Source organism: Campylobacter sp. IFREMER_LSEM_CL2101 (assembly GCF_025771825.1).
Taxonomy (GTDB): Bacteria; Campylobacterota; Campylobacteria; order Campylobacterales; family Campylobacteraceae; genus Campylobacter_D; species Campylobacter_D lari_C.
In genome coordinates, this window is the sequence record NZ_JAKMQZ010000006.1 from 1 (window position 1) to 115343 (window position 115343).

Annotated in this window: 121 protein-coding genes (1 of these 121 running past the window's edge); 21 read left to right on the forward strand and 100 right to left on the reverse strand. The window is 30.6% G+C overall.

All coding sequences use genetic code 11. The features are described from left to right. Positions 1–933, reverse strand: a 933-nt coding sequence (locus L8V88_RS04765; RefSeq protein ID WP_263675444.1) for a cache domain-containing protein, incomplete at its 3' end; no start/stop codon positions are given. 179 nt (positions 934–1112) lie between these two features. Continuing rightward, complete coding sequence (locus L8V88_RS04770; protein WP_263677950.1) at positions 1113–1709, reverse strand: peroxiredoxin; 597 nt, start codon at positions 1707–1709, stop codon at positions 1113–1115. A gap of 186 nt (positions 1710–1895) precedes the next feature. Between L8V88_RS04770 and L8V88_RS04775 the strand changes: the two genes are divergently transcribed. The 6 genes from L8V88_RS04775 to L8V88_RS04800 all read left to right on the forward strand — a co-directional run bounded on the left by L8V88_RS04775 (position 1896) and on the right by L8V88_RS04800 (position 5213). Further along, positions 1896–2180 (forward strand): ferredoxin, 4Fe-4S, encoded by a 285-nt coding sequence (locus tag L8V88_RS04775; protein WP_039619165.1) that lies wholly within the window; start codon positions 1896–1898, stop codon positions 2178–2180. A 140-nt stretch (positions 2181–2320) separates the two neighbouring features. After that, positions 2321–2734 (forward strand): nucleoside-diphosphate kinase, encoded by a 414-nt coding sequence (ndk, locus tag L8V88_RS04780; protein ID WP_039642239.1) that lies wholly within the window; start codon positions 2321–2323, stop codon positions 2732–2734. Further along, a complete protein-coding gene (locus L8V88_RS04785; RefSeq protein WP_263724332.1) occupies positions 2734–3087 on the forward strand; it encodes a DUF177 domain-containing protein in 354 nt (117 codons plus the stop codon). Before ndk ends, L8V88_RS04785 begins: the two co-directional genes overlap by 1 nt. Before the next feature lie 14 nt (positions 3088–3101). Beyond that, positions 3102–3248 (forward strand): 50S ribosomal protein L32, encoded by a 147-nt coding sequence (gene rpmF / locus L8V88_RS04790; RefSeq protein WP_012662034.1) that lies wholly within the window; start codon positions 3102–3104, stop codon positions 3246–3248. A 5-nt stretch (positions 3249–3253) separates the two neighbouring features. Further along, on the forward strand, positions 3254–4243 hold the full coding sequence (gene plsX, locus L8V88_RS04795) for a phosphate acyltransferase PlsX (RefSeq protein WP_263724331.1): 990 nt from the start codon (positions 3254–3256) through the stop codon (positions 4241–4243). Next, a complete protein-coding gene (locus tag L8V88_RS04800) occupies positions 4230–5213 on the forward strand; it encodes a beta-ketoacyl-ACP synthase III (protein ID WP_263727089.1) in 984 nt (327 codons plus the stop codon). Before plsX ends, L8V88_RS04800 begins: the two co-directional genes overlap by 14 nt. A gap of 16 nt (positions 5214–5229) precedes the next feature. Here the strand turns inward: L8V88_RS04800 and motB are convergent, their stop codons facing one another. Genes motB through polA form a run of 3 tightly spaced genes read right to left on the reverse strand, consistent with a single transcriptional unit; the run spans position 5230 to position 9400 of the window. Continuing rightward, positions 5230–5964, reverse strand: a complete 735-nt coding sequence (gene motB, locus L8V88_RS04805) for a flagellar motor protein MotB (protein ID WP_263675437.1) — start codon at positions 5962–5964, stop codon at positions 5230–5232. Positions 5965–5974: 10 nt separating this feature from the next. Further along, on the reverse strand, positions 5975–6748 hold the full coding sequence (gene motA / locus L8V88_RS04810) for a flagellar motor stator protein MotA (RefSeq protein ID WP_039619177.1): 774 nt from the start codon (positions 6746–6748) through the stop codon (positions 5975–5977). A gap of 12 nt (positions 6749–6760) precedes the next feature. Further along, a complete protein-coding gene (polA, locus tag L8V88_RS04815) occupies positions 6761–9400 on the reverse strand; it encodes a DNA polymerase I (RefSeq protein WP_263727091.1) in 2640 nt (879 codons plus the stop codon). Positions 9401–9529: 129 nt separating this feature from the next. Between polA and L8V88_RS04820 the strand changes: the two genes are divergently transcribed. Next, a complete protein-coding gene (locus L8V88_RS04820) occupies positions 9530–10885 on the forward strand; it encodes an MFS transporter (protein WP_263684051.1) in 1356 nt (451 codons plus the stop codon). After that, on the forward strand, positions 10885–11889 hold the full coding sequence (locus L8V88_RS04825; protein WP_263727163.1) for a nucleoside hydrolase: 1005 nt from the start codon (positions 10885–10887) through the stop codon (positions 11887–11889). The genes L8V88_RS04820 and L8V88_RS04825 overlap by 1 nt, the downstream gene beginning before the upstream one ends. Here the strand turns inward: L8V88_RS04825 and L8V88_RS04830 are convergent. Beyond that, positions 11845–12288, reverse strand: coding sequence for a YqaA family protein (locus tag L8V88_RS04830; RefSeq protein ID WP_263724327.1), 444 nt, complete (start codon positions 12286–12288; stop codon positions 11845–11847). The two genes, L8V88_RS04825 and L8V88_RS04830, sit on opposite strands and share 45 nt — an antisense overlap. Before the next feature lie 275 nt (positions 12289–12563). Here L8V88_RS04830 and trpB point away from each other — a divergent pair, with 275 nt between their 5' ends. Beyond that, a complete protein-coding gene (trpB, locus tag L8V88_RS04835; protein WP_263727093.1) occupies positions 12564–13739 on the forward strand; it encodes a tryptophan synthase subunit beta in 1176 nt (391 codons plus the stop codon). 18 nt (positions 13740–13757) lie between these two features. Here trpB and uvrA read toward each other — a convergent pair whose 3' ends face one another. From uvrA to L8V88_RS04975, 28 genes are all read right to left on the reverse strand, one after another. Beyond that, complete coding sequence (gene uvrA, locus L8V88_RS04840) at positions 13758–16583, reverse strand: excinuclease ABC subunit UvrA (RefSeq protein ID WP_263727095.1); 2826 nt, start codon at positions 16581–16583, stop codon at positions 13758–13760. Positions 16584–16604: 21 nt separating this feature from the next. After that, on the reverse strand, positions 16605–17681 hold the full coding sequence (gene serC / locus L8V88_RS04845) for a phosphoserine transaminase (RefSeq protein ID WP_263727096.1): 1077 nt from the start codon (positions 17679–17681) through the stop codon (positions 16605–16607). Positions 17682–17693: 12 nt separating this feature from the next. Beyond that, a complete protein-coding gene (gene xseA, locus L8V88_RS04850; RefSeq protein ID WP_263727098.1) occupies positions 17694–18857 on the reverse strand; it encodes an exodeoxyribonuclease VII large subunit in 1164 nt (387 codons plus the stop codon). Next, positions 18854–19555 (reverse strand): bifunctional demethylmenaquinone methyltransferase/2-methoxy-6-polyprenyl-1,4-benzoquinol methylase UbiE, encoded by a 702-nt coding sequence (gene ubiE, locus L8V88_RS04855; RefSeq protein ID WP_263727100.1) that lies wholly within the window; start codon positions 19553–19555, stop codon positions 18854–18856. The genes xseA and ubiE overlap by 4 nt, the downstream gene beginning before the upstream one ends. 7 nt (positions 19556–19562) lie before the next feature. Next, positions 19563–20774, reverse strand: a complete 1212-nt coding sequence (locus L8V88_RS04860) for a hypothetical protein (protein WP_263727102.1) — start codon at positions 20772–20774, stop codon at positions 19563–19565. Then, positions 20749–21162: a peroxide-responsive transcriptional repressor PerR gene (gene perR, locus L8V88_RS04865; RefSeq protein ID WP_263727103.1), complete on the reverse strand. Its 414-nt coding sequence runs from the start codon at positions 21160–21162 to the stop codon at positions 20749–20751. Before perR ends, L8V88_RS04860 begins: the two co-directional genes overlap by 26 nt. A gap of 81 nt (positions 21163–21243) precedes the next feature. Continuing rightward, entirely contained in the window at positions 21244–23073 is a 1830-nt protein-coding gene (gene dxs / locus L8V88_RS04870; RefSeq protein WP_263727105.1) for a 1-deoxy-D-xylulose-5-phosphate synthase, read from the reverse strand. Beyond that, a complete protein-coding gene (gene fliH, locus L8V88_RS04875) occupies positions 23070–23885 on the reverse strand; it encodes a flagellar assembly protein FliH (RefSeq protein WP_263727107.1) in 816 nt (271 codons plus the stop codon). Before fliH ends, dxs begins: the two co-directional genes overlap by 4 nt. A 4-nt stretch (positions 23886–23889) precedes the next feature. Next, positions 23890–24918: a flagellar motor switch protein FliG gene (gene fliG, locus L8V88_RS04880; RefSeq protein ID WP_039619192.1), complete on the reverse strand. Its 1029-nt coding sequence runs from the start codon at positions 24916–24918 to the stop codon at positions 23890–23892. Continuing rightward, the gene (gene fliF, locus L8V88_RS04885; protein WP_263675421.1) at positions 24918–26603 is read right to left on the reverse strand and encodes a flagellar basal-body MS-ring/collar protein FliF; all 1686 of its coding nucleotides are present in this window, start codon (positions 26601–26603) and stop codon (positions 24918–24920) included. The genes fliG and fliF overlap by 1 nt, the downstream gene beginning before the upstream one ends. A gap of 14 nt (positions 26604–26617) precedes the next feature. Beyond that, entirely contained in the window at positions 26618–27709 is a 1092-nt protein-coding gene (gene hisC, locus L8V88_RS04890) for a histidinol-phosphate transaminase (RefSeq protein ID WP_263727109.1), read from the reverse strand. After that, positions 27699–28772, reverse strand: coding sequence for a chorismate mutase / prephenate dehydratase (locus L8V88_RS04895; RefSeq protein ID WP_039668829.1), 1074 nt, complete (start codon positions 28770–28772; stop codon positions 27699–27701). The genes hisC and L8V88_RS04895 overlap by 11 nt, the downstream gene beginning before the upstream one ends. Next, entirely contained in the window at positions 28769–29530 is a 762-nt protein-coding gene (locus tag L8V88_RS04900) for an HAD-IIA family hydrolase (protein WP_263727110.1), read from the reverse strand. Before L8V88_RS04900 ends, L8V88_RS04895 begins: the two co-directional genes overlap by 4 nt. A 1-nt stretch (position 29531) precedes the next feature. Further along, positions 29532–30737 carry a diaminopimelate decarboxylase gene (gene lysA, locus L8V88_RS04905; RefSeq protein ID WP_263727111.1) on the reverse strand — a complete coding sequence of 402 codons (1206 nt, stop codon included), beginning with the start codon at positions 30735–30737 and terminating at the stop codon, positions 29532–29534. A 17-nt stretch (positions 30738–30754) separates the two neighbouring features. Continuing rightward, the gene (locus L8V88_RS04910) at positions 30755–31816 is read right to left on the reverse strand and encodes an LptF/LptG family permease (RefSeq protein ID WP_263727112.1); all 1062 of its coding nucleotides are present in this window, start codon (positions 31814–31816) and stop codon (positions 30755–30757) included. 3 nt (positions 31817–31819) lie between these two features. Continuing rightward, positions 31820–32359 (reverse strand): aminoacyl-tRNA hydrolase, encoded by a 540-nt coding sequence (gene pth, locus L8V88_RS04915; RefSeq protein WP_263727113.1) that lies wholly within the window; start codon positions 32357–32359, stop codon positions 31820–31822. 1 nt (position 32360) lies between these two features. Then, a complete protein-coding gene (locus L8V88_RS04920) occupies positions 32361–32897 on the reverse strand; it encodes a 50S ribosomal protein L25/general stress protein Ctc (protein WP_133319540.1) in 537 nt (178 codons plus the stop codon). 46 nt (positions 32898–32943) lie between these two features. Continuing rightward, on the reverse strand, positions 32944–33915 hold the full coding sequence (locus tag L8V88_RS04925) for a transaldolase (protein ID WP_263727114.1): 972 nt from the start codon (positions 33913–33915) through the stop codon (positions 32944–32946). Beyond that, positions 33912–34538: a phosphoserine phosphatase SerB gene (serB, locus tag L8V88_RS04930; protein WP_263727115.1), complete on the reverse strand. Its 627-nt coding sequence runs from the start codon at positions 34536–34538 to the stop codon at positions 33912–33914. Before serB ends, L8V88_RS04925 begins: the two co-directional genes overlap by 4 nt. Continuing rightward, on the reverse strand, positions 34538–35056 hold the full coding sequence (locus tag L8V88_RS04935; RefSeq protein WP_039619209.1) for a chemotaxis protein CheW: 519 nt from the start codon (positions 35054–35056) through the stop codon (positions 34538–34540). The genes serB and L8V88_RS04935 overlap by 1 nt, the downstream gene beginning before the upstream one ends. 4 nt (positions 35057–35060) lie before the next feature. Further along, on the reverse strand, positions 35061–37367 hold the full coding sequence (locus L8V88_RS04940) for a chemotaxis protein CheW (protein WP_263724312.1): 2307 nt from the start codon (positions 37365–37367) through the stop codon (positions 35061–35063). Between the two features lie 2 nt (positions 37368–37369). Next, entirely contained in the window at positions 37370–38323 is a 954-nt protein-coding gene (locus L8V88_RS04945) for a chemotaxis protein (RefSeq protein ID WP_039619212.1), read from the reverse strand. After that, positions 38323–39051, reverse strand: a complete 729-nt coding sequence (locus tag L8V88_RS04950; RefSeq protein WP_263727116.1) for a UDP-2,3-diacylglucosamine diphosphatase — start codon at positions 39049–39051, stop codon at positions 38323–38325. The genes L8V88_RS04945 and L8V88_RS04950 overlap by 1 nt, the downstream gene beginning before the upstream one ends. 3 nt (positions 39052–39054) lie before the next feature. Continuing rightward, positions 39055–39540, reverse strand: coding sequence for a transcription elongation factor GreA (gene greA / locus L8V88_RS04955; protein ID WP_039619215.1), 486 nt, complete (start codon positions 39538–39540; stop codon positions 39055–39057). A 9-nt stretch (positions 39541–39549) separates the two neighbouring features. Then, positions 39550–40647, reverse strand: a complete 1098-nt coding sequence (gene lpxB / locus L8V88_RS04960) for a lipid-A-disaccharide synthase (RefSeq protein ID WP_263727117.1) — start codon at positions 40645–40647, stop codon at positions 39550–39552. An 82-nt stretch (positions 40648–40729) separates the two neighbouring features. Next, the gene (locus L8V88_RS04965) at positions 40730–41302 is read right to left on the reverse strand and encodes a cytolethal distending toxin subunit A (RefSeq protein WP_263727118.1); all 573 of its coding nucleotides are present in this window, start codon (positions 41300–41302) and stop codon (positions 40730–40732) included. 9 nt (positions 41303–41311) lie between these two features. Continuing rightward, the gene (locus L8V88_RS04970) at positions 41312–42115 is read right to left on the reverse strand and encodes a cytolethal distending toxin subunit B family protein (protein WP_263727164.1); all 804 of its coding nucleotides are present in this window, start codon (positions 42113–42115) and stop codon (positions 41312–41314) included. Next, positions 42115–42927, reverse strand: a complete 813-nt coding sequence (locus L8V88_RS04975; RefSeq protein WP_263727119.1) for an RICIN domain-containing protein — start codon at positions 42925–42927, stop codon at positions 42115–42117. Before L8V88_RS04975 ends, L8V88_RS04970 begins: the two co-directional genes overlap by 1 nt. Positions 42928–43080: 153 nt before the next feature. Here L8V88_RS04975 and pepT point away from each other — a divergent pair, with 153 nt between their 5' ends. Then, the gene (gene pepT / locus L8V88_RS04980) at positions 43081–44307 is read left to right on the forward strand and encodes a peptidase T (protein WP_263727120.1); all 1227 of its coding nucleotides are present in this window, start codon (positions 43081–43083) and stop codon (positions 44305–44307) included. Positions 44308–44331: 24 nt separating this feature from the next. On the opposite strand, the gene dcuC is transcribed toward pepT, so the two are convergent. Together dcuC and pepE are read right to left on the reverse strand one after the other, a co-directional pair. Continuing rightward, entirely contained in the window at positions 44332–45624 is a 1293-nt protein-coding gene (dcuC, locus tag L8V88_RS04985; RefSeq protein WP_263727121.1) for a C4-dicarboxylate transporter DcuC, read from the reverse strand. Between the two features lie 9 nt (positions 45625–45633). Beyond that, complete coding sequence (gene pepE, locus L8V88_RS04990; RefSeq protein WP_263727122.1) at positions 45634–46338, reverse strand: dipeptidase PepE; 705 nt, start codon at positions 46336–46338, stop codon at positions 45634–45636. Positions 46339–46459: 121 nt separating this feature from the next. Between pepE and surE the strand changes: the two genes are divergently transcribed. The 4 genes from surE to blaOXA are packed head-to-tail and all read left to right on the forward strand — an operon-like array spanning position 46460 to position 49076. Further along, on the forward strand, positions 46460–47233 hold the full coding sequence (gene surE / locus L8V88_RS04995; protein WP_039642308.1) for a 5'/3'-nucleotidase SurE: 774 nt from the start codon (positions 46460–46462) through the stop codon (positions 47231–47233). Beyond that, positions 47226–47879 carry a ThiF family adenylyltransferase gene (locus tag L8V88_RS05000; RefSeq protein WP_263727123.1) on the forward strand — a complete coding sequence of 218 codons (654 nt, stop codon included), beginning with the start codon at positions 47226–47228 and terminating at the stop codon, positions 47877–47879. Before surE ends, L8V88_RS05000 begins: the two co-directional genes overlap by 8 nt. Next, positions 47863–48312, forward strand: coding sequence for a GNAT family N-acetyltransferase (locus L8V88_RS05005; protein ID WP_263727124.1), 450 nt, complete (start codon positions 47863–47865; stop codon positions 48310–48312). The genes L8V88_RS05000 and L8V88_RS05005 overlap by 17 nt, the downstream gene beginning before the upstream one ends. Next, the gene (gene blaOXA, locus L8V88_RS05010; RefSeq protein WP_263727125.1) at positions 48309–49076 is read left to right on the forward strand and encodes an OXA-493 family class D beta-lactamase; all 768 of its coding nucleotides are present in this window, start codon (positions 48309–48311) and stop codon (positions 49074–49076) included. The genes L8V88_RS05005 and blaOXA overlap by 4 nt, the downstream gene beginning before the upstream one ends. Here the strand turns inward: blaOXA and bioC are convergent. The 4 genes from bioC to L8V88_RS05030 are packed head-to-tail and all read right to left on the reverse strand — an operon-like array spanning position 49050 to position 52034. Next, positions 49050–49748 carry a malonyl-ACP O-methyltransferase BioC gene (gene bioC / locus L8V88_RS05015; RefSeq protein ID WP_263727126.1) on the reverse strand — a complete coding sequence of 233 codons (699 nt, stop codon included), beginning with the start codon at positions 49746–49748 and terminating at the stop codon, positions 49050–49052. The two genes, blaOXA and bioC, sit on opposite strands and share 27 nt — an antisense overlap. Continuing rightward, the gene (locus L8V88_RS05020; RefSeq protein ID WP_263727127.1) at positions 49733–50359 is read right to left on the reverse strand and encodes a pimeloyl-ACP methyl esterase BioG family protein; all 627 of its coding nucleotides are present in this window, start codon (positions 50357–50359) and stop codon (positions 49733–49735) included. Before L8V88_RS05020 ends, bioC begins: the two co-directional genes overlap by 16 nt. Continuing rightward, positions 50356–51480, reverse strand: a complete 1125-nt coding sequence (locus L8V88_RS05025; RefSeq protein WP_263727128.1) for an aminotransferase class I/II-fold pyridoxal phosphate-dependent enzyme — start codon at positions 51478–51480, stop codon at positions 50356–50358. Before L8V88_RS05025 ends, L8V88_RS05020 begins: the two co-directional genes overlap by 4 nt. Next, positions 51480–52034, reverse strand: coding sequence for a tetratricopeptide repeat protein (locus L8V88_RS05030; RefSeq protein ID WP_263727129.1), 555 nt, complete (start codon positions 52032–52034; stop codon positions 51480–51482). The genes L8V88_RS05025 and L8V88_RS05030 overlap by 1 nt, the downstream gene beginning before the upstream one ends. A gap of 129 nt (positions 52035–52163) precedes the next feature. On the opposite strand from L8V88_RS05030, the gene L8V88_RS05035 reads away from it, so the two are divergent. Then, positions 52164–53432, forward strand: a complete 1269-nt coding sequence (locus tag L8V88_RS05035) for an adenosylmethionine--8-amino-7-oxononanoate transaminase (RefSeq protein WP_263727130.1) — start codon at positions 52164–52166, stop codon at positions 53430–53432. Here L8V88_RS05035 and bioD read toward each other — a convergent pair. The 3 genes from bioD to L8V88_RS05050 are packed head-to-tail and all read right to left on the reverse strand — an operon-like array spanning position 53406 to position 54647. Next, on the reverse strand, positions 53406–53978 hold the full coding sequence (bioD, locus tag L8V88_RS05040) for a dethiobiotin synthase (protein ID WP_263727131.1): 573 nt from the start codon (positions 53976–53978) through the stop codon (positions 53406–53408). The two genes, L8V88_RS05035 and bioD, sit on opposite strands and share 27 nt — an antisense overlap. A 7-nt stretch (positions 53979–53985) precedes the next feature. After that, positions 53986–54300 (reverse strand): DMT family transporter, encoded by a 315-nt coding sequence (locus tag L8V88_RS05045; RefSeq protein ID WP_039619256.1) that lies wholly within the window; start codon positions 54298–54300, stop codon positions 53986–53988. Further along, positions 54300–54647: a DMT family transporter gene (locus L8V88_RS05050; RefSeq protein ID WP_039619258.1), complete on the reverse strand. Its 348-nt coding sequence runs from the start codon at positions 54645–54647 to the stop codon at positions 54300–54302. Before L8V88_RS05050 ends, L8V88_RS05045 begins: the two co-directional genes overlap by 1 nt. A 182-nt stretch (positions 54648–54829) precedes the next feature. On the opposite strand from L8V88_RS05050, the gene L8V88_RS05055 reads away from it, so the two are divergent. After that, positions 54830–55864, forward strand: coding sequence for an isoaspartyl peptidase/L-asparaginase family protein (locus tag L8V88_RS05055; protein WP_263727132.1), 1035 nt, complete (start codon positions 54830–54832; stop codon positions 55862–55864). Here the strand turns inward: L8V88_RS05055 and L8V88_RS05060 are convergent, their stop codons facing one another. The 11 genes from L8V88_RS05060 to L8V88_RS05110 all read right to left on the reverse strand — a co-directional run bounded on the left by L8V88_RS05060 (position 55865) and on the right by L8V88_RS05110 (position 66729). Continuing rightward, positions 55865–56287 carry a Sua5 YciO YrdC YwlC family protein gene (locus L8V88_RS05060; RefSeq protein WP_257928366.1) on the reverse strand — a complete coding sequence of 141 codons (423 nt, stop codon included), beginning with the start codon at positions 56285–56287 and terminating at the stop codon, positions 55865–55867. Continuing rightward, complete coding sequence (gene carB, locus L8V88_RS05065; RefSeq protein ID WP_214125215.1) at positions 56284–59547, reverse strand: carbamoyl-phosphate synthase large subunit; 3264 nt, start codon at positions 59545–59547, stop codon at positions 56284–56286. Before carB ends, L8V88_RS05060 begins: the two co-directional genes overlap by 4 nt. A 97-nt stretch (positions 59548–59644) precedes the next feature. Further along, complete coding sequence (locus tag L8V88_RS05070; protein ID WP_263727133.1) at positions 59645–60616, reverse strand: catalase; 972 nt, start codon at positions 60614–60616, stop codon at positions 59645–59647. Positions 60617–60702: 86 nt separating this feature from the next. Further along, the gene (gene mreC, locus L8V88_RS05075) at positions 60703–61446 is read right to left on the reverse strand and encodes a rod shape-determining protein MreC (RefSeq protein ID WP_263727134.1); all 744 of its coding nucleotides are present in this window, start codon (positions 61444–61446) and stop codon (positions 60703–60705) included. Continuing rightward, positions 61436–62473 carry a rod shape-determining protein gene (locus tag L8V88_RS05080; RefSeq protein ID WP_012662095.1) on the reverse strand — a complete coding sequence of 346 codons (1038 nt, stop codon included), beginning with the start codon at positions 62471–62473 and terminating at the stop codon, positions 61436–61438. Before L8V88_RS05080 ends, mreC begins: the two co-directional genes overlap by 11 nt. A gap of 2 nt (positions 62474–62475) precedes the next feature. Further along, on the reverse strand, positions 62476–63705 hold the full coding sequence (clpX, locus tag L8V88_RS05085; protein ID WP_039619273.1) for an ATP-dependent Clp protease ATP-binding subunit ClpX: 1230 nt from the start codon (positions 63703–63705) through the stop codon (positions 62476–62478). Then, positions 63698–64489 (reverse strand): acyl-ACP--UDP-N-acetylglucosamine O-acyltransferase, encoded by a 792-nt coding sequence (lpxA, locus tag L8V88_RS05090; protein WP_087685677.1) that lies wholly within the window; start codon positions 64487–64489, stop codon positions 63698–63700. Before lpxA ends, clpX begins: the two co-directional genes overlap by 8 nt. Further along, positions 64489–64929 (reverse strand): 3-hydroxyacyl-ACP dehydratase FabZ, encoded by a 441-nt coding sequence (gene fabZ / locus L8V88_RS05095; RefSeq protein WP_039619275.1) that lies wholly within the window; start codon positions 64927–64929, stop codon positions 64489–64491. Before fabZ ends, lpxA begins: the two co-directional genes overlap by 1 nt. Before the next feature lie 68 nt (positions 64930–64997). Continuing rightward, a complete protein-coding gene (locus L8V88_RS05100) occupies positions 64998–66071 on the reverse strand; it encodes an epoxyqueuosine reductase QueH (RefSeq protein WP_263727135.1) in 1074 nt (357 codons plus the stop codon). Then, positions 66065–66526, reverse strand: a complete 462-nt coding sequence (gene bcp / locus L8V88_RS05105; protein WP_263727136.1) for a thioredoxin-dependent thiol peroxidase — start codon at positions 66524–66526, stop codon at positions 66065–66067. The genes L8V88_RS05100 and bcp overlap by 7 nt, the downstream gene beginning before the upstream one ends. Next, positions 66523–66729, reverse strand: coding sequence for a tautomerase family protein (locus L8V88_RS05110; RefSeq protein ID WP_039619281.1), 207 nt, complete (start codon positions 66727–66729; stop codon positions 66523–66525). Before L8V88_RS05110 ends, bcp begins: the two co-directional genes overlap by 4 nt. 97 nt (positions 66730–66826) lie before the next feature. Here L8V88_RS05110 and ilvE point away from each other — a divergent pair, with 97 nt between their 5' ends. Genes ilvE through L8V88_RS05130 form a run of 4 tightly spaced genes read left to right on the forward strand, consistent with a single transcriptional unit; the run spans position 66827 to position 69907 of the window. Next, positions 66827–67741, forward strand: coding sequence for a branched-chain-amino-acid transaminase (gene ilvE, locus L8V88_RS05115; RefSeq protein ID WP_263727137.1), 915 nt, complete (start codon positions 66827–66829; stop codon positions 67739–67741). Positions 67742–67753: 12 nt separating this feature from the next. After that, on the forward strand, positions 67754–68824 hold the full coding sequence (locus L8V88_RS05120) for a prohibitin family protein (RefSeq protein WP_039619283.1): 1071 nt from the start codon (positions 67754–67756) through the stop codon (positions 68822–68824). Between the two features lie 15 nt (positions 68825–68839). Then, positions 68840–69376, forward strand: a complete 537-nt coding sequence (locus L8V88_RS05125) for a DUF2393 domain-containing protein (RefSeq protein WP_263727138.1) — start codon at positions 68840–68842, stop codon at positions 69374–69376. Further along, positions 69377–69907 (forward strand): DUF2393 domain-containing protein, encoded by a 531-nt coding sequence (locus tag L8V88_RS05130; protein WP_263674961.1) that lies wholly within the window; start codon positions 69377–69379, stop codon positions 69905–69907. A 3-nt stretch (positions 69908–69910) separates the two neighbouring features. Here the strand turns inward: L8V88_RS05130 and purF are convergent, their stop codons facing one another. From purF to mqnP, 22 genes are all read right to left on the reverse strand, one after another. Continuing rightward, on the reverse strand, positions 69911–71251 hold the full coding sequence (purF, locus tag L8V88_RS05135) for an amidophosphoribosyltransferase (RefSeq protein WP_263727139.1): 1341 nt from the start codon (positions 71249–71251) through the stop codon (positions 69911–69913). Beyond that, positions 71252–71980 (reverse strand): 4-hydroxy-tetrahydrodipicolinate reductase, encoded by a 729-nt coding sequence (gene dapB, locus L8V88_RS05140; protein ID WP_263727140.1) that lies wholly within the window; start codon positions 71978–71980, stop codon positions 71252–71254. It abuts the gene before it with no gap. 71 nt (positions 71981–72051) lie between these two features. Then, positions 72052–72351 carry a PepSY-like domain-containing protein gene (locus tag L8V88_RS05145; RefSeq protein ID WP_263674958.1) on the reverse strand — a complete coding sequence of 100 codons (300 nt, stop codon included), beginning with the start codon at positions 72349–72351 and terminating at the stop codon, positions 72052–72054. Between the two features lie 63 nt (positions 72352–72414). After that, entirely contained in the window at positions 72415–73353 is a 939-nt protein-coding gene (trxB, locus tag L8V88_RS05150; protein WP_039619296.1) for a thioredoxin-disulfide reductase, read from the reverse strand. A 117-nt stretch (positions 73354–73470) separates the two neighbouring features. Then, positions 73471–73785 (reverse strand): thioredoxin, encoded by a 315-nt coding sequence (trxA, locus tag L8V88_RS05155; protein ID WP_039619298.1) that lies wholly within the window; start codon positions 73783–73785, stop codon positions 73471–73473. 50 nt (positions 73786–73835) lie between these two features. Beyond that, positions 73836–74174, reverse strand: a complete 339-nt coding sequence (locus L8V88_RS05160; RefSeq protein ID WP_263674956.1) for a YraN family protein — start codon at positions 74172–74174, stop codon at positions 73836–73838. Further along, complete coding sequence (locus L8V88_RS05165) at positions 74174–75427, reverse strand: homoserine dehydrogenase (protein ID WP_263724283.1); 1254 nt, start codon at positions 75425–75427, stop codon at positions 74174–74176. The genes L8V88_RS05160 and L8V88_RS05165 overlap by 1 nt, the downstream gene beginning before the upstream one ends. Position 75428: 1 nt before the next feature. Beyond that, positions 75429–76631: an LL-diaminopimelate aminotransferase gene (locus L8V88_RS05170; protein WP_263724282.1), complete on the reverse strand. Its 1203-nt coding sequence runs from the start codon at positions 76629–76631 to the stop codon at positions 75429–75431. 11 nt (positions 76632–76642) lie between these two features. Further along, positions 76643–77449, reverse strand: a complete 807-nt coding sequence (locus tag L8V88_RS05175) for a hypothetical protein (protein ID WP_263677350.1) — start codon at positions 77447–77449, stop codon at positions 76643–76645. Beyond that, complete coding sequence (locus tag L8V88_RS05180; RefSeq protein ID WP_263727141.1) at positions 77443–78318, reverse strand: hypothetical protein; 876 nt, start codon at positions 78316–78318, stop codon at positions 77443–77445. Before L8V88_RS05180 ends, L8V88_RS05175 begins: the two co-directional genes overlap by 7 nt. After that, positions 78311–78991, reverse strand: a complete 681-nt coding sequence (rlmB, locus tag L8V88_RS05185) for a 23S rRNA (guanosine(2251)-2'-O)-methyltransferase RlmB (protein WP_263727142.1) — start codon at positions 78989–78991, stop codon at positions 78311–78313. The genes L8V88_RS05180 and rlmB overlap by 8 nt, the downstream gene beginning before the upstream one ends. Positions 78992–79010: 19 nt before the next feature. Beyond that, positions 79011–79829: a 16S rRNA (cytidine(1402)-2'-O)-methyltransferase gene (gene rsmI, locus L8V88_RS05190; RefSeq protein ID WP_263727143.1), complete on the reverse strand. Its 819-nt coding sequence runs from the start codon at positions 79827–79829 to the stop codon at positions 79011–79013. Further along, a complete protein-coding gene (gene rpmE, locus L8V88_RS05195) occupies positions 79829–80029 on the reverse strand; it encodes a 50S ribosomal protein L31 (RefSeq protein ID WP_012662118.1) in 201 nt (66 codons plus the stop codon). Before rpmE ends, rsmI begins: the two co-directional genes overlap by 1 nt. Positions 80030–80106: 77 nt before the next feature. Next, positions 80107–80769: a 16S rRNA (uracil(1498)-N(3))-methyltransferase gene (locus L8V88_RS05200; protein ID WP_263727144.1), complete on the reverse strand. Its 663-nt coding sequence runs from the start codon at positions 80767–80769 to the stop codon at positions 80107–80109. Beyond that, complete coding sequence (locus L8V88_RS05205; RefSeq protein ID WP_214099233.1) at positions 80769–81179, reverse strand: hypothetical protein; 411 nt, start codon at positions 81177–81179, stop codon at positions 80769–80771. The genes L8V88_RS05200 and L8V88_RS05205 overlap by 1 nt, the downstream gene beginning before the upstream one ends. Further along, entirely contained in the window at positions 81179–81379 is a 201-nt protein-coding gene (locus tag L8V88_RS05210) for a hypothetical protein (RefSeq protein ID WP_263674948.1), read from the reverse strand. Before L8V88_RS05210 ends, L8V88_RS05205 begins: the two co-directional genes overlap by 1 nt. Then, the gene (locus L8V88_RS05215) at positions 81379–81963 is read right to left on the reverse strand and encodes a 6-pyruvoyl trahydropterin synthase family protein (RefSeq protein ID WP_263674947.1); all 585 of its coding nucleotides are present in this window, start codon (positions 81961–81963) and stop codon (positions 81379–81381) included. The genes L8V88_RS05210 and L8V88_RS05215 overlap by 1 nt, the downstream gene beginning before the upstream one ends. Continuing rightward, positions 81960–82709 (reverse strand): 7-carboxy-7-deazaguanine synthase QueE, encoded by a 750-nt coding sequence (locus L8V88_RS05220; protein WP_263727145.1) that lies wholly within the window; start codon positions 82707–82709, stop codon positions 81960–81962. The genes L8V88_RS05215 and L8V88_RS05220 overlap by 4 nt, the downstream gene beginning before the upstream one ends. Then, a complete protein-coding gene (gene moaA, locus L8V88_RS05225; RefSeq protein ID WP_263727146.1) occupies positions 82709–83677 on the reverse strand; it encodes a GTP 3',8-cyclase MoaA in 969 nt (322 codons plus the stop codon). Before moaA ends, L8V88_RS05220 begins: the two co-directional genes overlap by 1 nt. 9 nt (positions 83678–83686) lie before the next feature. Further along, complete coding sequence (locus L8V88_RS05230) at positions 83687–84208, reverse strand: hypothetical protein (RefSeq protein ID WP_263727147.1); 522 nt, start codon at positions 84206–84208, stop codon at positions 83687–83689. Continuing rightward, positions 84201–84704 (reverse strand): hypothetical protein, encoded by a 504-nt coding sequence (locus L8V88_RS05235; RefSeq protein WP_263727148.1) that lies wholly within the window; start codon positions 84702–84704, stop codon positions 84201–84203. Before L8V88_RS05235 ends, L8V88_RS05230 begins: the two co-directional genes overlap by 8 nt. After that, positions 84695–85570 carry a menaquinone biosynthesis prenyltransferase MqnP gene (gene mqnP, locus L8V88_RS05240; protein ID WP_039619329.1) on the reverse strand — a complete coding sequence of 292 codons (876 nt, stop codon included), beginning with the start codon at positions 85568–85570 and terminating at the stop codon, positions 84695–84697. The genes L8V88_RS05235 and mqnP overlap by 10 nt, the downstream gene beginning before the upstream one ends. Positions 85571–85639: 69 nt before the next feature. On the opposite strand from mqnP, the gene miaA reads away from it, so the two are divergent. After that, positions 85640–86515 (forward strand): tRNA (adenosine(37)-N6)-dimethylallyltransferase MiaA, encoded by an 876-nt coding sequence (gene miaA, locus L8V88_RS05245; protein WP_263727149.1) that lies wholly within the window; start codon positions 85640–85642, stop codon positions 86513–86515. Here miaA and L8V88_RS05250 read toward each other — a convergent pair. The 24 genes from L8V88_RS05250 to L8V88_RS05365 form a co-directional block, all read right to left on the reverse strand. Continuing rightward, a complete protein-coding gene (locus L8V88_RS05250) occupies positions 86506–88869 on the reverse strand; it encodes a tetratricopeptide repeat protein (RefSeq protein ID WP_263727150.1) in 2364 nt (787 codons plus the stop codon). The genes miaA and L8V88_RS05250 overlap by 10 nt on opposite strands. 24 nt (positions 88870–88893) lie before the next feature. Next, positions 88894–90291 (reverse strand): NADH-quinone oxidoreductase subunit N, encoded by a 1398-nt coding sequence (locus L8V88_RS05255; protein WP_263727151.1) that lies wholly within the window; start codon positions 90289–90291, stop codon positions 88894–88896. Beyond that, entirely contained in the window at positions 90291–91760 is a 1470-nt protein-coding gene (locus tag L8V88_RS05260; RefSeq protein ID WP_263727152.1) for a complex I subunit 4 family protein, read from the reverse strand. Before L8V88_RS05260 ends, L8V88_RS05255 begins: the two co-directional genes overlap by 1 nt. A gap of 1 nt (position 91761) precedes the next feature. Continuing rightward, entirely contained in the window at positions 91762–93564 is a 1803-nt protein-coding gene (nuoL, locus tag L8V88_RS05265; protein WP_263727153.1) for an NADH-quinone oxidoreductase subunit L, read from the reverse strand. Then, positions 93552–93863 (reverse strand): NADH-quinone oxidoreductase subunit NuoK, encoded by a 312-nt coding sequence (nuoK, locus tag L8V88_RS05270; protein WP_263724334.1) that lies wholly within the window; start codon positions 93861–93863, stop codon positions 93552–93554. The genes nuoL and nuoK overlap by 13 nt, the downstream gene beginning before the upstream one ends. After that, complete coding sequence (locus L8V88_RS05275) at positions 93863–94369, reverse strand: NADH-quinone oxidoreductase subunit J (RefSeq protein WP_263674938.1); 507 nt, start codon at positions 94367–94369, stop codon at positions 93863–93865. Before L8V88_RS05275 ends, nuoK begins: the two co-directional genes overlap by 1 nt. Then, complete coding sequence (nuoI, locus tag L8V88_RS05280; RefSeq protein ID WP_263724268.1) at positions 94362–94994, reverse strand: NADH-quinone oxidoreductase subunit NuoI; 633 nt, start codon at positions 94992–94994, stop codon at positions 94362–94364. Before nuoI ends, L8V88_RS05275 begins: the two co-directional genes overlap by 8 nt. An 8-nt stretch (positions 94995–95002) precedes the next feature. Then, positions 95003–96001 carry an NADH-quinone oxidoreductase subunit NuoH gene (gene nuoH, locus L8V88_RS05285; protein ID WP_039619340.1) on the reverse strand — a complete coding sequence of 333 codons (999 nt, stop codon included), beginning with the start codon at positions 95999–96001 and terminating at the stop codon, positions 95003–95005. After that, positions 95998–98451: an NADH-quinone oxidoreductase subunit G gene (locus L8V88_RS05290; RefSeq protein WP_263727154.1), complete on the reverse strand. Its 2454-nt coding sequence runs from the start codon at positions 98449–98451 to the stop codon at positions 95998–96000. The genes nuoH and L8V88_RS05290 overlap by 4 nt, the downstream gene beginning before the upstream one ends. Further along, complete coding sequence (locus L8V88_RS05295) at positions 98448–99164, reverse strand: hypothetical protein (RefSeq protein ID WP_263727155.1); 717 nt, start codon at positions 99162–99164, stop codon at positions 98448–98450. Before L8V88_RS05295 ends, L8V88_RS05290 begins: the two co-directional genes overlap by 4 nt. After that, positions 99161–99388, reverse strand: coding sequence for an NADH-ubiquinone oxidoreductase subunit E family protein (locus L8V88_RS05300; RefSeq protein WP_039642382.1), 228 nt, complete (start codon positions 99386–99388; stop codon positions 99161–99163). Before L8V88_RS05300 ends, L8V88_RS05295 begins: the two co-directional genes overlap by 4 nt. After that, a complete protein-coding gene (gene nuoD / locus L8V88_RS05305) occupies positions 99385–100611 on the reverse strand; it encodes an NADH dehydrogenase (quinone) subunit D (RefSeq protein WP_263727156.1) in 1227 nt (408 codons plus the stop codon). The genes L8V88_RS05300 and nuoD overlap by 4 nt, the downstream gene beginning before the upstream one ends. Position 100612: 1 nt before the next feature. Beyond that, positions 100613–101404, reverse strand: a complete 792-nt coding sequence (locus L8V88_RS05310) for an NADH-quinone oxidoreductase subunit C (protein ID WP_263687697.1) — start codon at positions 101402–101404, stop codon at positions 100613–100615. After that, the gene (locus L8V88_RS05315; protein WP_039619352.1) at positions 101404–101901 is read right to left on the reverse strand and encodes a NuoB/complex I 20 kDa subunit family protein; all 498 of its coding nucleotides are present in this window, start codon (positions 101899–101901) and stop codon (positions 101404–101406) included. Before L8V88_RS05315 ends, L8V88_RS05310 begins: the two co-directional genes overlap by 1 nt. After that, positions 101880–102299, reverse strand: coding sequence for an NAD(P)H-quinone oxidoreductase subunit 3 (locus L8V88_RS05320; RefSeq protein WP_039629108.1), 420 nt, complete (start codon positions 102297–102299; stop codon positions 101880–101882). Before L8V88_RS05320 ends, L8V88_RS05315 begins: the two co-directional genes overlap by 22 nt. Before the next feature lie 119 nt (positions 102300–102418). Beyond that, a complete protein-coding gene (locus tag L8V88_RS05325; protein WP_263724263.1) occupies positions 102419–103087 on the reverse strand; it encodes an ATP-binding cassette domain-containing protein in 669 nt (222 codons plus the stop codon). Next, the gene (locus L8V88_RS05330; protein ID WP_263727157.1) at positions 103071–103844 is read right to left on the reverse strand and encodes an ATP-binding cassette domain-containing protein; all 774 of its coding nucleotides are present in this window, start codon (positions 103842–103844) and stop codon (positions 103071–103073) included. Before L8V88_RS05330 ends, L8V88_RS05325 begins: the two co-directional genes overlap by 17 nt. Further along, positions 103841–104617 (reverse strand): ABC transporter permease, encoded by a 777-nt coding sequence (locus L8V88_RS05335; RefSeq protein WP_263727158.1) that lies wholly within the window; start codon positions 104615–104617, stop codon positions 103841–103843. The genes L8V88_RS05330 and L8V88_RS05335 overlap by 4 nt, the downstream gene beginning before the upstream one ends. Beyond that, the gene (locus L8V88_RS05340) at positions 104610–105548 is read right to left on the reverse strand and encodes an ABC transporter permease (RefSeq protein ID WP_039619694.1); all 939 of its coding nucleotides are present in this window, start codon (positions 105546–105548) and stop codon (positions 104610–104612) included. The genes L8V88_RS05335 and L8V88_RS05340 overlap by 8 nt, the downstream gene beginning before the upstream one ends. 11 nt (positions 105549–105559) lie before the next feature. Continuing rightward, the gene (locus L8V88_RS05345) at positions 105560–107095 is read right to left on the reverse strand and encodes an ABC transporter substrate-binding protein (RefSeq protein WP_263727159.1); all 1536 of its coding nucleotides are present in this window, start codon (positions 107093–107095) and stop codon (positions 105560–105562) included. Positions 107096–107137: 42 nt separating this feature from the next. Beyond that, a complete protein-coding gene (locus L8V88_RS05350) occupies positions 107138–109081 on the reverse strand; it encodes a BCCT family transporter (protein WP_263677383.1) in 1944 nt (647 codons plus the stop codon). Between the two features lie 98 nt (positions 109082–109179). Further along, complete coding sequence (locus tag L8V88_RS05355; protein ID WP_263727160.1) at positions 109180–111048, reverse strand: pentapeptide repeat-containing protein; 1869 nt, start codon at positions 111046–111048, stop codon at positions 109180–109182. Positions 111049–111094: 46 nt separating this feature from the next. After that, positions 111095–112855 (reverse strand): ATP-dependent nuclease, encoded by a 1761-nt coding sequence (locus L8V88_RS05360; protein ID WP_263727161.1) that lies wholly within the window; start codon positions 112853–112855, stop codon positions 111095–111097. A 2-nt stretch (positions 112856–112857) separates the two neighbouring features. Next, on the reverse strand, positions 112858–115343 hold the 3' portion of the coding sequence (locus tag L8V88_RS05365) for an Eco57I restriction-modification methylase domain-containing protein (protein ID WP_263727162.1). It continues 1312 nt past the right edge of the window; the window shows 2486 of its 3798 coding nt (coding positions 1313–3798); its start codon lies beyond the right edge, outside the window; its stop codon occupies positions 112858–112860.

The following is a 115343-nucleotide window of genomic DNA, read 5'->3' on the forward strand; positions in this document are numbered from 1 at the left end:
AAGTCTGCTTATAACAATTTTAATTAATGCTAATGCAATCAATATAGCTACAAACGCAGCAAGCACTTGTTTAATTAAAGCACTATTTGCTTTTTCTGAATACACTTTTTCCTTAGTAACTGTACAAACTTTATACTTAGAACTAAAAGAATTAGTACACATAACTGCTTCTACAGTTCCTTCTTCATTAGGTATATAAGCAATTGCGCTTTCATTTTTTGGATCTAAAAATTGAGGATTTGCTTTCATATAAGCAGAAATATTTTCACTTAATTTGTCTTTTTTACCTATTTTTTCAACTTCTGGATGAAAAAATGCATTTCCTTCTATATCATATATGGCTGTATATGCTTGAGAACTTTTTCCAACTGATAATACATCTTTTGAAAATCTTTCTAAATCATAATCTCCACCAACTACCCCTATAAATTGATTATTTTTAAACACAGGTACTGCATATGCAATTTTCATTTTACCATCTGCAAAGCTAGAATATGGATCTGATACGATTAATTTCTTCTCTTCTTTAGCTTTAATATACCATGCTCTAGTTTTAACATCAAATCCTTTAGATTTATCCAAATAAGTATGATCTGATTTATAATGTTTTCCAGTTTCATCTAGCGCAAAATATATAATGTCAAAGCTATTTGCCTTTTTAAAAGCCTCTAAAAATTTATATATGTTTTCATCATTAGAAAAATCTTGCTTTACAATTTCTTCCGCTAAAGTCGCTATTGCACTTCTTTTTGCATGTGAATATATAGAAAAAACTTCAGCTGTATCAAGCATAGTTTTCCTTTGAATTTCTTCAAGATAAGTATAAGTGTCCTCTTTAGAGTTGTAATAACTCATACCATTAACCACTGCAAGCACTATAATACTCACAATAGCAATCACCAAAGTTAATCTACCTGTAATACTTTGAAACATTTTTTACTCCTTGTATTGAATGTTGTATTGACAAATAAGATTAAAATTGTATTATTTGATTTAAAATTGATAAAAAATGTAATTTAAATAACAAAAAATGTAGAAATAATATTTTTAAAATATATAAACCATAGAAAGAATAAAAAAGATTATAAAGCCTACATATAGTAGGCTTTTGATTATAATTTACCTTCGTTTTTGCTTAAGTAATCAGCTACACCTTTAGGATCAGCTTTCATACCTTCATCACCTTTGTTCCAACCAGCCGGACAAACTTCACCATGCTCATTAGTAAATAACATAGTATCAACCATTCTAATCATTTCATCAATGTTTCTTCCAAGTGGTAAATCATTAACTACTGCATGGCGGATTGTTCCATCAGCATCAAGTAAGAAAGAACCTCTTAAAGCAACTGCTTCTTCAAATAAAACATCAAAATTTCTAGCAATTTGTTTTGTTAAGTCAGCTACTAAAGGAAATTTAACTTGACCTATACCGCCTTGATTTACCGGCATATTTTTCCATGCAAAGTGAGAGAATTCATTATCGCAAGATACACCAATTACTTCAATACCTCTATCTTTAAAATCTTGATATCTTTTATCAAAAGCAATAATTTCAGATGGACAAACAAAAGTAAAATCTTTTGGATAGAAAAATACTACTGCACCTTTTGGTCCTATATTTTTATAAAGATTAAAATCTCCTACTATTTCATTATTACCTAATACAGCAGGTGCTGTAAAATCAATAGCTTTTTTAGTTACTACCATAATTTTATCTCCTAATTAATAAATTTTATTTGTAACGAAATAATATCATTTGTAAATTTAAAAATTTATTAATTGTGTAAAATTATCCATAATTTAATTTTATTATCAAAATTAAAAGATTTTAAGAATAAAATTAAGACAATTTTGATAATCTTGCATTTAACATTTAATATTAAGGAGTAAAAAATGGCAGTTAAAATTACTGATATTTGTATAGCATGTGGTTCTTGTATAGATGAATGCCCAGTAAGTGCGATCGTAGATGATGCAAACAATCCTGAGGGCGAAGATAGATATTATGTTTATGCTGATAAATGTGTTGAGTGTGTAGGACACAATGACCAACCAGCCTGTGCAAGCGCTTGCCCAACTGATGGCTGTATTGTATGGAGTGATGTAGTTAGCGGACAACCAAGCCGTGATAACATCGGAAGTGATTTAAGAGACGGTTCAACTCCAGTATTTGCTTAATAATTTTAATGTAAGTATCTTGGTTTCAAGCTACTTACAAACTCTTCTATAAACTCTAAATTTTATATAATTTTAAAGCATTTTTTGGTATAATTAGCTCTTTTATAAATATAAAACTTATTTAAATTAAGGGGACGATTTTGGAAAAAACACTTTCTATTATTAAACCTGATGCAGTTAAAAAAGGTGTTATTGGTCAAATTTTAACACGCTTTGAAAGCAATGGTCTAAGAATAGCAGCAACAAAAAAAATACAGCTTTCAGAAAAAGAAGCTCAAGAATTTTACGCTGTACACAAAGACAGACCTTTTTTTAAAGATTTAGTTGAATTTATGATCAGTGGTCCGGTTGTGGTTTCTGTTTTAGAAGGCGAAAATGCTGTATTAAAAAACAGAGAATTAATGGGTGCTACAAATCCAAAAGAAGCAGCTCCTGGTACTATTAGAGCAGATTTTGCAGATAGTATTGATGCAAATGCAGTTCATGGAAGTGATAGCTTAGAAAATGCAAAAATTGAAATAGAATTTTTCTTTTCAAAAACTGAAATTTTATAATGAAAATCGCTTTTGCAAAGCTTAGCTCTATAGCTTACCCTTTTAAACTAGATCTTGATAATATAGTTTTTGAAGGAACTATTACAAAAGTTAATCCAAAATTAGCAAAAATAAAGGCTAATTTCAAAGGCTTTGCTTATAGAAACTGTGATCGCTGTGGCGATGAAATGGAGCTTGAAATCGATCAAAATATAGAGCTTTTTGCAAGCGATGGAATTTTCAAAGATGAAAATAACACTTTAAGTGATACTATGGAGTTTTTTGACTCTCATATAGATTTAATAGAGCTTGCCACAAGTGAGTTGCAATCTTATTTAAGTGATTATTTTTATTGCAATAAATGTTCAAATTAACAAAGGAGTAAAAAATGGCAGTACCTAAGAGAAGAGTGAGTAAAACTCGTGCAGCAAAACGCAGAACTCATTATAAAGTTACCCTACCTATGCCTATAAAAGACAAAGATGGTAGCTATAAAATGCCTCACCGTGTAAATCCAGTAACTAAGGAATATTAATAACGATGACAAGCATTGCTATTGATGCAATGGGTGGTGATTTTGGGGAAAAACCTATTATAGAAGGCGTGATTCAGGCTTTAAAAGAGCGTGAATTTAAAGCTATCTTGGTAGGGGATCCTCAAAAGCTTAAAACCTTAATACCTCAAGAATTAAACTCATACATAGAATACGAAGAAGCTTTTGATGTATTTGCTATGGAAGAAAATTCCACAGATGCACTAAAAAGAAAAGACAGTACTATCTACAAGGCTATAGAATTAGTAAGAAATCAAAAAGCAAAAGCTGTTGTTTCTGCTGGACATAGTGGAGCTACCATGAGTTTAGCTACATTAAGGCTTGGAAGATTAGCAAATATTGCTAGACCTGCAATAGCTACTTTAATGCCAAATATCCATTCAAGAACACTTGTACTAGATGTTGGAGCAAATGTTGATTGTAAAAGTGAGCATTTATTTCAATTTGCTATCATGGGTGAAGCTTATGCAAAAGAGATTTTAAAAATTGCTAAACCTAGAGTTGCTTTGCTATCAAATGGTGAAGAAGAATGCAAAGGAAACGAACTTACTAAAGAAACCCACCAACTCTTAAAGCAACTTCCAAATTTTGTAGGAAATGCTGAAGGTAGAGATATCTTTAATGGTACTATAGATGTATTAGTATGTGATGGATTTAATGGGAATATTTTACTTAAAACCGGCGAAGGTGTAGCAAGTGTTATTACAAAGCTTCTAAAACAAGAAATTCAAAAATCTTTTTTAGCAAAACTTGGCTATCTTTTAGCAAAACCAGCTTTTAATGAATTAAAAACCCATATTGACTATGAAGAATATGGTGGAGCCCCACTTTTAGGCGTAAAAGAATGCGTCATTATAAGTCATGGAAAAAGTGGTCCAAAAGCTATAAAAAATGCTATTTTTCAAGCATTAAATTTCGCACAATCAAATATAAATCAAACCATAGAAAAAGAACTTTCTAATTATGAAATCAACTAAAGCTTCCTTAAAAAGTATAGCTTCTTATATCCCTACAAAAACTCTAAGTAATTTTGACTTAGAAAAAATGGTTCAAACTAGCAATGAATGGATATTAAGAAGAACTGGTATAGAACAAAGACACATAGCAAATGATGATGAGAATACAAGCGATCTTGGTACTAAAGCAGCTATTAAGGCTATACAAAGAGCTAATTTAAATCCTCAAGATATAGATGCGATCATCGTAGCTACTTTAAGCCCTGATTATTTTACCATGCCATCAACTGCATGTAAAATCGCTCATAATTTAGGCTTAAAAAATATCACCGCTTTTGATATTTCTGCTGCATGCTCAGGATTTATTTATCTTTTGGAGCTTGCTAAATCTATGGTTGAAAGTGGTGCTAAAAAAAATGTATTAATCATAGGAGCTGAAAAAATTAGCTCTATTATGGATTATACCGATAGAAGCATTTGTGTGTTATTTGGCGATGGAGCTGGGGCTGGAGTTGTGTCATTAGATGATAATTTTCCTATTATAGATACTCATACTGCAAGTGATGGAGAATTTGGAGATTTATTAATGACTCAAAGAGCTCAAAAAAGCAGTATTTGCTCTCCACTTTCCATGCAAATGAAAGGAAATGAGGTATTTAAAATCGCGGTGAATACTCTAAGTAATGATGTTATTGAAATTCTTGCAAAAAATAATATAAAAAGCAAAGAAATTGATCTTTTTATACCTCATCAAGCTAATTTAAGAATTATCAAGGCCGTACAAGAAAAATTAAATTTTACAGATGAACAATGCGTAGTTACTGTCCAAAAATATGGCAATACCTCAGCTGCTTCAATTCCTATGGCAATGAATGATGCTTACGAGCAAGGTCGTTTAAAACAAGGTTCGTTAATATTGCTTGATGCTTTTGGCGGAGGCTTTACTTGGGGTTCAGCACTACTTCGTTTTGGTGGAGAAAATAACAAATAAGTTTTTTACTTATTTGTTATTTAAAAGTTCCGATTTGATCCAATACTGACTTTCTAGTTTGATTATCTGAAGAATCTACACGGATATAAAATTCAACCCTATTGTTTATCTCATCTTCTTTGTTTGTGCTCAAAGGATAATTTTCACCAAAACTAACCACTATAAGTTGAGCTGGGTTAATCCCTCTAGCAATCAAATAATCAGCCACAACTTGAGCTCTTTTACTTGCTAAATCAAAATTTCTTTTAGGGTCTTTATCGCTTGCGTCAGTATAGCCTCTAAGTTCTATTTGAGCTTGCGCAGGCATTCTTTTTAAAACTTCACTAATGCGCTTTAGAAAATCTTGCACATCAGCTGAATCAATTTGTGTACTACCTCTAGCAAATTCAACCCTTGCAGGCAAATTTAAAACGATATTATTTTCTCTTTGATCTAATGCTGCTTTTAATTTTTCTATATTTTCTTGTTGAGTGATACTTAATTTTTTAAGCTTTTCAAGCTCTTCAACATTTGCATTAGATGGAGCACTGTATTTATTATGCACTTCACTTTCTTTTTCTAAAGGATTTGAAGCAGTAAATTCAAAAATTTTAACAAATTCAGTTTTTAAGGCTTCAGTTTTAGCAGGGTTACTTTCAGAAATCGCCCAAAGAGCAATAAAAAGCGCCAAAAGCAAACTTAAAAAGTCTGCATAAGGTACAGCCCACTTTTCACCTGCTGGACATTCTGGACATTTATGTTTTTTTCCCATTTTTTAACTCTTACTTATCAAACTGAGAAATTCTAGGCTCACCTTGTCCAAGGTAATTAAACAATTTAGCCTCTAAATCCCTAGGATTAGCTCCCTCTGCAATACTTACTATAGCATGCGAAATCACTATCCTTTCTTTAATGAGCTCATGAGCATTAGCTTTGATTTTATGACCCCAAGGACCAAATAAAGCATAAGCACCAAAAATCCCAGTTACTGTTGCAGTAAATGCTCCTGCAATACCTGCTGCCATAGCTTGAGGATCATCTAAAAGTTGCAAAGCAAGCATAAGCCCCATAACCGCACCAACAAGTCCCATAGTAGGACAAGTTTCACCAAAACGGATCCAGTATTCTGCTGTTTCTTTGTAATATTCTTCCATTTCCTCTATTTGGATTTCCATGCTTTCTTTAATTTCTTCTACACTCTTACCATCAACCATCATCATCATGGTTTCTTTTAAAAACTCATTATCAATTTCATTAGTTTTTGATTCTAAAGCCAAAAGCCCATCTCTTCTTGCTATGATAGAGTATTCTACAAGCTCAGCTATCCTTTGACTTAAATTTACCCCTGCACCTTTAAAGGCAAGTTTTAATTCTTTATAAGCTGCTTTAACAAATTTTTTATGAGTTGCTGTCATTGCACAAAATGCTGCAGTTGGAACCACGATCAAAAACGAACTTAAGTGCAAAACATGCAAAGGGTTACCACCCTCTAAAATATCCCCTACAGAAATACTAACAACAGCTAATACCATCCCAAGTATGGTTGAAAGATCCATTAGTTATTCTCCTTATTTTAATGCGCCCCAATTTTTGGCAATACTTGATGAAGTTTTTAATTTAACTTTTAATTTTACAATATTTTCCATAATATCACTAGCATTTTTTGCAAATTCCTCGCAAAGTTCATCTTTTACTTCAAAAATAAGCTCATCATGAATTTGTAAAATCAAGCGTTTATTTTCATCTAAATCTTTTGCAATTTCTATCATTGCAAGTTTTATTATATCGGCAGCAGAGCCTTGAAGTGTAGAGTTAATACTCTCTCTTTCATACATTGCCACATACATAGGCTTTGCATTTTCAAAGTCAAAATAACGCTTACGGCCTAGCAAAGTCTTTATAAAACCATTTTGCTTAGCTTCATTTTTTACCTTTTCAAAATAGGTTTTAATGCTAGTAAAATTCTCAAAATATTTCTCAATATATTCTTTAGCTAATTTTGCTTCTATTTTTAAATTTTGACTCAAAGTCTTATAACCCATGCCATAAATAAGACCAAAATTTATACTTTTAGCAATACTTCTTGTCTCATAATCACTACGATTAAAAATCATAATAGCAGTTTTTGCATGAATATCCTCATCATTTGAAAACGCTTCTAGTAATTTCTCATCTTCACTAAAATGCGCTAGCATTCTAAGCTCAATTTGTGAATAATCAAGCGAGATAAAGCTAAACCCTTCTTTTGCTACAAAACAAGATTTATAATCTTTAGCATATTGACCATGCGCAGGGATATTTTGCAAATTTGGATCTTTTGATGAAAGGCGTCCAGTTGCAGTACCAGTTTGCAAAAAGCTTGAATAAATTCTTGAGTTTTCATCTTTTTTAGCTAATTTTAACAAAGGTTCACAATAAGTAGAAACTAATTTTGCAAGCTCTCTATAAGCTAAAATTTCTTTCACAATCAGATGGTTATCAAAAATAGCATTTAAAACCTTTTCATCAGTAGAATAACCTGTTTTGCTTTTTTTACCACTTGGTAGTTTTAATTTTTCAAATAAAATATCCCCTACTTGTTTTGGAGAGTTAATATTAAATTTTTCACCTGCTAAATCATATATTTTTTCACTTAATATTTTGATATCTTGATTAAAACTTTGCATTAGGCTTTCAAGCTTTTGAGTGTCAAGCTTAATGCCATTATTTTCCATCATAATAAGCACTTTGATAAATTCAAACTCACTTTTTTGTGCAAGCTCAAATAAAGGCTTTTCTAAATTTTTTAAAAAATACAAATAAAATCTTAAAGTGATATAAGCATCCTCAGCTGCATATTTACAAGCTTTTTCTACATCCACTCCTGCAAAGCTTTCTCCTTTTTTTACTAAATCTTCAAAATGTAAAGTCTCATAATCAAACAATCTTTTTGCTAAATCATCCATATTTACACGCAAACTTGGTTCTTTAAGCCATGCAAGTATCATAGTATCAGCATAATTTTTTGGAGGAAGTAAATTAAAATTATTTTTTATAATCTCAAAATCATATTTAAGATTATGACCTATAACCATGCTTTGATAGATTTTTTCTATACCCTTTTTAGCCACTTGCATAGAAATTTGCTTGCAAACTCCTAAATAATCATGCGCAAGTGGCACATAAAAGGCTTCACTTTCATGAAAACAAAAACTAAACCCTACTATCTTTGCTTCTTTGGTATTTAAGCCTGTAGTTTCAGTGTCAAAAGCAACAATGCTTTGATCATCAATTTTTTCTAAAATGTCAAATAATTCTTTCTCATCTAAGATTAATCTTGCATTAAATCCTAAATTTTTATCTTTATTGGTAGGATTAGTGCGTAGTTTTTTTAACAAAGCATTTAATTCATAATGCTCCAAAATATCCATAATCTTAAGCAAAGGTTCATCTTTTGGATACTCACAATTTAAAAGCATATCTTTCACATCTAAATCCTCATACAAAGAAGCAAGTTTTTTACTCAAAAAGGCATTTTCTTTGCCCTCAAGCAACAAATTACGACTTCTTTCATTACGCACTAGTGTTAAGTTTTCATAAATTCCCTCAATACTTTCAAACTCATCAAGTAAATTCTTAGCACCCTTAGCACCAATTCCTTTTACCCCTGGGATATTATCCGAGCTATCTCCACATAGAGCTAAAAAATCTCTTATCTGGCTAGGTTTTACCCCATATTTTTCCAAACATCCTGCTTCATTGTAATCATTTTTTGAAATAGGGCTATAAATACTAACTTTATCATCTTTTATAAGTTGATACAAATCTTTATCTTGAGTGATAATTCTTATAAAAATATCCTTATTTTCACACTCTTTAACCAAAGATGCTATGATATCATCAGCCTCATAGCCTTCGCAAGAAAAACTTGAAAAACCCATTTTTTCTATCATTTGAATACAAATTGGAATTTGAGCTAATAAATCAGGTGGAGGTGGGGTGCGGTTGATTTTATAATTTGGATCAATTTCACTTCTAAAAGTTTTTCCTTTGCTATCAAGAGCAAAAATAATCATATCACTAGGATGTTCATTTTTCAAACTATAAATAAAATTAGCAAAACCACTAATCATATTACTAGGTTCGCCTTTTGAATTTTTCAAACCCTTTAAAGCATAAAAAAGTCTAAAGAAAAAACCAAAAGTATCAATTATCGTTAAAGTTTTCATTTTTTTCCTATATTAAAAAATAATAATAATTATCGCCCAAAATTATTTAAAAGTCGGTAAAAAGTATTAAATTTCCATTTTAAGCATTTTAGATAAAATTATCATTTTGAAATTTCAAATAAAGGTTTAATCTTGCAAACAAAATCAATCGCGGATGAAAATTTTCAAACTCCACAAGGAAAAAAGGCTTTTAAAAAGGCTGTGTTTTCATGTTGGCTAGGAACTGCTATGGAATATGCAGATTTTGCACTTTATGGCTTAGCTGCAGCTACTGTTTTTTCAGAAGTTTTCTTTCCTGAGCAAACTCCTGTTATAGCATTATTGCTTAGTTTTGTTACTTATGGTATAGGTTTTATCGCTAGACCTATTGGAGCTTTATTTTTTGGATATTTAGGAGATAAATACGGAAGAAAAAATGTATTGATGAGCACCATTGCATTAATGGGTATTTCAACTACTTTAATTGGTTTTATACCAAGTTATGCAGTAATTGGAATTTGGGCTCCTATATGTTTGGTTATTTTGCGTTTTATGCAAGGCTTTGGCGCAGGTGCTGAGCTTTCAGGTGGGACTGTCATGCTTGGAGAATATGCTCCTAGTAAGCATAGGGGTTTAATCTCTTCTATCATCGCTCTTGGATCAAATAGTGGAACCTTGCTTGCAGCTTTTGTGTGGCTTTTAGTTACAAGCATGGATGATGCTAGTTTTAAAGAATGGGGATGGAGAATTCCTTTTATAGGAAGTATCTTCATAGCACTTTTTGCTGTTTATATGCGTTTAAATGTAAAAGAAACTCCTGTTTTTGAAAAACAAAAAGAATTAATGCTAAAAATTCGTCATGAGAATGAAGCACATATGAAAAAAGATGAAAGAACTTTTTGGCAAAAAAGTCGTGCGTTTTGGACTATGGTGGGTATAAGGATAGGAGAAAATGGACCATCTTATCTTGCACAAGGCTTTATAGTAGGTTATGTAACTAAAATTTTACTTCTTGATAAATCAGTAGCCACAACTGCTGTTGTTATCGCTTCTTTGGTGGGATTTTTAGTTATACCTTTAGCAGGATATTTAAGTGATAAATTTGGAAGACGCATTACTTATAGAACCTTTTGCTTGCTTTTAATGCTTTATGCCTTCCCTGCTTTTATGCTACTTGATAGTAAAAATGAAATTATTGTAATTTTAACTATCATCGTAGGTATGTCTTTGGCATCTTTAGGGATTTTTGGTGTGCAAGCTGCGTGGGGTGTAGAACTTTTTGGAGCAAAAAATCGTTATACTAAAATGGCGCTAGCAAAAGAATTTGGCTCTATACTTTCAGGAGGAACTGCTCCTATGATAGCTTCAGCTTTGCTTGCCTATTATGGTACTTGGTGGCCAATAGCCTTGTATTTTGTTATCACCGCAGGAATTGGTTTTATCACAACTTTCTTTGCGCCAGAAACTAGAGGCAGGGATTTAAATTTAATAGAAGATGCAATATGATACGCCTTATTTTAGATACTGATATAGGCAATGGAATAGCAGGGGCTAATACCGATGATGGTTTAGCCCTTGGGCTTATTTTAGCCTCTAAAGAAATCAAACTTGAAATGATTAGCACTTTAAGTGGTAATGTACAAGCTTTAACCGCTTATAGCGTTGCTAAAGATTTATTAAATAAGCTTAATCTAGACATACCTTTGTATTTAGGTGCCCATGAAGCTTTATGTGAAGATAGTCATTTTTGGAGACAAAGATTAGATAAAAGCGTAGAAGAGTTTAAGCTTACTCATCTTTGGGATCATATAAAACCTATAAAAATCTTAGAAAACATAAATCCAAATGCTTGTATGAAAATGGGTGAGCTTATTATGCAAAACCCAGGTGAAATTTCAATTTGCGCTATAGGACCTTTAACAAATATAGCTATAGCGATGAAACTTTTTAAAGATTTTGATAAAAATGTAAAAGAAATTTTTATCATGGGTGGAAGTTTTGATATGCCTTATCATATCAAAGATACAAATTTTGGCTTTGATCCTGAAGCTGCTAGTATAGTTTTAAACTCAAGAGCTAAAATCACACTTGTTCCTTATAATGCAACAATGCAAACTATGCTCACACATGAAGATTTAAATGCTTTAGAAAATCAAAATCCTCTTTGTGATTTTTTAGTGCAAACTTTAAGAGTTTGGATTGATTATGCAAGCAAAACAAGAGGCACAAATGGCACATGGATACATGATGCATTAACTATTGCTTATATGCTTGATCCCAATTTAGCAAATTTTGATGAGTATTTAGTAGATGTTATTTGTGATAGTACTTTTGCTAGAGGAAGCACGGTAAGGTGTTTTAAAGATGCAAAAATGCCTATGAAAAATCATGAATTAAAAAACACCATAAAAGTTTTAAAAGATATTGATAATACTAGACTTTTAAATCTTTTAAAATCAAGACTTTTAAATGGAATTTGCTATGAAAATTACAAAAGCATAACGGCTTAATTTACCCAAGGCTATAAAAATACTTGCTTTTAAAAAAGAATACTTAGCAAATCCAAGCCCTAATGCAAAAAGATCTCCCACTATGGGTAAAAAAGTAAAAAAAGCATACAAAGAGCCAAATTTTTTAAAATTTGCATTGATTTTTTCTAATTTACGCAAAGAGTTTTTAAAATATTTTTCTAAAATTTGACTCTCTCCAAAATAAGCTAACGCATAAGTACTTAAACTACCCAAAGTATTTCCCAAACTTGCTATAAATAAAACCATATAAGCATTAAAATCTAATTTTACAAAAGCAAGCACAAAAGCTTCACTTGCCATAGGCAAAAGCGTGCTAGAGAGAAAACATACTATAAAAAGCCCTATATAGCTTATGTCATTATATAAAAAATCAAACATTACAAATTTTCTTAGTATTTATTTTCCAAACTATCATTTTAAAGAATTTTTAATAATAATTATCTTAGAATGTAAAGTCATTTGGCAATTTTTTAAAAGGAAAAACTATGGAAAGGAAAAAATTTTCTAAACTAAATTTAAAATACTCATTTAACAAAGCTTCTTTTTCTTGGCGTTAAGCCTACTACTACATTTTTAATCATTTTTTATTTTACATTTTTAGTTTTAGTTGATCATTTTTGATTTTATATTATTAATCATTTTAAGGAAATACTATGAAAAAATATTATGGAAAATTTGGTGGGCAATTTGTGCCAAATGAAGTAAAAACAGCATTAGATGAAGTAGAAAAAGCTTTTTTAAAACTCAAAAAAGATAAAGATTTTAACACAGAATTAAAAGAACTCTTAGTTAATTATGTAGGAAGACCTACGCCTTTATACCATGCTAAAAATTTAAGCAAGCTTTATAATCACGAAATTTATTTAAAAAGAGAAGATTTAACTCACACAGGAGCTCATAAGATCAACAATGCCATAGCTCAAGCCTTAATGGCAAAGAAAATGAATAAGAAAAAAATTATCGCAGAAACTGGAGCAGGACAACACGGGCTTGCAACCGCTACTGCAGCAGCACTTTTGGGGCTTGAATGTGAGATATTTATGGGAGCTATTGATGTAAAAAGACAAGCCTTAAATGTCTATAAAATGGAGCTTTTAGGAGCAAAAGTTCACGCAGTAGAAAGTGGAAGTAAAACTTTAAGCGATGCGGTAGATGAGGCTTTAAATTTTTGGGTTAAAAATACCAAAGAAGTATTTTATGTAGTAGGAAGTGCAGTGGGGCCTTATCCTTATCCGCAAATTGTTACGCATTTTCAAAGTATTATAGGTAAAGAATGCAAAATGCAACTTAGAAAATTAAATAAAAAAGTAGATTACATTATAGCAGCAGCTGGAGGTGGTAGCAATGCTGCTGGAATTTTTCATGCATTTTTAAAAGATGAAAAAGTTAAACTCATAGGCGTTGAAGCAGCAGGTTTAGGCAAAGATACACCTTATCATGCAGCCACGCTTACTAAAGGTAAAGAGGGTATTATCCATGGTATGAATACTAAGGTTTTACAAGATGATAAAGGAAACATTGCTCATACTTTTAGCATCTCTGCTGGGCTTGATTACCCTGGCATAGGACCTTTGCACGCATATTTGCAAGAAAGTAAAAGAGCAAGTTATCATGCTATTAGTGATGATGAGTGCATTAATGCTTTAAAATTATTATGTAAAGAAGAAGGTATTATACCCGCTATTGAAAGCTCACATGCATTAGCTTATTTAGAAAAACTTTGTCCGACTTTAAAGAAAAAAAGTGTGATAGTTGTAAATCTTTCAGGAAGAGGCGATAAAGATATGCAAAGTATTTATGAGTATAAAAAAGGTGAAATTTATGGTTGAAGAATAACTTCAACCAGTTTATTTTTTTATGTTTTTTAACTCTAAATTTAGATAATACCCTGTGTAAGAACCACTTTTTTCATGATTTTTAGCAAGCTCTTCAACGCTACCTTTAGCTATAACCTTACCACCTTTAACTCCACCTTCAGGTCCCATATCGATGATATAATCAGCATTTTTAATCACATCTAAATTATGCTCTATCACAAACACACTATTTCCAAGATCAACTAAATGTTGCAAAACTACAATAAGTTTATTAACATCTTCAAAATGAAGTCCTGTTGTAGGTTCATCTAAAATATAAAGAGTTTTTCCTGTATCGCTTCTGCTTAATTCTTTAGCTAGCTTAATACGCTGAGCCTCCCCGCCACTTAAAGTAGTTGCATTTTGTCCTAAGGTAAGATAATCAAGCCCAACTTTTACCAAAGTATCAAGCTTTTGTTTTATCTTTGGCACAGAAGTAAAAAACTCGCTTGCTTCAATAATACTCATATTTAAAACATCAGCTATGCTTTTACCTTTATATTTAATCTCTAAAGTTGCATCATTATATCTTTTACCATTGCAAACATCACAAGTTACCATCACATCAGGCAAAAAGTGCATTTCTATTTTAATTTCACCATCTCCACTACACTTTTCACATCTTCCACCTTTAACATTAAAAGAAAAACGCCCTGCTTTATAACCTCGCATTTTAGCTTCTTTGGTAGCTGCAAAAAGATTACGAATTTCATCCATAGCACCTGTATAAGTAGCGGGATTTGAACGAGGAGTCCTTCCTATAGGACTTTGATCAAGATAAATTACCTTATCAAGTTTTTCCAAACCTTCTATCTTAGCCCCACTTAGTTTTTTAACTTTTTTAGCACGGTTAAGCTCTTCTTTTGCAAATGGAAGCAAAGTTTGCAAGATTAGCGAGCTTTTACCACTTCCTGAAACACCTGTAATTGCTACTAAATTATGCAATGGAAAATCTACACTTAAATTTTGAATATTATTAATGCTCACATCTTTTAAACTAATAAAATCTTTTTGTTCTCTATTTTTTTGATGGGCAATTTGCTTTTTACCGCTCATATAAAGAGCAGTTTGACTTTTGCTTTTTAATAATTCTTTATAAGTTCCACTAAATACAACCTCACCACCAAATTTACCAGCATTTGAACCAATATCTACGATAAAATCTGCTTCTTCTATAGTCATTTTATCATGCTCAACCACGATTAAAGTATTACCCTTTTGCTGAAGATTTCTTAAAGTTTTAATGAGTTTTGCCGTATCTCGCTCATGTAAACCAATACTAGGCTCGTCTAAAACATACATCACTCCACTTAAACCACTACCAATTTGAGATGCTATACGAATTCTTTGAGCCTCACCCCCGCTAATGGTTCTTGCATCACGCCCTAAAGATAAATACCCAAGTCCTACATCATAAAGAAAAAACAATCTTTCATTAATTTCTTTAAAAATAGGCTTAGCTATCAATCTTTCTTGCTCACTTAAATACGCAAAATTAGCTTCTTTTGAAAAAAATGCAGTGGTATTTTCTATGCTCATATCTAAAATTTCACCCAAATTTTTCTCAGCTACTTTTACAGCTAAACTCTCAGCTCTTAAACGATGGCCATTGCAATCTTTGCAAGTTTTTTCGCTCATATACTCGCTTAAATCTTTTTCATCTTTTAGCATTTCATAGGCATATTTAACCGCACCTTCAAATTTACGACTTAAGCGATGTCTTTTCCATAAAAAGTTAATTTCCTTAGCATTACCATAAAGCACTAGACGCTTTTCTTCTTCACTTAACTCATTATATGGAATTTTTACCCTGATATCATTTTGCTCACAAAAGGCCATTAAAAACTTATAATAATAACTTTTATTAAACCCATATAAAAGCTTTATAGCTCCTGCTTCTAAGCTTAATTCTTCATTGATAAGTTTTTTCATATCTAGCGTATATCTTATACCAAGACCATCACAACTTGGACAAGCGCCTTTTGGGGAATTAAAAGAAAAACTCAAAGGTTCAAGCAAAGGAAAAGAAATTTTACAATCAAAACAAGCATTATGCTCGCTATAATGAAAATGCTTAGGTATGTTTAATTCTTCATTATTTAAAACTTCAATTTCCACTTCGCCAAAGCTCTCACTAAGACCTTTTTCTATATCGCTTGCAAGTCTTGCTAGCATATCATCTTGCACTTGGAGTCTATCTATTACAAGTTTTATTGTATGTTTTTTGGTTTTAGCAAGCTCAATATCCTCATCAAGACGCGTTAAAACCCCATCAATTTGTGCTCTAACATAGCCTTTTGCGACTAAATTTTCCAAAAGATCTGCAAAAGTTCCTTTTTTTTCTTTAATCAACGGCACATAAATGATGATTTTAGCTCCTTTTGGAAGCTTTAAGATTTCACCTACGATATCTGCTGCACTCATAGATGAGATTTTTTGACCACATTGATGACAATGTTGTGAGCCAATCCTTGCATACAAAAGTCTTAAATAATCATAAATTTCAGTAATAGTTCCAACGGTTGATCGAGGATTTTTAGAAGTTGTTTTTTGATCAATAGCAATAGCAGGAGTTAAACCTTCTATTTTATCAACATTTGGTTTACCCACTTTATCTAAAAACTGCCTTGCATAAGCACTTAAACTTTCAATATAGCGACGTTGTCCTTCTGCATAAAGCGTACCAAAAGCTAAAGTGGATTTACCACTTCCACTAAGTCCTGTAAAAACTATGAGTTTATTTTTAGGAATTTCTAGGTTGATATTTTTAAGATTATTTTCCTTAGCACCAATGATACTTATTTTGTCATTATTCATAAAAATCCTCTTTTTATCTAATCAAGCATGTTTTTTAGCAAAATCTTTCATAAATTCACTTAACTTTTGAACCTTTTCAATGCTGATAGAATTATAAATACTAGCACGAATTCCACCTAAAATTTTATGTCCTTTAAGACCTATCATACCATTTTCTTCAGCTTCTTTTACAAAAACTGGCTCTAAGTTTTTATCATAAGCTATGTTAAAACTAACATTCATTAATGATCTATCCTCTTTTTTAGCATGACCTTTATAAAAACCATTACTCTCATCAATTACATCGTATAAAATTTTAGCCTTTTGTATATTTTGCTCATTGATTTTGTCTAAGCCACCTTGATTTAAAAGCCATTTCATTTCAAGATTAAACATATATATAGCAAAGGTTGCTGGAGTATTAAATAAAGAATTATTTTCAGCATAAACACTGTATTTTAACATGCTAGGTATATTTTTATTTTTACTACGCTCTATCATATCTTTGCGGATAAATGCACAAGCAAGTCCTGAAATTCCCGCATTTTTCTGCACTCCACCAAAAAGCATAGCAACATTAGAAAAATCTATCTTTTTAGAGAAAAAATCACTAGAAGCATCAATTATCAAAGGACTTTTAGTCTTTGGATAGCTTTTATACTGAGTTCCATAAATGGTATTATTAGAGCATATATAAGCATAATCTGCATTATCGCTAAATTCAAATTGTGGGATATGATCAAACTCACTTTCTTGAGTGCTTGCTACTATTTTTGTATTTACTCCTAAAATTTCAGCCTCTTTAATAGCTTTTTTAGTCCAAACTCCCGTATTAGCAAATTCACAAACTCCACCCATATATAAATTCATAGGTATCATAGCAAATTGCAAACTAGCCCCACCTTGCATTAAAAGCACTTCATAATCATCATTTACACCATAAAGCTCTTTTGCCATTTTAATAGCTTCAAAATGCACCTCTTCAAAAACCTTTCCACGATGAGAAACTTCCATAATAGAAAAGCCTTTGCCATGATAATCAAACAAATGCTCCTGTGCTTCTTTTAAAACCTCATCAGGCAGATTTGAAGGACCTGCACTAAAATTCATTACTCTCATTTTGTCTCCTTTTTATAGTATTTGGGCTTCTTTACTCTCATTTATTGAGCAAAGTTTTATAATATCTCCTTTTTTTAGTTTTTCAAGAGAGATATTTTTGCCATCTTTTTGTAAATTTATCAAATTTTTACTTTTATCAAAGAAATTTTTATGCTGAGTTAAAAGCTCTTCAAAATTATTAAGTTTGTTTTCATAGTTTAATAATTTTAAATTTAAAACGCTCTTTAATTGACTTTGTAAAAAATCAAGCTTTTGTTTTCTAAGAAAAAAAGCATTTTCTAAAGATTTCGCTTTGGCTAAATTTTGCAAATGATCGATTTTGTTTTGATAAAACTTAAGATGATTTAACATTTGGTTTTTAAAACGCATAGCAAGCTCATCAAGTCCTTGTTCTAAGCTTAGTTTATTTGGAAAAATCATGTCAATAGCCGCACTTGGAGTTGGCGCTCTTAAATCTGCTACAAAATCACTAATAACATAATCAATCTCATGTCCAATAGCAGAAACAACAGGTGTTTTTAAAGAAAAAATACATCTTGCAAGTTCTTCATCATTAAAACAAAACAAATCTTCTCTACTTCCACCGCCTCTTGCTAAAATAATCGCATCTAAATTATATTCATCAGCTTTTTTTAAAGCATTTATCAAAGAATTTGGAGCACTTTGTCCTTGAGTGAGTGCATTAAAAATAGTTATTTTACAAAGATTGTATTCCTTTTGTGAAATTAACTTTAACATATCTTGCAAAGCGGCTGAAGTAAAAGAAGTGATTATGCCTATTTTTTTAGGAAATTTAACAATGCTTTTTTTGGCATTTGCATCAAACAAACCTTCTTTTTCAAGCTTTTCTTTTAAGGCTAAAAATTTAGCTTCTAAATCCCCAAGGCTTGTTTTTTGCATACTTTTAGCGATAAATTGATACCTACCACTTGCTTCATACAAACTCACATAACCTCTAAGATCAAGCATATCGCCAACCTTAGGTTTAGCTTGGACAAATTGATTAAAACCTTTAAACATCACACAAGCTATGCTTGATTTTTCATCTTTTAAGTCAAAATACCAATGTCCTGAACTATGAATAGTAATTTTAGAAATTTCCCCACTAAGCTCTATATCATCAAGATGAAATTCTAATAAACTTTTAGCTTTTAAATTAAGTTCTGAAACTTTCATTTTTTTCTTGCAATAAACATAGAGCAAACACCAAAACTAAAGCTTTTATACTCTAACATTTCAAAATGCTCACTCAATTCTTTGATAAATTCTTCTTTGCTTAAAAAATCTTCTATAGAATTTGGTAAATACTCATAAGCGCTATAATTTTTACTGATAAATCCACCCACTTTTGGCAAAATATTTTTTAAGTAAAAATCTCTACAAGCAGCTATAAAACCACCCTGCTCTCTTTTAGTAAATTCAAGTACAAGTAAAATCCCATCCTTTTTTAACACTCTTGCAAATTCTTTTATAGCTTCTTTCCTATCTACCACATTGCGTATGCCATAACTTATACTTATGATATCTGCACTTTCATTTTCAAGTGGAAGTTCTTGTGCTTTTGCTTGCACAAAAGTTGCTTCAGGAATTTTTTTCTTAGCCATTTCAAGCATACCCGCACTTGGATCAACCCCTTTTATACTAATGATATTTTTATTTGCTTTTAAGGCTTGATTTTGCCATTCTATAATCATATCGCCTGTACCACAAGCTACATCGATAATATCAAGTTCATTATTAGAAAATTTAAAAACATCCAAACAAGCTTTTTTTCTCCAACTCACATCACTTCCAAAACTTAAAATTCTATTAGCCTTATCATAAGTTGGTGCTATATCATCAAACATTTTAACTATTTTTTCTTGTTTTTGCATGTTTTTCCTAACTATATATTTTTAATTTTTTAATGCTTTTTTCAATTTGTTTTATTATATTTGCATCATATGAAATTTGCTCTAAATGATTATATTCAAAATAATTTTTTAGTTTTTCAATACTTTTTTCTTCAAACATAGTTGCAAAATAGCATAATAAAAATTTTATTCTTTCTATTTCTTCTTCAAGATTTCTTTGAGATTTTACAATTTTTTTCTTTAAAAAAACTAATTCTTTTCTTAGTTTAAAAGCCACTAAAGACTTTAAAATTTGATTTTTTTCTCCTTGATAAAAATCACAATCATTCTTTAAAATAAAATCCATATCAAGAAAAATATCATTGATTTTTTCATCACTTAAAATAAAAATATATTTTTCTAATTCAAATTTATAATTTTTATCACTACTTGCTTGTTTTTCTAAATTTAAAATATAATTTTGAAGTTTATTTTGAATACTTTTTTCAAAAAGAGTGCTAAAAAACTCAAAGAAAATACAAATTTGCCTAAGACTTGCAAAAAATTGCTCCAAGCTTTCAAAGGTTAATTTTTGTAAAAAATTTAATCTATCATTTTTTAATCTTTTTAAAAGCACAAAAAGTAAGATTTTACCCGCTTCAAAACTTTGAATTTGACTTGGGAAATATAAACTAATATCTTCTTGCTTGTCTAAAATTTTAATACATTTTGTACTATCAAAAATTTTAGAAAAATCTCCATATAATGCTAAATTTTTACTATAAAAATTTTCATTATCTGTGATTTCTTTATAGTTTTGCAAAAAATGAGGTAAATTAAAGCATTTTGCTTGCTCAAAAGTAGGAAAAATAACTTTCAAAGTAATTAAATCTTGCAAATTATTTTTAAATTTATAAAGAAAAAACCAAATGCCATTAATCTCAAAACTAATTCTAGTTTTTTTAATGATATTCCCTATGGCATTTTTACTTTGACGCTTAAATTCTTTTTTAGAGAGTTTATGAGTTTTTTTATCTATAATATCGTGCAGTTTATAAAGTGAAAATTTATAATAATCTTGATTGATTTTTTTATATTTAACATCACAAAAAGGACTTATACGCGTAAAAAAAACGCGTATTTTATCCTTAGAATAAGTAATTTTTTCTTCTTTTAAAATTTTTATAAAATCATCATTTTCAAGTAAAAAGCGTCTTTGAACTTCACAAACCATTTTATTTTTTACAAGCTTTACAGCCATTTACATAGGCAAATACACCAAGATAATCAATAATATTGCCAATTTTTTTCTCAAGGTCTTCTTGGTATTTATTTATCCCACTATCTTCATAACATACATCTTCTATACGATTACATTTACTACAAATTACATGAATATGAGGATATTCATAAATATCATAACAAGTTTTTTGATTTGGCGTATTGATTTCTACAACCAAACCTTGTTCTTTTAAAGTATTTAAATTTTTATACACTGTAGCTAAAGAAATAGAAGGATATTCTTCCTTAATGCTTTCGTATAAAGATTCTATATTAGGATGTTCATGGCGTTTTAAAATTTTTAAAATACAAAGTCTTTGTGGAGTAGCTTTTAAATCACAGTTTTTAAGCATTTGAATAAGTTCCATAATAAATTCTCCAATATTTTTTCTATAGTATAACGCTTTTTTTATAAAAAAATAATTATATTAAAGGATATTTTTTATCTTTTAATAAATTTTAATCTTTTCGCATAAAGAATCAACATCAAGTTTTAAAAACTGCTCAACCTTATTTGTCTTACCATGTGCGATAAAGCAATCTTCAAATTCAAAGCTTACTAGCTTTATGTGATAAAGATTTTCTTTTTGTAAAAAATTTGTAATTAAACTTCCCACTCCACCTATTTTAGCACTATCTGAAAAAACAAACCAAGTTTTTGTATCTTTTGCTAATTCTTTTAAAAGCTCTTCATCTAAAGGCTTTGCAAAAATCAAATCTATTAAGCTCGCATAATCTAAACCAAGTTTATCCAAAGCTAGTTTTGCTTTGGCTACACCTTGACCAAAACCTAAAAATACTTTATCGCTTTGTGTTTTAGATAAAATTTGAGCTTTGGCAAGTTTTATCTCACATGGATTAAAATCATTATTTAATAAAAAATTACCCCTAGGGTAACGAAAAGCAAAAACACCTTGATGAAAATAAGCATATTCCATGATTTTTTCCATCATAGCCTCATCTCTTGGAGCTGCTAGAGTAATGTTTGGAATAGCACTTAAAAAACTAACATCAAAAACACCTTGATGCGTTTCCCCATCTTCTCCTACAATTCCTGCTCTATCCATAGCTATAACTACATTTAAATTCATAATAGCACAATCATGAATAACTTGATCATAAGCTCTTTGCATAAAAGTACTATAAATTGCTATAAAAGGTTTAAAACCTTCTTTTGCCATAGCCGCCATAGAAGTAACTGCATGTTGTTCTGCAATTGCAACATCCCAAAAGCGTTCAGGATATTTTTCCATTAGCTTATCTATTCCAGTACCACTTGGCATAGCAGCAGTTACGCCTACTATGTTTTCATATTTTTGAGCTAAATTTAAAAGTGTATTTGAAAAAATTTCTGTAGCACTTTTTTTACTTACATTTGCCTTTAAACTCTCCCCGCTACTTCTATCAAAAGCACCTACCCCATGCCATTTAGCATTTTTTCCCTCAGCTAATGCATAGCCTTTACCTTTGATAGTTTGCGCATGTACAACGCAAGGTTTATTCATAGCTTTTGCTTGATTGAGCGCATTAATAACCTCATTTAAATTATGCCCATCAATAGGTCCAATATATTCAAGTCCTAATTCTTCAAACAAAAGTCCAGGTGTAATAAGTCTTAAACCCTCTTCAAAACGCTTTGCCATATAAGAAGCACCTTGAGGAAAATACTCTAAAAGATTTTCTATGCGTTTTTTAAATTTTTGATAAAACTGCGTTGCCATTGCTTGAGAAAGGTATTTTGAAATAGCCCCAATTGGCCTTGAAATACTCATTTCATTATCATTTAAAATGATCACACAAGGATATTCTCTATCGCCAAGCTCATTTAAGGCTTCATATGCCATACCCGCACTTAGCGCTCCATCACCTATTAATACAACAGGCAAACGATCTTCATTTTTTAATCTTATAGCCTTGCAAGCTCCAACTGCTAAAGATATAGAAGTGCTTGAATGTCCTGCTACAAAATAATCTCCCTCATCAGGCTTGGTATAGCCACTTAAACCATTAAACTGTCTTAGAGTATGAAAATTATTTATTTTACCACTTAAAAGCTTATGCGGATAAGATTGGTGTGAAACATCAAAAATAAAAGGATCTTTTTGCGCATCAAAAACATAATGCATTCCTATGCTAAGCTCAACTACACCCAAATTTGAACTTAAATGTCCACCATTTTTACTCACTGTATCTATAATAACTTCACGCAAATTATTAGCTAAATTTTCTAGTTCTTTAATTTGCATATTTTTAATATTTAAGTTATTTAAATCTATCATTCATTAACCATATTTTTGATTTTTTGCAAACGATTATTAAGATTTGATTCTATATTACCCGCATCACTTAATATTAAAATACTTCCTTTATTAATCGCATCATCAAGACTAAACTTAATATTATTTTGTTCTTGCAAGTGTGTTTTTACATACTCAAAATCATCAGGGCTAAGTTTTAATTCTATCTTAGTGGCATTTTTAAGCTCATTCATAAGTTCTTTTGCTAAATTTAAGGCTATAAGTGAAGAATTTTCCTCAAGTTCTTTTGCAATCACTTCTTTTGCAATAATTACAGCTGTATCGGCTAATTCTTTTTCATTTTTAGATAAAAACTCATTTAAATTTTGTACTGTATTTTCAAGCTTTTCTACACTTTTTAAGTATTTTTCTTTTAAAGCTTCTAATTCACTTTCAAAATTTTTTTGAGCTTGTTCATAACCTTCTTTGGTAAATTTTTCTTTTGCATGTTCTAATTCTGTATTTAAGCGATTGTTAAATTCAGCTTCTTGGCTTTCTATTTGCATTTGTAACTTAATGATATTTCCTGACATCTCATCAGTTTTTTTAAGCAAATCTTCTACAAAATCAGGTTGAATTTGTGGTTGAGGGGTTTGTGGTGTGGTTTCTGCCGTTTGATTTTCTACTGCTTGCTGAGTTGTATTTTGGGCAGGAGAGACTTGATTTATAGTTTGAATTTCTTCTTGTTTTTGTTCTTCATTAGAGGGCATTTCACTCATAACTTTAAAATGATAACCCTCAACTACATGAGCAGAAATGTTTTCAGGTGAAATTACATTAGTTAATTTTGCCATGATCTTACTCTATCATCTCATCAGCCTCACCTACTTGGATAAGACCTTGTTCTGCAAGTTTTTGCACCACTTCTACAACTTTTCTTTGTGCTTCTTCAACATCTTTTACACGCACAGCACCCAAAAAGCCCATTTCTTCTACAAAAGCTTCAGCAGCACGCGTAGACATATTGGACATGAATTTTTGTTTTAAATCCTCGCTTGCACCTTTTAAACCTATCATCAAATCACGCTTATCAGCAGCTTTTAAAACTTCTCTAATCGCATTAGTGCTAAGCTGAGAAATATCATCAAAGGTAAACATTAAATCTTTAATGGTTGTAGCAAGTTTTTCATCGCTTTGTTCAATATAAGAAAGTGTTGTTTTAGAAGCTTTTTGACCCAAGCGATTAAGCACTTCAGCAACCGCTCTTGGACCACCCACTTCAACCTTATAAGAAGTAAGGCTTTCGAGCTTACTTTCAAGCACTGCAGATACTCTTTTGATGATTGAAGGTGAAATATCCCCAAGATTTGCCATTCTTATTACAACTTCAGCTCTTAATTCATCACTAAAATACTCCAAAGTTTCAGCAGCTTGAGTGGTATCCATATGAGCTAAAATCAAAGCTATAGTTTGAGGGTGTTCTTTAATGATAAAGTCAGCAAGCTGTTGTGGTTTGATTTGAGAAAGATAAGCAAAATTTTGGTTATTTTCCATACTTTTGGTAAGTTTTTCCAAAATTTTATTGGCAATTTCAGGACCAAAAGTTCTAAATAAAATTTCTTTTGCATATTCCAAACCACCACTTTTTAGATATTGGTTTGATTGTAATAAAGTATAAAATTCCTCAAGCACCGCAGTAGCAACTGGTTTGTCAACATTTTTTGCTAAAGCAATATAGCGAGAAATTTCAGTGATAACATTAATATCCATATGAGAAAATAAAACTGTTGTTACATCTTCTCCAAGTTGAATTAAAAAAATTGCGACCTTTTCTGGCATAGAAAGGTCATCATAGACCATTTTTTGTTCTTCACTAAGCTTTATCATCAGATATCCTTCTCACCAAATTCAGCTTCATTTTCAACAAGTTTTTGTAGCAACAATGCTACTTCTTCACCTTTTTCATTAGCCACTGCTCTTAATTTTTCAAGTAAAACATCATATTGAAGCGCATCTTCGTCAAAATTATCCCCAAAGCCAAGTTGCTCTTCAACCTTCTTACGCGCTGCATTGAATTTTTCAATAGCGTCTTCAGCTTCATCAATAACTTGTCCATCTTTACCTTCCATCTCTTCTTCAAGCTTGATATCTGCAAGCATTTTTTGAGAAAATGGCACAATAACCTTTTTGTAAAAAATAAAAAGCAAAATCGCAGCAAAGACATACTTAACAGGCGGGATAAATGGCTCAACAAATCTTGAATAAAAAGTTTGAACCTTATTTTCAACTTTAGCTGTTCTATGAAATTCCAAATTATTTACTTCAACCGCATCACCCCTAGCAAGATTAAAACCTATAGCACCTTTAGTGAGATTTTCAATCGCTTTAATTTCTTTATCACTCAAAGGAATATATTCATTAGTAACATTTCCTTGATCATCAGTAATCACTTTATACTTTCCATCTACCACAACAGCTGCAGAAATTCTCTTAACGGTTGCAAATTGCTTAGTGGTGTTGGTAATTTTTTTAGAAATTTCATTGTTAGTTGTGGTTTGATTTTTAGTATAAACCTCGCGTGCACCTTTATCATCTAAACCTTCTACAGGACCGATGTTTGAAACAGCGCCTGGTACACCTTGAATTTCTTTATCTTTATAGCCTTCTCTATGTTCTTCTAAGGTTTGCTCACTACGCACGACTGTGTTTGGATCATAAACTTCACTTTGTGATTCTTCTTTAGAAAAATCATAATCAATACTAACCTTTGCTACTACCCTATCATAGCCACCTGCAAATGGAGCAATAGAAGCAACAATTTTTTGTTCTAATTCGTATTCTTGATCTCTTTTATATTTAATTTGAGCAGCAATTAAATCACTCTCAAAAGCACCCTCATCATCTAAAGGAATACCTTTTTGATCCATGATTTTTACATTTTCAGGAGTAAGTTTTGTCACTGAGGAAGCAATTAAGTTTTTAATCCCCATAATTTGCTTTTTATTAAGCTTTAAACCTTCTTTTATCGTCAAAGCTACTGAAGCAGTTGGTGGGACTTGTTGTTGTGTAAAAAGCGTATCTTTAGCAAAAGCAATATGCACTGTGGCACTATGAATAGGCTCTAAACTTTCAATCGTTCTAGCAAGCTCACCTTCTAATGCTCTTTGGTATTTTACCTTTTGTTCAGCTTCTGTTGCGCCAAATTCTTGTTTATCAAAAAGCTCAAAACCTACCTTATTATCTTTTGGCAATAATCCTGCAGAAGCAATAGCTAAACGCTGTTTATACACTTGTTCATTAGGAACTAAAATTGTTCCTTCATTGCGCAAAATATAAGGAACCCCACTTTTTTCAAGTTGAGTTACTATCATCGCCGAATCACTAGTATTAGCATTTTCAAATAATACTGAATATCCAGCCTCGCTAGCCACTGTAGAGCCACTTCTAAAAAGGGTTAAAAATACTAAAAATCCAACTACAACAACAATAGAAGCAGCAATGATAATACGCTGTCTTAAACTTAAATTTTGATAAAGCTGACCTACTTGGTGCAGTATAGTTTTATAATCCATTTATTTCCTACAAACTAAAAATTTTTAGAAAACTCTTCAAAAAACCTTGAATTTTCATACTCTGTACCTATACTTATACGCACAGCATTTAAACCATAACTTTGTAAATTTCTTATTATTATACCGTTTTTAAGCAGTTTTTCAGATAAATCTGTGCTATTTTTTTCATCAAAAAAATAAGTAATAAAATTTGTATAGCTTGGAATGTATCGAATTTTATAATTTTTAGCAAAATCTTCATAAAGTTTCATTTGTGAAAAATTATTTTCCAAAGTTTTTTGCACAAACCCATCATCATCTAATGCAGCAACAGCAGCTTTTAAACTCAAATTAGTCACATTAAAAGGTGCTCTTAATTTATAAAACGCATTGATAATTTCCTTACAAGCTATACCATAACCTACTCTCATACCACCCAAACCATAAAGCTTAGAAAAGGTTCCTAGGTATACTGTATTTTGAAATTTATGGATTAATTCCTTAGGATTAATATGCTTTTTACTATCTTTAAATGAAGCAAATTCATTATAAGCTCCATCAATGGCTACTAAACAATCCTCATCAATTTTCTCTAAAAACTCAAAAACCGCACTTGCGTCTAAACACTCACCTAAAGGATTATTGGGTAAGCATAAAAAGATTACTTTAATTTCATTTTTATGCTTTTGATATAACTCATATAACTCATTTAAATCATGGGTTAGACTTGGAGTTTTATAAATCTTAACTCCTAGTTGTTTTGCATAAATTTCATACATAGCAAAACTAACCCCACATTGTAAATAAGCCTTAGAATGATCAAGTTTTGCATGTACTATATATTCTATGATTTGATCACTCCCGCTACCTATGATGAGATTTTCTTTTAAAATATCATATTTTTGCGCTAAAGCTTGTTTTAATTCACTCATAGTATCATCAGGATATAAATGAGCTAAATGTGCATTATTTATAATGGCTTCTTTGGCTTTTTTGCTTGTTCCATAAGGATTTTCATTACTTGCTAGCTTAATAACTTCTTTTAAACCATATTCTTTAGCAATTAAATCTATATCCTTGCCACTTTCATAAGTTTTAATAGCTTCTAAAAAAGGATTAAATTTCATTACTTTCTCCTGATAAATACGATCCAAGCCATTTTATATGATCAGCTTTTTTTAATACTCTTTGGACATTTTCATCATCAATATGTCCTTCAAAATCTATATAAAAACTATGTACAAATTCTCTTGTTTTTATAGGGCGTGATTCAAGTTTTGTTAAATTTATCCCCTCTTTTTTAAACTCATATAATAAATCACTAAGCCCACCTGGTTTATGTGCAGCAAGCGCCAAGATGGAAGTTTTGCAATGAGGCATTTGAGGTATTTTTATATCACTTAAAATCAAAAACCTAGTGCGATTTGCCAAATTATCCTCAATCGTTTCAAATAATATAGGTACATTATAAAGTTTTGCTGCAATTTTAGAGCAAATCGCAGCCGAAGTAACATCTTGCGAAGCTAAGTAAGCCGCATGAGCTGTGGATTTACTTGCTACAAATTCTACTTCACTTAAATCATGACTTTCTAAAAAATTTCTACATTGATTATAGCCTTGTGGATGAGAATATATGCGTTTAATATCTTTTAAATTTTCACTCATACTTACAAAAGAATGATGAATATCCATATAAATTTCAGCAAAAATCTTTACATCTTCATATTTTCCAAGACAATCAAGCGTCACACCCACTGCACCTGCTGTATTATTTTCTATAGGCACTACTCCATATTTTGCTTCTTTGTGAGCTAATTCTTTGAAAACATCTTCTATATTTGCAAGCGGAGTATAACGACTCATAGCACCAAAACGCGTTCTTGCTACTTGATGCGTATAGCTTCCCTCAGGTCCTAAATAAGCTATGCTTTGAGGCATTTCTAAATTTCTTGATACAGCAAAAATTTCTTGATAAATTGCTTCGATTGCATTTTGATCTAATAAACCATGATTATAATTTTTAAGTCTATTTATAATAGCTCTTTCACGCTCAGGTCTATAAATACTCCCACCTAAATTTTGCTTAATAACTCCTATATCTTTAACATGAAGCATTCTTTCATTAAGCAAAGCCAAAATTTTATCATCGATAGTATCGATTTTATTGCGTAATTTTTCTATCTCTTTCATTTAAACCTCGATATGTAGTAATCCTTAATACTATCATATACAAAATTAAGTTTAGTTGTATCAAGACCTTGAGTGTTAGAAATTTTACCGCTTAAAACTAAGGCTGTTTGCATGCCAAGCTCATAAGCACCAAGCAAATCACCTTTAAAATCATCACTAATAATCAAAGTCTTTTCAAAACTCACATTACAATCTTGTTGTTTTAATAAATTTAAAGCACTTTCATAAAAAGCCTTACTAGGTTTTCCTATCACTTTATAATCAAACTCGCATGCATTTTTAAGCATAGACATAATACTTCCAACGCCTGGATAAAGCCTTGAGTTTTTCTTATAAATACTACTTTCATGCATTGCTATAGCTTGCACACCATTTTTAAGATACTCTATCATACTAGCAAAATCTTGAAATTTAAAATCATCATAACTTGCTAGTAAAAATGCTTTTGGGTTTTTATAATCAAGCTCATAGCCTAACTCTTGAAGTGAATCTAAAAATTCTTTTGCCCCAAAAGCTGCTATTTTGCAAGGCTTTAAATGATCTTTTAAAACACAAAAAGGATCAATATAAACTTTTTCATTAATTTCAAAACCCAAATTTTGCAAATAATTTAAAAAATCTAATTTTTTGGTATTATTGGTAATAATCACATAAGGAATTTTTTCTTTATTTAAAGATTGAATGAGTTCTAAAGCACCATTTATAGGACTTTTATCGTAATCTGAAATCAAAGTTCCTTGCACATCTAAAAACAACATTTCAATCCTTTAAAAAATCAAGCTCTAAAGCAATTTGATCCTCATAACTTTCTCTTTTCCTAATCATTCTTACCGTGCCATTTTCACAAGCTAGCTCGCATACTCTATTACGAGTATTATAATTACTACTCATACTAAAACCATACGCGCCCGCACTTTTAACTATGATCAAATCTCCTGCTTTTGTTTTAGCTAATTTTCTATCTTTAGCTAAAAAATCTCCACTCTCACAAATCCCACCAACAATATCACAAAAGCTTTCTTCTTTATTTTCGCTCAAAAGTTTGATTTCATGATAAGCACTATATAAACTTGGACGCAATAAATCATTCATCGCCCCATCAACAATCACAAAGCGCTTTTTATCATTAAATTTTTCATATAATACTTTAGTAACAAACTCACCTGCATTTGCTACCAAAAACCTGCCAGGTTCCATACCTATACACACATCAAGACCTTGTAAACTTGCTAAAATTCCTTGAGCATAATCATATAAATTTGGCTCTTGTTCATCTTTATAACAAACCCCTAAGCCTCCACCTATATCAAAGAATTTAATATTAATTTTTAAAGCCAAAAGCTCTTTTACTAATTTTGCAACAATCACAGAAGCTTCATGAATACTGCTTATATCAAGAATTTGCGAGCCTATGTGAAAATGCACTCCAACTGGCTCTAAAAATTGTGAGTTTTTAGCATAAAGATACATTTTTTTAGCACTTTCTATATCTACGCCAAATTTATTTTCATGCAAACCTGTAGAAATGTAAGGATGTGTTTTAGCATCTACATTTGGATTTACTCTTATGCTTATACGAGCTATCTTTTGATTTTCTTTAGCAATTTGTTCTAAAAGAAGCATTTCTTCATAGCTTTCTAAATTTACATAAAGTATGTTTTGCTCTAAAGCATATTTTAACTCATCAGCACTTTTACCTACCCCACTAAAAATAATTTTATAATTCTTAGCCCCTGCTTTTAAAGCTCTATAAATCTCACCCGCGCTAACACAATCAAACCCGCTATCTAAAGAAGCTAAAAGTTTTAAAACACTTAAATTAGAATTTGCTTTAACTGCATAAAAAATTTGTGACTTTCTTGCTTTAAAAGCATCTTTTAACATTGTAAAACGCTCTTTGATTTTATCAAAATCATAAATATAAAATGGTGTGTTATATTCTTTTGCTAGTTTTAAATAATCCATAAAAACCTCACTTGTAGTTATTTGTGTTTAAAATAATAAAAACTTCCTATACTTATTAAAATAAATACTGGTAGCATTATACCAAGCTCTGGAAGTAAAATTTCATTTTCACTCAATCTTGTTAATAAAAACAACAAACCCCAAACTAAAAGTATGCACACAAAAAACACAAAAGCTAAAAGTGCGAGATTAAAAAATCTTGCTGTTAAAGGAAAATAATAATACACAATAAGCATTAAAAATGGCGCAAAAAATGGTGTAAGAACTAAAGAATATAAACTTGTTCTAAGTGTATTAGTAGAAATATTTTGTTTTGCAAAAATTACCATACTTTCTAGCGCGTCTAAAATAGAATAAGAAGGATTGCTCTCTACCAAAGAAATTCTTTCTAAGATTTTTGGAGAAAAATCTTCTAAGCCTTTAATATTTTTAAATTCTTCTATACTCAAACCCTCTTTTGAAACAATTAAATTTTGTGGTACATTAGTAGCTTTAGCATCATTTAAATCCCAAGAATTTCCATTAAATTTAGCAGTTTTTGCATGGATTATGTTTTGAATGTCTAAATTTTTTACATCAAAGATTTTTACATTATATAGGGTTTGAGAATTTGTTTTTTGTATATAAATAAATTTATCATTATATTTAATCAAAACTTCCCCACCCTCTCTATCTACAACGCCACGCTTAAGAATATTACTTTTATATTCATCTGCATAAGCAAAAGAACTAAAATTAAGTCCTACATAAACACAACAAAAAAACATAGCCCATAAAAAAGGATAAAAAATCACTTGATTTTTACTTAAACCCAAAGCATACAAGCTAACAAATTCATTCGAGCGTATCATATTAAAAATACATAAAACCAAAGCAAGGACTATAGCTAAAGGCAGTATATAAGAAGCTGCTGAGCATGTTAAGAAAAATATATATAAAAGCTCTAAATTTGCACTTTTTGGCAGTCTATTGAAATTGAGCAAAAAATCAATCGCTACAAAGAAAAAAGTCAAAGAAAAAAATAAAATAAAAAATGATTTTAAATATAAAGATGAAATATAGCGAAAAAATATACTCATCGTTTAACTTTTTAAAGAATATTTTGAAGCGATTTTTTCTATATCAGAATTTAAAAGCTCAAGTAAGGCTTTTTTACTATGTTCTAAAACCTTAGTTAAACTTTCTTGCTCTTCTTGTTTAAATTTCCCCAAAACATGAGAAATTACATCTTGTCCTTTTCCTACTCCTATGCGTACTCTCTCATAAGCATTACCACAAAGATGATCTATACTTTTAAGTCCATTATGCCCACCACTTGATCCACCTATTTTAAATTTCAAAGCACCTAAATTTAAATCTATATCATCATGGATTACAATAATTCTATCACATTTATAGTATTCATTAACAGCTTTTACACTTTCTCCGGATAAATTCATATAAGTGGAAGGTTTTAAAAAAAGAGTAGAAGAGCTTTTAAAAAGCTCTCCTTTAAATTTAGCATTTGAAAGCTTTGTTGTTTGCAAATCTTTCAAAATTAAGTCAATTAGCATAAACCCTACATTATGACGGGTTTGGGCGTATTGTTCTCCTATATTACCAAGTCCTACGACTAAGGTCATTTTATCTTGCTTTTTCTACGCCAACTACAGCTACTCTATCAGCATCAACCATAGTTACACCCTCAGGTACAACCACATCGCGGATTAAAAGTGCATCACCAACATCAAGTTTAGTTACATCTAATTCAAAATAATTTGGTAAGTTTTCAGCTGCACATTTTACTTTCAATCTTCTTTTTGATTGGATTAAAACACCTTTATTTTTAAGACCCATAGCTGTTCCTACGATTTTTACAGGAACCATATATTTAGAAATAACACCTTTTTGTGCTACTTTTAAATCTACGTGTTTTAATTCTGCAGTTACAGGATCTTTTTGATAATCAACTACCACAACATTTAATACTTTATCTGCTACTTTTACATCAAAAGCTAAAGTAGTTTTTTTGCGTACTTCTTTAATAAATTCATTTACTTTAAAAGCAGCATTGATATTTTCTAATCCTTTTCCGTAGATGTTTGCGATTAGATAACCATCTCTTTTTAAAGCTTTAGCAGCTTTTCTACCGATACTCTCTCTAACGATACCTTCTAACATCTGTTTCCTTTCTAAAAAAATAAACGCTAATTATAGCTAAATAAGTTTATAAAGATTTTAAAATATCTTCATAAGCTATGCAAAATTGCTCCAACCCATCATCAAGCAAATCTTTACAAGCTTTACTTAAAGCATCTTTTGAAATATTTGCATTCAATTTTTTCTCTATACATTCATCTTTTAAAGGCTCTTTAAATACGATTTGCTTACCTTTAAAAGCCTTAATAGCATCTAGTGGTGCAGTATTAATAGCTTTATCATAGAGTAATTCTTTAATATAATAATCTTTTTCTAAATCATCACCCTTAACACCCGTGCTTGCAAACAAGGCTCTAATATTTGCTTCATTTTGTTTAATGATATAATTATAAGCCTTAGTTGCAGTGAGAATTCCTATATAATTTTTATCTAAAACTTGATTATTTAATAATCTATCAAAACGGCTTACAAAAATACTAATAACAGCTTGAGGCTCTTTTTTGGCTGCAATATTATTTTTTCTAAATTCTTTTAAACCCAAATTTAAAGCTTCAAAGCATTTTTTAGTTTGTTCAAAATCAAAAATCAAAGTAGCGTTAACATTAATACCATTTTTCATTAATTCTTGCATTACTTCATAAGAAGCTTCTGTGGCAGGAATTTTCATCATTACATTTTCTTTTGCAATTTGCGTGTATAATCTTTTTGCCTCAGCCAAAGATAAGCTAGTATTATCTTTTAACCTTGGGTCAATTTCAATACTAATAAAACCATCATTATTTTCATAATAGTTAATAGCTAATTTATCCGCAGCCTTAGCTATATCTTCTACCGCAAGATACTCATATAAAGCTTTTTTATCTTTAAGATTTGATTTTTTGATTTTTTCTTTATAAATAGCTGAGTTTAAAATCGCATTTTTAAAAATAGCAGGATTTGAAGTAGCGCCGTTGATTGTTTTTGAGTAAATTAAATCTAAAAATTCATGATCTAAAAATTCATTTTCTATAAAATCACACCATAGTGAAAATTTTTTCATTGTATTACCTTTATTATTTCTTTTAAATCTTTTTTATCTACACAAACATCTGCATGAGATCTTAAAATTTCTTTGGCACAAAAAGCTATTTTTAATCCACATTCTTTAAACATAGAAATATCATTAGCTCCATCGCCCACACACATAATCTCTTCTGTTTTTAAATTTAAAAATTTCTTAAGTCTTTGTAGTATAATACCTTTTGAGTTGTTAAACATAATTTCTCCGCCAACTTTTCCCGTTAAAACACCATTTTTACTATGCAAAAAGTTAGCAAAACCAAAATCAAAATGAAGTTTATTTTGTATTAAGTCAATTCCTTCATGAAATCCACCGCTAAAAACAATAATTTTTATGTTTTTATTTTTTAAATACTCACATAATTCTTTAGCGCCATTCATCAAAGGTAAATTTTCACAGCACTTTCTTACTTGATCAACTGGCATTCCCTCAAGCAATGCTACTCTAGCACTTAAGCTTTCAAAAAAATCAAGCTCACCATTCATTGCTTTGTTGGTGATTGCTTTTACAGCATCACCAACATTATACTCTTGTGCTAAAATATCAATGGTTTCTCCATCCATTAGCGTAGAGTCAAAGTCAAAGGCACAAAGCTTTATCATTAAAACTCACGCTTTAATAAAGCTTCAGCTTTTAATATAGTCAAGATATTTTCTTCTCTTTTACCTATACCAAAAATCATACCTTTTTCTTTTAGCAAAGTTTCAGGTGGTGGATCAATCCTGCTTCTGTGAATTTTGATAGCCTCTGTTAATCTATCTATCACAAAACCTGCATTACCTGCAGGAGTTTGATTACCATTTGCCATACCTTTTAAAACAATATATCTAGTTTGAGGTGTCATTTTAGAACTACCTTGATTAAATCTTTTTGCAAGATCAATCAAAGGCATAACATTACCCCTCATATTAAACACACCTAAAACATAATCAGGCACACTTGGAACCCTAGTATATTCTATAGGTTTAATAATTTCTTGGATATTAAGAATAGGAATAGCATATTCCTCATCTCCAACCACAAAACCAACAAGCTGAATAATATCCTCTTCTTTATCTACATCAGGTTCTGCAATTTGTGCTTGTTGTTTTTGCAAAACCTGGCTTAATTTATCATTCATCTTCTTATCCTAGTTTTAAATTTTTTCTAACTACATTTTCTAAGTACTCTGGAGAGTAAGGCTTAGTAATATACTCAGTCATTCCTACTTCCACACCTCTTAAGCGGTCTGATTTACTAGTTCTTGAAGTTACTGCAACAAGCGGAAGGTTTTTATACTTAGAATACTTTCTGATTTCACCTGCTAAGGTATAACCATCCATTCTTGGCATTTCAATATCAATCAACACTGCATCAATATCATGCTCACCTGATTTTATCATATTTAAAGCTTCCACACCATTAGTTGCTTCTATAATGCTCACACCTAATGGCTCTAGTGATTTTTGCATGATATTTCTATCCATTTTAGAATCATCCACTATAAGCACTGTATAATCACTTGGTTTTTCTTTAGCAGTTTTTTTAGATTGTGATTCGATTTGTGCTTTAATATCTACTTTGATTTCTTTAGCTATATCCATCATAGCAGCAACATCAATAATCAAAGTAACTCTACCATCACCACGAATCGTCGCTCCTGCTATACCTTGAATGTTTTGTAAATATTCACCCATAGACTTAATAACAATCTCTTCTTGACCTACTAAAGTATCTACTATAATACCAAGCTTACTTTCTGCTACACCAATAACAACTACATAAGTTTGATCAGTATTTTCAAGCACTTGTTTTACACCAAATACATCTGAAAGTCTTACTAAAGATAAAACCTCATCTCTTAAGCGTAGTACATTTTTACCTTCAATAGTATAAATATCATCAATTGGCACTCTAACTGTCTCAAGAACACTTGCAAGAGGAATAGCATAAAACTCTTCTTGTGTACCTACAAGCAATGATTGAATAATCGCCAAGGTAAGTGGGATTTTAAGTTTCATCACAGTACCTTTTCCAAGTTCACTGTCGATTTCAATCACACCATTTAGTTTTTCAATATTGGTTTTAACAACGTCCATTCCAACGCCACGACCTGAAACATTAGTAATTTTTTTCGCAGTTGAAAAACCTGGCTTGAAAATCAACGCAAATGCTTCTTTATCACTCATTTGATCAGCTTCACGTTCTGTAATTAGATTTTTCTCCATAGCTTTTGCTTTTAATACATCAGCATCAAGCCCTTTACCATCATCAGCAATCTCTACTACAATGTGGTTTCCTTCATTGTATGCTTTAAGATTAACCGTTCCTTTTTCTGGTTTACCATTAGCCACACGTGTTGCTGGATCTTCTATACCATGATCACATGAGTTTCTAATCATGTGCATAATAGGATCGCCGATTTCTTCCACAATAGACTTATCAAGTTCAGTTTCTTCCCCTGAAATTTCAAGCTCCATTTGCTTACCAAGCTCACGACCCAAATCACGTACAACCCTTGGGAATTTATTAAATACTTTTGCAATAGGTTGCATTCTTGTTTTCATAACAGCAAGTTGAATATCTGTAGTGACAATACTAAGTTGAGAAACAACTTGATTTAATTCTTCTAAGAATTTTTCTCCATCATATCTTTCTTCAACATCATCATAAATTTTCAATAAGCGGTTTTTACCAAGAACAAGCTCACCGATTAAGTTCATCAAATGGTCAAGTCTTTTAACTTCAACCCTAATGGTTTGATCCATATTTGCACCACTACTTCCACCACCTGCTGCAGGAACTTTTTTCTCAGCAGTTGCATTTTGTGCTTGAGCAGCTGGTTTACTTGGAGCTGGGTTTGCTTCTTGTGTTTTTTTCTTTTCAGCACGTCTTGCTTGATCTTCAGCTTTTCTTACTTTTAAAAGTCTTTCAATTTCAGCTTCAACCTCATCATCACTAAGCTTATTAACATCAACTTCAGGTTCTTCAGCTTTTGGTTCTTCTTTTACTTCTTCTTTTGGCTCTTCAGCTTTAGCTGGTGCAACAGACTCTAAGCTTTCACCCTCTGAAATAGCAGTTAATCTTGCGCAAATTGGAGCTATGTCAAGTCCTATTGCTGTATCATTTCCATTATCTCTAATAGAATTTAACAAGGTTTTCATCATATCAATAGACTCTAAAACCACATCCATTACCTCAGGAGTAATTTTAAGCTCATTATGTCTTGCTTTATTTAAAACATCTTCCATGTGATGAGTAAGTTTTGTTAAAACATCAAAATTCAAAAAGCTTGATGAACCTTTAACAGTGTGCGCAACACGGAAAATTCTATTTAATAGTTCTAAGTCTTCAGGATTTGCTTCTAATTCAACCAAATCATGGTCAATTTGCTCGACTAATTCAAAGGCTTCAACTAAAAAATCCTCAAGTATTTCTTGAATATCTTCCATTTTTACTCCTCACCTTTTTCATGTTTTTTAATAACACGAGAAATTTCAGCAAAGAAATCACTTGCGTTAAATTTAACTAAATATCCATCGCCACCTGCTTCTTTAACACCTTTATCACTCATAAATTCATTTGATAAAGAAGAGTTAAACACGATAGGAATATTTTTAAATCTCTCATCATCTCTTACTTTAGCTGCAAAGTGGAAACCATCCATTTGTGGCATTTCAACATCGCTTACGATGATTTTTAGATGCTTTCTTAAATCAGCACCATAAGCATTGTAAAGCTCTTCTAGTTTTTGTAAACCTTCAACACCGTCTTTTGCTTCAACAACTTTTAATCCGATTTTATTCAGAATATCTTTTACAAGTTTTCTTGCAGTAGAGCTATCATCAAGCGCTAAAGCCATACCTTCGATTTTTTGGATTTTATCATCTTCAATATCAGTTTGTGGAGTATAAATTCCAAGCTCTTGCACTATGCTTTCTAAATCTAGGATAAGTAAAACCTCGTCTCCTTCGATTTTAGTCACACCGGTAATTTTACCCTTATCTAAACTTCCTGCACTTGTTGCAAAAGTAGCTGGTTCTATATTTTTCCAATTTATTCTACGAATTCTTTTCGCTTCATGTACTATAAAACCGATCAATACATTACTAAATTCAGTAATGATAACTCTAGGTTTTATATTTGTCATTTCTGGTTCTTGAATTTGCATCCATTTTGCTAGGTTGATTACAGGAATCACCACACCACGAAGATCAAAAATACCTTCCACATAGTCAGGTACTCCCGGAATTTCAGTCAAAAAAGGAATTTTAATGATTTCTCTAACCTTAGAAACATTTACACCATAAATTCCCTCATAGACTTTATCGTGGCCTTGCTTAAAGATGCGAAAATCAACAAGTTCCATTTCATTTGAACCTGTTTTAACGACATTCTCATCAAACATTATGCCTCCTTAAGTTCTATTTTGTGAAATCTGATTTCTGGCTCATATTTTACTACAAAAAAACTTTCCTTGTATGCAAAAGTAGCTAAATTTAAATATTTTATATTTTCGTATTCTAAAAACACATCTTGATGATAATGACCTTCTATTACAAAACCTATATTATAGTGCTTTAAACGTTCTTTTGCCAAGGCAGAAAAATGGGGAATTTTTCTAATAAGTTGTTTTTTGTTTTGATTTTTTAGAATTTTTTGAGTAATTTTTTCTTTACTAATAACATTCAAAAAATTTAAAAAAAACAGCAAATAATGATTTCTTAAACTTTTTAAGCAAAATTGCAAAAAAGGTTTTAAAAAAATATCCCCATGGGCTAATTTTACTAAGGTTTTATCTTGAAATTCGCAAAGTAAAGGTTGCTGATTTATACTAAAAACCTTAACATTTTTAAAAAATTTAGCCAAATTAAAATCATGATTACCTTCTAAATAAATGATTTCAATCTCATCAGCAAGCTCTTCAAGTAAATCTATATAAGCTTTTGCAAAGCCATGGGTAGCTTTTACTTCATAAATCAAAAGATCAAAAATATCACCCATTAAAAAAAGCTGTGGAGTTTGAATTTTTTTATCTTTTAAGGCTTGCAAAAAATCCCAAAAACCACGCCTATTCTCATTTTCATGCGCATCAGCGATGAAAATAGCATTTTCTTTTATAGTTATTTTTTGCAAAAATTAAAATTCCAAAGCTTTGTATTCTATAGAAATGATTTCAAATTCACTTTCCCCTTTTGGCAAACGCACTTTAAAATCATCCCCTTCTTTTTTACCAAGCATTGCTTTAGCAATAGGCGAACTAATGGAAATATAGCCTTTTTCTAAATTTCCCTCATTTACCCCTACCAAAGTATAAGTGCTTTGTTTTTCACTCTCTAAATCCTCTACAACAACAGTTGAGCCAAATTTTACACTATCATGCTCATAAGAAGATGGATCGATGATTTGTGCTCTTGAGATCAAATCTCCAAGTTCAGCTATCTTTCCTTCTATAAAAGCTTGTTTTTCTCTAGCTGCGTGATATTCTGCATTTTCTTTTAAATCTCCATGGCTTCTTGCTATGTCTATTTCTTCTACTACTTTTGGGCGTTCAACTTTCTTTAAATGTTCTAATTCTTTTTCTAATTTCTCATAACCATATTTACTCATAGGTTCTTTTTGCATGATTTATCCTTATTTGATTTCATAAAGTATTTTAGCTAAATTTTTTGCACTTGCAAATTGCAAATATTCTTTTAAAAAATCTACTTTATCAAAAAATGCCTTATAATCGTATTTAAGATAAGCTTGATATAAATTTTCCACATTCACTTGCTCTTGTAAAAATTCAGGATTAAGCTCGTTTTTTCCTGCAAAATCCAAAAAGATATTTGCAAGGCCTATGTGTTTGAGTTTTACAAAACATCTTGCGATAAATACGTCAATAGCTTTAGCCTTATAAGCAAGCACAAAAGGCGTGCCAACCAAAGCTGCTTCAAGTGTAGCTGTGCCACTACAAATAAAAGCAAAATCAGCATTTTTAAGCACTTTTGGGGTATTGCTTTGAATTTCAAAACCGTTTATATCCCCATAAAGTTCTAGTCTTTTTAAATTAAACTCAGGTACACAAAGGATTTTTTTACCTTTAAATTTAGTGCTTAATTCTCTAAAAATAGGCATTAAACGCTTTATTTCACTTTTTCTTGAGCCTGGCAAGAAAGCGATTGCTTTCTCATCATCATTTTTTGAAAGTATAGAATTTATATCTTCTTGATTTTTAAATTCTTTTATCTCATCTAAAAGCGGATGTCCCACATAAGTGCTTTTACTAAAAAACTCACTATCAAAAGGCAAGATAGAAGCTAGCACATCAAAATGACTTTCTATGATAGGTATGCGACCTTTTTTCCACGCCCAAACTTGAGGCAAGATATAATAAATTTTTTTTGCTTTGGAATTTGCTTTTTTTAAAGCTTTTGCAAAAGGTATGTTAAAAGCAGGTGAATCGATACATAAAATCGCATCAACCTTTTGAGTAAGACTTAAATTTACTAGCTCTTTTATAGCTCTTTTGGCTTTTAAAATGAGTGGCAAAACCTCTATAAAACCCATAGCACTAAACTCATGTGAGCTATAAAGTGGCTTGGAATTTAGACTAAATTCTTTGCACAAACTCTCATCATAAATTCCTACTAAATCAAATTTTTTATACTCATTTTTATAAGCTTTTAAAACTTCTTTTAAATGTAAATTTGCTGAAGGCTCTAAGGCACAAACTAAAAAGGTTTTCATTCACTTACCTTGCTATACCAATTTAAAAAGACATTCTAACAAATTTTAACTTAGAGTTTAAACCCGCAAAAGCGGGTTTAGTTTAATAAATTGGAGTTGCTTCAACGATAGCAGGAGTAAAGAAAAATAATTCTTTTAACGCTATAGGTACAGAAGGATTTACAGTGCAATCATCTAAACCAAAGCGATTTTCTATAGGTATATATGCATCATAAAAAGTACTCATGCATTTTACCCCGCCATGCGTTAAAGATCTAATTTGCACAGCTGAACTTGTCGTAGGCATAACAGAAAAAACCGTTTGCATTTGTCCATCTTGTAAATCTTGTTTGCAAGATTTTGTTCCAAAAGTTCTTTCATCTAAAACAGCCAAACACACATCAGCACCTCTAGGATTTATAAATTGCACATAACCAAAAGGGCGTTGCACGGCATATCTATCTTTTTCTTTTAATTCCTCACTGAGTATTATTTCTTTTAAAAACCAATTTTGTTCTTCTAATTTTTCAGAGCTATACCTAAAAGGACTTAGTGAAATTCCTGTTTCTAAAGATCTTATAGCAAGCATAGGAGTAAAGTCTTCCAAATCATCAAACAAAACCTCAGCTCTTAAAAACCCTAAAATAGCAAAAAATAAAATACAAATTTTTCTCATCATCTTCTCCTAAGGTCTTCTAAAATTTACAGGAAAATGATCTGAAGCCAAAAAGGTTCTAAGCCCTGCTACAGCTAATATTGCAAGAATTGCAGGCGGATTATATAAAGTTCCTGTATTTGAATTTCCTGTAATCGCATAATCAATCGTATTTCCAGCAGTTTGTGTAAAAGAAGGTGGTGAAACTATATTAATACGCGATCTTAAATCAGGATCAAGCAAACCCACAAGGGTGTCAGGCCCTCTATTAAAGTCCCCCATAATCATCCAATTAATATGTGGCATATTTCTAAAATGCATATCTACAGCACTTACAATAGCTCCTGCATCATTACCCCCTCTTGATAAAGCATGCACACTAAAAAACGCGTCATTTCCTATACGAATGCCTATAATAGGTCTTGAAGCAACGGTTGGAGGTGGTAAAACATAAACTTCATCTGCTCTCATTCTACTTACAATAGCCATATTCACACGGTTTGCTCCAACATCTACTCTTGAGTAATATATATAAACAGAATTTGGACGACTTGATGAGCCCAGATTCCACTCATATTCATGTATAGGAATTCCAACTCCCACAGGTTGAACTTGCCTTGGTGTCATCATCGCAGTACTTGGTAAAACTCCTGCTTCTTGAACAGCTAAAATATCCATAGGATTAGCACCGGTTACAAGTTGTCTTATGCTAATATTCCACTTACTTTCTGTCGATGCAGACGCACCTTGTAAATTCCAAGTGCCACTATTATAATTTTCTAAAGCAGCAAACAATAAATTAAAACTAAAAATTAAAAATACAATTTTTCTCATCATTGCTCTCCTGTATAAGCATAAGGTGATATTGTTTCAAAAGCTGGCGCACCAATGCTCCATTGTCTATCTAGATTTTTTTCTTTTGATTTCAAACAAGAGGTTAAATATATACTGTAATAATCAAAGTTAAATTCCTCCATTACATTTGCAACCGTTGTTTGTATGCATTGTTGTGTAGCATAATTTTGAATTTGATAAGCACCATTACTCATAGGAAAAAATCTCCAAAATTGTGCAAAATTTGTTTGATCGCAAGGATAATGTACTATACCATTACCATAAGCAGTTAAACAAGTAAAAGTTTTTGCATTTTTGATCATTACAGTATTGTTTGGAAATTCAATAAGCTGCCATACTCTTGCATCGCCAAAAGATTTACTATCAAATAAATTATACCCCCATATCCAATTACCCGGATTTAAAGCCCAAACCGTTAATGCAGCTCCATTTGGACTCATAATAGTTACAAAGTCACTTACAAATCCTATATTTTCATATAAAGCATTTTGAGCTAATTCATTATTTGAAGTAAGCCTTGGAAGTGGGCCTTTGATAGGATTATCCCCTTTAAAAGTATTGACTTTCATAAGTGGTGGCTCAAGTGGTATAGCTGGAAATTTCTTGCCTTCTACCAAAAGTGGCTCTTTTTGCTTAGCAGGTGGAGTTGGATTTTTGCCTATTTTTAAAGGATCACTATCATTCATTTTACCCAAAGAGCGTCCTAAAGGATTAATTTGCTCTTTAGAAGAACATCCAATAAAAAAAGTTATAAATGCACTCAATATCATTATAAATTTAAGTTTTTGCATTTCTTCTCCTTAAAAAATATAAATTTAAATATATTATCATAATTTTAAACAAATTTTGATAGAAAATATCATTTAATAATTTTTTCTTAGTTTTATCAAATATTTAAAAAATGAATTGTTATAATTTATTAATTTTAATATAAAGGAAAAATTATGGATATTGTTCAAAGATTTATAAATTACACTAAAATAAACACCACCACAAGTAGAGAAAATGGTGCTAAAGGCATTATGCCATCAAGCCCTAATCAAATGGAGCTTGCAAAATTACTTGAAAAAGAATTACAAGAATTAGGTTTAAAAAATATCAAAAGAAGAGAAAACACCATCACCACAGCTCTTTTACCAGCAAACACTCCAAATGCTCCTAAAATAGCCTTTTTTGCACATTTAGATACAAGTATGGAGCAAACTAACGATACCAAAGCACAAATCACTAAGTATCAAGGTGGGAATATATGTTTAAATAAAAACTTAGATCTTTATCTAAAAGAAAGTGAATTTAAAGAACTTAAAAACTACATAGGAGATGATATCATCCACACCGATGGCACAAGCTTACTTGGAGCTGATGATAAAGCAGCCATTGCAGCGATTATGGATATGCTTGAGTTTTTTGTTAAAAATCCTGATATTAAACATGGTGATATTTATGCTTGCTTTTTACCTGATGAAGAGCAAGGTTTAAGAGGGGCAAAAGCTTTTGATATAAAAGAAATTAATGCTGATTTTGGGTATTGTTTAGACTGTTGTGAGATAGGAGAGTTTATTTATGAAAATTGGAATGCAGGAGATTGTGAAGTAGAATTTATAGGAAAATCTGCTCATCCTATGAGCGCTAAAGGAAAATTAGTTAATTCTTTACTTTTAGCACACAAATTTATCTCTATGCTTCCAAATGGAGAAGCACCTGAATATACAGAAAACAAAGAAGGATATTTTTGGGTTAAAGAGCTCCAAGGAAATAGTGCTAAAACTATTTTAAAAATAGATGTTAGAGAATTTGATGATGAAAAATACAAACAAAGAATGCAATTTTTACAAGATTTAAGCGATAGTTTTAAAAAGCTATACGGAGAAGAAAGAATTAACATTAAGCTCAATGATCGTTATAAAAATGTCTTTAATAGTCTAAAAACAACCGAATCTTTGCCTATTAAACTTGCTTTACAAGCTTATGAAAATTTAAATATCAAAACTAAAATCATTCCTATGCGTGGAGGATATGATGGAGCGGTGCTTTCAGAAAAAGGCTTGCCTTGTCCAAATATCTTTACCGGAGCACATAATTTTCATTCTATTTATGAGTATTTACCTGTTAAATCTTTAAAAGCAGCAAGCAAAGTTATACAAGAAATCATCATCCTAGCCGCAAAATAAATTTAAGCCTTAAAAGGCTTAAATTTATAATAACACAAAAGCAATTACAACCACCGAAATAACACAACCTAAAGCAGTTCTTTTAACAATTTCTAAAGGACTAACCCCTGCTATAGCTGAAACGATAATACAAGCTCCCAAAATAGGCGAAAGGTATCTTCCAAGCACTGCTGACATTGCCACTGCAGTACCAAGTTTAACTTGATCAAAACCAAGATCTTGAGCATGAATAGTTACAGCCTTGTTAAATGCCATAGCAGCAGCGTCACCACTACCTGTAACCATAGCCATTAAAAATGGTATAAAAGTTCCACCAAAACGCACATAATGTTGTTCATTTTTAAGCCATTCTATGATGATATCGATCACCCCGCATGCTTTTAAACCTGCAACAAAAATACTAGCAGCTATGATAATCCCTATAATCTCTGCATAAGATTTTCCCATACCATTAAAAAACTCTTTAAAAATACTATCAGGCTTACTCATAGTTACTACTAAAGCTATAATCGCCCCTAAAAGCATAGCTTCAGCAACTCCAACTTGTTTTGTCCATGTTAAAAACTCATAATCATTTAAAGGACTTGCGCCTATAATTAGCACAATTAAAGGTACTAAAGGCATAAGCGCATAAAATACATTTACTTTTTCAATATTATCTTCAGTCTTATTTTGATTTGCCACTTCAAAAACTTGTCCTTTTTGATAGTCTTTAAAAACCACTGCCATAATCATCAAAGAAATCATCACTATCACCCCTGCTGTTAATGCATTTGGAGTTTGAGTTAAAACAATTTCTTGTATATTTTTCCCTGAAATTTCAGAAATCAAAGCAGTATGGGAAACACCCGGACTTAAAATTCCTCCTATAGTTCCACAAAGCACTGTTGCTGCTGCCATGGCAGGTTTTATACCTGAAGCCATTAAAAGCGGTATTAAAGTCGCACCAACTGCAGCCGAACATCCTGCTGCTGAAGGTATAGCTATAGCGATGAAAAAAGTCACCATAAAAGCAAGTGGGATTAAGAAAAATCCTACATTTTTCAAAGGTGTTGTAAGCAATTTAACCAAATGTTTATCGCATTTAGTTACTTTCATCACAAAAGCAAAGCCCATGCTTGCACAAATTGCCTTAATCAAGGCAGGTTGCACCATAGCATGTGTAAAAGCACTCAAAGCTTCAATGGGTTTAAGCGAAATCAAGCACAAAATAAAACCAACACTAATTAAAGCTGTTTTTGTTTCTACTTTTTTAATAAGCAAATAAACCACAGCCACAATGCCAAAAATCGCAGCTAAAAGATAAAAAGTTTGCATTTTTCTCCTTTAGATTTTAGTTATTTGATTGACTTTTAAATATTCCACATTAAATGGATAGCTTAGCTTTAACACATCATGATGACCTATGATTTTTAAGCTATCATCTTGCACTTTTAATGCAGAACCCTCCGGTATAGCATAAACAATGTCTTTTGGATTAGTTAATAAAAACTCTTCCAAACGCTCCTCTCTACTTTCTCCATTATGCCCAGGAATTTTCCCACTAATAAAATGCGGGTTGATCTGATAAGGAAAAACCCCTAAACTATCAAAACTTTTTGGCATAACAATAGGCATATCATTAGTTGTTTTTATGCTAAGCCCTGCTATGTTTGAGCCTGCACTCCAACCTATATAACAAGCCCCTTTTTCAATACGCTCTTTTAAAACTTCAAGCAAATCATTTTCATATAATTTATGCAAAAGCATAAAGCTATTGCCTCCACCTACTAAAAAAACTTTTGCATTTAAAATCGCTTCTTTTAAATTTTCAAAATGGTGCAATGATTTGATATTATCTTTTTTCAAACCTTCTTTTACCCTAGCCTCATAAGCATCATAAGTCCTTCTAACTCCCGCATAAGGCATAAAAAGAATTTCTTCATCTACCATAGAATTTTCTTTTAAAAAATCATCTATAAATTCTCTAGTATGACTTAAATACGCACTATCTTTATAACCAGAAGCACTAAAAAGTAAAAGTTTTGACATCATTCTTTCCTTTAAAAAAATTAATCAAAACTGTAATTTTAATATTTAAAAAATGAAAAAACAATTTAGTAATAAAAAAATATTGTATTACTTGTGTTAAAATTTAAAAAAAGGAAAAAGTATGAAAGAAATTTTAATAACAAACGATGATGGCTATGAAAGTGAAGGCTTAAAAAAACTTATTAAAATGCTAAGAAAGCATTTTAAAGCTAAAATTACCATAGTAGCTCCTGCTAGTGAAAAATCAGCATGCTCACACTCCATAACGCTAACCAAACCTTTGAGATTTCACAAGGTTGGTAAAAGATTTTACAAGCTTGATGATGGCACGCCTGCAGATTGTGTTTATCTAGCTTTGCATGCTTTATACAAAAAGCGTTTACCTGATCTTGTCATAAGTGGAATTAACAAAGGTGCTAATGTGGGCGAGGATATAACCTACTCAGGAACTTGCGCAGGTGCTATGGAAGCTGTACTTCATGGAATTCCTGCCATTGCTTTATCACAATTTTACAAAGATAGTCAAAAAGAGCTTGATTATAAACTTGCTTTAAAGCTTACTAAAAAAATAGTCAAAAATATCTTTGAAAAGGGCTTTCCTTTAGATAAAAAAGAATTTTTAAATATCAACTTTCCTTCTAGCAAAACAGCCTTTCAGGGCTTAAAAATTTGCAAAGCAGGTAAAAGAATTTATAGTTATGAAGCACACTCAAATACAAATCCAAGAGGTGTAGAATACTACTGGCTAGCTGCTGCTAATCTTGATCATGAAAATGAAAAAGACTCAGACATAGCACTTTTAAAACAAGGCTATGCCACAATAACCCCTATAATGCTTGATCTAACAGCGTATAAACAAATGAAAAATCTCAAAAAATGGATGAAAAATGGATAGATACACGCGTATAAAATGGCTTGTTAATGAAGAAAATTTTATTAAATTTCAAAATACCAAAGTTTTAGTTTGTGGTTTAGGTGGAGTTGGTGGAATTTGCGCTGATGCGCTTTTTAGAAGTGGCTTTAGCAATCTAACTTTAATCGATGCGGATAAATTTGAAACTACTAATCAAAACCGCCAACTTCATAGTGAAAATATAGGCGAGGAAAAAGCTAAGGTTTTTGAACGCATTTACAATGCTAAAGGTATAGTTAGTAAAATCGATGATGATTTTTTGAAAAGTTTTGATTTGAGCGAATTTGATCTTATCATTGATGCGATTGATGATATACCTGCTAAGGTTGCTTTGGCTAACTTGGTTGATTTGAAAAAGCAAATTTTTATCTCATCAACCGGTGGAGCTAGAAAGCTTGATCCAACGCGTATTAAAACGACAAGCATATTTAAAACACATGGCGATGCCCTAGCTAAAAAATTCCGCTATGAGCTTAGAAAATCAGGCTTTAAAGGGGATTTTGATGTGGTATTTTCAGATGAAGAAGCTCATTGTAAAGATCTTGGCTCATTTATGGGAGTGACAGCCTCTTTTGGACTTGCTTTAGCTTCTTTGGCTTTAAGGAAAGTGCTTGATAAGAAAGCTTGATATAAAAGACTTAGCTTCTTGTATCAAGCTTTTTAAGCAAAGCGTATCCACTCTTTGTAAAAATGATTACACAAAAGAACAAATTCATGCTTGGATTAATATAAACCAAAAAGCTTGGGAAGAAAAATTTCAAAATCAACTAGGCTTTGTTTATGAAGAAAAAGGCCAAATCATATCTTTTATAAGTATAAATTTAGAAGAAAAAACACTCGATCTTTGCTTTACTCATGCAAACTATACTCATCAAGGTTATGGCAAAGCTTTATTAGAATTTGCTCTTAAAAGCTACCCTTATAGTGAAATTTATACTTTTGCTAGCCTTAGCGCTAAAAATTTCTTTTTAAGAACAGGATTTAAAATCATCAAAGAAAACATTGCTATAAGAGATCAACAAGAATTAAAAAATTTTTTAATGAAAAAGGAAATAAATTGAAAAAATTACTTTTACTTTTTAGTCTTTTTTGCTCTTTTGCTTTGGCAAATGAAAATTTAAAAGATCTTTTTAAAGATTACAATGAAAGTGGAGTTTTTATAGTTTATGATGGCAAGGATTATTATAGTAATGATTTTACAAAAGCAAACAAACGCATTCTACCTGCCTCTACTTTTAAAATTTTCAATGCCCTAATCGCACTGAATGAAGGCGTTGTGAAAAATACTAATGAGATTTTTTATCATTACAAAGGTGAAAAAGTATTTTTACCCTCTTGGAAAAATGACGCAAACTTAGCCCTAGCTATGCAAAGATCCCAAGTTCCTGCTTATAAAGAACTAGCTAGAAAAATAGGCTTAGAAAAAATGCAAAAAAACCTAAATAAACTCAACTATGGCAACCAAAAAATAAGTAAAATTGATGAATTTTGGCTTGATGATTCTTTGCAAATTAGTCTTAAAGAACAAGCAAACTTACTTTTTGAACTAGCAAATCTAAAATTAGATTATCCTAAAAATATACAAAAAGAAATTATAAATATAATAAAACTTAGTGAAAATAACCATTATGAGTTTTTTGCAAAAACAGGCTGGGGAAAAGAAAAATACGGACAAATCGTAGGTTTTATAAAAGACAAAAAAACTCATCAAATTTATGCCTTTGCTTTATGTATGGATATAAGTGATTTTAACAAGCTTTATCTAAGAGAAGAATTAGCAAAAAAATATCTATCAAATTTAATAAACTTGACACATAAAAAATAAAGGATGATAAGTCAAGGTATTTTGAAATTCTTTTTCGTAGTTTTTTAAAAATGCCTTGCTTATAAAAAATTTATCACTCAAAGCATTTACCCCGCTTAATTTCAAATGCCTAAAAAGCTCCAAAGTATCATCAAATTTTAGCTCTTTTAATTCTTCTTTTACCTTTATGATCTTAAATTTTTTAGAAAGTTTTTGTGCAATTTGCTCTAAAGTTAAATATTCAAGTGATAAATTAGTGCTTTGCTTTATTTGAGTGAAATTTTTTTCTCCAAAAGTAGAAAAAAGCAAAATCCCATTTTTATTTAACATATTTGCAAGATTTTCTAAAAGCTCATCTATCTTTAGCCACTGCATACAAGCATTTGAAGCTATAAGATCAAATTTTTTCGTATAAAAATGATGATTTTTAAGTTCATTCATATCAAAAACACTAAATTCATCAAACTTACAAGGATTTTCAAAAGGATAAATATCATTTAAAAAATAATACTTAAATTTAATGCATTCTTGCAAAGCCTTACTAAAAACCCCTACCCCACAGCCAAACTCAAACACCGCTTTAAAATCGCTCAAATCATTCTCACTAAGCATTTTACAAAGCTCTTTAGCCATGTCTTTTTGCACAGGCGTATTTGCGCTATAAGTGTCTTTTGCTCTTATGAAAGTTTGCAAAGCTCTTCCCAAGTGTGGTATTTAAAAAATGCAAAATGTGGCTCATCGATAAACATTGCCTTTTCTTTGAAAAAATTAAAAGCATGTTTTGGTGGAAAGATTTTATCCTCTTTGCTAATTATCGCTTTATCCCAAGTGAAATTTTCATTTAAGTTTTTAGTGCAAAACTCATATAAGCTTAAAAGTTCTGCTTTTAAATGCTCGTTTTTTTCAAAATAAAATCCATCACTTAAACTCATTCTTTTTTCAAGCAAATTTGCTTTAAAATCCTCTAAAGCAAATCTTTTCATTGTAAGTTTAAAAATGGCTTTTTTGATCCCAAATTCATCATCTATAGGCAAATTTGTGCCATTTATGGCTATTTTTTTATCAAATTTTATATCTTTTAAAATTTTACTCGCCACGCAAACTCCCATAGAAAAGCCAACAAGGGTGATTTTTTCAAATTTATTAAGATCAAATTCCCAATCAAAACTCGTATAATCATACATCATTAAAACATTTACATCACTTTTTAAATGCGTAAAATGGCTAAAATGCGAGCAAAATCCTGAAAAAAATAAAATCAACTCAGATGAATTTGCATTTTCATGTAAAAAATGAGTTTTCAAAGTACCTCCAAAACCTTTTCTAAGTCTTTTTTTACTAAACCAGCATGCAAAGAAAAGCGAATTCTAGCTGTATTTTTAGCCACAGTTGGCTCTTTAATAGCAGGTGCAAAAATACCATTTTCTAAAAACTTTTGAGAAATTTCACTAGCTAGTGCATTTTGCCCTAAAATAAAAGATATCACATAAGCCTCGCCTAAAACTGCACCTTTACTTGCTAAAGCATTTTTAAACCAAGTACTTAACTCTAAAAGCTCTTTTCTTTGAGCATTAAATTCATGTAAATGTTTAAAAACATGCAAGGTCCAAGCTACATTAATAGGTGCAATAGCAGTTGAGTATATAAAGGCCCTTGCTTTGTTGATAAAAAAATCTTTTTCATCGCTTATCATACAAGCGCCCATAGAAGCTATAGCCTTACCAAAGGTAAAAACTAAAAAATCCACTTCCTTTTCTAAGCCCAAAAATCTCACATAACCCAAACCATCATCATTAAAACACCCTATGCTATGAGCTTCGTCAATATAAATTTTGATATTTTTAAACTCTTTTTTTAAATTTATGAATTCTTTTATAGGTGCAAAATCTCCATCCATACTAAATAGTGCTTCACTTATGATGATAATATTTTCAAATTCTTTATAATGCTTTTGCACTAAGCTTTGCAAATGCTTTATATCATTGTGCTTAAATCTTATAAATTTAGCCCCGCCAAGCCTTAAACCATCGATGATACTTGCATGCACTTGCTTATCTGCTAAAAACAAAGTATTTTTAATGCTTGCTAAAGCTTGCAAACAGCTAACATTTAAGGCATAGCCATTGTTAAAATGCAAGATTTTTCTGCCTAACTTAGCTTCTAAAAAGCTTTCAAATTCATCAAAAATCGCATAATTTCCACTCAAGCTTCTTGAACTTGAACTAGAAAATTCAAATTCTTTTAAATGTGTTAAAAAATCTTGCTTTAATGCTTTTTCATTGCTTAAATTTAAATAATCATTGCTCGCTAAATTTAGTAATTTTTGCTCATTATAAATAACATATTTTCCCTCATGCCCTAATGAGCGTAGACTTCTAAAATTATCTTGTTGTTTTAATGCATCTAAAATTTGTGCAATTTGCATTATTGTTTAAGCCTTGCGTAGTTTTGACACCCCTCATCGCTTTTTAAATCACAAGCCTTGCCAAAATATTCTAAAGCTTTAGAGATATCTTTTCTAACGCCTTTGCCATTTTCATACATAAAACCAAGACTATTACATCCTTCTTCATAGTTCATATCACAAGCTTTTCTATAAAGCTCTACGGCTTTAAAATTATTTTTACTGACAATTTGTCCTTTCTCATATAAAACTCCAAGGTGAGCACAAGCATAAAAATTATCCAAAGAACAAGCTTTGCTATAAAATTTTTCAGCCATTAAACCACTCATTTTAACACCTTCTCCAGTTTCATATAAAATTGCAAGCCCAAAACAACCATTATCGTCATTTAACTCGCAAGATCTTTTATAAAATTCCGCTGCTTTAGGGTAATTTTCATACATTTTATATCGAAAACCAAGTCTAAAACAACTTTTTCCTTTTTTATTTTCTATACAATCTTTTTCGAGTATATCCTCTTGTGAATATGCAAAATTTAAAAATAAAATCGCTAAGATAATCAATACTTTTTTCATACTTTACCTTTAAATTTAAGATAAAAAGCTAATTATATAAATATTTTCTAAATAATCCTTTTTCATTTTAAAGCATAAATTTGAGTAAAAATTGTAGTATCATTAGTAATAAAAATCAAAGAAGTAAAAATGAATTTAAAAGAACTAGACTTAAAATACATTTGGCACCCTTGCACACAAATGAGCGATCATGAGTTTTTACCTTTAATACCTATAAAAAAGGCCAAGGGAGTGTATTTGTATGATTTTGATGAAAAATCCTACATAGACTGCATTAGCTCTTGGTGGGTAAATATCTTTGGCCATTGTAATGAATATATCAATGAAAAAATCAAAGATCAACTTCAAAGTTTAGAGCATGTCTTACTTGCTGGTTTTTCACATGAGCCTATCATAAAGCTTTCGCAAAGACTTTGTGAGCTTTTGCCTTTTGATAAATGCTTTTTTGCAGACAATGGTAGTTCAGCCATAGAAGTGGCTTTAAAAATGAGTTTTCAATACCACTTAAACAATGGCTCTAAAAAGGATAAATTCTTATCTCTTAGCAATTCTTACCATGGAGAAACCTTAGGTGCATTAAGCGTTGGCGATGTAGCACTTTATAAAAAAACCTATGAGCCTTTACTTTTAAAAAGTATCACAACACCTGTGCCAACAAACAAAGACTATACAAAAGAACTTGAAATTTTAGAAAGCATTTTAAAAAATCATCATCATGAAATTTGTGCTTTTATACTTGAGCCTTTACTTCAATGTGCGGGCAATATGCATATGTATGAGCTTGGGTATTTAGATGAGGCGGTTAAACTTGCTAAAAGTTATGGTGTGCAAGTGATATTTGATGAGATAGCCACAGGTTTTGGACGCACAGGGGAAATGTTTGCGCTTGATTATTGCTCACAAAGTATTGATTATATATGTCTTTCTAAAGCTATCACGGGTGGGTATTTACCACTTTCAGTGGTGCTTACTAAAGATGAAATTTATGAGAAATTTTATGATAGCTATGAGAGCCAAAAGGCCTTTTTACACTCTCACTCTTACACGGGTAATGCCCTAGCTTGTGCAGCGGCTAATGCGACTTTGGATATTTTTGAAAAAGAAAATATCATCGCAAAAAATAAAATCAAAAGTGCTTTTATAAAAACTCAATGGGAGAGTTTAAAAGAATTTGACTTTTTAGGAAATTTTAGAAATTTAGGTATGGTAAGTGCATTTGATATACAAAAAAGCAAATATAAAAGAGCAGGACTTGAAGTCTTTCAAAGAGCCTTAGAAAAAGGCTTGCTTTTAAGACCACTTGGAAATACAATTTATTTCATGCCACCATATGTTATAAATGAAGATGAGATTGCTTATGTAGTGCAGTCTTTAAGAGAAATTTTCAAGGATTTTTGAAAGTTTTTCACACACTTTATCATCAAATTCTATGATAGGAATTTTAGCGTAATTACTTATAAAATCCTTGCCAAAATTATCTTGGGTTTTTAAGATTAAAGCAAGGATTTTAATATCTCTTTGTTTTAGTGCTTCTATACTTAAAAGCGTGTGATTGATACTTCCTAGATAGTATTTTGCCACTAAAATCGTAGGGTACTTAAACTCGCTCATATAATCAATCATTGTTTTTTCATCATCAAGGGGCGAAAAAAGCCCACCAGCTAGCTCGATGATGAGTTTATCACTTTGTGGAATTTGTATATCAAAGGCTTTATAGCTTAAATTTTCTAAAATCCTACCTTTGTGCGGGGAAGCAGGGGTTTGTAAAAACACACCTTCTTTAAAAATCTTAGTTTTTGGACTAAACTCAGCTACTACCTCGCTATCTTTTGGCGTGCCTGCTTGGATAAGCTTAAAATAATCAAAATCCAATTCCTTACAAAGTCTAGCACTTAGATAAGTTTTACCAACATCTGTGTCTATACCACTAATGTATATTTTCATTTTAAGCCTATGAAAGTATTTTTAAACCCACAGTACAAGCAATGATAAGAGCAATTAAAAAAAGCTTTAAAAAGCTTTTACTTTCTTTATAAAAAAGCACTCCGATGATAACCCCACCTGCGGTTCCAGCTCCTGTCCATATAGAATAAGCCACACTCATAGCAATGCTTTGCATACTAAGGCTTAAAAACCCAAACGAAAAACCAAAACACACTATCAAAGCTAAAAGATAAAGCTTATTTTTAGTGCTTACAAGTTGCTTCATGATAATTACACCAAAAATTTCAAAAGCAGTCGCTAAAAATAAAAAAAACCATTCCATTATTTAGCTTCCTTGCTAATGATTTTAAGGCCTATAATACTTAAAAGTAAAATAGCTATTAAAGCAAGCTTAGTAATGGAAGTTGGCTCATTGAAAATAAACATCTCATTAAGCACCACTCCAACCGTGCCAATACCTACAAAAACACTATAAGCAATACTTACTTCAAGTCTTTCGCAAGCTTTTAAAAAACATGTAAAAGATATACTTACGCCAATAGCTGTTAAAGCATAATGCCAAATTTCAGTAGAGTATTTTAAACCACTCACCCAAAAACACTCAACCAAACCACCTAAAATAACCATAAACCAACCAAAATTAGAGCTTATTTTTGTTCTTTCTATCATAATCTACCTTTTTTTCAAAAGCGCAAATTATAACTAAATTTACAAAATAAAAATTTAAGCAAAAAATAATTTTAATAAAAAAGCTATTGTATTTTATAAATATTTTTAAATATTTCTCTAATATTAATTTATATTTAATTTTTATTATTATAAAATTTTCAGCTTACAAAAAAGGAGAATATATGAAATTTTTAGCAGGTAGTAAAAAGGCTTTATTAGTATTAGCTAGTTTAGCATTTTTAACAAGCAATAATGCTTTTGCAAAAGATTTTGAGCCAATTATCGTTATACACGGTGGCACAAGTGGCTTAGGGCTTACTAAGGACGAATTTGCTAAAAGAGAAAAAGTAATGAAAGAATCCTTAAAAGCAGGTCAAAGCATACTTGAAAAAGGTGGAAGCTCGGTTGATGCGGTTATAGCTGCCATTAAAGTAATGGAAGATAGTCCTGAATTTAATGCTGGAAAAGGCGCTGTTTTTACTTCTGATGGATTTAACGAACTTGATGCATCATTAATGGATGGAAAAAATTTAAAAGCAGGTGCAGTTGCTATGGCTAGGACGATTAAAAATCCTATAGAAGCAGCAAGACTTGTTATGGAAAAAACACCCCACACTTTAATAGCGGGCGAGGGTGCAGATAAATTAGCCAAAAAACATGGTTTAGAAATAGTAGGCCAAAAATATTTTTTTACAGAACACAGATATAAACAACTTCAAGAAGCTAAAAAAAGCAAAGAAGTATTGCTAGATAGTGATAAAGCAAAAGCTCATCTTGGTGTAAGTACTGAGCCATATTTAGGCACAGTAGGTGCAATAGCTTTAGATAAAAATGGCAATCTTGCAGCAGGTACAAGCACAGGTGGCACTACAAATAAAATGACAGGACGCATCGGGGATTCTCCTATCATAGGAGCAGGAAATTACGCAAATAATGACTCAGTAGCGATTTCTTGTACAGGAACAGGCGATATTTACATAAGAGTAGCTGCAGCTCATGAAGTTGCGTCTTTATACAAATATAAAAAACTTTCAGTACAAAAAGCAGCTGAAAAAACTATCAAACAAGTAGCTAAACTTGGTGGCACAGGTGGAATCATCTCAATAGATAAAAACGGAAAAGTTGGCTATGCTTGGACTAAAGATAAACTTGGAATGTATCATGGACAAGCAAAAATCGGCGAAGAACCAAAAGTATTTTGGCCACTTGAGAAATAATTAGCGTAACTTAACTTTTTTAACGCCTCGAAGTTTAAAGATCTTTGAGGCTCCACTTTCAAAAAACTTTTCATCTACTATTTTATCTGCATTTTGCATAGCCCAATTTAGATCAAATTTTTTTCCATGAAGATTTGCAGAAGTAGAATAAAGCCAATCAAACTCTTTTAAAAAATTCTCATGAGCACAATCTTTCACAACGCGTATTGCTTTAGAATTAGGATATAAAAAAGTAGTTTTTTTGGATTTTCTAATAGTATTTTTAAAATGACATGGTATTCTTGTAAGTTTTTTAAGCTCGCTAAATTTAGCTGTGGTAATCAAACAATCTTGGCTTAAAGGCCTTTTTTTTAAAGTATTAAGGGCTTTTAAGTCCTTGCTTAAAAACCCTGCTGTTGTATCAGTTTGAGCAAGATAAATCATGCTTTTAAGTATTCTTGTAAGCTCTTTACTTCAAGACATGATTTATTTTGTATAGCTTTAATCGCTTTGGCACCTGCATACGCTGCTCTTAGGTTGGTAAAATATGGGGTTTTAAAGCGTAAAATATTTGCTCTAATTTTTTTAGTATCACCTTTAAAACTATGCTCATCGCTTGTATTAATAGCAAGTTGAATTTGAGAATTTTTTAACTTATCCTCTACATTTGGGCGCCCTTCAGAAATTTTATGCACAAACTCACACTCCAAACCTGCTTCTTGTAAAATTTTATAAGTACCACTTGTGGCAATGATTTTAAATCCTAGCTTAATGTATTCATTAGCTAAATCTACTGCATATTTTTTATCTTGTTCTCTTAATGATAAAAATACATTGCCACTTTCTGGTAAGAAATTTGAAGAAGCAAGTTGGCTTTTTGCGTAAGAGTTTTCAAAGTCTTTACTTACTCCCATAACCTCACCGGTTGAGCGCATTTCAGGCCCAAGCTCAAGGTCACTTCCACTAAGTTTAGCAAAAGGAAATACCACTGATTTTACACTAATATGTTTTGGTTTTTTAGCTCTTAAAATTCCATTTTTTTCCTCTACCACTTTAAAGGTATCATAAAATTTCAAGCTTTCTCTTAAATTTCCTTGCCACATCACGCGCGTTGCAACCTTAGCTAAAGGAATTCCTGTAGCCTTACTTACAAAAGGCACAGTTCTACTAGCTCTTGGATTTACTTCTATCATATAAAGTTTATTATCATGGATAGCAAATTGTATATTTAAAAGCCCTACTACACCTAAATTTAAAGCAATATCTTTTGTTTTTTGCTCAATCATTTCAAGCATAGCTTCATCAATATTTACAGCAGGTAAAGAGCAAGCACTATCGCCTGAGTGAATTCCTGCTTCTTCAATATGCTCCATAATACCTGCTACATAAACTTCTTTTCCATCACTTATTGCATCTACATCAAGTTCGGTTGCATTGTCTAAGAATTGATCGATTAATACCGGAGATTTATCACTCACATCTACTGCTTCTTGCATATAAAGTCTAAGCTCACTCTCATCATGCACCACACGCATTGCACGACCACCCAAAACATAGCTTGGTCTAACAAGCACAGGATAACCTATCTCATTTGCTTTTATAATCGCTTCTTCAACGCTTATAGCTGTGCCATTTTTAGGTTGATTTATGCCTAAATCTTCGATAAATTTAGCAAATTTCTTTCTATCTTCAGCTAAATCTATCACCCTTGCACTTGTTCCTATGATCTTTGCTCCAAAAGCACTAAGACGTTTTGCAAATTTAAGCGGAGTTTGCCCACCAAAATGCACTATCACTCCATCTGGTCTTTCTCTATCAATAACCGCTCTTAAATGCTCAAAATCAATCGGCTCAAAGTATAAAATATCACTTGTATCATAATCTGTTGAAACCGTTTCTGGATTACAATTATACATTATAGTTTTTACGCCCATATCTTTTAGAGCAAAAGAAGCATGCACACAAGCATAATCAAACTCAATGCCTTGTCCTATGCGGTTTGGCCCACCACCTATAATCATCACTTTTTTATCTTTTTTATCTTTACTTTCTTTTACTTGTGTAGCTTCATTTGCATTAATACTTGAGTATAAATACGGAGTTAATGCTTCAAATTCGCCTGCGCAAGTATCTACTTCGCTATATTGAGCGATGATTTTATGTTTAATTCTTGCATAATAAATATCATTTTGGCTTAGCTCAAGATTATCTTTTTGATTAATCAAGCTAGCGATTTTTTTATCTGAAAAACCTAAGGTTTTAGCTTTTCTTAATAGTTGTTTATTGCTTAAAATATCCATATCTATTTGGTTTTCAAATTCCACTATTTCTTTGATTTGATTTAAAAACCAAGGATCTATTTTGCAAAGCTCAAAAAGCTCTTGTGTGCTAAAACCTTCTCTAAAAGCTTGTGCTATATAAAGCAAGCGTTTTTCATTAGCTTGGCGAATTTTTGCCAAAAGCTCATTTTTATCACATTCTATAGTATCAAACCCGCTTAAATTTCTCTCAAGTGAGCAAAGTGCTTTTTGAATGCTTTCTTTAAAAGTTCTCCCTATAGCCATAACCTCACCCACGCTTTTCATAGCAGTACCTAGCTCTGTGCTTGCATTTGGAAATTTTTCAAAAGTAAAACGAGGAATTTTAGTTACGATATAATCAATTACCGGCTCAAATGAAGCAGGGGTTCCTGTGATATCGTTTTTAATCTCATCTAAACTAAATCCAACTGCTAAAAGCGTAGCTACCTTAGCTATAGGATAACCCGTTGCTTTACTAGCTAAGGCTGAAGATCTTGAAACCCTAGGATTCATTTCAATAACTATCATTCTACCATTAGTTGGATTGATAGCAAATTGCACATTTGATCCGCCTGTATCTACTCCGATTTCTCTTAAAATAGCAAAAGAGGCATTACGCATTGCTTGATATTCTTTATCAGTCAAAGTTAAAGCAGGAGCTATAGTGATAGAATCGCCCGTATGAACCCCCATAGGATCCACATTTTCAATAGAGCAAACGATAATACAATTATCATTTTTATCTCTAATGACTTCCATTTCGTATTCTTTCCAACCAAGTAAACTTTCTTCGATTAAAATTTCATGGATAGGACTTAGTGCTAAAGCAGTATTTGCAAGTTCTGCAAACTCATCCATATTATATACCACGCCACTTCCTGCACCACCTAAGGTAAAAGAAGCTCTAATCATCAAAGGAAAACCAATCTCATCAACAGCTTTTAAAGCTTCTTCATAATTATACGCATACATAGATTTTGGTAAATCCATGCCAATTTTTTTCATACATTCTTTAAAAACTTGCCTATCTTCACCTTTTTTTATCGCCTCAGGATTTGCACCTAAAAATTTTACATCTGCAAGCTCGCCACTTTCATAAACTTCCATAGCAACATTTAAAGCAACTTGGCCACCCATAGTAGGTAAAATCGCATCGATTTTTTCTTTTTTGATAATACTTAGAATACTTTCTTTGGTAATTGGTTCTATATAAGTTGCATCAGCAAATTCAGGATCTGTCATAATCGTAGCTGGATTAGAATTGATCAAAACTACCCTATAACCTAACTCTTTTAAGGTTTTTGCTGCTTGAGTTCCTGAGTAATCAAACTCACAAGCTTGACCTATAACGATAGGCCCACTGCCTATTAATAATATATTTTTTATATCTGTTCTTTTTGGCATGTATTTTCCTAAGCTGAATTTTTAGCCAAATTATAACAAATATAAGTTTTTTAGAAGTTGAAATTAATAAAGAATTTAGCTCTTAAAGAGCTAAATTTTATTGACGCTTACCAAAAGTTATAGCATAAGCTTCATTTCTTACATCAAATAAAGGATCTTGTGGTGAATTAACCCCTTGAGGTACATCTGAAGGAAAATACACATCAAAATTACAATCTTCCTTGCTCAAAGCATTAACTTTAAAAGTCCCAACTAAACTTTCTTTGTGTTTACCACTCCACAAAGCCGTTGTATCATTGGTAATATCATTTTTATTTGCATATACTAAATACATTTTATACTCAACTGGCTTATTAGCCTTTACACGATTTTGAAAATCTTCTTTTAAAAAATCACTACTTGCACTTTTCATTTGTGCCTCATTTAAATACGCCACACCTTCACTTGGAACTAATTTCCATCTTGCTGGTAAATAGTTTTCTCCGTTTGCTTGTTTAAAATAAAAAGTATGAATACTAAAAAATGGAGTATTTGCTACGCTTTTACTGATACCAATTTTATCCGTATATGCAGCAAAATTTCTATAAGAATCAACCTCTTTCATCATCTTGCTTATTTTTTCTTGATCGACTTTACCATTTACAGGAAGTCTCATTTCAAAAAACTGACCAAACTCTTTAGGATTTTTTGCAAAATTTATTTCTGTATTTAGCATAACCATAGTCCAAGAGGCAGAATCTTTAGGATCAGTAATTCTAATAGCCATACCCCTTGTTTTGCTTTTATCATCTTTAAAAGCACCACCCAAAGAATATCTTACTTGGATTGGTAAGCTTTTTTGTGTTAACAAAGGCACATCAACTTCTTTATTGATAGACAAAGCTGGCTCAAAAGTTCCCATAGCACAAAAACCCTTTGCATGATTAACTTTTGCTTTTGGATTTTTAGGATCTGCGTTAAGTTGATAAAAAATATCTGCTATTTTTTGTGCATCATATTCTACTTCATTTGCATAAATAGCACTACTTAAACAACAAATAGCCAAACAACTGCTGATATATTTTTTCATTAAAGCTCCTAGTTTTAAACTTAGAAGCTATTGTAATATTTAATTCTAAATAATAATTTATATTAGTTAAAATAAATAATTTTTTACTATAAATTTTCTACCATATAAAAATAGCTTGGTACTTTCATCTTAGCATAAGGTTTAACATAAGCATTTTGATAAGCACCCTCTTCTTCTATTTTAAAAATTTCTCCCACTGGAATTCCCGAAAAGAAAATCTCATCTAAGCCACTTGTATAAACCTTATCACCCATTTTAAGCTCAAGCCATTTAGGGATATATTTAACTAAAACATAATCATTTCTTCCATGAGCTATGCCTGGCGCTTGTTCTTTACCTATATAAACAGAAAAAATACATTCTTCATCACCTTGCAAAAGCCCCAAAGCTCTACCATTTTTTTCTATGACTATGCCTGCTGTATAGCCATTATAAATCAAACCTTTGATTTTTCCTTTATAATCAACATCAAGCCAAACCTTATGATAATCACTAATTTGCGCATAAGAAGTTGCTTTAACCAAACTCACATTAGGATAATAAAAACTTGAGTTTTTATCGCTTAAAATATTATTTAGCTCATTAGCAAAGTTTTTCATGTAGATATTGTTTTTCTCAAGCTCGGCATTTCTTTCTCTTAAAATTCTAATTTCTTCAGCTTGGTTAAAATGTTCGTTGAATTTATTTTTTAAAAGATCAATACTTTGAGAAAATTGATTAACAATAGCAATATTTAAATCTAAAACATTTCGTTTTATTACATCTCCATAATAAAACGAAATAAATACTAAAAAAGATAATATTAAAACGCTAAGAATTTTACTCTTCATTCGTTAGCTGGTGTAATAATGAAATTTCTTCTAAAGCTTTACCTGTACCTTTTGCAACTGCTAAAAGCGGCTCATCAGCTACATATACCGGAAGTTTTACAATTTCAGATAAATATTTATCAAGCCCGCGTATTAAAGCTCCGCCTCCTGTTAAAACAACACCATTTTCAACAATATCAGCTGCAAGATCAGGTGGCATCATTTCAAGAACGATTTTTAAAGCATCAGCGATTTCTTTTAAATGTTCGCGCATAGCTTCTCTTACATCTTCACTTGTTAGTTCGATTCTATTTAACAAGCCTGTTACTTGATCACGCCCTTTAACTACCATAGAAAGTTCTTTTGGAAGCTGAACTGCTGAACCAATAGCGATTTTAATTTCCTCGCCAGTTCTTTCACCTATGACAAGATTATATTTTTCTTTTACATAATTTACTATACTAGTATCAAGTTTATCGCCGGCTGTGCGAATTGATTTGGATATCACAAGCCCACCCAAAGAAGTAACGCCAATCTCAGTTGTACCACCACCAATATCTACCACCAAGCTCCCTTGAGGCTCTCTAATAGGTAAATTTGCACCAATAGCTGCTGCCATAGGTTCTTCTATCAAAAATACCTCTCTAGCACCTGCACTTAAAGCACTTTCTCTAACTGCTTTTCTTTCAACTTGAGTTAAACCATAAGGTACTGAAATGATAATTCTAGGTCTTAAAAAAGATTTTCTTCTATGAGTTTTTTCTATAAAATAACGGATCATTTTTTCAGTCATATCAAAATCAGCAATCACACCATCTTTCATAGGACGAATTGCTTCGATATTACCTGGGGTTTTTCCTACCATTTCCTTGGCTTCTTTTCCAACAGCTAAAATTTTAACCCTACCATATCTTTCACGCTCTACTGCAACAACCGAAGGTTCATCAATCACTATACCTTTATCTTTTACCAAAACTAAAGTATTTGCAGTACCTAAGTCAATCCCCATATCACTTGAAAAAAATCCAATTATTTGATCTAAAATCATTCTCAGCCTTTAACTTTTTTATTTTTTATAAATAAAGGTTTTGCACCTTCTTTGATCACTTCTTTAGTAATTACTATGCTATATCCATTATACTCTGGCAAATCAAACATCAAATCTACCATCATCTCTTCAATAATACTTCTTAAACCCCTAGCACCTGTTTTACGCTCTAATGAAAGCTTAGCAATCTCTCTTAGTGCTTCATCTTCAAATTTTAATTCCACATTATCAATAGCAAAAAGTTTTTGATATTGTTTAATAATGGCATTTTTTGGCTCAGTTAAAATACGCACCATGCTTTCTTCATCAAGCTCTTCTAAAGAAGCAAGCACATGCAATCTTCCTATAAGTTCAGGGATAAGCCCAAAATGCACCAAATCATCAGGCTCTAATCTTTGAAGCAAGGCTTCTTTTTCATCTTTTTTATCATCAGTAAAAAAGCCCATGACATTATCGCCTAGTTTTCTTTTAATGATATCACTAATACCATCAAAAGCCCCACCACACACAAATAAAATATTAGTCGTATCTATTTGTATAAAATCTTGATTTGGGTGTTTTCTACCACCTTTTGGCGGAATATTTACTAAAGATCCTTCAATGATTTTAAGTAAAGCTTGTTGCACACCCTCACCACTCACATCTCTTGTAATAGAACGATTTTCACCCATTCTTGCGATTTTGTCTATCTCATCAATAAATATAATCCCTTTTTGAGCTCTTTGCACATCTCCATCAGCAGCTTGCAAAAGACGAGTAAGAATATTTTCAACATCTTCTCCCACATAACCTGCTTCAGTTAAAGAAGTTGCATCACAAATTGCAATAGGCACATCTAAAAATCTAGCTAAAGTCTGTGCTAACAAAGTTTTTCCACTTCCTGTTGGACCTACTAATAAAATATTTGATTTTGCTAATTCTGTATCATCATCTTCTAAGTCAGATCTAAAAAGTCTTTTGTAGTGATTATACACACCTACGCTAAAGATTTTTTTAGCTCTATCTTGTCCGATGACATATTTATCTAAATATGCTTTTAATTCTTTAGGGGTTATGTCTTTAAAATTTTCTTTATCAACTTCTTTATTTTTTAGCTCTTTTTCCTCTCCAAAGAAAATATTGCAAGCACTTTCAGCACAATACTCACATATAAAGGCATTATTATAATCATTTACTAAAATTCTTCTTTCGCTTGTTTCTATTTCGTTACAAAAACTACATCTTTTAACCATGGTTTTTTTCCTTATATATAGGAATTCCTCTTTTTGTTTCTAAGATAAAATTACACATTTTTTTAACATTTTCACTAGAAGTACTTTCTAATAAATTCAAAGCATTATCTTTTAAATTTCCTTGTCTGAATAAAAATTTAAAAGCTTTGCTTAAAACATCCACTTCTTCTTTATCAAAACGCCTTCTAATGCCTACTAAATTCAAACTTCTAATGCTTGCGCGATTTCCTTCAGCCAAGCAAAATGGCACCACATCTTGAGAAAGCGCGCTAGCGCCTGCTATCATACACCCTTCTCCTACTTTTACAAATTGATGTATTGGAGTAAGCCCACCTACTACGGTATAATCTCCAAGTTCTACATGGCCTGCTAAAGTAGCATTATTTGCTAAGATGATGTGATCTCCTAAAGTACAATCATGCGCAATATGAGAATAAGCCATGATAAAAGCATTATCGCCTATCCTTGTAAAGCCATCGCCTTTGGCTGTACCTGAATTAATAGTAACAAATTCTCTAATAACCGCATTCTTTCCTATAATAACACCTGAATTTATCTCATCTTTATAAGATATATCTTGCGGGATATCTCCAACTATGGCATAAGAAAACACTTTCGAATTCTCACCTATAGTTACATTAGGTAAAATTCTTGCACCTTGTTTAATGATGGTATTTGCGCCTATGTTAGCATTTTTACCAACATAAGCATAAGCTTCTACTACAACATCATCTGCTATGATAGCTCCATCTTCTATAACTGCACTTGGATGAATTTTACTCATCATTTATCTACTATCATAGCTTTAAGTTCAGCTTCTGCAACTAATTGTCCATCTACAAAAGCTTTTCCTTGAAAAATCCACATATTTCCACGATTTTTCACTACACTCATTTCATAATCAAGTCTATCACCAGGACGCACTGGATTTCTAAATTTTGCATTATCAATACCCGTAAAATATACTACCTTGGTGCTTGGATCTACTTTATCATCCATACTTTCAAATGCTAAAACCCCTCCAGTTTGTGCCATACCTTCTAAAATTAACACACCCGGGTAAATTGGATGATCTGGAAAATGTCCCATAAAAACATGATCGCTTATACTAATATTTTTATAACCTCTAACAACTTCTTTGTTTTTTAATTCTACGATTTTATCTACAAGTAAAAACGGATACCTATGTGGTAAAATTTTTTGAATTTGCATTACATCTATCATAAATTTAGCCTTAAAATATATTCAAAATTCAGATTTTACAAAAAAAATATTAATAAATTAATTAAGTTTTATAACTTCACAATCTTTTCTTTACTATCAAAATAAATTTCACTTTTTGCCATAAATTCATAAGCACCTTTAATAATATTTTCAACAATAATTACCGGTGAAAGATCATAAGCACCAAAATGTTTTTGCCTTATTTTAACTTCTTGCTCTATTTTTAAAGGATTTTGTAAAAAATCTTCGTAATTTTTAAATCGCATTTTACATAAGCTATTAAAATAATCAAAACTCCATAAATTAATCTCATCCTTTGCACTTTTATAATGCTTTAAACCCTCATCTAAAATACTAAATTTAGTGTAAGAATTTTTAAAATGTGAGTAAAATAAAACATGAGTTTTTATAGCTTGTTTATTTTGTTTTATCAAAGCTCTTAACAAGCGGTAATTTAAAAATTTCTCTCTTTGAATTTCAAATTTAACGCCCTTTTTTTCTAAATTTTTTACTTGATTATAAAAATTTATTTTTTCTTCTATACTTGAAGGCAATATTTGTTTATTAATAGGACTCATAAGCTCATCTATAAAAGCTTTTTGGCCTTTTTGTTTAGAAAGTGCATAAATACATCCGCAATAATTTTGATGATAAAGCATATCTTGCTTTGCTAGGGCAAATTGTCTTTGCGTGCCTCCATTTTTTCTAAAATCAGGTGCTAAAAACTCTATGCCAAATTTATCACATTCTTTTTGTAATGCTAATTTTAGTTGCTCTAAATCTTTTTTAGGAGATGTTAAAAGAGTTGTTGTGAGTTTTTTTTCTCCTATTTTTTGGGCAAATTCAACACTTTTATGCATTCTAAAATCAAAACAAATTTGGCATCTTGCACCTTTTTCAGGCTCATCTTCATAGCCCTTTACACTCTCAAGCCATTTTTCATACTCATATTCACCTTTATAAAGTTTAATACCTAGTTTATCACAACTGCGTTCAACATCTAAAAATCTAAGTTCATGCTCACTATATGGATGAATGTTTGGATCATAAAAATACCCGATGATTTTCTCATCAGGATAGGTTTTGCTTAATTCTTGTATAAAATAATGACTATCCACGCTACAACAAATATGAACTAACATAATTCTTTTAACACCTTAAAAGCATGATCTTTTGCTTTTACATTTTTATAAATTTTTACAATATTTCCTTCCTCATTAATTACAAAAGTAGATCTTATAAGCCCTTCATACTCTTTTCCATAATTTTTCTTTAAACCCCAAGCGCCATAAAGTTTGCAAATTTCTTTTTCACTATCACTTAATAAAGTGTGCTTTAAATCATATTTTTTTATGAAATTTTCATGTGATTTCACACTATCTGGACTAATACCTATAATCACAGCATTTTTTCCTAAAAAATCATCATAACTTTGACTAAATTCACAAGCTTGTGTAGTACAACCTGGGGTATTATCTTTTGGATAAAAATACAAAATAATTTTTTTACCCAAAAAATCACTTAGAGAAATTTTAACTTCATCTTGATTTAAAAGTTCAAAAACCGGGGCTTTATCACCAATTTGTAATTCTTTCATTTTTTACCTTTCAATCTTAATTTTTCTACACTTTCACCACCAAAAGCAATATTATATGGCTCAATATCTTCTAGCATTATGACTATATTTTGCTTTGGTTTATTATATTTTGTATGTAAAAGTTCTGTAATATCTGCTATTAACTCTTCTTTTTGTGCTTTGCTAAATTCTGGTTTAGCAAGTTTGATATTAATAATAGGCATTGTTTTTCCTTGCTTCAAATAAAGAATTTTACTATATTCTAGCAATTATTAGTATATTTTTGATAAAATTAGTTTTATTTTCAATAAAGGCTTACTCATGATTAGGGCAAAAAAAATTTGGATGGATGGAAAAATCATTGATTTTGATGATGCAAAAATTCATGTTTTAACACATTCATTACATTATGCAAATGCAGTTTTTGAAGGAACAAGAGCTTATAAAACACAAAATGGTTTAGCAATTTTTAGATTAAAAGAACATACCAAAAGACTTTTAGAGTCTGCAAAAATCACTTTAATCAACTCACCTTTTTCTCAAGAAGAACTTGAAAATGCGCAAGTTGAACTTTTAAGAGTAAATGATTTTCAAAATAACACTTATTTGCGCCCATTGATCTTTTTAGGTGATGGAACTATGGGAGTTTATCATGCTAAAGCTCCTGTTAGAGTAGCTATTGCTGCTTGGGAATGGGGTGCTTATTTGGGCGAAGAAGGCTTAGAAAAAGGTATTAAGGTTAAAATTTCTTCTTTTGCTAGAAATAGCGTAAAATCTAGCCTAGGTAAAGCCAAAGCAAGTGCAAATTATTTAAATTCTCAAATGGCTAAATATGAAGCTATAGAAGCAGGATATGAAGAAGCTTTAATGCTTGATGAAGAAGGTTTTGTAGCAGAAGGAACAGGTGAGTGCTTTTTTATGGTTAAAGACGGGAAATTAATCACCCCTCCAAATGATTTTTCATTAAAAAGTATCACTCAAGATACTGTTTTAAAAATTGCACATGATTTGGGTATAAGCGTAGTGCGCCAAAGAATTTCAAGAGATGAAGTTTATGTGGCTGATGAAGCATTTTTCACAGGAACTGCAGCAGAAATAACTCCGATAAATAATATTGACGCAAGAATTATAGGAAATGGAAAAAGAGGTGAGCTAACAACAAAGCTCCAAAATGCGTATTTTGATATAGTTTATGGACGCAATGAAAAATACGCTTCTATGCTAACTTATATTTAACAAAGGAACTAAATGCCAGCTGATTTGAATGATTATTTTAACAAAAAAAACAATCAAAACAACAATAAGCAAAATTTAAATTTCAAAGCTCCTGAATTTAACTTCAAAGGTTTTGGAAAATTTTCTCCATTAATTTATAGTGCGATTGCAATTATTTTAGTTTTTGCGCTTTTTAAGCCTTTTGCAATAGTTAATTCAGGGGAAATGGGGATCAAGTCTACCACAGGTAAATACAGCCCTACTCCGCTTGAACCAGGACTTCATTTTTTTATGCCAGTATTACAAAAAATCACTATAGTAGATACTAGAGTAAGACAAATTAATTATGCTTCTATTGAAGGTGTAAATGAAAATTTACAAATAGGCTCAGGAGTTGTAAATAAAAATAGTATCTCTGTGCTTGATTCAAGAGGTTTGCCTGTGTCTATTGATGTAACCGTTCAATATAGATTAAATCCTTTACAAGTTCCTCAAACTATAGCAACATGGGGACTTAATTGGGAAAATAAAATTATTGATCCGGTTGTAAGAGATGTAGTAAGAAATGTGGTAGGTCAATATACTGCAGAAGAGCTTCCAACCAATCGTAACACCATAGCAGTGCAAATTGATCAAGGCATTAGAAAAACTATAGAAAGCCAACCAAATGAGCCTGCTGAGCTTCAAGCAGTTCAACTTAGAGAGATTATCTTGCCTATAAAAGTAAAAGAGCAAATTGAAAGAGTACAAATTGCTAAACAAGAAGCTGAAAGAACTAAATATGAAGTAGAAAGAGCTAACCAAGAAGCACTTAAAAAAGCAGCTTTAGCTGAAGGGGAAGCAAATGCAACCATCATTAGCGCTAAAGGTAGAGCAAGTGCAGTTAAAATAGAAGCTGATGCGCAAGCATATTCAAATAGAGAAATAGCAAAAAGTTTAAATAATCCTTTGCTTGATTTAAAACAAATTGAAACTCAAAAACAGTTTAACGAAGCACTTAAGGTTAACAAAGATGCCAAAATTTTCTTAACACCTGGTGGAGCTGTGCCAAATATTTGGGTTGATAGTAAAGATAGCAAAAGAACAAGCTCGGTAGCAAACTAAAATTAAAGAGTGATAATGAACGCCCAGCACATTCGAGAGCAAATGATTTTTTATACTACTCATTTGCACTTGATTGATTTTTTACTAATGGCTTTGGTTATATTTTTTTTCATTATCACTTTATTTATTGCTTTAATTATTAGAAATAAACCTGCTTTTGCTTTTACAGTTATTTTTTTAGGAATTTTATGTTCAGCTAGTATTGCGTATTTGGGATATTTTTTAATTGACACTAAAGTTAGATCAAGAATAGCTAGTTTAGATAATGCTCAATTTTTTGTATATGACAGCTCACTCAGCGTTGATTATAGCTTAACAAACACTTCTAAAAAAAGTTTTAAATATTGTAAATTAAAAGTAGAAGTCTTTAAGAAAAGTGATGATAATAGCACTTTTAAAAATTTATTACACACTATAAAACCTCTAAGAAGCAAATCTACCATTATAGAAAAAACAATAAATCCACAACAAACTATTAATTTAAAAACCAAATTTTCCGATTTTAAAGAAGGTCAAAAATTTGACATCGAAATTCATTCAAAGTGTTTTTAAATGGGATATTTTACTTTTTTTCATATTCTAATCATTTTCATTATGCTAGCTTCTACGGGTTTAACTTGGGTTTTACTTTACTTAAAAGTTCAAAATAAAAAATATATGATTATTTTTTGTATAGTAAGTTTTATACTTGCCTTGATTTTAACCATATCATTACTATTAACTATAGATCAATACACCAAAAAAGCAAGTTTGAGTAATTTTTCAACCTATAGACGTTTGGCAACAGAAAGCATTATTATAAAAGGCAGAATTACCAACGATACTAATTTTAAACTTTCAGAATGCTTTTTAGAGCTTAGAATAATTGATGATAATAAAAAACATGAAGTTAGTGGTGAAATTTTTAATCAACAAAATTTTGATAGTATCAAAAGAGCAAGCCAACAACAAAGAGATGCATCATATAATATAAATATCGCAAAAAACCTGCCAGGGCATACTTATAAAGATTTTTCATTTGAAGTGGGATTGCCACCTCATTTTCAAAGCTATAAAATATTTAAACAATTAAAATGCAAATAGGGATTATTTAATAAAATAATCCCCATCAAAACTAATCAAAGAATATTTTCTTTCATCGCCTATACTTGAAACTAATTCATTAATATCCAAAAAAGTCAAGCTATCTGCACCTGTATATTCTCTAACCTCTTCAATACTTTTATTAGCTGAGATTAGCTCTTCAAAAGTAGGCGTATCTATACCATAAATGTCAGGGAATTTAATTTCTGGGCATGCTATAGCCAAATGGATTTTTCTTGCACCTGCTTGTTTTAAAAGCGCGATGATTTTTTTAGAAGTTGTTCCTCTTACCACACTATCATCAATCACCACTATATCTTTGCCTTCTAAAACTTTTTTCATAGGATTGAGTTTTAATTTTACTTTTAAATTTCTCATTTCTTGAGTTGGTTCTATAAAAGTTCTTCCAACATAATGATTTCTCACTATTGCCATTTCAAGTGGAATTTTTAAATACTGTGCAAAACCTATAGCAGCACTCACACCACTATCTGGAACTGGCACTACAAAATCTACTTTTTCTTTAAATTTTTTAGCCAAGGCTTCGCCCATTTTTTTACGCACTTCATATACACTTTTACCTTCTATAATACTATCAGGTCTAGCAAAATAAATATATTCAAATGCACAAATTCTTGGATCTATCTTATCAAAAACTTGAATACTTTCAAACTCATCACTACCTTGAGTAAAAACTAGCATTTCACCGGGTTTTACATCGCGGATAAATTCAGCCTCTATCAAATCAAAAGCACAAGTTTCACTTGCTACAATATATCCACCATCTTTTAATCTACCCAAAGATAAAGGTCTAACCCCATAAGGATCTCTTACTACAAAAAGTTGATTTTTGCTAGCAAGCATAAAACAATACGCTCCCTTGCTTTGAGTTAAACTTTCTATAAATCTATCTTTTAAAGTTTCTTTTTTACTTTTTGCTATTAAATGTACCACATTTTCTGTATCCATATTTGAGTGAAAAATAGCACCATTATCAATTAGCTCTTTTCTAACTTCTTCTTTATTAATCAAATTTCCATTATGCACCAAAGAAATATCTCCCAAAGAACAAGTAGCTGCAACAGGTTGGGCATCATGCAAAGAAGAATTTCCTGCAGTAGAATAACGATTATGTCCTATAGCTATCTCGCCTTTTAATCCTGCTAGAATTTGTGTATTAAAAATTTGTCCTACTTCGCCTTTAGCTTTATGAGTTTTTATATTTAAACCATCGCTTACGCTAATCCCACTTGCTTCTTGTCCACGGTGCTGCATTGCAAACAAAGCATAATAAGCCACCGTACTTGCATTTTTTGAATTAATTACTCCAACTACTGCACACATTTAAATTCCTAAACAATCATCTATATCGTATAAGCCATTTTCTTGAGAAACTAGCCATTTTGCACATTTTATCGCACCTTTTGCAAAAGTAGCTCTTGAAGTAGCCGTATGATTTAATTCTATAAATTCACCTTCATTGTAAAAACCAACTCTATGTGAACCCACTATATCACCACCTCTTAAACTCATCACTGCGATTTCATCTTTGCTTCTTTGCCCAATAATCCCATCTCTACCGCTTACTCTGACCTTTTCTAAGTCTAAATTTCTAGCCTTAGCAACATTTTGTGCTAAAGTCATCGCAGTACCACTTGGGGCATCTTTTTTCTTATTATGGTGCATTTCAAGTATTTCTATATCAAAATCTCTCAAAGCCTCACTAGCTAAATAAGAAAGTTTTTTTAAAATCGCCACACCCAAAGACATATTAGTTGCATAAAGAATAGGCATAGTAATACTTGCACTTTGCATTAATTCATCTTGCTTAGCATCTAAACCTGTAGTACCTATCACCAAAGGCTTGGGATTACTTCTTGCGTATAAAAGCAAATCCTCACAACCCTTTGGAGTAGAAAAATCAATAATCACATCACATTTATTAAAAAAATCTTCATAATTTGATCCTTGATCAAAAAACGTACTAGCCTTTGCCTGCTCATCATCTTCTAGGCAAAGTCTTATTTGAGTACCCATACGCCCATTACTTCCATGAATTCCAATATTAATCATTTTAAAATCTGCCTTTTTAGAATTTGGAAAATTGTAGCGTTTATTTATTTAAAAGCAAATAACGCTTTTAATTAATCATCCCATTTTTGCCCTAAAAAATTTCCATTTCTATCAAAAAACATTTCCATATTATTACTTAGTTTAATTTCATATCCAAATTCTTCCCAGTCTACATCCACAATAAAAGCTCCAGGAAAAGAACTTTGAATTTTATCCATAATAGGTTTAGAAAGTCCGTAATAATTTTGAGTATAAGGATTATGCTGAGGCATATGAGGCATATTTTGTTGATATGAATTAGTATTTTGCTGTGTAATATTTGCACTAGCCATTAGTACCAAAGTTGTGCTTAGAATTAGTATTTTTTTCATTTTAGATTCTCCTTAATTTTTACAGGAGAATCTTAATTAGTTTTTGTGAAATTTATGTGAAGATTAATGCAAACTTTCAATATAAGCTAAAGCACTAAGTGCTGCAACCGCTCCATCACCTGCTGCACATATTACTTGTTTTGGTGCATCTTTTCTTAAATCACCTGCTGCAAACAACCCTGCTATATTAGTTTGCATTTTAAGATCCACACTAACTTGACCACCTTCTTCCATAGCACATAAAAACTCACCATTATCTTGTTTTAAGATTTCATTTCTTACATTTAATCCAACAAAGGTAAATATTCCAGGTACATCAAGCTCTCTTTTCGAACCGTCATTAAATGCTATTTTAATTTTATTAACACCCATATTATCGCCACAAACCTCATCAACCACTGCATTTGTGATTAATTCTATTTTTTCATTATTTTTTACTTTTTCTACTGTTGAAGGCGCTGCTCTAAACTCATCTCTTCTGTGGATTAAATATACTTTTGAGCAAATATTAGCTAGATACAATGCCTCTTCTAAAGCAGTATCTCCCCCACCTAAAACAGCTACTTCTTTATTTTTATAAAAAAATCCATCACAAGTTGCACAAGTACTTACGCCTTTACCAAAAAACTCATCTTCACCTTTAAAACCAGCACGACGCGGTGTAGAGCCTGTGCATACAATTACAGCTTTTGCTTGCTCGTTTTTACCACCTTCTAATTTTATATTAAAACTTCCATCAGCATTTTTGCTAATTTGCTCAACACCTACCATTTCATGTTTTAAACCAAAACGCATACATTGTTCATTCCAAGGAGCCATAAAAGAAATTCCATCTAAAACTTGAGCAACACCAGGGTAATTTTCAATTTCTGAACTTGAAGTAATCTGCCCACCAGGCATACCTTTTTCAAACATTACAACGTTTTTTAATCCACCTCTTGTAGCATATAAGCCAGCGCTTAAACCTGCGGGTCCACCACCTATAATAGCTAAATCTAACATAATATTTTCCTTGTAGTTTTATTTATAGGTATTATACAAATTTTTCTTTAATTATAAATAATAAAAATTATTAAATAGTAAAAAATATGAAGAAAAGCCACAAAAAGTGGCTTAAGATTATAAAAGTGAGTTTAGTTTGTCTGCTAAAGCTTGTTTTGATTGAGCACCAACTAGTTGATCTACCACTTCACCATCTTTAAAGAAAATGATAGTTGGAATAGATCTTACACCAAATTGTGCAGCTAAATCGCCTTGCTCATCTGTATTTACTTTACAAATTTTAGCCTTACCATCAAAATCATTTGCAAGCTCATCAATAACTGGAGCTAACATTCTACAAGGTCCACACCATGGAGCCCAAAAATCTACTAAAGCTACACCTTCTTTTGCTTGTGCAAAATTTTCTGTAGTTAAATCAATATATTTTCCCATTTTTTCTCCTTTATTTTTTCAAATTCTATTAAAATAGAATAAACATTCTCTTAATAACCAATGTTCTCTAAAAGTTTTATATCATCTTTATATACACAAAGTAAATCTATTTGGTAATTCTCATCACTTTTGTGTTTCATAAAGTAATACTCTATAGCTTTGATGATTTTATTGTATTTTTTATTATCTAATCTATATGCTACTTCATAATCACCTTGCGTACTTTTAACCTCAACAAAATGTAAAATTTTATCTTTTTTAGCAATGATATCAATTTCTCCAAATTTAGAATGAAAATTCCTTTTTAAAATTTCAAAACCTTGAGTTTTTAAATACTCGCATGCTAAATCCTCTCCTTTTTTACCAAAAAGATACTGCGATAAAGCCATTAATCTTCTATTCTCATCATAAAAACATCATCTTTTACAAATTCTTGTTCTCTAAGTTTTTGAATTAAAATTTGTATATTTTTTTCATAAGTTTGATGAGTGATAAAAAATAAAGTACTATAATCTTGCTTTTCTTTTTTTGGCTTTTGCAAGAAAGTATCGATTGAAATTTGATGTTCGCTCATTAATTGTGTGATTTTTGATAATACCCCTATTTTATCTAATACTTTTAATCTTAAATAATATCTTGTATAAATTTCATCTTTATTTAAAAGCTTATAAGAAGTATCATTTAAATACCCAAAAATAGCACTATTTTTTTCTTTTCTTGCTATATCGATTAAATCAGCTATAACAGCACTTGCAGTTGCCTTGCCACCTGCTCCTGGGCCATAATATAAACTTTCACCCAAAATATCTCCATCAACACTAATAGCATTCATCACTCCATCAACCTTTGCTAGTATTTTATCTTTACTAAGCATAGCAGGATGAACCCTTAGTTCTATTTTTTCATCTTTTATTTTAGCAATACCCAAATGCTTTATGGTGTATTCAAATTCCTTTGCAAAATAAATATCTTCATCGCTTACCTTACTAACACCCTCAATCAAGATATCTTCAGGTTTTACTCTTAATCCATAGGCAATATTTGCTAAAATTAAAAGCTTATGTGCAGCATCAAATCCTTCTATATCAAAAGTAGGATCAGCTTCGGCATATCCTAAATCTTGAGCTTTTTTTAATACTTCTTGAAATTTAGCATTATCTTCAGTCATTTTACTTAAAATATAATTGCTTGTGCCATTTAAAATGCCTTTAATAGAAACAATATTATTAGCACTCAAGCCCTCTTTTAAAATTTTAATAATAGGAATTCCACCTGCCACACTTGCTTCATAACCAAAAGCCGTATCTTGTGCTAATTTTTCAAGCTCATAACGATGATAAGCAAGCAAAGCTTTATTAGCAGTTACTACTGATTTTTTTCTTTTTAAAATCTTTGAAATTATCTCAAAAGGCAAATCAATACCACCCATTAACTCCACAAATACATCAATATCTTCACGCTCTAAAACTTCATCAATATCATTAACCACAGGAATTAATGCATTTGGTTTTGGATTTCTTGCTAAAGCAACCACTGGAATAATTTCTTCATCACATCTTGCTTTGATTAAATCTTGATTTTTTAACAAAGTTTCTACAACGGCACTTCCTACCGTGCCATAGCCTAAAATTGCTATTTTCATTTTATTCTCTTAAATATTTTTTTATATTTCTTGCTGCTTGACGAATACGGTTTTCATTTTCTATTAAAGCTATTCTAACATACTCATTGCCCGCTTCACCAAAGCCAACTCCAGGGCTTACTGCTACATTTGCTTTTTGCAAAAGCTGTTTAGAAAATTCCATACTACCAAGATGAGCCTTACTTTGAGGGAGTTTAGCCCAAACAAACATACTTGCATTAGGTTTTTTTAGCTCCCATCCTGCTTGAAAAAACGAATCAAGCAAGACTTCTAATCTTCTTGCGTAAGTTGCTTTAATCTCTTCAACACAAGTTTGATCTCCATCTAAAGCTATAGTAGCAGCAACTTGTATAGGAGTATACATACCATAATCAAACCAAGATTTTATCTTTTTCAAAGCAGCAATTAAGCGTTTATTGCCCACCACAAAACCCACACGCCAACCTGCCATGTTGTAAGACTTTGAAAGTGTATAAGTTTCCACTGCTACATCTTTAGCACCTTCAACTTCAAAAATAGAAGGAGTTTTATAAGAACCGAAAGTTAAGTCCGCATAGGCAATATCAGAAATAATATAAAATCTTTCTTTTTTTGCCATAGCAACTAATCTCTCATAAAAACTTTTTTCCACTGTAACTGTTGTAGGATTATGTGGAAAATTTACTACTACATATTTTGGACGCGGAATACTTTCATGTAATGTTTTTTGTAAATTTTCAAAAAAAGTATTTTCGTTTAATTCATAATTTTCATTAAAATCAAAATTCATAGTTGCTACATTACCACCTGCTATGATAAAAGCTTGAGTATGTATAGGATAAGCAGGTGTAGGTACAATAGCTACATCTCCTGGGTTAATAACAGCTCTTGCTAAATTTACAAAGCCTTCTTTAGAGCCCATCGTTGCAACTACTTCACTTTCAGGATCTAAATCAACATCGTATTTTCTTTTATACCAATTACAAATTGCAAGTCTTAGTTTATAAATTCCACTAGAAGCAGAATAACCAGAAGTTTTGTCTTTATTTGCACTTTCACAAAGCTTGTCTATGATATGTTGAGGAGTTTTGCCATCAGGATTTCCCATAGAAAAATCTATTATATCCTCCCCTGCTCTTCTTGCTGCCATTTTAATCGCATTAACTTCAGCAAAAACATAATTTGGAAGTCTTTCTATGGTATTAAAATGAATTTCTTCAAACATTGTCCATCCTTTTAGCGTCTTAAGTAAATTTTTAAACCCCTTTTTATATTATCAAGGCTAAACATATCCCCTATAATAGCATATTTTGCACCCAATGGTATATTTACATTTACTTCATTTTGCTTGTGTGTATTTTCTACACCTTGAATAAAATTTAAATTTTTATCTAAAAACTGAATTTTACAAAACCAAGAATCAAGATTGTGTGCACTAAGCTCCATACTTTTTGCACCTTGCAAGTCAATAATATATTCTCTTAAAGGTTTATTTAATTGAGTAATAGTATTTAGCGGAATTTGAGTATTAACTTTAGGTTTTGCTTTTGAAAAATCTAGCTCATATTCATAATTTAGCTCTGAAATTTTAGAAATATCTTTAATAAAAACAGAACTACCTAATAAAGCCTTATAAAAAACTCCCGGATCAAGCATGTATTGAGAATCTACAGCTAATTTATAAGTAATATAATTTTCTCTTAAAATTAACTCAGTTGGTATAAAATACACATAGCCTAGCTCGTTTAAAGTATCATTAATCGTTTTAAAAAATAAAACAGAATCAGCTTGGGCTTTAAAACTAAAAGTTAAAGTTTTTGGCTCATTTAATATAAAATTTGCCAAAGAATTTGTTTTTAAAATTTGAGAAATAGTGTAAATATCTACATTTCCACGCTCATCTTTATAATCATTTCTTGCAAATAAAAGCTCTAATTTTGCATCTTTAGAATTATCATTAACAATATGCTTAGCAACTTCTAAAGCACTTAGTGCAAAAGCATTAAGAGTAAAAAAAATGGAAAATATTAAAATTCTTACCATAATTTTCCTCTATTTTCTTTTATAAACTCAGCTTTTGTAATTTGTTTAATTTTACCATCTTTAATCATTAAAAACTTAGACACACCATTTTTAAACTCTAAAGTATTGTTATTTTCATCATTCAAACTAAAAGCAGCATGACCTGTGGTAATAAGCATATCTTTATCTAAAGATAAAACATAATCGTTTTTAATAGTTAAAGAACTTTTTCTAAAAGTTTTTAAATCCACCATACCAAGCCAAAGCTCTGCACTTGGTTTTATAATACTTTCTTTAAGCAAAACCATATTTTCTTCAGGCATATTTAAACTAGCATTATCCTCTAATGTTTCTTCTATAGTATTATTACTCTCATCTATTGGCTCTAAAATAGTTGTATTTGTTTCATTATTTTCTATAACATCATCAGCAAAAAAATTAACAACCGGAGTTTCGTTTTCATCAACTTTTTCTTCTAAAACAACCTGCTCTTGATTTAATACGTTAGTAGTATTCTCATCTAGTGTAGAACTTTGGAAAAATCTTGAAACACCCCAAGCTAAAGCCACTATCAAAAGCACTACTACTATAATCACAATATACCATACACTCGAACTTTCTTTGGTATATGAGTTCATTCTAGGTGAAATATGCACATGATTTTTTTTCTCAATACCATTTTCCTCTAAATAAGCATGATATTCTTCTAAAAAATTAGAAAAATCAAGCTCATACTCTCTTTGTAAAATTTTAATAAAACCATTTACATTAAAGCGAGATAAAGACTTAAAATCTTTTTTAATGATATATTCAAGACAAGCTATTTCTATTTGTGTTCTTTTTTGAACTTCTAATAAATTTAAATCTTCTAATTTTTTCCAACTATCCATTTTTCATCCTATCGCAAAGTATTGCAAATGCTGCACTTACATTTAAACTATCAAAATCATTATGCATTTTTATACCTACGCACTCATCGCATTTTTTAAGCACCTTTGGCGCTATGCCAAAACCTTCACTTCCCATAATCAAAACTTTTTTATCTTTGGCCTTGATAGCATGTATATCACTACCTCCGCTTGCACTAGCATAGATATAAAAACCTTTTTGTTTTAATTCATTTATCATGCTTAAAATATCATCATTTAAAACTATTTTCATATCTAAAGCCGCCCCACTACTTGCACGGATTACTCCATCCATAGCTACACTTTTAGCTACCAAAATAACCCCATCAGCACCCAAAGCATAAGCACTACGCACGATAGCTCCGATATTTCCAACATCGCTAATATTATATAAAATAACTATAAAATCTTTTTCTTTTAAACTTTCAAAAGAGCTAAATTCAAACTCATCGATTTCCATTAAAAAACCTTGATGATTTCCACCTCTTGCTAAGCTTTGTGCGGTTTTAAAATCAAGCTTTTTAATTTTTTTTGAAGCTTTTGCTATTTTTGAAAAATCAGCTTTTTCACATTCTTTTGCTAAATAAATTTCTTTAATTTTTTCTTTGTGCTTTTCTAAGATATAAAAAAACACTTGCTTACCATAAACTATCATTTTTAAATAATAACCAAATTCAACTTAAAAGCAGTTTTTGATAATTTTCTTTTGGAGATTTTGCATTGATTTTTGAAAGAAGTTTTGCCTTTGTTTTTAAAGGCAAATCAAGTTCATAAATATCTTGCTCACACAAGGTATTTTGATGAAATTGCTTTTCTTTAGCACTTACGACTACACACCATTCACCGCGCAAATCCATTGTTTTTAATTTTTCTAAAACCTCTAAGGCTCCTACTCTAAATTTAGTTTCAAATTTCTTTGTTGCTTCTTTTATGATAAAAATTTCTCTTAAAGGATCAATTTTACTAATTTCTTCTACTAAATTAAGTATTCTAGTGGGTGCTTCATAAACTATACTAGGATAAGGATTAAGCATTAAATTTTCAATATCTTTTTGTCTTTGAGGATTTTTATTAGCCAAAAAACCCATAAAAATAAATTCTTTTTTACAAAATGCGCTTGAAACTAATGCAAGCAAAGCAGCATTTGACCCTGCTAAGACTTCATAATCAATATTATTTTTAATGGCATATTCAATTAAAAATTGCCCCGGATCGCTAATACCTGGCATACCCGCATCACTTAAATATACAATATCTTGTTCAAAAAAATCACTATCTATTTTTGCTAAAAAATCTTTTTCATTATGAGTATGCAAGGCTAGATATTTATCAGGTTTTATTTCTAAATTAAATTTTTCATTAAGAAGATGGACTAAAGATTTGCAAACTCTCGTATCTTCACATAAAAAGAGTTTGCATTTTTGTAAAATTTCTAAAGAATGAAAAGAAATATCGTTTAAATTTCCTATGGGTGTAGGAATAAAATATAACATTATTGCATTGCGTATTTTTTCTTAAATTTCTCTACACGACCCGCAGCATCTACGATTTTTTCACTACCTGTAAAAAACGGATGACAACTTGAGCAAATATCAACTTTAATTTCTGGTTTATTTGACTTAGTAGTAAAAGAATTTCCACAAGCACAACTAACTTTGCATTCTACATATTCTGGGTGAATTTCTTTTTTCATTGTTTATCCTTTTTCAAAACATTAAGGCGTAATTATATAGATTTTTATATAAAAAATAGCTAAATTTAAGCATGTTTTTAAATTATGAATTTTGAAGCAACCCCTACTAAAGCTGTTTGCGCTTTGAGTATGAAATTAGCTTGTAATTTTGCTTTTTTTACATTCTCTTCTCTTTCTTTTTGCGAAAATCCACCTTCGGCGCCTATTAAAAACACATGCTTACTAGGTTCAAAACTCATCAAATCTTCACCTTCAAAGTCTATTAAAACAATATTTTCATAAACTTGCTGAAATTTTTTAAAATCATCAAAGCTTTCAAGCTCCATTAAAGAAGCGCGACCGCATTGTTGGGATGACTCTATAAGAATTTTTTCCATTCTTTTAAAATCTAACTTAAAATTTTTTTGTGAATAATCCATATACACAAAAGAAAGCTTTGCCACTCCAAGCTCGTTTAAAAAAGGCAAGGTTTTTTCTATAATCTTTGGATCAATCACCGCTAAAGCTAAATGCAAATGCGTTTTTAGTTCTTGTTTTTCTTCTTTTTTATCAAGTAAATTTAATACGCAAGAGCGTCTAGAAAGCTCTATGCATTCATAAGTATAAGCAAAAAAATCTTTTAAATTTTTTAATATGATTTTATCACCTACTTTAATTCTTCTAGCTTTTAAGTGCAAAAAAGCTTCATTTTCTAGCTCTAAATTTAAAACACCACTTTGTGGGTGATATAAAAATCGCATTAAAAATAAAACCTTTGAAGCAAATAAGGCACAAAAAGTAAAAATATTCCCAAACACAAAATAAAAAAGCTTAAAAATCTAAATTTAGCATAACGTTTAAACAATCTTGCTTTTTTAAATAAAACAAATTGATAAATAGCCAAAGCAAAAATCAAAATCCAACAAAACCACATAGAAAGTATGTATAAATTTAGCTCAAAATGCTTTAAAGCCCAAAGCAAGCTTCCTGTAAAAAGTGTAATTGCTAAAAATAAATAATAAATTGGCAAAAATAGGCGAATTCTTTTTATAAAAATAAACTCTTGCGAAAAACTACTTTGAGTTAGATATAAATAAAACAACATTAAAAAGCCATTTGCATATAGACTATACACATGCAATGCTAAAAAAAACTCGTAACTTTGATCCATCACTGTCCTTGTGTGCTATTTTCATCTTTGATATCATCATCTACGGGTATAGGCAGTGTTTCATCATCTATAATAACATTAGAATCACTTTGCTCAATTTGAACTTGCTCAGTTTGTACTTCTTTTTTTGTGGTTGTATTTTCTTGGCTTGAACAAGCTATAAAAAGCAATAATGGCACAATCAATAAAACCTTTTTCATCATACCTCCTTTTGATTGACAAAAACAAAATTTGAATCTTGAAGTTTTTTAAAAAAATCTTTATCTTTCCATTCGTCACTTATAGCTTGTGAAAATTCAATATCTGCTAGATTAATCTTTGGTAAAAACTCACTATAAGCATCTTCTCTAAAACCTTGTGCATAGCCTGTTCTTGTTTCATGCACAATAATACTTTTTAAACTAACGCCTTGCTCACCATTGACCATCTTAGTCTTTAAAAGTAAGGTATCAATCAGCACAAAAAATATGCGTACAAAATTTTCCGCACTTACATTCACAGGCAAACTTACCCATCTTTGCGAGTGCTTTTTCATATCTTCTAAATAAACTTTATCATCATCTTTAAAAAGCGTAATAGCATGATCAAAACTATCAATAATTTGTTTTATCTCATCTTTTAACAAGCCAAAATCATACACCATTCCAGCATTGTCAAGGTATTTACTCTCAAGTAAAATTTCTACCTTATAAGAATGGCCATGTATGCTTGTTTTACATCGCTTGGAGCTACAAAATCTAACAATATGAGCATTTTCAAATTCAAACATTTTTCTAATAATCATACGCCTTCTTTATCTCCCCAAATTCTAATATGCAATCTATCAGAGTAATTATATCCATTTTTTATACAAAATTCAGCAACACTTAAGGCATTTTTAGAAATTTCTTCTTCATTTGACCCCATAGGCATACAAAACACCTCATTTTCACAAACTTGTAAAATTTCATTGATTTCGCCTAAGGCTTTATTTTCTTGTAAAAAATCCTTATCTAAAACAAATTTATAAAAGCTATCCTTAGCATAGCATTTAAAAGCTTTCAAAGCTTTTTCATTAATCCTTTTTTCTTTTTTAACCCCACTATTACTAAGCTTCACCCCTAAAGCAAAATAGCATTTTTTATACAAAGGGTATTTTTCAAAGTCAATTTCAATACTTGCATTTGTTTCAAAATGCACCTTAAAACCATTTTCTAAAAGTAAATTAACAAAACACAAAAAATCTTTATTTTGATAATTTAATAAAGGCTCACCGCCGGTAATGACAACTATAGCTTTATGTGAATTTGCTAGTTTTAAAACCTCATCAAAAAGCTTTGTTGAAGTATATGTTTTATAACAAGTTTTAAATTCTTTGGTAAAAACAGCTCTTATAGTATCACAGCCCAAAAGTATTTTAGAATCTTTTTCTTTTTTTACCCCAAAGCCTACGCAGTTAAAATTACACCCAGCAAACCTTACAAATATAGCTAAATTTCCACTATATTTTCCCTCACCTTGCAAGCTTAAAAAAGTTTCAACAACTTCCATTATCCACCTGTTTGATAAAAGGCTCTTGTAGAACTTTGATTGGCTTCATTTTCTGCCCATCTATTTTTTTCTGATTTGTTTTTTATCACGGTTTTTAAAACCTCACAAGCACCTACTATGTCTTTATTACGTATAGCCTTTTTAATGCTTAAAGCCTCATCATAATACAAACAAGGTATTAAAAGCCCTTCGGCTGAAAGCCTTATACGGTTACAAGTATCGCAAAAATCATGGCTATGTGGATCAATAATGCCAAACTCATATCCATCTTCAAGTTCATAAATAGTCGCAGGCGCATTTGGACTTTTTTGTCCTTGTTTAAAAGAATATTTTTGAGCAATAATATTTAAAATTTCTGCTGATTTTAAGCCTTTTAAATCTCCGTAAGCATGGTAATTTTCCATAAATTCTATAAAACGAATTTGACTTTTACGTGCTTTGGCAAATTCCAAAAGATCAATAAATTCACTATCATTAATCCCTTTAAGAGCTACGGTGTTAAATTTAATATTAAAGCCTAATTCTAAAGCCTCATTAATACCATTTAACACATCTTTAAGTATATTTTTTTGGGCTAATTTAAAAGCTACTTCTTCTTTTAAGGTATCTAAAGAGATATTAATTCTTTTTAAGCCTGCTTGTTTTAAGTCTTTTGCTTGTTGTTTTAATAAAGAAGCATTAGTAGTAAGCGCTAAGTCTATATCTTGCTTATACTCACTAATCATAGCAATAAATTTATGCAAATCTTTTCTTACTAAAGGCTCACCACCTGTAATACGAATTTTTTTAACTCCTTCATCAATACAAACCTTAACAAACATAAAAAGTTCTTCAAATGACAAAAGATTTTCCTTAGCACTCCATTCAAATGGAGTTTTTGGCATGCAATAAAGGCAACGAAAATTACATCTTTGTGTTACTGAAATTCTTAAATAATCAATCACTCTTCCATAACTATCTACCAACATCAAAGGCCTTTATAATAATTTATTAAATTTTAAAATAAGCTCAACTCTGCCCATACCTATACGCAAATCTTTGGCAATTTGCTCAATGGATTTTTTTTGATTAAAAAGCTCTATTACCTTTTGCTCTTCATTATCATAACTTGGGCTTAATTTTGTAATACTTTGGGTTTTTTGTTCTAAATTTAATAAACGATTTTTTTGCTCACTTTGAAATTCTTCAATCACCTCTTCTACTTCTTTTAAGGCGCTTAAAATAGGAATGATATTTTGATTGATTTTTTGTTCTAATACTTGTAAAAGCTCTTCTTTTAACTCTTCTTTAATAACTTCAGTGTCTATTTCTTCTTTTTCTTGTTCTTGTTCCTCTAAACTTTCTTTTTTTAAATAATGATATTGCTTGTTTAAATCTTCTATCATTTTACCAAGCTCATTAATTTTAGCAATACTTTCTTTTTCTTTTATCATCATATAAGCAAACATAGCAAAAATTAATAAAGCTACCACAAGCCACAATAATAAATCACTACCCATTTTCTCGCTCCTTTAAAATCTTAATCATCGCTCTTTGCATATTTGCCACAAAATTATCATACACAAGCTCATCTTCTGCTTTTATTTGTGTGATTTTTGCCTCATTTTCATTTAAGGCTTTAAAAAAAATACTAATTTTTTGATCATTTAACTCAAATCTTGCATAATATTCCTCATCTTGAGCCAAGCACTTATCTTTAAACTGAATGTGTGCAAAATTTACACCCACCACAAAGGCTTTATATTTTAAATCTGTAAATAATTTTGTTTTATTGATATCATTTTTTATCAAATACAATTCTTGTTTTATATCCATAAGCAAATCAAAAATAATTTGCTCACCTTCGCTAAATTCCACTCTTGAAGCAAGCTTTTTCCATTTGCTTAAATTGACATAATTATTACTTGAAAGATATTCTTGCAAAAACTCTTCATATCTTTCTTTGCTCTCTTCAAACTCAAGCTCTAACGAGCTTTTAAAAAATTTTATCTCCATAAAAGATCAACCCAAATAAATATAAAAAACACTATACTTAAATACCCATTTAAAGTAAAAAATGCTTTATCAATTTTTGCAAAATTCTTTCTAACAATGCGGTGCTCAAAAAATAAAATAATCGCACTAATTATCACACCTAAAAAGGCAATATTTCCCGTTGGAGCCACCCAAACAAATAAAAGCCAAAAAAGCACTGCTAAAACATGACAAAATGCTGAGATAAATAAGGTTGCCTCAAGTCCAAATTTAGCAGGTATAGAGTGTAAGCCTGTTTTTTTATCATACTCCATATCTTGCAAAGCATAAAGCAAATCAAATCCAGCTGTCCAAAAAGTAACACCCAAACACAAAATCACACTATAAATTTCAATACTTCCCAAAACTACAATGCTACCTGCAATAGGAGCAAGCCCTAAGCAAAATCCTAATACTAAATGCGCTAAGGATGAAAATCTTTTAAAAGCTGAATAAATAGCTAAAATAAACAATACCGGCAAAGAAAGAGCAAAGGCTAACTTATTAATAAAATAGCTTGCCAAAACAAAAATAATAGCATTTAAAATAATAAAAAGTAAAATACTAGTTTTACCTATACGCCCATCGATATTAGGTCTATTTGCACATCTTGGGTTATTTTTGTCAATATCCTCATCCATCAAACGATTAATCGCCATTGCAAAATTTCTTGCACTTACTGCACAAATAATACCCAAAAATAAAGCCTTAAAGCCAAACCAAGTGCTATCATTTAAAATAACAGAAGCTACAATCATTGAAGTAAATAAAAAAGGTAGGGCAAAAATAGAATGCTTAAAAACAATCAAATCTAAAATATCTTTTAATTTTTCTTTTAATATAGGCATTTTTTCTCTTTATAATATATTTTTGTTATGATTTTACTAAAATAATTTTAAATTTAGGATATTTTTACGATGTTTTTTGAATTTGCACTCATTGGAACTACCGCAAGTGGCAAAACAGAACTTGCTAATAAACTAGCTTATGAATTTAACGCAAGTATTTTAAGCCTTGATAGTCTTTGCGTGTATAAACAAATCAACATCGCTTCAGCCAAAACAGAGCAAAAAACCTTAGACGAGCTTGATTATTTTGGCATAAATTTATTAAATGTCAATGAGCATTTTAACATCGCTTTGTTTTTTGAAGAATACAAAAAAGCAAAAGCTTTTGCCCAAAAAAATAATCAAATGCTTATTATCACAGGTGGAACTAGCTTTTATTTAAAAGCTTTAATGGATGGCTTGAGTGAAAATTTTAAAGAAAGTCAAAGCGCACTAAGTAATGATGAAATTTATCATTTAATGATAAAAATTGATTCACAAGCAAAAATAGAAAAAAACGATACTTATCGTTTGAAAAAATGGCTTGGAATTTATGAGCAAACTAATAAAATTCCAAGTGAAGTTTTAAAAGAAACCAAACAAGAAGCTTTGATTAAAAAACTTGATATTTTTGAAATTTCTTGGCAAAAAGATCTTTTAGAAAAACGCATTATTAAGCGCACTAAAAATATGCTAAATGAGGGTTTAGTAGATGAAGCTAAAATGTTATTTGATAATTATGATCATAATTTAAAAGCACTAAATTCCATAGGTTTAAAAGAATGCAAAGAGTTTTTAGATAAAAAAATAAATTTAAATGAGCTTGAAGAGTTCATCATCATTCACACAAGACAACTTGCTAAAAGACAAAGAACTTTTAATAAAAAATTCAATAAAGAAATTTTAGATTTTCAAAATGCTTATGAGAATTTAAAAGCTTATATTTTAAAAAAATATCAAGGCTGAGTGTTTAAGACATTTAATTTATCTTTACATAAATTTTGCCAATTGCTCGTTGCATTGATATCTATACAATTTTGCAAACTTTGCTTTTGATTTTGCACATCTTTTAAATCTTCATAAATATTACTTTGCATATAAAAAGCTCTTGCGCGCTCATCATCTTTTAAGGGATTAGCAAGTAAATCTTTAAATAAAGTTAAAGCTTGTTGGGCTTGATTGTTTTGTTTTAAAGCTTTAATATAGATAAATTCTAAATCAGGACTAAAAAGATTCACCCCTTTTAAATTTTGATAATCAATAGCCTTTGGAGCATAAGTTAAAATGCTGGTTAGAAAATTATTTTTTTCACAATAACGCAAAAACTCATAATATAGCTCTACCATACGATAATTCATAGGAAATTGCTCTAATTTTTGTAAAGTTCTTATCATAGCATTATAATCTTGTAATCTAAGCTCAGCAAAAAATTTAATATAATTTGCTTCAAATTTTTCATTATCACTAATAATCGTTCTTGTGTTTAAAATATCGTTAATTGTTTTTATAACAAAGCTATAACGCTTATCTTTAAGAGCTAAATCAGCACTTTGAAGCTTATAAAAGATAATATCATCGTTTTCATTATCCACTATGTATTTTTTAGCTTCTTCAATGCGCGTTGTGCGTTTAAAACACTCAAGCATTTGTTTTTTGTTTTGTATTTTACCCCCTACATTGTAAGCTTTAAAATCATCATATATTTTCACAGCAGCTAAACATTCATCATTTTTTAATTTTTGTTCTAAAACTAAAACAGCAGCTTGCTCTAAAAGATTTTTAACTTCTTTATTGGAATATTTTTCAATATCTTTTTGATAACTTACAACTTTTTCATAATTTTTTTCTTGAAAATACAATTTTACATTATCAAACAACGCCTTACTAGAAATTTCTCCAGCGTATTTTTTCATAATTTCTTCATATCTTTGATGTAAAAAACTTGCATTAGCATCTTTTAAATATAAAAAGTTTTTATCTTGCGCTTCTTTAATTAAACTTACATATTCACCCAAAGGAAAATCTTCTGCATAAAGATCTAAATATTTTTGAGCCTTGGTATGCTCATTTGCATTTAATAAAGCCAAAGCAAGATCTTTTAGCACTTTTTCATATTCTTTATCTACCTTAGTTAAATGCGTAAAGATATACTCATAAATTTTAGAACTTAAATCATAAACCCTATTATTAGCAAAAGCTTTAGCTAATAATAAAGAATTTTCCAAATCACTCATGAAAAATTCAGGGTTTGATTCCAAAATTTTATTTGCTAACTCTTTGGCTTCTTTTGCATTTTGAGTTTCTAAATAATTTTTTGATAAAAATAAAGCAGCCCTACTGGCTAAATCTGCATTTGGAGTAGAATAATACACATCTTGATAAATATTATTTGCGGTATTTTTTTTACCCAAATGATATAAATAATCTGCATAATCAAGCAAAGCCATTATAGTGTATTTATCGCCTTTATGCTCAGTATTTAAAGTATCTATAATATATTCAACATTTGATCTTTGTGATAAACCCATATAAACTCTCATCATAATATACATCACTTCTGTATAATCTTTATCGTTAATATAAGTTCTCACCCATCTTTTAGCATCATCTAACATTTGCTCTAAAATTACTTGGTCTTTATCAAGTTCATAAGTATAAAGTTTATTTTGCGCTCTTAATTTATAAAGCTCAAATTCATTCATAAATACACTACCTTGATAACGCTTAATAGCATTAACAGTATCCCTTAATACTTGATCATATTTTTTTGCTTCATATTCTTGTTTTATACTAAAATAAGCGTTAAAATCTGCGCTTTTAGAAGTTTCCATAGGGTTAGAATTTAAATCTAAAGCTCCAATAAAGGGCATTAATCCATCATCAAAATAAATATCAAAATCGAGCCCATCGCTAGGTTTGTAATATCTTAAATCTTTAGTAAAAATAAATACAAAATGCTTAGAAGTATCTCCACTTTGACTTTGAATTTCTTTTGCATTAAAAATATCTTGGGAATAATTAAACATCTTAGCTAAAATTTTAGGATAGATTTTGATTGTCAAAAAGGTTTGGTGCTTTTCAAAATAAATTGTAAAATCATCAAACTCTTTATTTTGAAATTGCATATTACTAACACCCAAAACATTACATTCAAAATGGGTCTTTTCAAATTCAAAAACATTTTTACAGGTAAAATCTTTATTATCTTTTAAATGCAAAAGTGTAAAGGGGCGCTTGTGTTCTTCCCCTTTATTAACAATAATTTCAAAAGAAAATGTATAAGTTATACTTAATAAAAATAAAAATAAAACCCTTATCATAAGCGTGATTATAGCAATATTATTTTACAAAAGCAAAAACACGCAAGAAACACTTCCAATCAAACACAAGCATAAAATAATCTTTTGTTTTACATCTAAGTTTGCACTTTCTATGATTTGAGCTTTTTTGAAAAAAACATAAATTAAAATTTTCAAATAAGCATAAAGCATAATCATAGAACTTAAAGCTATAGCAAATACAAGCACATAATAGCCTGAATTTAAAATAGAAGCCAAAATTAAAATTTTACCCCAAAAAATCCCAAAAGGTGGAATACCTGCTATACATAAAATAAATATAGCTAACATTATAGACAATACCGGTCTTTGATCAAACAAGCCCGAAAAACTCTCAAATGAACTTTTTTGAAATAAACTCAATATCAAAAAAATTCCATAATTTGCAAAAGCAAAAGAAATCCAATACACAAACAAAGCAAAAATTGAAAGCAAATAAGAAGTCCCATCTCCTTGAGAACTTACACTCATACTAGAAACAATAACTGCCAATATAAAAGAAGAATGAGTAATAGAACTATATGCAAGCATTTTTTTTACATCTTTTTGGATTAAAGCTACTATACTTACAGCGAGCATAGAAAAAATCGCTAGCAATGCTACTATATATTCAAATTTTACCCCACCACCCAAAGCAGAAAAAATTCTTAAAACTACTATTATCATAGCTATTTTTGGTACTATAGATATAAATGCTATAAAATTTGTATGCACCCCATAATACACATCTTTTAACCAAAAATGAAAAGGTGCGATAGAAAGCTTTACCCCAACAATAACTAAAAACATTACTCCAGCACAAAGCAAGATAGGATCTGAAATGTATTCAGAATGCAATAAATTATCTAAATCCAAAGACTTAGTTTTTAAATACACAAAAGCACAAGCAAAGACAAAAAACCCAGCCCCCACTGCAGCTAGAGTAAAATACTTTATACTAGAGCTAATAGCATTATGAGTTCCTCTTAAAGCAATAAGAGTATAAAGAGCTAAAGAAGAACCTTCTAATGCTAGGAAAATTACGATTAAATTAGTGCTTGATATCATTAATATTAAAGACGCAACCATAAATAAAAATAAAGAAAAAAACTCTGGCTTTTGCTCATCTTTGTCCATCAATAAATAAAGCATAGAAAAAACCAAAATAACTAATTGAGCAAAAATTGCATAATTATCGCTTACAAATAAACCAAAAAAAGCATGAGAATTATCTAAAACAAAGCCATTATAAAGCAATAAAAAACATAAGGTGCTAAGCAAAGCTATAACACTTGCTCCTATATAAAAATTTCTAGAAAGTTTTTTAAATGCACCTAATAAAAGTAAAGCAATAGCCCAAAAAAGCAATGACAACACAGGAAATAATAATACAAAATTCAATTTTTCTAAACTAAAGCCACTCATTAAAAACCTCTTATATCATCTATGATTTTTTGATTTTCTATTGCAATATTTCTTGTTTGCATAACCTCAAGAATGCTATTTACATTCAAAGCAATTTGATCAAGCATAGCACTTGGAGCTATCCCTAAATAAATTACCAAAGCACTTAAAATACTCAACACAAAAATTTCGCCTTTTTTTAATACTAATTTCTCCATTTTTTCTACATTAGTGGCAAAAAACATATTTCTATAAATATTTAACATATAAATAGCCCCTAAAATAATCACACCACCTGCAAATAATGCATACCACAAATTCACACTTGCTATGCCTTGTAAAATTAAAAACTCACCTACAAAAGAAATAGTCAAAGGTAGCGAAATAGATGAAAATAATAACACTGCAAAGAAAAAGCTAAACACTGGAGCTGTTTTAGCTAAATTTTTATAAAAGTCTAAATCAAAAGTATGATATCTTTTATAAAGCATATAAGCAGCCAAAAACAAACCACCTGTTACTATACCATGTGCAAACATGTAAAATACAGAACCACTTAGCCCATTATAAGTAAAAGTCACAATACCCAAAATCACCACACCTAAATGCGAAATTGAGCTATAAGCGATTAATTCTTTTAAATCCTTGGTTTTAAAGGCAATTAAAGCTGCATATAAAATTCCAACTATACATAAAATAGCAAGCAAAGAATAATAATGATTTAAAGTATCAGGTGTTAAAGGCAAGATAAATCTTAAAAATCCAAAAGGAGCCATTTTAAAACTAACAAGCATTACAGATACTAAAGTCGGACTTTTTGCATAAACTTTTGGCGCCCAAGTGTGAAAAGGAAACAAAGGGCTTTTAATCGCAAAAGCGATAAAAAATCCTATAAAGATTAAATTTTGCACACTTTCAGGTATGAAAAATTCACTCTGATACCAAGCAAGCAAATCAAAACTCCAATACCCAAAACTTTGATAATACAAAAACCCTACATAAATAATCGCTAAAAGCATGAGCATAGAACCGCAAAATGCATAAATGAAAAATTTAATCCCTGCTTTATAATTATCTGAATATCTGCCTATTAAATAAATAAGCGGTATAAGAGAAAACTCCCAAAATACATAAAATAATAAAGCATCTAATGAAGCAAAAAGCCCTATAATACAAAATTGCAATAAAAATATACTTACCACAACACTTTTATCTTGAATATCTAAACATATAAAAGATAAAAAAATCATAATAGAACAAAGCAACATCAAATAAAGCGCTATAGCATCTACACCGATATGAAAATTAACTATTAAAGAATTTAAACTAAACTCATAAGCTATGCCACCATGATAATTAAACAACAAAAAAACATTAAAAATTAAAATCAAAAAACTAACTAAAACAGCAAAAGACTTGCTATCTTCTTTTTGCAAAAACAAAGCTATAAAAGCTGCAAAAAATGGAAATAACATTAATAAACTAAGCATTTTACACCGCCAACGCTAAACAAAATAAACATACAAAAGCCAACACTGTAATTCTTAAAACCAAAGAATAATCCTTACCTATGCTAAGAGTTCTAGCAAAAGTTTTAAGGAAAAATGCAACACTATCTACCAAAGTATCTAAAATTTCTTTATCGCTTTTTCTTAAAAATTCACAAAATAAAGCATATTTGCTAACAATAAATTGATGATAAAACCTTGGTATATAGTATTCATTAAACAAAAGCTTATAAATGCTTGTTTTAGAAAGTGATGGTTTAAACCAATTTTTCCAATAAGCTATGATAGCTAAAAGCACTCCAAGTACCGCAGCAGCACTTGCAAGCACCATAACTAAAGAATTTTGTCCATCAATAAAAGCTAAGTTTTGACTTACAAACTCCATAAAACTATGCTCAAAAAATCCTGCAATAATAGCAAGTAAAGCCAAAGGACTCATCGCAAGCAAGGCTATTTTACTAGCTTCATGAGGATGTTCTTCATGTCTTTTTGGAGTAAAAAATACAAGCATTAAAAGTCTAAAACTATAAAAAGCTGTCATAAAAGCTGCTATTAAAAGCACTAAGAAAATTCCATGATGATGACTTATAAAAGAAAATCCTAAAATTAAATCTTTAGAAAAAAATCCTGCAAAAGGATAAATTCCTGCCAAAGCCAAAGAGCCTATAAGCATTAAAATAGCACTAAAACGCATACTTTTATAAAGCCCACCCATCTTACTAATATCAAGCTTATCATTCATCGCATGCATAACATTACCCGCGCCTAAGAATAATAAAGATTTAAAAAATGCATGGGTTGCTAGATGAAATAAAGCTATAGCATAAGCTCCAAGACCTGCTGCTACAAACATATACCCAAGTTGAGAAAGTGTTGAATAAGCAATAATTCTTTTTAAGTCTTTAGCTACCATAGCCATAGAAGCAGCAAAAAGCGCTACAAAAGCTCCAAGTATAGCGATAAAATATCCTACTTCAGGAACTTGCAAATAAAGCTCTCCTGCGCGAATTACTAAATAAACTCCCGCAGTAACCATAGTCGCAGCATGGATTAGCGCTGAAACTGGTGTAGGTCCTGCCATAGCATCAGCAAGCCAAGTATGGAAAGGAAATTGCGCTGATTTACCCATAGCACCCACAAAAAGTAAAAGTGCTATCAAAATCAAAATCATATCATTTTCATGCCCTAAAGATAAAAGGGTAAAAAACTCATCGTATTTTAAAGAATTGAACTCTATATAAATTAAGAAAATTCCTAAAAGCAAAGCCAAATCTGCAATTCTATTCATGATAAATGCTTCATTAGCAGCAAAGGTGTATTTTTCATTATGATACCAAAAACCTATCAAAAGCCATGAGCAAAGTCCAACACCTTCCCAACCTATGAAAAGTCCTAAGAAATTATCACTCATAATCAAAAACATCATAGAAAAAACAAAAAGTCCTAAATAACTAAAATAGCGATTAAACCCTTCATCATGCTCCATATAAAATATACTATATAAATGCACAAAAGTAGCAACTATACTTACTACATTCATCATAATTAAAGTAATAGAATCTATTTTGAAACCAAAACTAACATCTACTAAAGATATCCAAGTGCCAAGTTCAAAGTTAAAATGCACCCCATTACTTAATAAAATAATTGAAGCAAATGCTGAAAAAGCTATAAATAAAGAAGCTAAATAACCTAAAATAATTTTCTTAGCACTAAAAGCAAAAATACCTAAAACAATAGCTGAAACTAAAGGAGAAAAAAGTGCAATTAAGGCTAAATTTTGCATTTTAACTCTCCTTTTTCAGCTAAAGAGCCAAGCTCTAATGTTCCTGTTTTTCTATACCATAAAACACAAAGTGCTATCCCAACAGCTACTTCACAAGCTGCAACCCCCATTACAAATAAAGCAAAAATTTGTCCTTCTATATCTTTATGGGAAGCCCCTGCTGTAACTAAGGCCAAATTAGCAGCATTTAATAAAATTTCACTTGAAATAAAAAGCATAATTAAATTTTGGCGTTTTATAATACCTATTAGACCAATGATAAACATCAAAATAGCCACAATGTAGTATTTTTCTAACATCATTGCTCATCCTTTTTTATATTTTTTTGAGTAAGTGCTATTGCACAAATTAAAGCTATTAAGAGCAAAATTGCCATAAATTCAAAAGCAAGCATGTATTTTGTAAATAGGGCAAAACCTATTTGCTGAGTTGAATCAAGATCATAAACCTCATTAGCTTCATTTAAGCCAAAGTTATAACCCATAATAATACTAATTAACAAAATGGCACTAAAAACCACAGCAAAAATAAATACTCTTTTACCTTTTAGACTTTCCTTTACTTTTATCGAAGCATCAAAAAACATCATAGCAAAACTATAAAGACCTAAAATAGCCCCACTATAAACGATAATTTGAATCGCTCCAATAAATTCAGCATTCAGTAAAAAATAAAATCCGCTTAAAAAAACCATAGCCGCAGCCAAAGAACTAATAGCATAAAGCACACTAGTACTTAAAACACTAATTAGAAAAAATCCCAATACCAAAACACTTAACAGACAAAAAGCTATCGTTTCAAACATTTTCTTCCTTTGGGGTATCTTGCTGTCTTTGCAAATCTATCTCATAATAATTTGGAGTTTTCTTTACTAAATCATCAGCATCTTTTCTTAAACTACCACTTCCTTCAAATACCACTTGATTTTTAAGCTCATCAATAGGAGTTAAAAAATCTTGCTTTTGACCAAAATAAGATCTTTGTTCTGCTGCATTTTCATACTCTTTACCATGTACAATGGCAAGTTCAGGACAAACATCAGCACAAAAGCCACAATAAATACAACGCCCTAAATTGATACTATAATTTTCAACCTTTTTACGACCATCTTCGCTTAAACTTGTTTCCATTCTTATGCAATTACTAATACAAATTTTTTCGCACAAGCCACAACCAATACAACATTCACTTTCACTTTCAATAAAACGCATTAAGCGATGAACTGCACGGTAGCGATTATCTAAAGCAACTTTTTCCATAGGATATTTAATCGTTGCGCTATTGTTCTTTTTAAACATTTCTCTTAATACAACAAATAAACCTACAAAAAGTTCTGTATTTAAAGAACGCTTGATTACTTGTATGAATTTTTCATAAGCATTTTGAGGATTTTTACGCTCAAAATCTACTTTAAAATAACCTTTTTTCATTGTTTTTCCTATATCACAAGTACTAAAGCACTAATTAATAAATTTAAAACCGCTAAAGGAATTAAAATCAAATAACACATTCTCATTACTTGATCAGGACGCAGTTGCGGAAAAGCCCCTCTAGCCCAAAAATACCAAAAGAACACAAAAGACACTTTCAAAAGCATCATAATAGCCCCTGGTATAATCCAAAAATCATTAAATCCACCCAAAAATAAAAGCGATATCATAATCGCTCCGGTAATCATGGCTGTATATTCACCAATAAAAAACATACCCCATCTAAGCCCACTATATTCAGTGCCATAACCTGAAACAAGTTCAGTTTCGTTTTCGCTTAAACAAAGTGGAGTTCTATTAGTTTCTATAAAAATGGCTATTACAAATAAAATAAAAGCTAAAGGCTGTTTAAAAATAAGCCAAGAAAGTATGCCTTCGCTTTGATAGTTATTAATATCTACTAAAGATAAAGAGCCAACAAGCATTACAACACACACCAAAGAAAGTCCTGCAACACTCTCATAAGAGATAATAGAAACAAGCCCTCTTGCCCCACCTAGTAATGACCATTTATTATTACTAGCCAAGCCTCCTAAAAAAATCGCATAAAAACTAACCCCACCCATACCTATAACAAATAACAAGGCCACATTAATATCAGCGATAATAGGACGAATCACTCTACCAAATAAAGTAAATTCAGGAAAAATAGGAATAGCTGCAATTGCTACAAAAGCACAAATTGCTGCAATCAATGGAGCGATTAAAAACACCACTTTTTGAGCATAAGTTGGCACTATATCTTCTTTAGTAAAAAGCTTAATCATATCAGCAACTACTTGAAGCAATCCAAAAGGACCTACCATATCAGGCCCTAAACGACGATGAAATAAAGCCAAAGCCTTTCTTTCAAGATAAGTTGCCAAGCCTGCTAAAGTAGCAAAAATAGCTATAACAAGCACGCATTTGATAATTGTTTCTATAATAAAAAAAGTAATATCACTCATATTTTAGCTCCTGCTTTTTCAAGCCAAACTTTTGCATATCGAGTATTATCAAATAAAGATTTATAATCAATCTTACTATCATAATCCCCCAAATACGCGCCATTTTCTAAAGATTCATCGCATTTTACACTTATAGCAATTTGAGTTTTTTCATTTTTTAAAATAACACTATCATCTTGGTTTAAATCAAATTTTTGCATTAAATCAGACGATAAAAATAAAGCTCCAACCTCATTAAAAGCTCTATTACTAAGCTTTGAAAACTGATGAATGCTATTTGCATGATATAAAGTCAAATTTCCTTCATTTTGTTCTTTAACTTCTTGAACGCTTAATGTTTTTTCAAACTCAAAATGGGAAAAATCAAGCTCATAACCTCTATGATTTACCCCACCATTATCATAATGATTTTCTAACTCATCAAAATCAATTGCCTTAAAGCCTTTATTTTGTGGTAAAAATTTAGTATAGTTGATCGTAAATTCCTCATCAAAATCTAAAGCATTTGCTAAATCATTTAAAAAATAACCTTTAAATTCTAAAGCTGCATTTGTAGGAACTAATCTTTTGTCATAATTGACAAAGCTACCTTCTTGTTGATTTAAACTAGAACTTGCAAGATCAAAATGCCCATCATAAGAAAAAGTAAAATCACCTTTTTCGTTATAACCTAGTGTTTTTCCCGCTTGAAAATCTTGACTTAAATCACAAATTAAACTCACGCCTAAAGTATTGGTGCAAGTTGGATTTAAAAAGACTTTAAAATCAGTATATTTTTGCACCAAAGCACAAAGCTTTGCTAGCTTTACACTTTGCTCATCATAGTAAAAATCACTTCCTATAATAAGTGTAAATTTTTGCTTTTTAGCTAATAAAGTTTCTAAAATATCCTCATCTATGCCAAGATTTTTCGCATAATTTGATCTTTGCACTTCTATGCTTTTTTTAATTTTTTTAGGCACAAGTTTTTTAACTTCTTCTATAATAGTTGCACCATTTTCATTTTGCTTTTCTATCTTTTCAATAACTTCTTCATTAATAGTTTCTTCTATTTCTTTAGTGCCTTGATAATACGCATTTTCTAATGTATTTTTAAAATCTTGTGGAAGCTCTTTAACAAATTTTTGCAAGATAAATAATAAAATATTTTCATTATCTTTAATATCATGATTAATCTGCAATAAATTTTTAGAATATTTATCCACACCTTTATCTTTTATAGGGTGAAAATATAGCCCTGCACCTTTATTCATTACTAAAGCGTTATTAACTTTATATCCTAACGTTGGCACATCATAGCGTAAAAATGAACCTACGATGATTAAAAAATCACTTTGAGTAATATCGTCTGTATTTGCATTATACATTGCATTTGCATTTTGATAAAAACAAGCTAGGAAATCTTGGAATTTTTTAGCTTCATGATTTATAAGATTAAGATTAAATTTTTTACTTAAATTTTGCAAGATTAAGGCTTCTTCGTTAGTAATAAAACTATTAAATAAAATATTTTTTATTTCATCATTTTTTATCATATTTACTAATTTTTCAAAAGCTTTTTCATCTTTACCTTGAACTTCATTTTGGGTATTAAAACCATATCTTGCAGCTTTATTTAGCGTAGCAAAAGCAAAGTCATTGCTCACTCTATAAATTTTTTCTTTTTGATTATTAATACTAGTTTGTTTAATATCATAATACATCAACTCACAATCACTAGAATGGGGATTACTAGCTGGAATTTTCTTTAATTCCCAAGCATTAGATGTATATTGAAAAGCCGAACCCACCAAGGCTCCTGTTGGGCATACACTTGTACATTCTCCACAAAAAGAACAATCAAGCATATTACCGCTACTTGGCGCAATTAAACTCTTTTGAAATTTAGTCCAAATCGCTAGCGCATCTTTACTCATACTTTCTTTAAAACTTGCATCAGGTGCATTTGCTCCTCTTGGAGTAGTTTTTAAAGCACTTTCACCTATCTTATCTTTACAAACTGTGATACATCTTTCGCACACTATACATAAAGCTGGATCATAATTAATCTCGCCCCATTTTTTATGCTCTTTATGGGTATCTTTAATCCAATAATTTTGCACATTTACTCTTGCCTTGTGTGTAAAGTTTTGAAGCTCACATTCGCCAGATTTATCACATACCCCACATTGTAAAGGGTGGTTGATACAATATGCTTGCATGATAGCATTGCGCTCATCCCATAAATTTGGCAAATCACTCTCTACTACCATACCTTCTTTAACTTTAGTATTGCAAGAATAAACCTTTTTACCATCAGCTTCTACCATACACATACGACATGCAAGTGTTGGAGAACAACCATTTAAATAACAAATTGCAGGAATGAAAATATCATTTTTTCTTGCGACATTTAAGATATACTCACCCTCATTTGCCTCACATTCTATACCATTAATGATAACTTTCATTTTATAACCTTAACTTGAGCTTTTGAAAAAGCAAAATCAGCGCTTTCATAATCAAACAAAGCCACCGTGCCTTTTAAATCATGATTGATTTTTACTATAGTTGTAAATTCTTGAGTGTTTATTTTTAAATTAATTTTATCCTCATCTTTAACCTTAGCAATCAAAGCAAAAGATGAAGAACAATGCAAATTTTTATCCCTTAAAGGTGCTTGCATGATGATAGTTCCATCAAAATTATCAAGTTCTAAAAGTTCACTAAAAGAATTTTGTATTGATAAATTTTCTTCATTTTCATTAGAGCAAATTAGCAAAAGATTAAATTTATGACAAAGTTTTTCTAAAAAATACTTAATATTTTCAAAGTCTTTATGTTGGCATAAATTTTCATCAAAAATAATACATTTTGCTTCTTTTAAAAACTCTAAAATCTCTAAAGCCTCTTCTTCTCCAAAGCAAGATTCAGCACTTAAATAACCCTCATCAAGCTCGTTAAATTCAGTATCCAAACTCATCTTACAAAGTAATGCAAGCACGAAAGGTACACTTGCAATCTCACATTTATAAAAACTTGCTTTTAAATTTTTATCTTCTAAACAGGAAATATTGTAATTTTTACTTTTGTTAAGCTTAGCACAAAGCGAAGGATTTTTTAAAGAAAGCAAATCCACAAAACACAAAGCATTTAAGCCTTCTTGATATCTTGCTAATTTCATTGTCCTACCTTTTTAAAAACTATAGTCCAATCTACTTGATTAAATTTTAAAGAATTTAAAAGTTCACAATTTTGCTCTTTTATGAAAGCAAAACTTTTTTCTACATTAGAAAAATCTCCTATTTCAAACAAAACCACTAAAACTTCACCCATATAGGCATTTTGAATGATTTGTTCTAAATCCTTAAATAAATCTTGACTTTTTCTTAAATCCACGCGTCTCATCGGTCTATCTCACCTAAAACTATATTAATACTTCCTAAAATTGCCACCGCATCAGCCAAATATGATCCAACAAGCATTTCTTCTAAAAACGCACAATGAAAAAAGCTTGGGGTTCTAGCTCTTAATCTATATGGCCTACCACTACCATCTGAGTGGATAAAAAATCCAAGTTCGCCTTTTGGACTTTCAGTTGGCACATACACCTCTCCTTTTGGTGGTTTTAAGCCTTGGGTTACTAGGACAAAATGTTGCATAAGTGAATAATTTTGTGTCATGATTTGCTCTTTTGAAGCGCTTACATACTCAGGATGATTGCATAAAATTTCAGGCGGAGTGTCTTGATAAAGCTTAGCACATTGAACTAAAATTTTTAAACTTTCTCTAAATTCTTGCATATAAACCTTATATCTTGCATAAGAATCACCCATTTTAGCCACAGGCACGCCAAAATCTACCTCATCATAAAGCAAATAAGGCTCTTCTTTTCTAACATCATAAGCAATCCCGCTTCCTCTTAACATAACCCCACTACAACCCCAACTTAGCGCTTGTTCTTTGCTTACAACTCCTACATTTTCAGTTCTTGCACGCCAAATTCTATTATCATCAAGCAAGGCTTCATAATCTTTTATATCATTTGGAAATTTATTGCAAAATGCTAAAAGTTCTTCTAAAAAACCTTCAGGTAAATCAAGCATTACCCCGCCTATTCTCATAGATGAATGTGTAAGTCTTGCCCCACAATATTTTTCTATTAGATCAAGCACATATTCACGCTCTCTAAAGCAGTATAAAAATACTGTCATTGCACCAATATCAAGAGCATGTGTAGCAAGCCATAATAAATGCGAAGCAATGCGGTTTAACTCAAGCAAAATCATCCTTATCACACTTGCTCTGCGTGGAATTTCCAAACCACAAAGTTTTTCCACAGCAGCTACATAGGCATAATTATTTGCACTAGCTGCGATATAGTCCATTCTATCAGTAGTTGGGATAAACTCTTGATAGATCATATTTTCAGCCATTTTTTCCATACCACGATGCATATAGCCTATACAAGGAGCAGCCTTGGTGATTTCTTCTCCATCAAGTTCTAAAATAAGGCGTAAATTTCCATGAGCACTTGGATGTTGGGGACCAAGATTTACTATCATAGTACCATCTTCACGCTCAAAGCTTATATTTTCATAATAAGGTTTTAATTTAGTAGAAATTTGCATTTTATCTTCTCTTATCTAAAATTTTTACTTGCGTTCTTTTGGCTTTTTTCACAAAAGGCACACCACCTTCTTCTTGATATTCTTGTAGGTATTTATCTTCTCTTGGGGCTTCGCCTTTACCAACCTCATGATAAATTCTGCTAAAGTTTAGCGTGTCTTTTTCATCTACAAAACCTGGATCTCTATTTTCCTCTCCTACAACCTCGCGGTATTCTTTTCCAAAAATTTTATCTATCTCATACCATTTAGCAAATTCATCACCATGCAAAGGATAGCTTTTTAAAAAAGGATGTCCATACCAATCATCAGGCATTAAAAGTCTTTTTAAATTCGGATGATTGATGATGAAAATCCCAAACATATCATATATTTCTCTCTCACACCAGTTAGCACCCTTAAAAACACTCATAACACTTTGAAGTTTTTCTTTTAAACCAACGAAAGTCTTTACTCTCACTCTTAAATTTTTCTCCATATTTAAAAGCTGATAATACACCTCAAAACCTTGTTTTTGAGCAACAAAATCAATCGCACTTGCGTCAGTAAAACAACTATAACCTAAATTTTTAAGCTTGCTAAGAATAGCAACATTATCATCTTTATTTATTTCAATTACCCAAAAATCAAGCTCTATAAAAGAATTTTTTAACTCAAATTCTTGGCTTAAAATTTGATGATCACTCTCAAAAGCACTACTCTCTGTGCTTAGTTTTTTAGTTGCAGGTGCATGGTAAAATCTATCTTCATAATAATTTTTTAGCTGAGCATTTTTCTTATCGCTATATTTTCTCATCATATAAGCCTTTTTGGAGCTATTTTTCTGCTTGCTTTTTCTTTACGAATTCTTTTTTGTAAAATCATCAAAGCAAATTGAAAAGTTTCAGGGCGCGGGGCACAACCTGGCACATAAATATCAACAGGAATGATTCTATCTACCCCTTGGACGGTAGAATAGGTATTAAACATACCACCGGTATTTGCACAAGAACCCATAGAAATAACCCATTTAGGATCAGGCATTTGATCATAAAGTCTTCTTGTAAATTCAGCATGTTTTTTGCTTAAAGTACCCGCTATAATCATTACTTCAGATTGTCTTGGACTTGCTCTAAAAATCGTTCCAAATCTATCAAAATCATATCTTGCACCACCTGCTGCCATCATTTCAATAGCACAACAGGCAAGCCCATAAGATAGCGCCCATAAAGAATTACTCCTACCCCATTGCACTAACTTATCAACCGTAGTTAAAACAACCGGTGCATTGCTCATTTTTTGATACTCTGCCATGCGAATGCTCCTTTTTTATAAGCGTATAAAAAACCTATTGCAAGCAATAAAATAAAAACAAACACTTCCACTAAGGCAAACAAAGATAAGCCGTATTTTGAAAGCTCTGCGGTTAAATCTTTAAAAATCACCGCCCAAGGAAATAAAAACACCACTTCAATATCAAGCAAAATAAAAATCAAAGCAAAAACAAAAAATTGAGAATTGATTTTATTCGCTTGCTTAGAAGCCATAGGCCCACATTCATAAATTCCAAGTCCTAGTTTTTTTCTATTATGAGAGGCGAGTTTGGATCCTATTTTAGAAGAAATATACACCAAAGTAAAAAATATAACACTTGCAATAACAAGCATTGCAAAGATGCCAAAGTATTGATGCTCTATAGTTGCGTGCGTCATAATAAACCTTTTATTCAAGCATAATTAAAATTTATTTTACTTTAACTTAGCTATATAAAAACTTATTATCAAAAAAATAAATTTTATGATATTTCAAAATGAAACAATTTTTATCTTTATTATAAAAACACTTTTTTATGGCATATATCTTGCAATATTTTTTCTTGATGAGAAATAAATATATAAGTAATATCGTGTGTTTTTTGAAAAGCATGCAAGTAGTTTAAAATTTTATAAGCGGTTACCACATCAAGCGCTGCTGTGATTTCATCTAAAATAAGCAATTTTGGCCTTAAAAGCAAAGCTCTAATCAAACCTAATCTTTGACTTTGACCACCACTTAGCTTAGAGGGTTTTAAATTTAAAATATCTTTTTCAAGTTCAAAAACATCAAAAAGTTTAAAAAGCTCTTCAAAATCAGGCTTAAGTTTAAAATTTTCATATACATCAAGCAAAAGTCTTTTAGTGCTTTTATAAGGATTTAAAGCTAGCTTTTGATCTTGGAAAACATATTGAATTTTTTGGCGTAATTTTCTTTGAGTATTAAAATCTAAATTTAATATATTTTCATTTTCAAACAAAACTTCTCCAGTATTTGCGCGTTCAAGCATACAAAGAATTTTAGCCAAAGTGCTTTTACCACTACCACTTTCCCCGCAAAGCAATAAATTCTCATTTTGATTTAAAGCAAAACTCACATCTTTAAAAACAAAAATTTCTTCTTCTTTTAAATACCAGTGTTTTTTAATTTTATAAGATTTACTTAAATTTTTAACTTCTAAAAACATTTTCATTCTCAAAATAATTTAACAATTCTTTGGCAAAAATACCTTTTGGATTGTTTAAAAACTCTTTCATAGGCATTTGATAAAGCAAAGTTTTATCTTCTATGATAGCTACCTCATCGCAAAGCTCTTTAGCTAAATTTATATCATGCGTGATGAAAATGAGATTTTTAAATTGCGCTTTTAACTCTTTTAAAATAGCGATAATTTTTTCTTCATTAGCCCTATCAAGTGAACTTGTAATCTCATCACACAATAAATACTTAGCCTCGCTTAATAAAGCTAGAGCTATTTGAACGCGTCTTGCCATACCACCACTTAGCTGATATATAAAAGAATGCCACAAAAGGTCATGATTTTTAAGCCCTAAACACTCAAAATAATAAAATGCCCTTTCTTTAATCTCTTTTGTGCTTAAATTAGTATGAGTTTTTAAAACTATATTAAAATAACTCCCTATATCAACAAGAGGATAAAAACTCCCATAAACATCTTGAAAAAGTAAATTTACCTTAGCTCTTAAGGCATTTAGCTCATTTGATTTTAAATTTAAAATATCTTTTTTATCTATCTGAAATTTTTGTGCATTAAGCTTGTAGTGTTTATCAAAAAGCTTAATCATACTTTTTAAAAGCAAGCTTTTTCCCGCTCCACTTTTACCCATGATAGCCAAAGCTTTACCATCTTCTAAATTAAGATTTACATCCTTTAGCAAGATTTTATCTTTAAAGTTAAGGTTAAGATTTGCAATTTCTATCATGTTTTAATCTCTTCTTGCAAATCATTACCCAAAGCAAGCAAAGGCAAAATAAGCATAAGTATAAAAGCTACTGGAAAAACTATCATCCACCAAAATCCTAAAAACACAGCCTTACTTGCTTCATTTAGCATATTTCCTAAACTTGGAGTCCAAAGCTCTACACCCAAACCAAAAAAACTCAAAGTAGCTTCACTTGTAATAGCATGAGCAATATTTAAAACAAAAAGCACAAAAAGCAAATTCCAACAAGCAGGTAAAAGCTCGCTAAATAAAGCTTTCATCTTACTAGAGCCTAGAATGATAGCATTTTGATAAAACTCAAGTTTTTGAAATTTATTAAGCTGAGTATCAAGCACCTTTGCTACAAAAGCAAAATGCCCCAAAGCGATGATAAAAATCATACTCCACAAAGATCCCGCCAAAAAACTTTGAAAAAACATAATCACAAGTAAAGAAGGTAAAGCCAAAAGCATATCAAGCACTCTAGCAAAAAAAGCATAAGCAAAAAATCTTGTTAAAAACACATAAACACAAGCAAAAAGCACACTAAAAAATGCTGCCATTACCCCTACAAACAAAGAAACACGCAAGGCATATAAAATACGCGTAAAAACATCTCTGCCAAGTAAATCTGTACCAAAAATATGACTTAAATTTGGGGCTATTTTAGCCTTACTTAAATCCACTAAATTAGGATCATAAGAACTTACTAAAGGTGCAAAAAGTGCTAAAACAAAACTTAACAAAATCATCATCACACAAAACTTACGCATTAGCAAACCTTGGATTAATCATCTTGCAAATTATTTCTACGATCAAATTTACAAGCACCACCACTAAAATGCTAAAAATCACCACAGCTAGCACCACAGGATAGTCTTTAAATAATATGCTTTTAATCACCAAATTTCCCACACCCTCATAAGAAAACACACTTTCTACTATATAAGTTCCCATTAAAAAACTCACAAAAGAAGCACCAAAATACGCAAGTATAGAACCAAAAGCATCTTTTAACACAAAGTGCAAATAAATTCTTGTTTTGCTAAGCCCTCTTGCAAAAGCACTTTCTATAAAGCTTTGATTTAAACTATCAATCAAACTTGTCCTTATAAAACGCACAAAAACAGCTAAATGTGAAAGCACTAAAGCACATACTGGCAAAAACAAATGCCACAAACGATTAAACACATCATCTTCAAAGCCAATATCAGCAATAGCCGAACTTGGAAAAAGCTTAAAAAATACAGCAAAAACCAAAATAAGCATTAGTGATAAAGAAAAAGCAGGCAGTGCAAAAAAACTCATCGTTAAAAAAGTGATAAATTTATCCAAAAAACTATCTTTATAAAGAACACAAAAAAGTGCCAAAACCAAAGATAACACAAAAAGTATAAAAAAAGCCAAACTCCCTAGTATGATGGTATAAGGAAGTTTTTCTTTTAAAATTTCACTAACTTTTTCTCCGCTGATTAAAGAGTAGGAAAAGTCGCCTTTTAAGGCATTAAAAAGCCAATTTTCATACTGCTCTAATAAAGGTTTATCTAAATTTAAATTACGTTCGATTTCTTCTTTTATTTTAATACTAGTTCCTTGAGGCACACTAGCAAAGACCACGCTTCCTTTAGCATGATAAATCATCACAAAGCATAAAAAACTCGCAAAAATCATCAAAAAAAACGCCCACAAGAGGCGTTTAAAAATGAGTTTTAGCACTAATTTTTGCTCCACTCATAAGCATTCCAAGTAAAACCTACCCCATGGTGACCTAAAATGTGAGGTTTTATACCTTGGATATTTTTAGCAAAAACTAAAGGATAATCAATATAAGCTATAAATAAAAACGCAGGATCTTTATATAAAGCGTCAATAAATTCTTTATAGTGTTTTTTTCTTTCATTTACATCAAGTGAATTTCTAGCCTTTGTTAAAGCCTCATCAACTTTAGCATTTTGATAATGGCCAAAATTCCATCCACTTGAGTTTAAAGCACTATCTTGAGAACTTGCAAAAACTCTAAAGGTATGAAAATCAGGATCATAAGGACTACCCCAACCTACTAAAAAGCTATCAATTTTCGTATAATCAAAACTTCCACTTGGTTTAGCTACCGCTTTTGCTTTTATGCCAAGCTTTAAAAACTCACTTTGCAAGATATTTACCAAAGCTACTCTTAGTGGATCTTCACTCATAGCATACATTTCAAAGCTAAATTCTTTGCCATTTTTTTCTAAAATGCCATTTTTGTTTTTCACAAAACCTGCTTTTGCTAAAAGCTCATTTGCTTTTTTTACATCATAAGCATAGCTTGCAAATTCTTTAGGATTTGCCCATGATTTTTCTAAAGGATGATTTGCCACCTTTCCAAAAGAATGCAAAAGTGAATTTATAATAGCTTGTTTATCAATAGCATAATTTAGTGCTAAACGCACATTTTGATCTTTTAAAAACTCATGATTAAAATTAAACATCAAAGCACGATAATCAGCCGAAGGTTCTATAAGCATTTTAAAGTTTTTATCATTTGCAAAATTTGAAGCTAGAGCAAAATCAACCAAAGCCACATCAATAGAACCATTTTTAAGCTCAATAGCGCTAATACTTGGATCTTTAATGTGTTTTAGTATGAGTTTTGGTGTTTTTACCTTAGCTAAATGATAATTTTCATTTGCCTCTAAGATCATGTATTGACCTTTTTTCCATTGCTTTAGCTTATATGATCCTGTTCCTATAGGCATTTGATTAAATTTAGTGGTGTTTAAATTTTCTTTTTCAAGTAAATGTTTTGGTAAAATCCCTACACTCAAAGCGTCTAAAAATGCAGGAAAAGGCTTTGAGAGTGTGATGGACAAACGATAATCATCGATGATTTTTACTTCTTTAACTGCGTCAAAATTTACCTTTGAGGGTGAATTTAATTTCTCATCTTTTAAAGCATTTATACTAAATTCCACATCTTTAGCGCTAAATTTAGCCCCATCATGCCACAACACATCATCTCTTAAAGTAAATTCATAAACAAGCCCATCTTTGCTAACTTTCCAAGAACTAGCAAGATCAGGCGCTAAGCTCATATTCTCATCAAAGCGTGTAAGTCCTGAAAACACAAGAGCAATTGCCACATCATGATCTTCACTAAAAAGCGGATTAATACGCTCTGGTTCATTTTCCACTGCTATAACGATCGTATCTTTTGGCGTGGTAGCAAAAAGATTTAAAGCACAAAAAAGCATGATAAAAAATCTCAACATAAAAGGCCTTTCTTATAAAATAAAGTGAAATTATAACGCTTTTTAATCATAAGCTTTGGTAAAAATTTCATTTTTATCATCAAATAAAAGTTGCAAATACCTCTCATACTGCTTTAATATATCTACGATGATTTCTTGCTCGTTTAAATACTCTATATTATAACCATTACGCGAATCAGCAAAGAAAGTTTGTGGCTCAAAAATAAATTCTTTAGAATAAGTTGGCATAAATTTATCATCAATTATGCTTTGGCTTGCTTGTTTTTTTACTACTTGCACTCCATAGATAAAATCTTTTGCAAATTCTTTTTTTATAATCAAACTTATACTTGATTTTTCTTGAACAATTTGTGTTTTTAAGCCGTAATTTTTTAGACTTTGACTGAGTGATTCCATAGCATTTTTGACTTTAGTATTTAAGAAATTTTGTATGTCTTGTTCTTTGCTTTGTTTTAAAATTCTAGCTAGTCTTTCTTGCCAAAATTCCCCTGAAAAATACACACTACTTTGACTAAGCTTAGTTAAAGAGTAATTTACATCTACGATTAAACCTTTAAGCAGTGAAAAACACATCAAACAAAGCAAAAAGGCAAAAGGCAAAGCCACTATCATAGTGATACTTAAAATTGCTCCCAAACCACCTGAATACAACAAAGAAGTAGCTAAAAGCGCAAGTACAAAACCCCAAAGGATATTTTGCCATTTGTATGGCTCATGAGCCCCACCACTACTTAAAGAATTTAACACAAATATCCCACTATCTGCTGAAGTGATAAAAAACAAAGCTAAAACCAAAAGTGCAAGCAAAGAGCTAAAATAAGAAAAAGAAAAATTTTGTAAAAAATAAAAAAGCAAGCTTTCAGGCGCTGAAGTAAAAGGACTTAAGATATCATTAAAATTTAAAGCACTATTACCAAAAATGCTAAACCAAAGTATATTAAAACTAGTAGGCACTACAAGCACACCAAAGATAAATTCTCTTATCGTTCTACCGCGAGAAATCTTAGCGATGAAAAAGCCCACAAAAGGCGCCCAACTAAGCCACCAAGCCCAATAATAAATAGTCCAATTATTAAACCACTCTATATGTTCTTTTTCATAATAATAAGTCTTAAAGCTCAAAGAAATTAAATTTTGCAAATAATTGCCAATATTAGAGCTAAATTGCGAAAGGATTTGAATGGTGTTGGTTGAAAAAAGCACAAAAAGCATTAAACACACTGCAAAAACCAAATTTGCTTCACTTAAAATTTTTAAGCCCTTTGTCAAACCACTAATCGATGAAAGCGTAGCTAAAGAAATGATGATGATTATAATCACGCTTTGTTCTAAAAAGCTTTGTTCGTTTAAAATGCCTAAATTTAAAAAGCCAGCATTAAGCTGAGAAGCACTATAACCAAGTGTGGTACTAATACCAAAAACCGTGACAATTAAAGCTAGCATATCAACTAAATTTCCCCAAAAACCATAAATTTTGTCTTTAAGCAAAGGGTAAAAAGCGCTACGCAAGCTAAGAGGCATTTTATATCTAAAACCAAAATACGCCATAGCCAAAGCACACACCCCATAAATAGCCCATGGGTGAATTCCCCAGTGAAAGATAGTATGTAGCATAGCTTCTTCATCGCTTGTTTGTAAGGCTTTTTTATGTATAAGAGGCTCAGCCACACCAAAATACATAAGCCCCACACCCATACCCGTAGCAAAAAGCATAGCAAGCCATGAAGTGAATTTAAAATGAGGTTTTTCATCATCATCGCCGAGCTTGATATCGCCAAATTTTGAAAGTGCGAGTGCTAGCATAAAACACACAAAAAAACTCACGCTTAGTATATAAAACCATGAAAAATTTGCAAAAATCCCGCTTTTGATATGATTGATAAAATCATTTGTAAGCTTAGGTAAGAAAATACAACTAAGACTTAAGATGATTATAATGCTAATGCTTGGGATAAAAACTGACTTTTTGAAACTTGTCTTTAGCATGGTACTCCTTTTTTGGATAATTTTCATTATACCATAAGCTAAAAATGAGCAAAATTTAAAAACCAAAAAAACAAAAAGGCTTTAATAAGCCTTTTAATTTAACTTGGTACTATAGAGTTTTTACGTGCGGTTTTTTGGAAAGAAAAAAGAATTAAAATCAACAAGATAGTATATGCAAATGTTATATATACAAATATAGGATTTGTAAAATTTTGTTCATCATTAAATATCTTTCCGATAAAAGGATTTAAGATAGATATGCTAATCCCCAATACTATAATCACGATAATGTAGCTAGCGACTACAAACACTAATCTTAGCGCTAATGATTTTAAATACACCAACCATAAATAAAAAATGATAAATACAAAAAATATACCTATATTTGAAAGGACTACAAGACTGTCTTGACTCTTTGGTATATAAATATTTAAATAAATCAAAACAACCAATAAACCTAAAAAATATGCAACTAAATTTAATACACAAAATATTATTTCTTTAATGCAAATTTCATTCTTAATTACCTCATAAATCGTTTTGATATTTTTCAAAATATCCCAGAAAATCATCAAAAATCCAATTGCAATTAATCCATAATAAAATATTAGAATACACGAAGGATATTCTTGAACAAACGATGACTCGATAATGGAATTTTTTATATCTTTGAAAGCATTTGTCAAACTACTATTGTTATCTAATAGATTATCAGAATATTGATATGATTTAAGATTATCTTCATATCCTCCCATAAAAAGAAATACACTATACAAAGCAACTAATAATACAATATTATTAAAAACTTTTAAGAAATCGGTATGATGATCACTTAATTTTCTATAAAAACCCAAAAGCAAAGAATCTATAAAATATTTTAAATGTAATGAACTTTTTCGTGCTGTTGTCTTTGTTTCTCTGTTATTCCAATTTTCTTTCAATTCTATCTCTTTACAATAAAGCTCGTATTTATGAAAATTTGAAGCTTCTAAAAGATTATTATCTTTTATCAATGCATTTTTAAAATTTCTAAAAGAATCTCTAAAATCATTTGCAAATTTATCTAAAGATTTTTTATCTTTTTCATTTTTATCTTTATTAAAATCTTCATATTCTTGTTTAATTCTATCTTGCAAATCATCAAAAGTAAAATTTAAATTTGTATTTACAACATTTAAATTTCCTTTGAAAATTACCTGAGAAAAATTTGGAGTTTTATCAAATCTAGCTCCATAAAAACTAGCTGTCTTTTCAAATTCACACTTATAAAAATCAGCACTATCTTTAAAATAAGAATTAATAAAATACGCATTGTTTTTAAAAAAAATACTAAAAAAATAACATTTATCGTTAAATTTATTTTTATACAAAGATATATTTTCAATAAAACTATCTTTTACATAAAAATATTTTTCAAATGTATTAAAACTTAAATGCAAATTACCTATTTTAGTATTATTTGTAAATTTAACACTTTCTAAAAAATTATTATGACTAAAATGTAAATTTTTAAATTCGCAATTATTAAATTCAATCATTGCTTTATAATCATCTATAGGCTTATAGTTACTTATTGCAAAATCTTCAAAACAAATATTTTTTAAATCTATTTGTTTAAAATAGCAATTGCTAAAATACAAATTTTGTTTAATATGTATTTTTTCTTTGCTTTCGTTTTTAAATTCTATATTAAAACTTTCAAATTTTATTTGAAAATCCATATCAGATAATTTAGACAACATTGTTAAATCTATTGTTAAGTCTAAAATATTTTCTTTATTATTTTTTATGATAAATGAATTTTTATGTTCTTTTATATACTCTTCATCATTAATTTTAAAATCATCTATATCATCTTCATTTATTTCTTTTATATTATATTCACAAGAACATTTTATAACTTTCTTTAATTTTTCTTTGATTTTTTCAACATCATTTTCTGATAAAGTTAAAAATTTAGAATACATTTTTTATCCTTTTAACTCGGCGCTATGGAATTTTTACGTGCGGTTTTTATATAAAAAATTTTTTCATTCTTTCAAACCATTCTTTAATTTCATCAAAATTTTGCATATTATTTTCATTGATTTTGTCCCATATTTCTTTATTAGCAAACATTGATTTAATTTTTGTTGCTCCAATTTTCTTATCTTCCGATTGACAATTAAAAACATATTGAGCTATATCCTCATTATCCCAATTTCTTTTAAAATTATCAGAAAAAATCAAATCCTTACCCAATTTATTTTTAAAATATTCTTCAAGTATATCAATAGGATAATAATTTTCAATTTCTCGCTTTTTTGTTCTTATTAAATTTTGCTCTTCAACATCTCTCCTATCCTCGTCTCTATCTAAGAAATAAAGACATTTAACATTACTTTGTTTTAAATAATCCTCCCTTATCCAGTTTTTAACATTTCCTCCACCATGCAATGGAATCAAAGTTATTGTTTTTAAATCAAATATATTTCTTAAACATTCAAATTTATTATTTAAATTATTTAAAAACTTTACATCTGTTTCTCCTTCTACAAATAAAACTCTTTGATATAATAAATACGGCAAAACACCTAAAGTATCAGCAAGAATCTCTGCATCAATTTCATCTCCATGATAAACTATTCGTCTATCTTCATCATCTTTTTGTATAAAAATAATATTTTCCTTATTAACCATTCTTACAATCTCTGGAGTATGTGTTGTAAGCAAGATTTGACGTCCTTGATTTTGTGCTAATTTCTGCAAAGATTCTATAACTATTCTTTGATAGTTTGGATGTTGTGATGTTTCTGGCTCTTCAATTGCATAAATCATATTAGATTGTTGTTTTCTTTCAGCATCCTCTAAAAAGAAACTTAATAAAAACAACCTTTTAACTCCACTACCTCTTTTATTAAATGATATTCCACTGTCACTTTTAAATTCATAGCTAAATAATGAACTTAATTCTTTTGAAGTAATATCTGGGACTAAATCTTTCACGATATCTTTATCAAAACTTTTTAACCGCTCAAGTGTCGCATTAGCAAAACTCTTAATATTATCTAAAATATTTTCTTTCATATTATTAAATTGTTGCTCAATTTCAGAGATAGCATTTTGTGTAATGGCTTTTGTTATTTGGGTGATTTCACTATCTTTATCTGTATTTGTTCTATCAGCTTTAAATAATAAAAATTTAGGCATTTTTTCCTTTAATTTGTTATATATACTAACAATATCAGTATCTTTTGTGGATATATCTATTTCCTGTTCCATAAAATTTAAATTTTCTTGCGAAAATAAAAAATTCCTTATTTCTTTTTTGATATTTTGATTAACTTCAGACTCTTCGGAGAGTAATTTTCTTAAATCTTGAATCTTTAATGTAATAAGTGGTTTTTCCCAATTGGTTGGATAGTTGCAAACAAGATAAGTTTTGCTTAACTTTCCTTTTTCCCATGTTTTTTTGATTTGCAATAAATTCTCTTGGTTTAACAAATACTCACTCTCTAAAGATGTCTGCGTTCTTTCACTTTCGCTAGCATCAATATTAATCTGCGTCTGCGGTTCAACCTGAAAGAAACAAGTAATACTAAATTTATTCTCATTTGAGTTAATATTGACATCATCTTCTAAAGCCTTATTATTTTCAAAAAATATATCCAATGCATCAAATAATGTCGATTTTCCTACATCATTTTTTCCAATAATTACGCTTAAATCCGAAAAATTAAATTCTGTATTTTCATAGCTTCTAAAATTTTCAATTTTACATTTTACTAATTTCATTTTCACTCCTTATTTTTAATGATTTTTATTTCTTCTTCGTTTAGGTTGTAAAGTTTATAAACGATAGAGTTTATTTTGTCTTCTTGGGTTTTGGTGTTTGCATTTTTGTCTTGTTCTTTTAAATTTAAAATTTCATCGACTAAGCTTATAAGCTCGTTTACTAGTTTTTCATTTTTAGAATTTATTTTTGGTATGCAAAATTTTTCTATATAAGCTGGCTTAATCCTATAAAATCCACCTCTCATCACAACGCTAGTTTTTTGCAAAAACCACCAAGTTAATGATGAATTTAAAATAGCTATTAAATACTTATAATCTAAATTTTTATATTCTTCATTTTTAACATAACCATAAATAGTAGTAGTGAAATAAAATTTTCCAAGATTATCAAAAGCAAAATGAGTATTATTACAAATATCTGGACAAAGTAATTTTTCTATATTCTCTTGATTTATGCCTTGTGTTCTGCCAAATTGATACCATTTTGCATTGTCAAATCTTCCATTTTCTCTTGCTCTTAAAACATTTTCACACTCTTTTAAATAACTCCAAGCTTTTGGAAATTTAGCTTTTAATTCCTTTTCATCATAAAGAGACATTTTTGCTTTAGTATTTACATCATCTTGTTTATAATAAGGAAATAAAACCATTGAATTTGAAACAGGTTTTTCATATCTATGAAAATTATCACCCATTAAAAGTGGTTTTAAAATTTCTTTTTCTATCTCCACTTCCTTATTAAGCTCTTTAGAATATCCTTTAACTAGATTTTTATTTTCTTTGCAATCTTTTAAAAAATAAACACTATCTTTACTTGTAGCTAAACCTTGAAAAATTTTAGAAAAAATATTTTTCACCATTATATGTTGATTAATTTTTGAGAAAATTTCTTGATTTAAATTTTCTTCAAAACTCCAAAATGATGAAGATAGTTTTTTATTGTCTATAATTTTAAAATCTTCTTCTTGTAAATTAAAAATAAAATTTGACATTTCTTCTTTTGAGTTGATATTTTTATCCGTTTGAATAAATTTCAAATGCGAAGAATTATTCTCAAACCATTGCAAAGCCGTATATGTTGAAGCATCAAAAACCTGAAATTCCCCAAAAGATATAATCTTGCTAATCTTATCTTTTGCAAATTCTCTTAAATTTAACCCAAAATCAGCATTAATCCATTTATGAGGCATTATAAAAGCAATTGTTCCTTTATTTTTTATAAGCTTAAAACATTGCTCTACAAACAAAATGTATATATCATAATTTTTACTTGCCACTTTAAAATGTTTTTTATAATACTGCGATAAATTTTTATCTAACCCTTGTATTCTTATATAAGGTGGGTTACCGATGATGAGATCAAACCCTTGAAAGCTCCCGCCCTCATCAAGCACTTCGCTAAATTCAAAACGCCATTCAAAAGGATTTGCACTTTCTAAGTCAAATATACTCTCATAAAGCTTTTTAAGCTTTTTAAATTCTTTCTTAGCAGCACTTTCATCAAAGTCAAATTCAAACATATTTTTAGAGAAAAATGCTCTAAAATTCTCATCTTTTTCATCTTGCGCTAAAAAATCGCCATATTTTTTAGAGTATTCATTAGCGCCGTTGGTAAGTTGCTTGATCTCTTTAGCAAATTTGTCTTTTAAGCAGAAATTTTTAAAAGACTCTTTGAGGTTTTTGATCTCTTTTGCGATGAGAGTTTTGTCGGTGTAAAAGCCTTCTTTGTAGTCTTTGACTATGCGTTTGTATTTATCCATGCGTTCTTTGATGTTGGGGTAGTGAGAAAGGCTTTTGTGAATTTCAAAATAACTTATAAGCGAATTTCCGCATTTTATGTTGATGTCGATGTTTGGTAGGGTTTTAAGATCATGATAGTTTGTATCATCAAAGCTTTCATAAAAGCTGTGTTTTAAAAGCTCTATCCAAAGCCTTAGTTTAGTGATCTCACATGAGTTTGGGTTGATATCTACTCCAAAAAGGTTGTTTTCTATGATGTCTTTTTTACGCTCGAAAAGTTCTTTTTGGCAAAGGTGGGTTTTGTCCTTGTCAAAATCAGGGCGTTTATACTCTAAAAATTGGCCTTTGTGATTTTGCACTAAAATTTCATCATTTTGCACGCTTAGGTAAAAGTCCTCTTCAAACAAACCAAGCTCATAATGCACCATAAGCATGGCATTTAAAGCTGAAACTAAAAAATGCCCACTTCCCACCGCAGGATCGCAAATGCGTATGGAATTTAGCAAGGCTAGTTTTTGCTCTTGAGGGATTTTTTCTTGACGCAACTGGGTTCTTAGCTCGTTTAGCTTGGTGGCATTTAGCTTAAAAGTATGGTTAAACTTATCTAGCACGACTTTTTCTATGCTTGCTTTACACATGTATGAAGTGATAAAGCTTGGGGTGTAAAAACTACCTTCTTTGTAGCCATTTAGTTTTTCAAAGACATTTCCCAAAACGCTTGAGTTGATGAGTTCTTTTTGCTTGATGA

Coding starts and splice junctions, on each gene's coding strand:
- L8V88_RS05215 (WP_263674947.1), bottom strand. CDS start 81,963: ATGATTATTAGAAAAATGTTTGAATTTGAAAATGCTCATATTGTTAGA.
- plsX (WP_263724331.1), top strand. CDS start 3,254: ATGACAAGCATTGCTATTGATGCAATGGGTGGTGATTTTGGGGAAAAA.
- L8V88_RS05175 (WP_263677350.1), bottom strand. CDS start 77,449: ATGGTAAGAATTTTAATATTTTCCATTTTTTTTACTCTTAATGCTTTT.
- perR (WP_263727103.1), bottom strand. CDS start 21,162: ATGGAACTTATTCAAATGCTTAAAAACTGTGATTTAAAAGCTACTCCA.
- L8V88_RS05205 (WP_214099233.1), bottom strand. CDS start 81,179: ATGGATCAAAGTTACGAGTTTTTTTTAGCATTGCATGTGTATAGTCTA.
- purF (WP_263727139.1), bottom strand. CDS start 71,251: ATGTGTGCAGTAGTTGGAGTAATTAATTCAAAAAATGCAAGTACGGTG.
- dxs (WP_263727105.1), bottom strand. CDS start 23,073: ATGATAGATTTAAATAACTTAAATATTAAAAATATGCAAATTAAAGAA.
- xseA (WP_263727098.1), bottom strand. CDS start 18,857: ATGAAAGTTTCAGAACTTAATTTAAAAGCTAAAAGTTTATTAGAATTT.
- ubiE (WP_263727100.1), bottom strand. CDS start 19,555: ATGCAAAAACAAGAAAAAATAGTTAAAATGTTTGATGATATAGCACCA.
- serC (WP_263727096.1), bottom strand. CDS start 17,681: ATGAGAGTAATGAATTTTAGTGCAGGTCCTTCAAATCTGCCTGATGAG.
- L8V88_RS05210 (WP_263674948.1), bottom strand. CDS start 81,379: ATGAAAAAGGTTTTATTGATTGTGCCATTATTGCTTTTTATAGCTTGT.
- nuoL (WP_263727153.1), bottom strand. CDS start 93,564: ATGCAAAATTTAGCCTTAATTGCACTTTTTTCTCCTTTAGTTTCAGCT.
- L8V88_RS05145 (WP_263674958.1), bottom strand. CDS start 72,351: ATGAAAAAAATACTAATTCTAAGCACAACTTTGGTACTAATGGCTAGT.
- fliG (WP_039619192.1), bottom strand. CDS start 24,918: ATGATAAAGCTTAGTGAAGAACAAAAAATGGTCTATGATGACCTTTCT.
- L8V88_RS04965 (WP_263727118.1), bottom strand. CDS start 41,302: ATGAGAAAAATTTGTATTTTATTTTTTGCTATTTTAGGGTTTTTAAGA.
- L8V88_RS05350 (WP_263677383.1), bottom strand. CDS start 109,081: ATGCTAAAGACAAGTTTCAAAAAGTCAGTTTTTATCCCAAGCATTAGC.
- moaA (WP_263727146.1), bottom strand. CDS start 83,677: ATGTTGGTAGATAGTTATGGAAGAGTGATTGATTATTTAAGAATTTCA.
- L8V88_RS05025 (WP_263727128.1), bottom strand. CDS start 51,480: ATGCAAATTGCACAAATTTTAGATGCATTAAAACAACAAGATAATTTT.
- miaA (WP_263727149.1), top strand. CDS start 85,640: ATGTTTTTTGAATTTGCACTCATTGGAACTACCGCAAGTGGCAAAACA.
- L8V88_RS05170 (WP_263724282.1), bottom strand. CDS start 76,631: ATGTTTGAAGAAATTCATTTTAATACCATAGAAAGACTTCCAAATTAT.
- L8V88_RS05130 (WP_263674961.1), top strand. CDS start 69,377: ATGGGATATTTTACTTTTTTTCATATTCTAATCATTTTCATTATGCTA.
- L8V88_RS05125 (WP_263727138.1), top strand. CDS start 68,840: ATGAACGCCCAGCACATTCGAGAGCAAATGATTTTTTATACTACTCAT.
- L8V88_RS04860 (WP_263727102.1), bottom strand. CDS start 20,774: ATGGCTGTAAAGCTTGTAAAAAATAAAATGGTTTGTGAAGTTCAAAGA.
- L8V88_RS04975 (WP_263727119.1), bottom strand. CDS start 42,927: ATGCAAAAACTTAAATTTATAATGATATTGAGTGCATTTATAACTTTT.
- L8V88_RS04970 (WP_263727164.1), bottom strand. CDS start 42,115: ATGAGAAAAATTGTATTTTTAATTTTTAGTTTTAATTTATTGTTTGCT.
- L8V88_RS05160 (WP_263674956.1), bottom strand. CDS start 74,174: ATGGCTTTATCGCAGTATCTTTTTGGTAAAAAAGGAGAGGATTTAGCA.
- nuoI (WP_263724268.1), bottom strand. CDS start 94,994: ATGAAAAAAGGTTATTTTAAAGTAGATTTTGAGCGTAAAAATCCTCAA.
- bioD (WP_263727131.1), bottom strand. CDS start 53,978: ATGAAAATATACATTAGTGGTATAGACACAGATGTTGGTAAAACTTAT.
- bcp (WP_263727136.1), bottom strand. CDS start 66,526: ATGAAAGAATTACAAATTGGTGATAAAGCCCCGGTTTTTGAACTTTTA.
- L8V88_RS05295 (WP_263727155.1), bottom strand. CDS start 99,164: ATGAAATTAGCAAGATATCAAGAAGGCTTAAATGCTTTGTGTTTTGTG.
- L8V88_RS05050 (WP_039619258.1), bottom strand. CDS start 54,647: ATGATAGAAAGAACAAAAATAAGCTCTAATTTTGGTTGGTTTATGGTT.
- trxB (WP_039619296.1), bottom strand. CDS start 73,353: ATGTTAGATTTAGCTATTATAGGTGGTGGACCCGCAGGTTTAAGCGCT.
- L8V88_RS05255 (WP_263727151.1), bottom strand. CDS start 90,291: ATGAGTGGCTTTAGTTTAGAAAAATTGAATTTTGTATTATTATTTCCT.
- hisC (WP_263727109.1), bottom strand. CDS start 27,709: ATGAAATTTAATCCTTTTTTAGAAGCTATTAAAACTTATGAAAGTGGC.
- greA (WP_039619215.1), bottom strand. CDS start 39,540: ATGCAAAAAGAACCTATGAGTAAATATGGTTATGAGAAATTAGAAAAA.
- serB (WP_263727115.1), bottom strand. CDS start 34,538: ATGATAAAGCTTTGTGCCTTTGACTTTGACTCTACGCTAATGGATGGA.
- L8V88_RS04775 (WP_039619165.1), top strand. CDS start 1,896: ATGGCAGTTAAAATTACTGATATTTGTATAGCATGTGGTTCTTGTATA.
- L8V88_RS04770 (WP_263677950.1), bottom strand. CDS start 1,709: ATGGTAGTAACTAAAAAAGCTATTGATTTTACAGCACCTGCTGTATTA.
- fliH (WP_263727107.1), bottom strand. CDS start 23,885: ATGGCAAAATTAACTAATGTAATTTCACCTGAAAACATTTCTGCTCAT.
- L8V88_RS05180 (WP_263727141.1), bottom strand. CDS start 78,318: ATGGATAGTTGGAAAAAATTAGAAGATTTAAATTTATTAGAAGTTCAA.
- nuoK (WP_263724334.1), bottom strand. CDS start 93,863: ATGTTAGAAAAATACTACATTGTGGCTATTTTGATGTTTATCATTGGT.
- L8V88_RS04830 (WP_263724327.1), bottom strand. CDS start 12,288: ATGTTTGATTTTTTATATAATGACATAAGCTATATAGGGCTTTTTATA.
- rsmI (WP_263727143.1), bottom strand. CDS start 79,829: ATGTTATATTTTATTCCTACACCCATAGGAAATTTAAACGATATTTCT.
- nuoH (WP_039619340.1), bottom strand. CDS start 96,001: ATGAGTGATATTACTTTTTTTATTATAGAAACAATTATCAAATGCGTG.
- L8V88_RS05275 (WP_263674938.1), bottom strand. CDS start 94,369: ATGTTTGAAACGATAGCTTTTTGTCTGTTAAGTGTTTTGGTATTGGGA.
- lpxB (WP_263727117.1), bottom strand. CDS start 40,647: ATGAAAACCTTTTTAGTTTGTGCCTTAGAGCCTTCAGCAAATTTACAT.
- L8V88_RS05325 (WP_263724263.1), bottom strand. CDS start 103,087: ATGTTTTTAGAAGTTAAAAATTTAAGTAAATCTTATAAAATTAAAAAA.
- L8V88_RS04785 (WP_263724332.1), top strand. CDS start 2,734: ATGAAAATCGCTTTTGCAAAGCTTAGCTCTATAGCTTACCCTTTTAAA.
- dapB (WP_263727140.1), bottom strand. CDS start 71,980: ATGATTAATATTGGAATTCATGGAAGTAATGGGCGTATGGGTACTCAA.
- trpB (WP_263727093.1), top strand. CDS start 12,564: ATGAAAAAATATTATGGAAAATTTGGTGGGCAATTTGTGCCAAATGAA.
- pepE (WP_263727122.1), bottom strand. CDS start 46,338: ATGTCAAAACTTTTACTTTTTAGTGCTTCTGGTTATAAAGATAGTGCG.
- trxA (WP_039619298.1), bottom strand. CDS start 73,785: ATGGGAAAATATATTGATTTAACTACAGAAAATTTTGCACAAGCAAAA.
- L8V88_RS04925 (WP_263727114.1), bottom strand. CDS start 33,915: ATGAAAAAATTTTCACTATGGTGTGATTTTATAGAAAATGAATTTTTA.
- L8V88_RS05200 (WP_263727144.1), bottom strand. CDS start 80,769: ATGCGATTTTTATATCACCCACAAAGTGGTGTTTTAAATTTAGAGCTA.
- L8V88_RS05055 (WP_263727132.1), top strand. CDS start 54,830: ATGAAATTTTTAGCAGGTAGTAAAAAGGCTTTATTAGTATTAGCTAGT.
- carB (WP_214125215.1), bottom strand. CDS start 59,547: ATGCCAAAAAGAACAGATATAAAAAATATATTATTAATAGGCAGTGGG.
- L8V88_RS04940 (WP_263724312.1), bottom strand. CDS start 37,367: ATGGAAGATATTCAAGAAATACTTGAGGATTTTTTAGTTGAAGCCTTT.
- L8V88_RS05320 (WP_039629108.1), bottom strand. CDS start 102,299: ATGACGCACGCAACTATAGAGCATCAATACTTTGGCATCTTTGCAATG.
- L8V88_RS05260 (WP_263727152.1), bottom strand. CDS start 91,760: ATGCTTAGTTTATTAATGTTATTTCCATTTTTTGCAGCTTTTATAGCT.
- L8V88_RS05165 (WP_263724283.1), bottom strand. CDS start 75,427: ATGAAAATAGCAATTTTAGGCTATGGCACGGTAGGAAGTGCCGTTGTA.
- L8V88_RS05300 (WP_039642382.1), bottom strand. CDS start 99,388: ATGAGACGCGTGGATTTAAGAAAAAGTCAAGATTTATTTAAGGATTTA.
- pepT (WP_263727120.1), top strand. CDS start 43,081: ATGGATATTGTTCAAAGATTTATAAATTACACTAAAATAAACACCACC.
- L8V88_RS05080 (WP_012662095.1), bottom strand. CDS start 62,473: ATGATTTTAGATCAAATAATTGGATTTTTTTCAAGTGATATGGGGATT.
- uvrA (WP_263727095.1), bottom strand. CDS start 16,583: ATGAATAATGACAAAATAAGTATCATTGGTGCTAAGGAAAATAATCTT.
- motA (WP_039619177.1), bottom strand. CDS start 6,748: ATGGATCTTTCAACCATACTTGGGATGGTATTAGCTGTTGTTAGTATT.
- L8V88_RS05045 (WP_039619256.1), bottom strand. CDS start 54,300: ATGGAATGGTTTTTTTTATTTTTAGCGACTGCTTTTGAAATTTTTGGT.
- L8V88_RS05335 (WP_263727158.1), bottom strand. CDS start 104,617: ATGCGTAAGTTTTGTGTGATGATGATTTTGTTAAGTTTTGTTTTAGCA.
- L8V88_RS05120 (WP_039619283.1), top strand. CDS start 67,754: ATGCCAGCTGATTTGAATGATTATTTTAACAAAAAAAACAATCAAAAC.
- L8V88_RS05220 (WP_263727145.1), bottom strand. CDS start 82,709: ATGGAAGTTGTTGAAACTTTTTTAAGCTTGCAAGGTGAGGGAAAATAT.
- L8V88_RS05035 (WP_263727130.1), top strand. CDS start 52,164: ATGAATTTAAAAGAACTAGACTTAAAATACATTTGGCACCCTTGCACA.
- polA (WP_263727091.1), bottom strand. CDS start 9,400: ATGAAAACTTTAACGATAATTGATACTTTTGGTTTTTTCTTTAGACTT.
- fliF (WP_263675421.1), bottom strand. CDS start 26,603: ATGGATTATAAAACTATACTGCACCAAGTAGGTCAGCTTTATCAAAAT.
- ilvE (WP_263727137.1), top strand. CDS start 66,827: ATGATTAGGGCAAAAAAAATTTGGATGGATGGAAAAATCATTGATTTT.
- motB (WP_263675437.1), bottom strand. CDS start 5,964: ATGGGAAAAAAACATAAATGTCCAGAATGTCCAGCAGGTGAAAAGTGG.
- L8V88_RS05100 (WP_263727135.1), bottom strand. CDS start 66,071: ATGTTAGTTCATATTTGTTGTAGCGTGGATAGTCATTATTTTATACAA.
- L8V88_RS05070 (WP_263727133.1), bottom strand. CDS start 60,616: ATGAAAAAATATATCAGCAGTTGTTTGGCTATTTGTTGTTTAAGTAGT.
- L8V88_RS05110 (WP_039619281.1), bottom strand. CDS start 66,729: ATGCCTATTATTAATATCAAACTTGCTAAACCAGAATTTAGCAAAGCA.
- L8V88_RS05230 (WP_263727147.1), bottom strand. CDS start 84,208: ATGGGTAGTGATTTATTATTGTGGCTTGTGGTAGCTTTATTAATTTTT.
- dcuC (WP_263727121.1), bottom strand. CDS start 45,624: ATGCAAACTTTTTATCTTTTAGCTGCGATTTTTGGCATTGTGGCTGTG.
- L8V88_RS04910 (WP_263727112.1), bottom strand. CDS start 31,816: ATGAGTATATTTTTTCGCTATATTTCATCTTTATATTTAAAATCATTT.
- rpmE (WP_012662118.1), bottom strand. CDS start 80,029: ATGAAAAAAGAAATTCACCCAGAATATGTAGAATGCAAAGTTAGTTGT.
- mqnP (WP_039619329.1), bottom strand. CDS start 85,570: ATGCCTATATTAAAAGAAAAATTAAAAGATATTTTAGATTTGATTGTT.
- lpxA (WP_087685677.1), bottom strand. CDS start 64,489: ATGAGTAAAATTCATCCAAGTGCAGTTATAGAAGATGGAGCTATCATA.
- L8V88_RS05030 (WP_263727129.1), bottom strand. CDS start 52,034: ATGAAAAAAGTATTGATTATCTTAGCGATTTTATTTTTAAATTTTGCA.
- mreC (WP_263727134.1), bottom strand. CDS start 61,446: ATGAAGAGTAAAATTCTTAGCGTTTTAATATTATCTTTTTTAGTATTT.
- L8V88_RS05235 (WP_263727148.1), bottom strand. CDS start 84,704: ATGGAGATAAAATTTTTTAAAAGCTCGTTAGAGCTTGAGTTTGAAGAG.
- L8V88_RS05310 (WP_263687697.1), bottom strand. CDS start 101,404: ATGAGAAAATATAGCGATAAGAAAAATGCTCAGCTAAAAAATTATTAT.
- L8V88_RS05060 (WP_257928366.1), bottom strand. CDS start 56,287: ATGATTTATCTTGCTCAAACTGATACAACAGCAGGGTTTTTAAGCAAG.
- L8V88_RS05330 (WP_263727157.1), bottom strand. CDS start 103,844: ATGATAGAAATTGCAAATCTTAACCTTAACTTTAAAGATAAAATCTTG.
- nuoD (WP_263727156.1), bottom strand. CDS start 100,611: ATGCAAATTTCTACTAAATTAAAACCTTATTATGAAAATATAAGCTTT.
- L8V88_RS04900 (WP_263727110.1), bottom strand. CDS start 29,530: ATGTTGTTTTTAGATGTGCAAGGAACTTTGATTTCAGATTACGATAAA.
- L8V88_RS05250 (WP_263727150.1), bottom strand. CDS start 88,869: ATGATAAGGGTTTTATTTTTATTTTTATTAAGTATAACTTATACATTT.
- L8V88_RS05000 (WP_263727123.1), top strand. CDS start 47,226: ATGGATAGATACACGCGTATAAAATGGCTTGTTAATGAAGAAAATTTT.
- surE (WP_039642308.1), top strand. CDS start 46,460: ATGAAAGAAATTTTAATAACAAACGATGATGGCTATGAAAGTGAAGGC.
- L8V88_RS05345 (WP_263727159.1), bottom strand. CDS start 107,095: ATGTTGAGATTTTTTATCATGCTTTTTTGTGCTTTAAATCTTTTTGCT.
- L8V88_RS04935 (WP_039619209.1), bottom strand. CDS start 35,056: ATGAATGATAAATTAAGCCAGGTTTTGCAAAAACAACAAGCACAAATT.
- L8V88_RS04800 (WP_263727089.1), top strand. CDS start 4,230: ATGAAATCAACTAAAGCTTCCTTAAAAAGTATAGCTTCTTATATCCCT.
- L8V88_RS04945 (WP_039619212.1), bottom strand. CDS start 38,323: ATGTTTGATGAGAATGTCGTTAAAACAGGTTCAAATGAAATGGAACTT.
- fabZ (WP_039619275.1), bottom strand. CDS start 64,929: ATGATAGATGTAATGCAAATTCAAAAAATTTTACCACATAGGTATCCG.
- rpmF (WP_012662034.1), top strand. CDS start 3,102: ATGGCAGTACCTAAGAGAAGAGTGAGTAAAACTCGTGCAGCAAAACGC.
- L8V88_RS05315 (WP_039619352.1), bottom strand. CDS start 101,901: ATGGCAGAGTATCAAAAAATGAGCAATGCACCGGTTGTTTTAACTACG.
- pth (WP_263727113.1), bottom strand. CDS start 32,359: ATGACCTTAGTCGTAGGACTTGGTAATATAGGAGAACAATACGCCCAA.
- rlmB (WP_263727142.1), bottom strand. CDS start 78,991: ATGATAGTTTATGGTAAGCAAGTGTTTTTTTATATCTTAGAAAAGCAC.
- L8V88_RS04920 (WP_133319540.1), bottom strand. CDS start 32,897: ATGTTAGAAGGTATCGTTAGAGAGAGTATCGGTAGAAAAGCTGCTAAA.
- L8V88_RS05360 (WP_263727161.1), bottom strand. CDS start 112,855: ATGAAATTAGTAAAATGTAAAATTGAAAATTTTAGAAGCTATGAAAAT.
- L8V88_RS04895 (WP_039668829.1), bottom strand. CDS start 28,772: ATGAAAGAGATAGAAAAATTACGCAATAAAATCGATACTATCGATGAT.
- L8V88_RS05290 (WP_263727154.1), bottom strand. CDS start 98,451: ATGAAAGTTATCATTAATGGTATAGAATGTGAGGCAAATGAGGGTGAG.
- L8V88_RS05355 (WP_263727160.1), bottom strand. CDS start 111,048: ATGTATTCTAAATTTTTAACTTTATCAGAAAATGATGTTGAAAAAATC.
- lysA (WP_263727111.1), bottom strand. CDS start 30,737: ATGGATTATTTAAAACTAGCAAAAGAATATAACACACCATTTTATATT.
- clpX (WP_039619273.1), bottom strand. CDS start 63,705: ATGGTTAAAAGATGTAGTTTTTGTAACGAAATAGAAACAAGCGAAAGA.